General features: G+C 67.3%; 95 protein-coding genes and 1 pseudogene. 36 read left to right on the top strand and 60 right to left on the bottom strand.

Annotated elements, in window-relative coordinates; translation table 11 throughout:
- The 3 genes and pseudogenes from AC1DS0_RS27335 to AC1DS0_RS27325 all read right to left on the bottom strand — a co-directional run.
- Positions 1 to 1,992: pseudogene (locus tag AC1DS0_RS27335) on the bottom strand (hypothetical protein); the annotation flags it as partial.
- Between the two features lie 177 nt (positions 1,993 to 2,169).
- Positions 2,170 to 3,108, bottom strand: coding sequence for a LytTR family transcriptional regulator DNA-binding domain-containing protein (locus AC1DS0_RS27330; RefSeq protein WP_476817367.1), 939 nt, complete (start codon positions 3,106 to 3,108; stop codon positions 2,170 to 2,172).
- 68 nt (positions 3,109 to 3,176) lie between these two features.
- The gene (locus tag AC1DS0_RS27325; RefSeq protein ID WP_476817366.1) at positions 3,177 to 7,172 is read right to left on the bottom strand and encodes a Pls/PosA family non-ribosomal peptide synthetase; all 3,996 of its coding nucleotides are present in this window, start codon (positions 7,170 to 7,172) and stop codon (positions 3,177 to 3,179) included.
- Between the two features lie 368 nt (positions 7,173 to 7,540).
- On the opposite strand from AC1DS0_RS27325, the gene hmgA reads away from it, so the two are divergent.
- Positions 7,541 to 8,899: a homogentisate 1,2-dioxygenase gene (gene hmgA, locus AC1DS0_RS27320; RefSeq protein WP_476817365.1), complete on the top strand. Its 1,359-nt coding sequence runs from the start codon at positions 7,541 to 7,543 to the stop codon at positions 8,897 to 8,899.
- A gap of 31 nt (positions 8,900 to 8,930) precedes the next feature.
- Here hmgA and AC1DS0_RS27315 read toward each other — a convergent pair whose 3' ends face one another.
- The 5 genes from AC1DS0_RS27315 to AC1DS0_RS27295 form a co-directional block, all read right to left on the bottom strand.
- Complete coding sequence (locus AC1DS0_RS27315; protein WP_476817364.1) at positions 8,931 to 9,632, bottom strand: ABC transporter ATP-binding protein; 702 nt, start codon at positions 9,630 to 9,632, stop codon at positions 8,931 to 8,933.
- Entirely contained in the window at positions 9,619 to 10,404 is a 786-nt protein-coding gene (locus AC1DS0_RS27310; RefSeq protein ID WP_476817363.1) for an ABC transporter ATP-binding protein, read from the bottom strand. The genes AC1DS0_RS27315 and AC1DS0_RS27310 overlap by 14 nt, the downstream gene beginning before the upstream one ends.
- Positions 10,404 to 11,357, bottom strand: a complete 954-nt coding sequence (locus AC1DS0_RS27305) for a branched-chain amino acid ABC transporter permease (protein ID WP_476817362.1) — start codon at positions 11,355 to 11,357, stop codon at positions 10,404 to 10,406. Before AC1DS0_RS27305 ends, AC1DS0_RS27310 begins: the two co-directional genes overlap by 1 nt.
- A gap of 2 nt (positions 11,358 to 11,359) precedes the next feature.
- Positions 11,360 to 12,232: a branched-chain amino acid ABC transporter permease gene (locus AC1DS0_RS27300; RefSeq protein WP_476817361.1), complete on the bottom strand. Its 873-nt coding sequence runs from the start codon at positions 12,230 to 12,232 to the stop codon at positions 11,360 to 11,362.
- 194 nt (positions 12,233 to 12,426) lie between these two features.
- A complete protein-coding gene (locus tag AC1DS0_RS27295; RefSeq protein ID WP_476817360.1) occupies positions 12,427 to 13,563 on the bottom strand; it encodes an ABC transporter substrate-binding protein in 1,137 nt (378 codons plus the stop codon).
- A gap of 241 nt (positions 13,564 to 13,804) precedes the next feature.
- Here AC1DS0_RS27295 and paaG point away from each other — a divergent pair, with 241 nt between their 5' ends.
- Genes paaG through AC1DS0_RS27275 form a run of 4 tightly spaced genes read left to right on the top strand, consistent with a single transcriptional unit; the run spans position 13,805 to position 16,984 of the window.
- Positions 13,805 to 14,590, top strand: a complete 786-nt coding sequence (gene paaG, locus AC1DS0_RS27290) for a 2-(1,2-epoxy-1,2-dihydrophenyl)acetyl-CoA isomerase PaaG (protein ID WP_476817359.1) — start codon at positions 13,805 to 13,807, stop codon at positions 14,588 to 14,590.
- A complete protein-coding gene (paaI, locus tag AC1DS0_RS27285) occupies positions 14,587 to 15,033 on the top strand; it encodes a hydroxyphenylacetyl-CoA thioesterase PaaI (protein WP_476817358.1) in 447 nt (148 codons plus the stop codon). The genes paaG and paaI overlap by 4 nt, the downstream gene beginning before the upstream one ends.
- Before the next feature lie 37 nt (positions 15,034 to 15,070).
- Entirely contained in the window at positions 15,071 to 16,381 is a 1,311-nt protein-coding gene (gene paaK, locus AC1DS0_RS27280; RefSeq protein WP_476817357.1) for a phenylacetate--CoA ligase PaaK, read from the top strand.
- 6 nt (positions 16,382 to 16,387) lie between these two features.
- Entirely contained in the window at positions 16,388 to 16,984 is a 597-nt protein-coding gene (locus AC1DS0_RS27275) for a TetR/AcrR family transcriptional regulator (protein WP_476817356.1), read from the top strand.
- 6 nt (positions 16,985 to 16,990) lie between these two features.
- Here the strand turns inward: AC1DS0_RS27275 and paaZ are convergent, their stop codons facing one another.
- The 9 genes from paaZ to AC1DS0_RS27230 form a co-directional block, all read right to left on the bottom strand.
- Positions 16,991 to 19,051 (bottom strand): phenylacetic acid degradation bifunctional protein PaaZ, encoded by a 2,061-nt coding sequence (gene paaZ, locus AC1DS0_RS27270; protein ID WP_476817355.1) that lies wholly within the window; start codon positions 19,049 to 19,051, stop codon positions 16,991 to 16,993.
- A gap of 63 nt (positions 19,052 to 19,114) precedes the next feature.
- A complete protein-coding gene (locus tag AC1DS0_RS27265) occupies positions 19,115 to 19,879 on the bottom strand; it encodes a Phenylacetic acid catabolic protein (RefSeq protein WP_476817354.1) in 765 nt (254 codons plus the stop codon).
- Positions 19,869 to 20,942 (bottom strand): 1,2-phenylacetyl-CoA epoxidase subunit PaaE, encoded by a 1,074-nt coding sequence (gene paaE, locus AC1DS0_RS27260; RefSeq protein WP_476817353.1) that lies wholly within the window; start codon positions 20,940 to 20,942, stop codon positions 19,869 to 19,871. Before paaE ends, AC1DS0_RS27265 begins: the two co-directional genes overlap by 11 nt.
- A gap of 7 nt (positions 20,943 to 20,949) precedes the next feature.
- Entirely contained in the window at positions 20,950 to 21,453 is a 504-nt protein-coding gene (paaD, locus tag AC1DS0_RS27255; RefSeq protein ID WP_476817352.1) for a 1,2-phenylacetyl-CoA epoxidase subunit PaaD, read from the bottom strand.
- Between the two features lie 10 nt (positions 21,454 to 21,463).
- Positions 21,464 to 22,231, bottom strand: coding sequence for a 1,2-phenylacetyl-CoA epoxidase subunit PaaC (gene paaC / locus AC1DS0_RS27250; RefSeq protein WP_476817351.1), 768 nt, complete (start codon positions 22,229 to 22,231; stop codon positions 21,464 to 21,466).
- Positions 22,231 to 22,515, bottom strand: coding sequence for a 1,2-phenylacetyl-CoA epoxidase subunit PaaB (gene paaB / locus AC1DS0_RS27245; RefSeq protein WP_038360406.1), 285 nt, complete (start codon positions 22,513 to 22,515; stop codon positions 22,231 to 22,233). The genes paaC and paaB overlap by 1 nt, the downstream gene beginning before the upstream one ends.
- A gap of 24 nt (positions 22,516 to 22,539) precedes the next feature.
- Positions 22,540 to 23,544 carry a 1,2-phenylacetyl-CoA epoxidase subunit PaaA gene (gene paaA / locus AC1DS0_RS27240; protein WP_476817350.1) on the bottom strand — a complete coding sequence of 335 codons (1,005 nt, stop codon included), beginning with the start codon at positions 23,542 to 23,544 and terminating at the stop codon, positions 22,540 to 22,542.
- Between the two features lie 28 nt (positions 23,545 to 23,572).
- Positions 23,573 to 24,778, bottom strand: coding sequence for a 3-oxoadipyl-CoA thiolase (gene pcaF / locus AC1DS0_RS27235; protein WP_476817349.1), 1,206 nt, complete (start codon positions 24,776 to 24,778; stop codon positions 23,573 to 23,575).
- Between the two features lie 308 nt (positions 24,779 to 25,086).
- The gene (locus AC1DS0_RS27230) at positions 25,087 to 26,103 is read right to left on the bottom strand and encodes an SMP-30/gluconolactonase/LRE family protein (protein ID WP_476817348.1); all 1,017 of its coding nucleotides are present in this window, start codon (positions 26,101 to 26,103) and stop codon (positions 25,087 to 25,089) included.
- A gap of 208 nt (positions 26,104 to 26,311) precedes the next feature.
- On the opposite strand from AC1DS0_RS27230, the gene AC1DS0_RS27225 reads away from it, so the two are divergent.
- Genes AC1DS0_RS27225 through meaB form a run of 5 tightly spaced genes read left to right on the top strand, consistent with a single transcriptional unit; the run spans position 26,312 to position 32,241 of the window.
- A complete protein-coding gene (locus AC1DS0_RS27225) occupies positions 26,312 to 28,057 on the top strand; it encodes a methylmalonyl-CoA mutase family protein (RefSeq protein WP_476817347.1) in 1,746 nt (581 codons plus the stop codon).
- A gap of 4 nt (positions 28,058 to 28,061) precedes the next feature.
- Positions 28,062 to 28,469 carry a cobalamin B12-binding domain-containing protein gene (locus AC1DS0_RS27220; protein WP_126112509.1) on the top strand — a complete coding sequence of 136 codons (408 nt, stop codon included), beginning with the start codon at positions 28,062 to 28,064 and terminating at the stop codon, positions 28,467 to 28,469.
- Entirely contained in the window at positions 28,462 to 30,003 is a 1,542-nt protein-coding gene (locus tag AC1DS0_RS27215; RefSeq protein ID WP_476817346.1) for a class I adenylate-forming enzyme family protein, read from the top strand. Before AC1DS0_RS27220 ends, AC1DS0_RS27215 begins: the two co-directional genes overlap by 8 nt.
- Positions 29,996 to 31,195, top strand: a complete 1,200-nt coding sequence (locus tag AC1DS0_RS27210) for a thiolase family protein (protein ID WP_476817345.1) — start codon at positions 29,996 to 29,998, stop codon at positions 31,193 to 31,195. Before AC1DS0_RS27215 ends, AC1DS0_RS27210 begins: the two co-directional genes overlap by 8 nt.
- On the top strand, positions 31,192 to 32,241 hold the full coding sequence (gene meaB, locus AC1DS0_RS27205; RefSeq protein ID WP_476817344.1) for a methylmalonyl Co-A mutase-associated GTPase MeaB: 1,050 nt from the start codon (positions 31,192 to 31,194) through the stop codon (positions 32,239 to 32,241). The genes AC1DS0_RS27210 and meaB overlap by 4 nt, the downstream gene beginning before the upstream one ends.
- Here meaB and AC1DS0_RS27200 read toward each other — a convergent pair whose 3' ends face one another.
- The gene (locus AC1DS0_RS27200) at positions 32,242 to 32,778 is read right to left on the bottom strand and encodes an Lrp/AsnC family transcriptional regulator (protein ID WP_476817343.1); all 537 of its coding nucleotides are present in this window, start codon (positions 32,776 to 32,778) and stop codon (positions 32,242 to 32,244) included. It lies immediately after the preceding gene.
- A gap of 156 nt (positions 32,779 to 32,934) precedes the next feature.
- Positions 32,935 to 35,514, bottom strand: a complete 2,580-nt coding sequence (locus AC1DS0_RS27195) for a N,N-dimethylformamidase beta subunit family domain-containing protein (RefSeq protein ID WP_476817342.1) — start codon at positions 35,512 to 35,514, stop codon at positions 32,935 to 32,937.
- 242 nt (positions 35,515 to 35,756) lie between these two features.
- Between AC1DS0_RS27195 and AC1DS0_RS27190 the strand changes: the two genes are divergently transcribed.
- The 7 genes from AC1DS0_RS27190 to AC1DS0_RS27160 all read left to right on the top strand — a co-directional run bounded on the left by AC1DS0_RS27190 (position 35,757) and on the right by AC1DS0_RS27160 (position 42,689).
- Positions 35,757 to 37,073 carry an ABC transporter substrate-binding protein gene (locus tag AC1DS0_RS27190; RefSeq protein ID WP_476817341.1) on the top strand — a complete coding sequence of 439 codons (1,317 nt, stop codon included), beginning with the start codon at positions 35,757 to 35,759 and terminating at the stop codon, positions 37,071 to 37,073.
- Positions 37,074 to 37,077: 4 nt separating this feature from the next.
- Complete coding sequence (locus AC1DS0_RS27185) at positions 37,078 to 38,097, top strand: carbohydrate ABC transporter permease (RefSeq protein WP_476817340.1); 1,020 nt, start codon at positions 37,078 to 37,080, stop codon at positions 38,095 to 38,097.
- Between the two features lie 10 nt (positions 38,098 to 38,107).
- Positions 38,108 to 38,986: a carbohydrate ABC transporter permease gene (locus AC1DS0_RS27180; RefSeq protein WP_476817339.1), complete on the top strand. Its 879-nt coding sequence runs from the start codon at positions 38,108 to 38,110 to the stop codon at positions 38,984 to 38,986.
- An 82-nt stretch (positions 38,987 to 39,068) separates the two neighbouring features.
- The gene (locus AC1DS0_RS27175; protein WP_476817338.1) at positions 39,069 to 40,565 is read left to right on the top strand and encodes an aldehyde dehydrogenase family protein; all 1,497 of its coding nucleotides are present in this window, start codon (positions 39,069 to 39,071) and stop codon (positions 40,563 to 40,565) included.
- The gene (locus AC1DS0_RS27170) at positions 40,565 to 41,683 is read left to right on the top strand and encodes an NADH:flavin oxidoreductase/NADH oxidase (RefSeq protein WP_476817337.1); all 1,119 of its coding nucleotides are present in this window, start codon (positions 40,565 to 40,567) and stop codon (positions 41,681 to 41,683) included. Before AC1DS0_RS27175 ends, AC1DS0_RS27170 begins: the two co-directional genes overlap by 1 nt.
- 41 nt (positions 41,684 to 41,724) lie before the next feature.
- Complete coding sequence (locus AC1DS0_RS27165) at positions 41,725 to 42,153, top strand: lipocalin-like domain-containing protein (protein WP_476817336.1); 429 nt, start codon at positions 41,725 to 41,727, stop codon at positions 42,151 to 42,153.
- 134 nt (positions 42,154 to 42,287) lie between these two features.
- Positions 42,288 to 42,689 (top strand): RidA family protein, encoded by a 402-nt coding sequence (locus tag AC1DS0_RS27160; protein ID WP_476817335.1) that lies wholly within the window; start codon positions 42,288 to 42,290, stop codon positions 42,687 to 42,689.
- Between the two features lie 41 nt (positions 42,690 to 42,730).
- On the opposite strand, the gene AC1DS0_RS27155 is transcribed toward AC1DS0_RS27160, so the two are convergent.
- From AC1DS0_RS27155 to AC1DS0_RS27090, 14 genes are all read right to left on the bottom strand, one after another.
- A complete protein-coding gene (locus tag AC1DS0_RS27155; RefSeq protein ID WP_476817334.1) occupies positions 42,731 to 43,690 on the bottom strand; it encodes an ABC transporter ATP-binding protein in 960 nt (319 codons plus the stop codon).
- A 7-nt stretch (positions 43,691 to 43,697) separates the two neighbouring features.
- Positions 43,698 to 44,717 (bottom strand): ABC transporter ATP-binding protein, encoded by a 1,020-nt coding sequence (locus tag AC1DS0_RS27150; RefSeq protein WP_476817333.1) that lies wholly within the window; start codon positions 44,715 to 44,717, stop codon positions 43,698 to 43,700.
- Positions 44,718 to 44,720: 3 nt separating this feature from the next.
- Positions 44,721 to 45,647 carry an ABC transporter permease gene (locus AC1DS0_RS27145; RefSeq protein WP_476817332.1) on the bottom strand — a complete coding sequence of 309 codons (927 nt, stop codon included), beginning with the start codon at positions 45,645 to 45,647 and terminating at the stop codon, positions 44,721 to 44,723.
- The gene (locus AC1DS0_RS27140) at positions 45,647 to 46,564 is read right to left on the bottom strand and encodes an ABC transporter permease (RefSeq protein WP_152013297.1); all 918 of its coding nucleotides are present in this window, start codon (positions 46,562 to 46,564) and stop codon (positions 45,647 to 45,649) included. The genes AC1DS0_RS27145 and AC1DS0_RS27140 overlap by 1 nt, the downstream gene beginning before the upstream one ends.
- Before the next feature lie 57 nt (positions 46,565 to 46,621).
- Positions 46,622 to 48,166, bottom strand: coding sequence for an ABC transporter substrate-binding protein (locus AC1DS0_RS27135; RefSeq protein WP_476817331.1), 1,545 nt, complete (start codon positions 48,164 to 48,166; stop codon positions 46,622 to 46,624).
- A 237-nt stretch (positions 48,167 to 48,403) separates the two neighbouring features.
- Entirely contained in the window at positions 48,404 to 49,375 is a 972-nt protein-coding gene (locus AC1DS0_RS27130) for an alpha/beta fold hydrolase (RefSeq protein ID WP_476817330.1), read from the bottom strand.
- Between the two features lie 146 nt (positions 49,376 to 49,521).
- Positions 49,522 to 50,676, bottom strand: coding sequence for an ABC transporter ATP-binding protein (locus AC1DS0_RS27125; protein WP_476817329.1), 1,155 nt, complete (start codon positions 50,674 to 50,676; stop codon positions 49,522 to 49,524).
- Between the two features lie 24 nt (positions 50,677 to 50,700).
- Positions 50,701 to 51,363: a 3-oxoacid CoA-transferase subunit B gene (locus tag AC1DS0_RS27120; RefSeq protein ID WP_476817328.1), complete on the bottom strand. Its 663-nt coding sequence runs from the start codon at positions 51,361 to 51,363 to the stop codon at positions 50,701 to 50,703.
- Positions 51,360 to 52,067 (bottom strand): 3-oxoacid CoA-transferase subunit A, encoded by a 708-nt coding sequence (locus tag AC1DS0_RS27115; protein ID WP_476817372.1) that lies wholly within the window; start codon positions 52,065 to 52,067, stop codon positions 51,360 to 51,362. The genes AC1DS0_RS27120 and AC1DS0_RS27115 overlap by 4 nt, the downstream gene beginning before the upstream one ends.
- Before the next feature lie 22 nt (positions 52,068 to 52,089).
- Entirely contained in the window at positions 52,090 to 52,881 is a 792-nt protein-coding gene (locus tag AC1DS0_RS27110) for an enoyl-CoA hydratase/isomerase family protein (RefSeq protein WP_476817327.1), read from the bottom strand.
- 152 nt (positions 52,882 to 53,033) lie between these two features.
- Positions 53,034 to 54,398, bottom strand: a complete 1,365-nt coding sequence (locus tag AC1DS0_RS27105; RefSeq protein WP_476817326.1) for an MmgE/PrpD family protein — start codon at positions 54,396 to 54,398, stop codon at positions 53,034 to 53,036.
- 81 nt (positions 54,399 to 54,479) lie between these two features.
- Positions 54,480 to 54,866: a Zn-ribbon domain-containing OB-fold protein gene (locus AC1DS0_RS27100; protein ID WP_476817325.1), complete on the bottom strand. Its 387-nt coding sequence runs from the start codon at positions 54,864 to 54,866 to the stop codon at positions 54,480 to 54,482.
- Positions 54,867 to 54,871: 5 nt separating this feature from the next.
- Complete coding sequence (locus tag AC1DS0_RS27095) at positions 54,872 to 56,041, bottom strand: thiolase domain-containing protein (protein WP_476817324.1); 1,170 nt, start codon at positions 56,039 to 56,041, stop codon at positions 54,872 to 54,874.
- Positions 56,038 to 56,703, bottom strand: coding sequence for a glutathione S-transferase family protein (locus AC1DS0_RS27090; RefSeq protein WP_476817323.1), 666 nt, complete (start codon positions 56,701 to 56,703; stop codon positions 56,038 to 56,040). The genes AC1DS0_RS27095 and AC1DS0_RS27090 overlap by 4 nt, the downstream gene beginning before the upstream one ends.
- Before the next feature lie 238 nt (positions 56,704 to 56,941).
- On the opposite strand from AC1DS0_RS27090, the gene gcvA reads away from it, so the two are divergent.
- Complete coding sequence (gene gcvA / locus AC1DS0_RS27085; RefSeq protein ID WP_476817322.1) at positions 56,942 to 57,895, top strand: transcriptional regulator GcvA; 954 nt, start codon at positions 56,942 to 56,944, stop codon at positions 57,893 to 57,895.
- Positions 57,896 to 57,910: 15 nt separating this feature from the next.
- On the opposite strand, the gene AC1DS0_RS27080 is transcribed toward gcvA, so the two are convergent.
- From AC1DS0_RS27080 to AC1DS0_RS27060, 5 genes are read right to left on the bottom strand one after another with little or no spacing between them, the layout of a single operon-like run.
- Positions 57,911 to 59,065: a CaiB/BaiF CoA transferase family protein gene (locus tag AC1DS0_RS27080; RefSeq protein WP_476817321.1), complete on the bottom strand. Its 1,155-nt coding sequence runs from the start codon at positions 59,063 to 59,065 to the stop codon at positions 57,911 to 57,913.
- Positions 59,065 to 60,087, bottom strand: coding sequence for a CoA transferase (locus AC1DS0_RS27075; protein WP_476817320.1), 1,023 nt, complete (start codon positions 60,085 to 60,087; stop codon positions 59,065 to 59,067). Before AC1DS0_RS27075 ends, AC1DS0_RS27080 begins: the two co-directional genes overlap by 1 nt.
- 45 nt (positions 60,088 to 60,132) lie before the next feature.
- Positions 60,133 to 60,864, bottom strand: a complete 732-nt coding sequence (locus AC1DS0_RS27070) for a dienelactone hydrolase family protein (protein ID WP_476817319.1) — start codon at positions 60,862 to 60,864, stop codon at positions 60,133 to 60,135.
- A 26-nt stretch (positions 60,865 to 60,890) separates the two neighbouring features.
- Positions 60,891 to 61,289: a Zn-ribbon domain-containing OB-fold protein gene (locus AC1DS0_RS27065; protein WP_476817318.1), complete on the bottom strand. Its 399-nt coding sequence runs from the start codon at positions 61,287 to 61,289 to the stop codon at positions 60,891 to 60,893.
- A 3-nt stretch (positions 61,290 to 61,292) separates the two neighbouring features.
- Positions 61,293 to 62,453, bottom strand: a complete 1,161-nt coding sequence (locus AC1DS0_RS27060) for a thiolase family protein (protein WP_476817317.1) — start codon at positions 62,451 to 62,453, stop codon at positions 61,293 to 61,295.
- A gap of 223 nt (positions 62,454 to 62,676) precedes the next feature.
- Here AC1DS0_RS27060 and AC1DS0_RS27055 point away from each other — a divergent pair, with 223 nt between their 5' ends.
- From AC1DS0_RS27055 to AC1DS0_RS27035, 5 genes are all read left to right on the top strand, one after another.
- Positions 62,677 to 63,480 carry an alpha/beta fold hydrolase gene (locus AC1DS0_RS27055; protein WP_476817316.1) on the top strand — a complete coding sequence of 268 codons (804 nt, stop codon included), beginning with the start codon at positions 62,677 to 62,679 and terminating at the stop codon, positions 63,478 to 63,480.
- 166 nt (positions 63,481 to 63,646) lie between these two features.
- Complete coding sequence (locus tag AC1DS0_RS27050) at positions 63,647 to 64,696, top strand: ABC transporter substrate-binding protein (protein WP_476817315.1); 1,050 nt, start codon at positions 63,647 to 63,649, stop codon at positions 64,694 to 64,696.
- Positions 64,693 to 66,447 (top strand): ABC transporter permease, encoded by a 1,755-nt coding sequence (locus AC1DS0_RS27045; protein WP_476817314.1) that lies wholly within the window; start codon positions 64,693 to 64,695, stop codon positions 66,445 to 66,447. Before AC1DS0_RS27050 ends, AC1DS0_RS27045 begins: the two co-directional genes overlap by 4 nt.
- A 181-nt stretch (positions 66,448 to 66,628) precedes the next feature.
- The gene (locus tag AC1DS0_RS27040; protein WP_476817313.1) at positions 66,629 to 67,540 is read left to right on the top strand and encodes a cell wall hydrolase; all 912 of its coding nucleotides are present in this window, start codon (positions 66,629 to 66,631) and stop codon (positions 67,538 to 67,540) included.
- 174 nt (positions 67,541 to 67,714) lie between these two features.
- Complete coding sequence (locus AC1DS0_RS27035) at positions 67,715 to 69,235, top strand: methyl-accepting chemotaxis protein (protein WP_476817312.1); 1,521 nt, start codon at positions 67,715 to 67,717, stop codon at positions 69,233 to 69,235.
- Positions 69,236 to 69,271: 36 nt separating this feature from the next.
- On the opposite strand, the gene AC1DS0_RS27030 is transcribed toward AC1DS0_RS27035, so the two are convergent.
- The 3 genes from AC1DS0_RS27030 to AC1DS0_RS27020 form a co-directional block, all read right to left on the bottom strand.
- The gene (locus AC1DS0_RS27030; RefSeq protein ID WP_476817311.1) at positions 69,272 to 70,057 is read right to left on the bottom strand and encodes an SDR family NAD(P)-dependent oxidoreductase; all 786 of its coding nucleotides are present in this window, start codon (positions 70,055 to 70,057) and stop codon (positions 69,272 to 69,274) included.
- 121 nt (positions 70,058 to 70,178) lie between these two features.
- Positions 70,179 to 71,237, bottom strand: a complete 1,059-nt coding sequence (locus tag AC1DS0_RS27025; RefSeq protein ID WP_476817310.1) for an Ldh family oxidoreductase — start codon at positions 71,235 to 71,237, stop codon at positions 70,179 to 70,181.
- On the bottom strand, positions 71,237 to 72,247 hold the full coding sequence (locus AC1DS0_RS27020) for an amino acid ABC transporter substrate-binding protein (protein ID WP_476817309.1): 1,011 nt from the start codon (positions 72,245 to 72,247) through the stop codon (positions 71,237 to 71,239). Before AC1DS0_RS27020 ends, AC1DS0_RS27025 begins: the two co-directional genes overlap by 1 nt.
- 187 nt (positions 72,248 to 72,434) lie before the next feature.
- On the opposite strand from AC1DS0_RS27020, the gene AC1DS0_RS27015 reads away from it, so the two are divergent.
- Genes AC1DS0_RS27015 through AC1DS0_RS27005 form a run of 3 tightly spaced genes read left to right on the top strand, consistent with a single transcriptional unit; the run spans position 72,435 to position 75,107 of the window.
- Positions 72,435 to 73,235 (top strand): HpcH/HpaI aldolase family protein, encoded by an 801-nt coding sequence (locus tag AC1DS0_RS27015; RefSeq protein ID WP_476817308.1) that lies wholly within the window; start codon positions 72,435 to 72,437, stop codon positions 73,233 to 73,235.
- Positions 73,236 to 73,248: 13 nt separating this feature from the next.
- Positions 73,249 to 74,166 (top strand): cupin domain-containing protein, encoded by a 918-nt coding sequence (locus tag AC1DS0_RS27010; protein ID WP_476817307.1) that lies wholly within the window; start codon positions 73,249 to 73,251, stop codon positions 74,164 to 74,166.
- Positions 74,167 to 74,177: 11 nt separating this feature from the next.
- Positions 74,178 to 75,107, top strand: a complete 930-nt coding sequence (locus AC1DS0_RS27005) for a DUF6282 family protein (RefSeq protein ID WP_476817306.1) — start codon at positions 74,178 to 74,180, stop codon at positions 75,105 to 75,107.
- 107 nt (positions 75,108 to 75,214) lie between these two features.
- Here the strand turns inward: AC1DS0_RS27005 and AC1DS0_RS27000 are convergent, their stop codons facing one another.
- The 6 genes from AC1DS0_RS27000 to AC1DS0_RS26975 all read right to left on the bottom strand — a co-directional run bounded on the left by AC1DS0_RS27000 (position 75,215) and on the right by AC1DS0_RS26975 (position 80,740).
- The gene (locus tag AC1DS0_RS27000; RefSeq protein ID WP_476817305.1) at positions 75,215 to 75,571 is read right to left on the bottom strand and encodes a hypothetical protein; all 357 of its coding nucleotides are present in this window, start codon (positions 75,569 to 75,571) and stop codon (positions 75,215 to 75,217) included.
- 568 nt (positions 75,572 to 76,139) lie between these two features.
- Positions 76,140 to 77,123 (bottom strand): Bug family tripartite tricarboxylate transporter substrate binding protein, encoded by a 984-nt coding sequence (locus AC1DS0_RS26995; RefSeq protein ID WP_476817304.1) that lies wholly within the window; start codon positions 77,121 to 77,123, stop codon positions 76,140 to 76,142.
- 87 nt (positions 77,124 to 77,210) lie between these two features.
- On the bottom strand, positions 77,211 to 78,014 hold the full coding sequence (locus tag AC1DS0_RS26990; RefSeq protein WP_476817303.1) for a DNA-binding transcriptional regulator: 804 nt from the start codon (positions 78,012 to 78,014) through the stop codon (positions 77,211 to 77,213).
- 238 nt (positions 78,015 to 78,252) lie between these two features.
- A complete protein-coding gene (locus tag AC1DS0_RS26985; RefSeq protein WP_476817302.1) occupies positions 78,253 to 79,236 on the bottom strand; it encodes an NAD(P)H-quinone oxidoreductase in 984 nt (327 codons plus the stop codon).
- Entirely contained in the window at positions 79,233 to 79,874 is a 642-nt protein-coding gene (locus AC1DS0_RS26980) for a fumarate hydratase C-terminal domain-containing protein (RefSeq protein WP_476817301.1), read from the bottom strand. The genes AC1DS0_RS26985 and AC1DS0_RS26980 overlap by 4 nt, the downstream gene beginning before the upstream one ends.
- Positions 79,871 to 80,740, bottom strand: coding sequence for a fumarate hydratase (locus tag AC1DS0_RS26975; protein WP_476817300.1), 870 nt, complete (start codon positions 80,738 to 80,740; stop codon positions 79,871 to 79,873). Before AC1DS0_RS26975 ends, AC1DS0_RS26980 begins: the two co-directional genes overlap by 4 nt.
- A 167-nt stretch (positions 80,741 to 80,907) precedes the next feature.
- Here AC1DS0_RS26975 and AC1DS0_RS26970 point away from each other — a divergent pair, with 167 nt between their 5' ends.
- The gene (locus AC1DS0_RS26970) at positions 80,908 to 82,362 is read left to right on the top strand and encodes an aromatic amino acid lyase (protein ID WP_476817299.1); all 1,455 of its coding nucleotides are present in this window, start codon (positions 80,908 to 80,910) and stop codon (positions 82,360 to 82,362) included.
- Positions 82,363 to 82,366: 4 nt separating this feature from the next.
- Here AC1DS0_RS26970 and AC1DS0_RS26965 read toward each other — a convergent pair whose 3' ends face one another.
- The 7 genes from AC1DS0_RS26965 to AC1DS0_RS26935 all read right to left on the bottom strand — a co-directional run bounded on the left by AC1DS0_RS26965 (position 82,367) and on the right by AC1DS0_RS26935 (position 91,810).
- Positions 82,367 to 84,850 (bottom strand): glycoside hydrolase family 2 protein, encoded by a 2,484-nt coding sequence (locus tag AC1DS0_RS26965; RefSeq protein WP_476817298.1) that lies wholly within the window; start codon positions 84,848 to 84,850, stop codon positions 82,367 to 82,369.
- A gap of 3 nt (positions 84,851 to 84,853) precedes the next feature.
- Positions 84,854 to 85,867 (bottom strand): DUF1839 family protein, encoded by a 1,014-nt coding sequence (locus AC1DS0_RS26960; RefSeq protein ID WP_476817297.1) that lies wholly within the window; start codon positions 85,865 to 85,867, stop codon positions 84,854 to 84,856.
- Between the two features lie 5 nt (positions 85,868 to 85,872).
- Positions 85,873 to 86,793, bottom strand: coding sequence for an amino acid--[acyl-carrier-protein] ligase (locus tag AC1DS0_RS26955; RefSeq protein WP_476817296.1), 921 nt, complete (start codon positions 86,791 to 86,793; stop codon positions 85,873 to 85,875).
- A 4-nt stretch (positions 86,794 to 86,797) separates the two neighbouring features.
- The gene (locus AC1DS0_RS26950) at positions 86,798 to 88,033 is read right to left on the bottom strand and encodes an acyl-CoA dehydrogenase family protein (protein ID WP_476817295.1); all 1,236 of its coding nucleotides are present in this window, start codon (positions 88,031 to 88,033) and stop codon (positions 86,798 to 86,800) included.
- Positions 88,033 to 88,278, bottom strand: coding sequence for an acyl carrier protein (locus tag AC1DS0_RS26945; RefSeq protein WP_476817294.1), 246 nt, complete (start codon positions 88,276 to 88,278; stop codon positions 88,033 to 88,035). The genes AC1DS0_RS26950 and AC1DS0_RS26945 overlap by 1 nt, the downstream gene beginning before the upstream one ends.
- A gap of 287 nt (positions 88,279 to 88,565) precedes the next feature.
- Positions 88,566 to 89,822, bottom strand: coding sequence for a hypothetical protein (locus AC1DS0_RS26940; protein WP_476817293.1), 1,257 nt, complete (start codon positions 89,820 to 89,822; stop codon positions 88,566 to 88,568).
- The gene (locus tag AC1DS0_RS26935; RefSeq protein WP_476817292.1) at positions 89,819 to 91,810 is read right to left on the bottom strand and encodes a GumC family protein; all 1,992 of its coding nucleotides are present in this window, start codon (positions 91,808 to 91,810) and stop codon (positions 89,819 to 89,821) included. The genes AC1DS0_RS26940 and AC1DS0_RS26935 overlap by 4 nt, the downstream gene beginning before the upstream one ends.
- A gap of 425 nt (positions 91,811 to 92,235) precedes the next feature.
- Between AC1DS0_RS26935 and AC1DS0_RS26930 the strand changes: the two genes are divergently transcribed.
- From AC1DS0_RS26930 to AC1DS0_RS26890, 9 genes are all read left to right on the top strand, one after another.
- Complete coding sequence (locus tag AC1DS0_RS26930; protein ID WP_476817291.1) at positions 92,236 to 93,462, top strand: glycosyltransferase family 4 protein; 1,227 nt, start codon at positions 92,236 to 92,238, stop codon at positions 93,460 to 93,462.
- Positions 93,459 to 94,841 carry a lipopolysaccharide biosynthesis protein gene (locus tag AC1DS0_RS26925; RefSeq protein WP_476817290.1) on the top strand — a complete coding sequence of 461 codons (1,383 nt, stop codon included), beginning with the start codon at positions 93,459 to 93,461 and terminating at the stop codon, positions 94,839 to 94,841. Before AC1DS0_RS26930 ends, AC1DS0_RS26925 begins: the two co-directional genes overlap by 4 nt.
- Positions 94,838 to 96,622, top strand: coding sequence for a serine aminopeptidase domain-containing protein (locus tag AC1DS0_RS26920; protein ID WP_476817289.1), 1,785 nt, complete (start codon positions 94,838 to 94,840; stop codon positions 96,620 to 96,622). The genes AC1DS0_RS26925 and AC1DS0_RS26920 overlap by 4 nt, the downstream gene beginning before the upstream one ends.
- Positions 96,619 to 97,647 carry a glycoside hydrolase family 5 protein gene (locus AC1DS0_RS26915; RefSeq protein ID WP_476817288.1) on the top strand — a complete coding sequence of 343 codons (1,029 nt, stop codon included), beginning with the start codon at positions 96,619 to 96,621 and terminating at the stop codon, positions 97,645 to 97,647. The genes AC1DS0_RS26920 and AC1DS0_RS26915 overlap by 4 nt, the downstream gene beginning before the upstream one ends.
- Positions 97,644 to 98,795 (top strand): glycosyltransferase family 4 protein, encoded by a 1,152-nt coding sequence (locus tag AC1DS0_RS26910; protein WP_476817287.1) that lies wholly within the window; start codon positions 97,644 to 97,646, stop codon positions 98,793 to 98,795. The genes AC1DS0_RS26915 and AC1DS0_RS26910 overlap by 4 nt, the downstream gene beginning before the upstream one ends.
- 126 nt (positions 98,796 to 98,921) lie before the next feature.
- Positions 98,922 to 99,629, top strand: coding sequence for a GntR family transcriptional regulator (locus tag AC1DS0_RS26905; RefSeq protein ID WP_476817286.1), 708 nt, complete (start codon positions 98,922 to 98,924; stop codon positions 99,627 to 99,629).
- Positions 99,630 to 99,710: 81 nt separating this feature from the next.
- The gene (locus tag AC1DS0_RS26900) at positions 99,711 to 101,297 is read left to right on the top strand and encodes an ABC transporter substrate-binding protein (RefSeq protein WP_476817285.1); all 1,587 of its coding nucleotides are present in this window, start codon (positions 99,711 to 99,713) and stop codon (positions 101,295 to 101,297) included.
- Between the two features lie 67 nt (positions 101,298 to 101,364).
- A complete protein-coding gene (gene ggt, locus AC1DS0_RS26895) occupies positions 101,365 to 102,960 on the top strand; it encodes a gamma-glutamyltransferase (protein WP_476817284.1) in 1,596 nt (531 codons plus the stop codon).
- 94 nt (positions 102,961 to 103,054) lie between these two features.
- Positions 103,055 to 104,758: an IlvD/Edd family dehydratase gene (locus AC1DS0_RS26890; RefSeq protein ID WP_476817283.1), complete on the top strand. Its 1,704-nt coding sequence runs from the start codon at positions 103,055 to 103,057 to the stop codon at positions 104,756 to 104,758.
- 177 nt (positions 104,759 to 104,935) lie between these two features.
- Here the strand turns inward: AC1DS0_RS26890 and AC1DS0_RS26885 are convergent, their stop codons facing one another.
- The 6 genes from AC1DS0_RS26885 to AC1DS0_RS26860 are packed head-to-tail and all read right to left on the bottom strand — an operon-like array spanning position 104,936 to position 111,523.
- A complete protein-coding gene (locus tag AC1DS0_RS26885) occupies positions 104,936 to 105,904 on the bottom strand; it encodes an ABC transporter ATP-binding protein (RefSeq protein WP_476817282.1) in 969 nt (322 codons plus the stop codon).
- Entirely contained in the window at positions 105,897 to 106,880 is a 984-nt protein-coding gene (locus AC1DS0_RS26880; protein WP_476817281.1) for an ABC transporter ATP-binding protein, read from the bottom strand. Before AC1DS0_RS26880 ends, AC1DS0_RS26885 begins: the two co-directional genes overlap by 8 nt.
- Entirely contained in the window at positions 106,877 to 108,340 is a 1,464-nt protein-coding gene (locus AC1DS0_RS26875; RefSeq protein ID WP_476817371.1) for an amidohydrolase family protein, read from the bottom strand. The genes AC1DS0_RS26880 and AC1DS0_RS26875 overlap by 4 nt, the downstream gene beginning before the upstream one ends.
- 38 nt (positions 108,341 to 108,378) lie before the next feature.
- Positions 108,379 to 109,578: an amidohydrolase family protein gene (locus AC1DS0_RS26870; protein WP_476817280.1), complete on the bottom strand. Its 1,200-nt coding sequence runs from the start codon at positions 109,576 to 109,578 to the stop codon at positions 108,379 to 108,381.
- 30 nt (positions 109,579 to 109,608) lie between these two features.
- Positions 109,609 to 110,541: an ABC transporter permease gene (locus AC1DS0_RS26865; protein ID WP_152013344.1), complete on the bottom strand. Its 933-nt coding sequence runs from the start codon at positions 110,539 to 110,541 to the stop codon at positions 109,609 to 109,611.
- On the bottom strand, positions 110,531 to 111,523 hold the full coding sequence (locus AC1DS0_RS26860; RefSeq protein WP_476817279.1) for an ABC transporter permease: 993 nt from the start codon (positions 111,521 to 111,523) through the stop codon (positions 110,531 to 110,533). Before AC1DS0_RS26860 ends, AC1DS0_RS26865 begins: the two co-directional genes overlap by 11 nt.
- Positions 111,524 to 111,532: the final 9 nt, after the last annotated feature.

The following is a 111,532-nucleotide window of genomic DNA, read 5'->3' as shown; positions in this document are numbered from 1 at the left end:
ATCGTCGGCGGTCCATTTTGCTCTCGCTCCCGCCACGGTGACGGCGGCCACGGCGCCTGCGCCGCTCGCGATCTGCGCATTCGTCGCCGTCAGTTGCGCTCCTGCCGAGAAGACGAGCGTCCCGCCCTCGATCGCCATCTCGCCGACGCGAGCGGTCGACGCGCCCGACAGCGTCCAGGTGCTCGTACCGCTCTTGTTGAAAACCGAGAAGCCTTGATATTGCGAGCCCAGCTCGCGCAGATCGAAGCTCGCATCCGACGCCCCGCCCAGGATCAGCGTCGCATTGCTGCCGCCAAGCACCTGGCCGACGAGCGTATAGCCAGCCCGCAGCTCAAGCGAGTTGCCGCTGCCGGCAAACATGATCGCAAAGCCCTGCGCGCCGGGAACGGTGCCCTGCCCCTCGCCGCCGCGCACCGCCCCCGCGACGGCGATCAAGGTCCCGCCACCCATCACTTCAATGCCCGAACCACCGTCCCCGCCGCGGCCCGCCGTCGTCTGCTGGGCGAGGCCGCCGCGCCCGCCTGAGACCAGCGCACCATTCTGGACCGTCACGCTGGCCTGCCCGTCGATGAAGATGCCGGCGCCACCGCCGCCCGGCGACCCGCCACTGGTATCGCCGCCATCGCCGCCGATCGCGCTCCCGGCTATGGTGATCGTGGCGGAACCGGTCGTTCGGATGCCGTCGCCACCCCAGCCCGACCAGCCAAGGTAGCCTCCGCGGCCCCCTTTGCCGCCCAGCGCATGACTGTCGGAGGCAAGCGTGATGATCGTGCTGCCGCCATCCCGCGCGTTGACCTCGATGCCGGAGCCGCCGCGACCGCCGTTTCCGTCAGCTCCGTCACGGCCATAATTGGCGTTCGGCATGTTGTAGCCATAGACCGAACCGGGAGGGCCGCCACTTCCGCCATCGCCACCATCGCCACCGTTGCCGCCTTGAGCGGTCGTTCCGTAGAGGCTGATCTGCCGGCCATAGGCCGAGAACAGGCCGGCCCCACCGCTACCGCCATCCCCGCCCGCGCCTGCGGGCCCGCCGTCGCCGGGATACCAGCGCGCGGTGACCGTGCAGATTCCCCTGCCGTAGCAGATCGTCGTCTCGTAGGCCCCCGAACCGGAGCCGCCATCGCCGCCATTGCCGCCGCGGCCGCCATTGCCGCCCCGCAGGGTCGCATTGGTGGTCATCACGACGAGGTTGGCCGGTGCTGTGTAGTAGAACCCCTTCATGGGGTCGTAGGCGAGCTGCCAGCCGGGCAGGCTCAGTCCCGCCGCTCCACCTCCGCCGCCGCCGCCACCGCCGCCACCCGCGCCTCCATGCCCGATGAAGGGGTCCCGATAAGAGTTGCCTCCCGTCCCTCCATTTCCACCGGAACCGCCATCACCGCCGACCAGGCTGATCGTCTGGGCCGCGGTCAGCAACCTGCCGGTGAAATCGAGGCCGACGGCGCCGCCACCACCGCCACCGCCGCTGCCGCCGTCATGCCCCGGCGCGCCGGCTGCACCGTGCGACGGCGAGCCGCCTCCGGAACCGGATTGCCCGACATGCCCGGCATATCCCGGCGGGATCGACTGGAGAATGGAGGTGGTGCCGCTGATGTCGCCACCCTCGCCGCCGCCATGGCCGCGCACACCACTGCCACCCTTGCCGCCTTTGGAGCCACCACCCGCACCGGCGTTGGCGCCGCCACCGCCGCCACCGCCACCACCGGCGTATTCGTTGCTGCGGCTTCCGGCTTGCCCGCTGGTCGGGCGGCTGATGCCATGCGCCCCTCCTGCCCCGCCCTGGCCGCTGACCTGTGCCCAGGCCGGCAGCGCCAGCACGAACGGCGCGCAGAACACGGCGGGAGTGCCCAAGGCGAGCAGGATGCGTAGCAGCGCGGCCGAGGATGCGAGGCTGCCCGATGCGGCAAGCTTAGGCCGAGAGGCGCACCGTGCCTTCTCGGCCGTCACGGAGCGCAGCTTGGCAGGAACGACGATGCAGTGGCGGCGAAGCGGCATGAGTGGCGCGAGTATCTCGATCGGCCTCCGCATTGATTTCGCGCATCGGGCGAGCCGCAAGCGGAATTCGACGAATTGACATGCCAGTTCGACGAATCGCGGACCGGGCCCAATTCATCGTGAGAAATCAGTTAAATGGCGGCAGGCCGGACCACCTTACGAATCAGCGGCGCGCGCTCACACGCCGAGGCGTTGCCGCAGTTCCTGGCGATAGGGCCGCGACACCGGCCAGGCCTCGGCGAGTTGGCCGAGCCCGATCGACCAGCGATCCCCGGCGCGCCGGTCGAGGCCGCTGACATGCTGCAGATTGACGATCGCGGTGCGGTGGATGCGCAGGAAGAGCGCCGGCGGCAGGAGCCCGGCCCAGAGCGTGAGCGGGCGCAGGTCCAGCACCGTCGAGCCGTCCCGCAGCCAGACCTTGGCATAGTCGCGGGCCGAGCGGACGCCGAGGATGGCTTGCGGATCGACGCCGACGATCTGCCCCTGCCGGCGCAGATAGATCAGCGGCGCGAATGTCCTTGAGGCGTCGGCAAGCGGCTGCCCGCCGCGGGGCGAGCCATAACGCGCCAATGCAATCAGCTCGGCGCAGCGGAACAGCGCTCCGATCTCGGCCGGCGACCAATGACGCTCGGCGGTGGTCGCATCGAAGCCGATGCAGGCGCGCAGACGTCCGTCATGAAAGACCGGCACACTGAGCACGCTCTTGTCGCCCTGCCTGAGCATCTCGACCTGGAGCGGCCGGGCGGGGCGCGGCAGCTCGGCGACCCGATTGATCATCACCGCCCTGCCCTTCGCCAGGAACTGGTGAAGCCAGGCGATCATGGTCACCGGCGCGTCCTGCAGATCCTCGACGAAGGATCGCACACCCTGCCGGCTCCATTCATGCGTGTTCCGGAAGCGCAGCAGCTCGGCGTCGTATTCGAACATCCAGGCCCGGTCGGCGCCGGCGCACGCGCCGATCTCAGCCAGGGCCGAAGTGATCGCGATATCGATCGGCTCCTGCAGCAACCGCCTGGCCGCAGGATAGGACCAGTCGGGCCCCGCGGCCTCGCTGCACTCGGCGAGCGAATAGGCTTCGTAGACGGGATCAGCTGCTGAGGTAGAGCGTTCAACCATGTGGTCGGCAATCTTCCGCCATCACTCGCCCGGGCAAGACTGTGCCTCCTCCACTGAACGACATTTCGTCAGGCCGGCGCAGCGGGAGCACCGGCCCATTCGGTCCTTGCCGGGATCGCCTCACCCTTCATGACGATGGTGAGCAAACCGAGCCGAGCGTGGTCGCCGATATCGGTGTCGTAGAGCACCGTGGTCAGCCCGCCGAGCGCGCAGCCCTTGCCGATCTCGATGCGCCCGACCTTCATCACCCTGTCCTCGAAGAGGTGGGTCTGGAGGTTGGCGGTCGCGTTGATCGCGGCATGGTCGCCGATGCTGACGCAGTCGAACTCGGTGATATCGGTCGAGTCGAGATAGACGCCCTGGCCGATCTTCACGCCGAACAGGCGCATCACCCAGGGCAACATCGGCGTGCCGCGCAGCGCATTGAGCAGGATCGCGCCGGCTGTGCCCCAATAGAGCGTCGTCATCGCCTCGGTGCGCAATGCCCACCAGGACCAGAGGCCGCGATTGCCGGGCCGGTAGACGCCCATCAGCAGCCATTTCACCAGCAACACCGCGCTCGCCAGGGCAATCGAGGTGCCGATCGCGCAGGCGATGAAGACCGGGGCGAACTCGCCCCAGCTCTGGGCGCGCTCAAGGGCGGGAAAGAGGAAGAGCTCGGCCGTGATCGTGCCGAAGGTGATGAACATCATCGTCGGCATCGAAGCGCTGAACAATTCAAAGACGGCGCGCAGGATGCGGCGCCAGAGCGGCGGCCGGAAGGTCTTGGCGATATCGGCATCGTCGAAGCGTTGGCGCGAGGGCAGCAGGATCGGCGGGCTGCCGAAGCGGGTCTCGCCGGGCTGCATCGCGACATCGGTGGGCGGCTTCGACTTGATACCGAGCAGCGAGCCACTCGGCAGGAAGGCACCGGGCGGCACGACCGCGTCATTGCCGATGAAGACCTGATCGCCGGTGCGCACCGGCTTGGCGGTCATCCAGCCGCGGCGAACATCCTCGTCGCCGAGCACGACCTCGTCGGCGACGAAGCAGCGCTCGCCGATCTCGATCATGTCGTAGCGACCGGCGAAATTGGTGGCGATCTCGGTGTCCTTGCCGATCTTCGCGCCCATCATCCGGTACCAGAGCCGCATGTAGATGGTGGAGAACAACGAGGACAGGCTCTGGAGCATCACCTCCGACGCCAGGCCCACGGTCCATTTGCGCAGGCCGTAGCCGGAAGCGATGGCATGCGTGCCCTGGATCGAGCGCGGCTGCACCAGCCACCGGATCGCGGTGACGAACAGGACGGTGCCGAGCATCAGCACCATCGCAGTCGGCCAGGCGATGACCGGCAGGACCCAGCGATAGTCGATACCGACCAATTGCTGCAGCGGTCCGTCGAACCGGTCGAGAATGATGAAGGCCGGGAAGATCGGCAGCAGCGCCAGCGCCGGCATCAGCACCAGCATGGCGGCGAAGAAGACGCTCTGCAGGGCCCTGACCGGTACGGAGGGCTTCGGCGCGGGCTGGGGCCAGGTGGCGGGATCGACCGCGCCGATCCGGCGGCCGGGCGAGCCGTCCCAGTGCTCGAAGGCGCCAACGCGGCTGCCGGCGGCAAGCGCGGTCAGGTCGGCGAGCTCGGCGCCTTCGCCGATCACCGTGTCATGGCCGATGGCGCAGGAGGTGCCGATATAGGCGTCCTTTCCGATCGTGATCGTGCCGATGACCAGTTCGTTGCCGACCACCTCGGCATTGGCGAGGCTGAGCTTGCCGCCGAGCGTGACGTCATCGCCGATCTCAACGAGGTCGATCGCGCCGGCCTCAAAGCCGCTGACGAAGACGCCCTTGCCGACCTTGGCGCCGAGCAGGCGCATGGCGAGGCTCGCCAGCGGCGTGCCCTGCATCAGGCTGAGATGGATCATCGCGGTGAACTGGCGAGCGAGCCACCAGCGGAAGAAATAGACGCCCCAGAGCGGATAGCGACCCGGCCTGGTGCGCCAGAGTACCAGGCGCTTGCCGACGATGCCGGCGAGCATCACCGAGAGCGTGACGAGCGCGTAGATGCCCATCATCATCAGGATTTCGCGGAGCTCGATGATCCCGTCGGAGGTGATCAGCTCATAGATGACGTAGATTGTCAGCCAGGGGCCAGTCAGCGCCAGCAGCAGCACCGGCGTTGAGGCGAGCTGGGCAAGGCCGCAGAGCAGGCGGCGCGACAGCGGCGGCGGCTCGAAGGAGAGATCGCGCACCGGCCGACCCGCATCGGCCTTCCCGCGTTCATCGAGCCGGGCGGCGATCGCGCGCAAAGTACGCAGGCTGTAGACGTCCTCCAGCGTAATGCTCGGCAAATCGGGATTGGCGCGCACGCCGGCGAGAAAGGTCGCCGCCAGCAGCGAATGGCCGCCGAGATCGGCAAAGAAATCGGCCTCGAAGCCGATCACCTGGCCGGGGAAGAGCGGCTTGGCGGCGGTTAGCAAAGCGGTCTCCGTCGCGCTCTGCGGCTCCTCCTGCTCCTCGGCGGAGGCCGCCAGCGTCAGCGGCGCCGCCTTCAGCGTCTTGCGGTCGGCCTTGCCCGAGGTCAGGCGTGGCAGGCTCGCCATCTCCTCGAAATGCGAGGGCACCATATAGGGCGGCAGCGTCTCCTTCAGGGCGGTGCGGACAGCGGTACGGTCGAAGACGCTCCCTGCGTCCGGCACCACGAAGGCGACGAGCCGGTCGATGCCGTCGTCTCGGCGCAGCACCACGGTCGCCTGCGCGATGCCGGGCAGATCGCAGAGCCTGGCCTCGATCTCGCCGAGCTCGAGCCGGAAGCCGCGCAATTTGACCTGGTCGTCGATGCGGCCGTGGAAGAGGATCTTGCCCTTCTCGGAGATACTGACCGCATCGCCCGAGCGGTAGAGCACCGGGTCGGTGCCGTCGCCGCCGAAGGGATTGGCGATGAACTTCTCGGCGGTGAGCTCGGGGCGGCCGAGATAGCCGGCGGCGACGCCGGGGCCGCCAATCAGCAATTCGCCCTCGGTGCCGGGGCCGACGATGCGCATTTCCTCGTCGACGACATAGCAGGTGTAGTTCGGGATCGGCACGCCGATGGTCACCGCCTCGTCCGGCGTGACCTCGTCGACAGTGGCGACGACGGTAGCCTCGGTCGGCCCGTAGGAGTTGAAGACCTTGCGGCCCGGGCGGCACCAGCGCTGGCGGACGGCGGGCGGGCAGGCCTCGCCGCCGAGGATGATGATGCGCAGGCTCGGAATGTCCTGCGGCATCATGGCGAGCAGCGTCGGCACGGTGTCGAGCACGGTGATGCCGGCTTCGGCCATCCGGGCGGGCAGGCGCTCGACCTCGCTGAGCACCTGCGCCGAGGCGACCCAGAGCGTCGCGCCGACGAGATAGGGGACGAAGATCTCTTCCAGCGAGAGATCGAAGGCGACCGAAGCGCCCTGGAAGGAGACGTCGTCCGCCGCCATGCCGTAGACGTGGTTCGACGAGCGCAGATAGTGGCAGATGTTGCTGTGGGCGATGACGATGCCCTTGGGCTTGCCGGTCGAGCCCGATGTGTAGATCGCATAGGCCGGGCTCGCCGGCGTCACGCCATCGGCGCGCGGATCGACCGGCGGAGCGCCGGCGCCGGCTGCGATCAGGTCGCGGCAGCTCACGGCATCGGCGGGCAATTCCCGGTCGAGCCTGGCGCGGGTGGCGTCGTCGATGACGATGACCTTCGCCGCGCAATCGGCGAGGCATTCGCCGATGCGCTCCGGGGGAGCATCGGCGTCGAAGGGGATATAGGCCGCGCCGGCCTTGAGGATGCCGAGCAGCGCGACATGCAGGTCGAGCGAGCGGGACATCCACAGGCCGACGAAGGAACCGGCCTTAACGCCGCGCGCCTGCAGCGCTTGTGCCACCTTGTCGGCGCGGGCGTCGAGCTCGGCATAGCTGACGTGCTCGGCGCCGAAGATGATGGCGATGTGGTCGGGAGTGCGCCTGGCGGAAGCCTCGAAGATTTCGCCGAGCAGTTCATCGCGCAGGAGCGACGGCTCCACGGCGCCCACGAGCTTTCCGGCATCGCGCCCGACAATGGCGTGCATGACCCGCTTCCCCCAGCCTGATACCGCAAGGCCGAGCCGCCGTTGCGAGACCGGAGCTATTAGCGGCGAGACATGTAGATTGCGTTAGGACGTTGCGACGGGTTGTTCCCTCACGCAATCCGAGCAAGCGCTTCGCACCTCTCCTTCGCACCGTCGTCGCCATCGCCTCGCCCAATGGGACGAGCGTGCAGGGAACTCGCCAATCCGGAACGGCCGGCCCATGATGCGGATCATGAGCGCCTGCGAGGCGAGCTATCGTCGCTTGTTAGTCACAGGAAAAATGGTTACAAACGCAACTATATCATAACTGCTGCCGGCGCCGAAGCGGCCATGGCAGGAGGGCTGGCGGGCCTTTCGGGAGGATGGTCATGAACGTTCGGAATACGACTGCCGCGCAGGCGCAGGACGGCACGGCCAGGAGCGCGATTGCGGCCGGCTACATGTCCGGCTTCGGCAACGGCTTCGAGACCGAGGCCCTGCCGGGCGCATTGCCGCTCGGCCGCAACTCGCCGCAGCAATGTGCCTACGGCCTCTATGCCGAGCAGCTTTCCGGTTCGCCCTTCACCGCGCCGCGCACCACCAATGAGCGCTCCTGGCTCTACCGCATCCGGCCGACTGTCGCCCATTGGAACACGTTCAGGAAGGTCGACAGCCGGCTCTGGCGCACCGCGCCGGCCCGCGAGGTCGACATGCCGATCGCGCCGCTGCGCTGGAGCCCGATCCCGATCCCGTCGGAGCCGCTCTCCTTCATCGAGGGCGTCCACAGCATCACCACGGCCGGCGACGCCGGCAGCCAGGGCGGCATGGGCGCGCATGTCTACCTGATCACGCGCTCCATGGTGGACGAGTACTTCTACAATGCCGATGGTGAGATGCTGTTCGTGCCGCAGCAGGGCAGCCTCAGGCTCTGGACCGAGTTCGGCATCATCGATATCGAGCCGGGCGAGATCGCGGTCATCCCGCGTGGCGTCAAGATCCGCGTCGAGCTCACCGACGGCCCGGCGCGCGGCTATATCTGCGAGAATTATGGCGGCGCCTTCACCCTGCCGGAGCGCGGACCGATCGGCGCCAACTGCCTCGCCAATCCCCGTGACTTCCTGACGCCGGTTGCCGCCTATGAGGACCGCGACGCGCCCTCGAAGATGTATGTGAAATGGGGCGGCAATCTCTGGGCCGCCGACATCGAACATTCGCCGCTCGACGTCGTCGCCTGGCACGGCAACTACGCGCCCTACAAATACGATCTCAGGCGCTTCTCGCCGGTCGGCCCGATCCTCTACGACCATGCCGACCCGTCGATCTTCACCGTGCTGACCTCGCCTTCGGAGACGCCCGGCACCGCGAATATCGACTTCGTCATCTTCTCCGACCGCTGGCTGGTGGCCGAGAACACCTTCCGCCCGCCCTGGTACCACATGAACGTGATGAGCGAGCTCATGGGGCTGGTCTACGGCGTCTACGACGCCAAGACCGGCGGCGGCTTCGTGCCGGGCGGCATCTCCCTGCACAATACGATGCTGCCGCACGGCCCGGATGTCGACGCCTTCGAAAAGGCGAGCACCGTCGAGTTGAAGCCGCACAAGCTCGAAGGCACGCTCGCCTTCATGTTCGAGACGCGTTTCGCGCAGCAGGTCACGGCCTTCGCCGCGCAGAACGAAGCGCTGCAGCAGGACTATGGCGGCTACGGCCACAAGCTGACCAAGCATTTCAACCCGAACAAGCCCTGAGGCTGGGGGCCGCGTCGTGGCGCGCGACGTCTCAGATGCCGAGATAGGCCTCGCGGATGCGTGGGTCGGCGATCAGTTCCTCGGCCGTGCCGCTGATGCTGATGCGGCCGGTCTCCATGACATAGCCGCGATCGGCGATCCTTAGCGCCGCATAGGCATTCTGCTCGACCAGCAGCACGGTGACCCCGAGCGATTTCAGGGTCCTCACGACATCGAAGATCTGCGCGACGAGGATCGGCGCCAGCCCCATGCTCGGCTCGTCGAGCAGGAGGCAGGCGGGCCGGGCCATCAGCGCGCGGCCGATCGCCAGCATCTGCTGCTGGCCGCCGGAGAGACCGCCGGCCGGCAGGTTGCGCTTCTCCTTCAGGATCGGGAACATCGCGAAGGCGTCGGCCATGTCGCGCTCGACGCGTTCATCGGCGAAGAGATAGGCGCCGAGCCGCAGGTTCTCCTCGACGGTCAGGTTGGTGAAGATCAGCCGGCCCTCCGGCGATTGCGAGAGACCGAGGCCAACCCGGCGATGGGCCGGGATCGCCTTCAGCGCCTCGCCGCGGAAGATGATTGCGCCGCCGCTCGCCGGCTGGACGCCGGAGATGCAGCGCAGCAGCGTGGTCTTGCCGGCGCCGTTGGCGCCGACCACGGTGACGATCTCGCCCGACCCGACTTCGAGGTCGACGCCGTGCAGCACCTCGATGCGGCCATAGCGCGAGCGCAGCCCCTCAACCGAGAGCATGGCCCGTCTCCGTCGCTTGCGTGCCGAGATAAGCCTCGATCACCCTGGGATCGCGCGAGACGGCAGCCGGCGCGCCCTCGGCGATCTTCTCGCCGCGATCTAGCACGACGATATGCCCGGAGATGCGCATCACCATCTTCATGTCGTGCTCGACCAGGAGGATGGCAACGCCGGATCTGGCGACCTCAGCGATCAGATGATCGATCTCCTCGGTCTCGACCGCGTTGCAGCCGGCAGCCGGCTCGTCGAGCAGGAGGATGCGCGGCTGGAGCGCCAGCGCCCGGGCGATCTCGAGGCGCTTCAGCGCGCCATAGGAGAGCGACGAGGCCTCCCGCTCGGCGGCGCGCGCCAGCCCGACACGCTCCAGCAATTCGCTCGCACGGGCCTTGGCCGCAGCGCTGCGGCGACGCGATGACGGCAGGCTCAGGAGATCGCCGAGGATCGGCCCGCGCTCCCTGAGATGGCAGCCGGTCATGGCGTTCTCCAGCACGCTCATGCGCTGGAAGATCTGCAGGTTCTGGAAGGTGCGCGACAGGCCGCGCTCGGCGAGCCGGTTCGGCGCCAGGCCAGTGACGTCCTGGCCGTCCAGAGCGATCCTGCCGCGCTGAGGCTGGTAGACGCCCGAGATCATGTTGAACAGCGTGGTCTTGCCGGCGCCGTTCGGGCCGATCACCGAGACGATCTCGCCCGGCGAGACCGAAAAGCCGACATCGTTGACCGCGCGCAGGCCGCCGAAATCGATGCCTAGGCCCTCGACCGAAAGGAGCGTCATCAGCCCCTGCCCTTCAGGCGACGCATGAGCGACGGCAACAGACCCTCGCGCATGAAGATCATCACCAGCATCATGATCAGGCCGAGGATGAGATTCTCGTATTGCTGCAGCACTGTCAGCGCCTGCGGCAGCAGGGTCAGCGTCGCCGCGCCGAGAATGGCTCCCGGCACCGAGCCGACGCCGCCGAAGACAGTCATCGTCACCAGCTCGACCGAATGCAGGAAGCCGGCGACGTCGGGCGTGATGAAGCGGTTCATCAGCGCCAGCAGCGATCCAGAGAACGAGGCGTAGACCGCCGAAATCACGAAGGCGCAGAGCTTCAGCCGGGCGACGTCGACACCGACGGTGCGGGCGGCGACTTCGGAATCGTGCAGGGCACGCAGCGCCCGGCCCGACGGGCTGTCCTGCAGGTTGAGCGCGATCCAGGCGCCAGCGAGCATGGAGAGGCCGGTGGCGGCGTACCAGAACTGCGCATTGCTCAGGCCGATGCCGACAGAAGCGAGCGCACTGCGCAGGCCGAGCTCGGCGACCTCGCGCCCGTCCGGGCCGCCGGTGATCTTCGCCTCGTTCGCAAGCACCATCGAGACGAGGATGCCGAAGCCAAGCGTGGCCACGGCGAGGTAATACCCCTTGAGGCGCAGGATCGGCCGGCCGATCAGCCAGGCGACGCCGCCCGAGAGCACGGCGCCGAGCAGCATGGCGAGACCGGGATGCAGGCCGAGATAACCGGGCGCCAAGGCGCAGGCATAGGCGCCGATCCCGGCGAAGCCGGCATGGCCGAGGCTGATCTGGCCGGCAAAGCCGATCAGCACGACGAGGCCGGTGACGGCGAGCCCGTTGACGAAGATCAGCGCGCCGATGCGGTAATAGAAATTCGACGGGAAGAGCGTCGGCGCCAGTGCGATCAGCACCGCCAGCACGATCAGCGTGAGATGCTTTTGGGACAGGCGCATCGTCACACCCGGTCCATCGCCTTGCGACCGAGCAGGCCCTGCGGCCGCACGAACAGGATGGCGAGGATCAGCACGAAGGCGACGGCGTCCTTATAGACGGACGAGACATAGCCGGCGGTCAGCGCTTCGATCAGTCCGAGCAGCAACCCTCCTACCAGGGCACCGCCCGGAACGCCCATGCCGCCGAGCATGGCGGCGGCGAAGCCCTTCAGCGCCATTGCGACGCCAAGATCGTAGCTGGTCAGGGTGATCGGGGTGACAAGCACGCCGGCGAGAGCGCCGATCGCAGCCGAGACGGCGAAGCTCAGCGTCATCATGTGGTTGGGGTTGATGCCGACCAGGCTGGCGGCGATGCGGTTGTTGGCAGTGGCGAGCACCGCCTTGCCGGTCAGCGTACGGGCGAAGAACAGCCACAAGACGACAAAGATCGCGACCGCACCGGCGATGACCCAGAGGCCCTGCGGCAGGATCGTCGCGCCAAAGACCCTGAGCGGATCGTCGCCGGAGAAGCTCGGGAAGCGATGGAGCTGCTTGTCGAAGACGAGCTGGGCGCTGCCGCGCAGGAAGATCGAGGCGCCGATGGTGATGATGATCAGGCTGGCGACAGGCGCCCCGCGAGCCGGCTCGATCGCCAGCTTGTTGAGAAGCACGCCGATCGTCGCCGCGGCGAGGATGGCCAGCAACGCTGCCAGCGGCAGCGGGATGCCGGCCTGCCAGGCGAAGAAGGTGACCATGCCGCCGAGCATGACGAACTCGCCCTGGGCGAAATTCACCACGTCGGAGGCGTTGTAGATCAGGGTGAAGCCGAGCGCGACGAGCGCATAGACCGCACCGACCGTCACGCCCGACAACAGGTATTGGAGAAATTCGGGCACTCTCTGCTCCAGGCTTCCCTTCTCCCCTTGCGGGAGAAGGTGGCGCGCAGCGCCGGATGAGGGGTCGCGCAGGCCTTGAAAGCTTTGGGGAATGCGGCGCCGGACTCAAGGATCAGCGTTGCGCGATCCCTCACCCTATCCCTCTCCCGCAAGGGGAGGGGGGATAGCGCACGCCAGTCCCACCGCTTTTCGCCCTACTGCACCAGCGCCCAGTTGCCGCCCTTGATTTCGAGCATGCGGAAGGCGGAGAGGTCGAGGCCGAGATGGTCTGTTGCCGCCATATTGAAGGCGCCGGTCACGCCGACGAAGCCCTTGGTGCTCTCGAGCGCATCGCGGATCGCCTTGGGCTCGGCCTTGCCGGCGCGTTTGATCGCGTCGACCAGGAGCCGCAACCCGTCATGTGCATAGCCGCCGAAGGTGGAAGCGGGCTGGTTGAACTTCGCCTGGTAGGCAGTCGTATAGGCGGAGACGACCGGCTTCTGCGGGTCGTTCGCCGGCAGGAGGTTGGCGACGAGGACGGCGGTGCCGGGCAGACGCACGCCTTCCGAAGCCGGGCCGGCGAGGTCGATGAAGCTCTTCGAGGCGACGCCATGCGACTGGTAGAGCGGCGTCTTGATGCCGAGCTGGCCGTAGTTGCGGGTCACGATCGCCGGCCCCTGGCCGAAGCCGGGATTGAGGATCGCCTGCACCTCGCCCTTGGAGCGGATATTGGTGAGCTGCGGTGTCATGTCGGCGTCGTTCGGGCCGTAGGTCTCCTCGGCCAGCACGGTGATGCCGAACTCGCCGATGACCTGCAGGCACTGCTTGCGCATCGAGGCACCGAAGCCATCCGAGCCGGAGATCAGGGCGATCTTGCTGAAGCCCTTGGCCTTCATGTCCTCGAAGATCTTGCGGCAGGCCATCTTGTCGGTGTGAGGCGTCTTGAAGACGAAGGGCTTGACCGGATCGATGATCTCGATCGCGCCCGCCAGCGAGATGAACGGGATCTTGGCGTTCTCGACGACCGAGATGATCGACATGGTAGTGCCGGTGGTCGAGCCGCCGACGATGGCGACGACCTCGTCGTCCTCGACCAGGCGCGTCGCGAAGGTGCGCGCCTTGTTCGGGTCGCCGCCATCGTCATAGAGGACGAGTTTGATCTTCTGGCCGAGCACGCCGCCGGCGGCATTGATCTCGTCGACCAGCAATTTGAGGGTCTTGGCCTCGGGATCGCCGAGCGAGGAGGCCGGTCCCGTCTCGGAGACCGAAGCGCCGATCTTGATGTCGGCGAAGGCCGGGCCAGCCAGGCCGAGCGTCAGCGCGAGCGCGCCGCCGATTAGTCCGAACTTCATCGTTTCCTCCACCGTCCCAGGCGCTCTTTTTGTCGACGCGCTTTGTGGTTGTCGCCGCGCCGCTGAAAGCTCAGAGCGCGGTCGTTATCGTTCCCCGTAGGCGCGGTGCCGGCTCTGGATCGGGCGGACCCGCCAGCCTGCTCGCGCCCTCGTTGAGTTAATAATTGACCGACCGTTCGGACTATGCAAGGAGTTTTTTGAAGCGACGGCCCAAGGCCGCGACGATATGGGAGGACGGCTCGTGTCCGACACGGTCAAGGTAGAGCTCGCCGACGGCCTGCTGCGGCTGACGCTCAATCGCCCCGACAAGCTCAATTCCTTCAATGACGAGATGCATCTGGCGCTGCGTGCCGGATTCCAGCGCGCGCATGACGAAAGCGCTGTCCGCGCCGTCCTGCTGACTGGGGCCGGCCGCGGGTTCTGCGCCGGCCAGGACCTGGGCGATCGCGACCCGCGCAAGGAGACGGCGCCGGATCTCGGCCGCACGATCGAGACCTTCTACAACCCGCTGATCCGCCAGATCCGCAACCTCGACAAGCCGGTCGTCTGTGCGGTCAACGGGGTGGCGGCGGGCGCCGGCGCCAACATCGCCTTTGCCTGCGACATTGTGCTGGCGGCGCGGTCGGCGAAATTCATCCAGGCTTTCTCGAAGATCGGTCTCGTCCCCGATTCCGGCGGGACCTGGAGCCTCCCGCAACTGCTCGGCGAGGCGCGCGCCAAGGCACTCGCCCTGACGGCTGAGCCCCTGACGGCTGAGACCGCCGCCGCCTGGGGCCTGATCTGGCGCGCCGTCGACGACGGTGAACTGCTGAACGAGGCCGAGGCACTCGGCAAAAAACTCTCCGCCGGGCCGACCTTCGGGCTCGGCCTGATCAAGCAAGCGATCCAGGCCTCGGCCGGCAACACGCTCGACCAGCAGCTCGATCTCGAGCGCGACCTGCAGCGCCGCGCCGGCCGCAGCGCCGACTATGCCGAAGGCGTCCTCGCCTTCCTCGACAAGCGCCAGCCGAAGTTCAGCGGACGATGAGCCTCGACTTTTCCGATCCGCTCGCCGTTGCCCGCGCCTCGGCCGCGGCGATGTGGGAGAAGGACCTCGCTTCCCGCAGCCTCGGCATGAGCCTCGATGCGGTCGGCCCGGGCGAGGCGAAGCTGTCGCTGACAGTCACGACTGAGATGACCAACGGCCACAAGACCTGCCATGGCGGCTACATCTTCACTTTGGCGGACTCGGCCTTCGCCTTCGCCTGCAACAGCTACAACCAGAACACCGTCGCGCAGCATTGCTCGGTGACGTTCCTACGGCCCGCCTTCGAGGGCGACCGCCTCACCGCGAGCGCGAGCGAGGTCTCGCGCATCGGCCGCGGCGGCATCTACGACATCAAGGTGACGAACCAGAACGGCGAGCACATCGCGGAATTCCGCGGCCACTCCCGCACCGTCAAGGGCACGCCGATACCCGCGCCGGGCTGAACGTTCCGGCCGAAACAAGACAAAGCGGAGGACACCCATGGAAGACCTTTCGCCCCGTCCGGGCGATCTCGATCCCATCGAAACGGCCTCCCGCGACGAGATCTCGGCGCTCCAGCTCACGCGGCTGAAGACGACGCTCGACCACGCCTACCGCAACTCCCCGCATTACCGGGCGAAGTTCGATGAAGCCGGCGTCCATCCCGACGATCTCAGGACGCTGTCCGACCTCGCGAAATTCCCGTTCACGGTGAAGAAGGACCTGCGCGACACCTATCCGTTCGGGATGTTCGCGGTACCGCAGGACAACGTCGCGCGCATCCACGCCTCCTCCGGCACGACCGGCAAGCCGACCGTCGTCGGCTACACCCAGAACGACATCGAGATGTGGGCGACCTGCGTCGCCCGCTCGATCCGGGCGGCGGGCGGCCGGGCCGGCGACATCTGCCATGTCGCTTATGGCTACGGCCTGTTCACCGGCGGCCTGGGCGCCCATTACGGCGCCGAAAAGCTCGGCTGCACGGTGATCCCGATCTCCGGCGGCATGACCGAGCGCCAGGTCTGCCTGATCCAGGATTTCAAGCCGCGCATCATCATGGTGACGCCGTCCTACATGCTGTCGATCCTCGACGAGTTCCGGCGCCAGGGCATCGATCCGCGCAGCTCCTCGCTGGCGGTCGGCATCTTCGGCGCCGAGCCCTGGACCAATGCGATGCGCGAGGAGATCCAGCAGGATTTCGACATGCATGCCGTCGACATCTATGGCCTATCGGAGGTGATCGGCCCGGGCGTCGCCAGCGAATGCGTCGAGACCAAGGACGGGCTGCATGTCTGGGAGGACCATTTCTATCCGGAGATCATCGATCCGGAGACCGGCGAGGTCCTGCCCGACGGCGAGATGGGTGAGCTGGTCTTCACCTCGCTGACCAAGGAGGCGCTGCCGATCATCCGCTACCGCACGCGCGATCTGACGCGGCTCCTGCCGGGCACGGCGCGGGCGATGCGGCGGATCGAGAAGATCACCGGCCGCAGCGACGACATGATCATCCTGCGCGGCGTCAACATCTTCCCGACGCAGATCGAGGAGCAGCTGCTGAAATGCGGCGGTCTCGCCCCGCATTTCCAGATCGAGCTCGTCCGTGCCGGCCGCATGGACGACATGGTCGTCCATGTCGAGGCAATGCCGCACGCTGCTGATGAAGCCGCGCGCGCTTCATCAGCCAAGGAACTTGCGCACCACATCAAAAGCGTGGTGGGGGTGAGCACCAAGATACAGGTCGGCGACCCCGATTCGGTCGAGCGTTCGGCCGGCAAAGCCAGGCGCGTCGTCGACAACCGGCCGAAAGGATAACAGGCGATGGCCCGGACCAGGGCTGCGGATTTCGACGAGAAGCGGCGCAGCATCCTCGACAGCGCCGCGGCCGTCTTCGCCAAGCTCGGCATGGAGCGCGCCTCGATGGCGCAGATCGCCCAGGAGAACAATGTCTCCAAGGCGCTGCTCTATCATTACTACCCGAGCAAGGACCTGCTGATCTTCGATATCGGCCGCACCCATCTCGTCGAGCTGGAGGCGGCGATCATCGAGGCCGACCGGCCCGATCTCGAGCCGCGGGCGCGTTTGCGCCATCTGATCGGCGGCGTGCTGGAGAACTACCGCACGGCCTCGAACTTCCACCAGGTCCTGCTCAACGGCACCGGCTCACTCACCGAATCCCAGCGGCTGGAGCTGCGGGAAATGGAGCGCCGCATCGTCAAGGCGTTCTCGGACGTGCTGGTCGACATCAACCCGGCACTGGCGGACAACCGCGCTGGCGTGACCCCCGTCACCATGTCGCTCTTCGGCATCCTGAACTGGGTCTACACCTGGTTCCGGCCGAGCGGGGCGCTGAGCCGGGAAGGCTATGCCGACATGGTCACCGCGCTGTTCCTCGACGGCGCCAGCGCGATGAAGTAGCGGCCGTTACGCCGGCCAGCTCTTCGCCACCATGGTCAGCACGTCATATTGCGCGACGAGCTGGGCATCCTGGTTGGTCACCGCGCAGTCCCAGCGCACCTCGCCATACTCTTCCGTCTCGCGCGGATTGATCTGCTTGCAGGTCAGCGTCACCTGCAGCGTATCGCCGGGGTTGACCGGGGTGAGGAAGCGCAGCGCATCGACGCCGTAATTGGCGAGCACCGGGCCCGGCGCCGGATCGACGAACAGGCCGGCAGCGAACGACACGATCAGATAGCCATGCGCGACGCGCCCGTCGAAGAATGGGTTCGCCTTGGCGGCTTCCTCGTCCATATGGGCGTAGAAAGTGTCGCCGGTGAAATGGGCGAAATGCTCGATGTCCTCCAGCGTCACCGTGCGCGAGGCCGTGACGAGCTGGTCGCCGATCTCCAGCTCGGCCAGCGACTTGCGGAACGGATGGACGCCGTCCTGCCGCGTCTTCGCGCCCTGCATCCAGCGTCCGGTGACTTCCGACAGCAGCCAGGGCGCGCCCTGGACGGCGGTGCGCTGCATGTAGTGCTTGACGGCGCGCATGCCGCCGAGCTCCTCGCCGCCGCCAGCCCGGCCGGGACCACCATGGACCAGCACCGGCAAAGGCGAGCCGTGGCCGGTCGAGGATTTGGCGCTGACGCGGTTGCCGAGCATGACGCGGCCATGCCAGGGCCCGAGCGCCGCGACGGCCTCGCGCGCGAAGGTGGCATCGTTGGTGAAGACCGAGGCGACGAGGCTGCCCTTGCCGCGGCGCGCCAGCCCTGCGGCCTCCTCGGCAGTCTCGTAAGGGATGATCGTGCTGACTGGGCCGAAGGCCTCGACATCGTGCACCGCCTTGGCGGAGCCGGGCTTGTCGCAATAGAGCAGCACGGGGCTCAGGAAGGCGCCAGCCTGCGCATCGCCAGACGTCAAATTGGCTTGGGTTGGATTGCCGGCGACGATCTCGGCATCCCCCTGCAATTCGGCGATGCGGGCGCGGACCTCGTCGCGCTGGGCGAGGCTGGCGAGCGGGCCCATGCGCGTCGCCTCCTCGCCGGGATTGCCGAGCGCGGTCTTGGCAAGCCGGTCGCCGAGCGCCTTGATCAGCGGCTCGACCGCGGCGCGCGGCGCGATCACGCGGCGGATCGCCGTGCATTTCTGCCCGGCCTTCACTGTCATCTCGCGGGCGACCTCCTTGACGAAGAGATCGAACTCCTCGGTGCCGGCGACGGCATCGGGGCCAAGGATCGCGGCGTTGAGCGAATCCGCTTCCATGGTGAAACGCACGGAGTTCTCGACGATCGCCTTGTGGGTGCGGAGCTTGCGGCCCGTCGCGGCCGAGCCGGTGAAGGTCACGACGTCCTGGCAATCGACATGGTCGAGCAGGTCGCCGACCGAGCCGCTGATCAGTTGCAGCGCGCCCTTCGGCAGGATGCCGGTCGCGATGATCTTCCGCACCATCAATTCGGTCAGATAGGCGGTCTGGCTCGCCGGCTTGACGATCGCCGGCATGCCGGCGAGCAGGGTCGGCGCCAGCTTCTCCAGCATGCCCCAGCACGGGAAGTTGAAGGCGTTGATATGGATCGCGACGCCCTCCAGCGGCGTCAGGATGTGCTGGCCGGAAAAGCTGTTGTCGCGCGAGAGCGCCTCAACATCACCATCGACGAGGGTACGCGTATTCGGCAATTCGCGCCGGCCTTTCGAGGCATAGGACAGCAAGGTGCCGACGCCGCCCTCGATGTCGATCCAGCTGTCAGTGCGCGTCGCACCGGTGGCGGTGGAGAGGGCGTAGAACTCCTCCTTCGCCTCCATCAGCGCCTGGCCGAGCGCCTTCAGCATCAGGGCGCGCTCGTGGAAGCTGAGCTTGCGCAGCGCCGGCCCGCCTTCCTCGCGGCCATGATGCAGCGCGCGCTTCATGTCGAGCCCGCTCGCGTCGATCAGCGCGACCTCCGCCCCGGTCGCCGCATCGAGCAGCGGCACGGCCTTGCCGGCGCCGCGGACCCAGTCTCCGGCGATGAAGGATTCAAGCTGGCGGACGGTCTTCACTGGCGCGTTCATCCCTTGAGATCCCTTGTCGATCGTGGTGTGCGGTTTGGCGCCGTCGTCGGTTGGAAGTGCTGGTCAGGCGATGCCGATGCCGCGCAGCAGGTCGTCCACCTGCCGTTCCCAGGCTGCGGCGAGCTCGGCATTGCCGGTGTGGCGCAGGCCGAATTTCTTCTGCGTCTCGAAATGTGCCGAGCTGCCGCGGCCGAAGCTCACGGCGACGCGCGGGCGCCAATAGGCGAGCGCAGCGGCGACTTGCGGTCGGTTGCCGGCGTCTTCCAGCAATTTCCGCAAGCCCTCCTCACCGAGCTCCTTGTGCCGGCGCTCACGCGGCAGGATGGCGCGGAAGATCTCGCCGAGCGGCTGATAGGAAAGCCCCGCGAACTCCTCGATCTGGATCACCACGGCCTGGCCCATCAGCACGTTCATCACGACCGCATCGAGCCAGCCCTGCAGCGGATAATGCAGCACGGCGAGCCGCATGTCGGAGCCGTGGCGGGCAGCGCCGAGATCGCTGTCGCGCGCCACGCGCTCGGCCCAGGGATGGTGGTTGGCATAGCGCGAGATGTCGGCGCCGAACTCGCCCATCACCGCGAGGACGCGCTCGGCATGGTCGAGCTTCTCCAGCACGATGCGGGAGGCGGCGATGCGCTCCTTGATGCCCGGGCCCTGGTTGATGATGTCGGCGAAGCCGGCAGCACCGGCCAGCTCACTGTCGACGAAGGTCGCCATCAAGCGCAGCAACTCGCCGCGATAGCGCGGCGGCGCGTTCTCGGGCGTGGTCAGCTTGCCGCCCTGCGCAAGATAGGCCTCGAGCGGCATGGCGTCGGTGTCACTGGTCATAGGTCACCACCACTCGATCGGAGAGCGGATAGCATTGGCAGGTCAGGACATAGCCCTGGCGGACCTCGTAGTCTTCGAGAGCGTGATTGGTCTCCATTTCGACCTCGCCCTCGACGACCATGGCGCGGCAGGTCGAGCAGACACCCGCCTTGCAGGCATAGGGCGCATCGAGGCTGGCCCCGAGCGCGGCCTCCAGGATGGTCTGTCCGGTCTTGGCCATCTCGATCACGCGGGTGGTACCATCGAGCGTGATCGTCGCGGTGCAGGTCGCGGCCTTGCCGTTGTCGGCGGTGGTCCTGACAACATGCTTGCCGCGGCGCGGTGCCGAGGCGAACAGCTCGAACTTGATCTGGTCGTCGCGCAGACCGTGCTCGCGCAGCGCCGCCGCGATCGCCAGCATCATCGGCTCGGGCCCGCAGATGAAGGCCATGTCGATGGCAGCGATGTTGATCCAGCCCTTGAACAGCCTGGCGCATTTCTCCGCGTCGATGCGGCCGGAGAAGAGCTCGACCTCCTGCGCCTCGCTCTCCAGCACATGCACCACGTTGAAGCGGCCGAGATGGGTGTTCTTGATGTCCTCCAGCTCCTCGCGGAACATGATCGAACTGACCGAGCGGTTGCCGTAGACTAGTGTGAAGCGCGATCCCGGCTCGCGCGCCAATGTCGTCTTGATCAGCGAGAGCACGGGTGTGATGCCGCTGCCGCCGGCGAAGCCGAGATAGTGCCGCTTCTCCTCTGGCTTCAGCGGCACATGGAAGGCGCCCATCGGCGGCATCGCCTCGACCACGTCGCCTGGCTTCAAGTCCTCGTTGGCCCAGGTCGAGAAGGCGCCACCATCGACGCGCTTGATGCCGACCTTGAGCACGCCCTCGTCCTTGCCGGTGCAGATCGAATAGGACCGGCGCAGCTCCTCGCCCTCGAAATCGCGGCGGAAGGTCAGGTATTGGCCTTGCGTGAAGTCGAAGGCAGCGCGGTCTTCGGCGCGCGGCGCGAGTGTGACGACGACCGCATCGCGCGTCTCGCGGCGGATATCGGCGACCTCCAGTTGAAAGAAGCGGGCCATCGATCCCTCAGATGCTCTTGAAGTAGTCGAACGGTTCGAGACAGTCGGTGCAGCGGAAATGCGCCTTGCAGGGCGTCGAGCCGAACTGACTGATGCGCTCGGTCCGCAACGAGCCGCAGCGCGGGCAGGAGACCAGAAGCGGCACCAGCGCGCCGGCGCAGGCGGCCGTGCCCTCGACCGGTGGTGCGATGCCGTAGTCGCGCAGCTTGGCGCGCCCCTCGGCGCTGATCCAGGCCGTGGTCCAGGCCGGCGACAATTGCCGCTTGAGCTTGAGCTTCTCGATACCGTGCTCACGCAAGCCGCGCTCGATCTCGAAATTGATCACACCGGTCGCCGGGCAGCCGGAATAGGTCGGGGTCACCGTCACCTCCAGCAGGTCATCGGCCCAGGCGACATCGCGGATGATGCCCAGGTCGACCAGCGAGATCACCGGGATCTCGGGGTCCGGAATCTCGCCGAGCCAGGACCAGATCTCCGCGATTGCGGGGCGCGTCAGGGTAGCGGCGTCCATCTGCGCCTCCTCACCAGCGCGCGCGGGGATAGGCGCGCTGCAGGAACTGCATCTCCGCCAGGATGAAGCCGAGATGCTCGGAATGAACGCCGCGGCGGCCACCCTTCTGGGCGAAGCTCTTCTCCGGCGCCTTCAGCGTCGCATCGGCGAAGGTGCGGGCGACGTGCTCCTGCCAGGCGGCTTTGAGCGAGCCGGGTTCCGGTGCGAGGCCTGATGCCACCAGTTCCTCGTCGAGCGCGTCGGCGATGAACATCTCGCCGGTATAGGGCCAGAGGAAATCCACGGCCGCCTGCATGCGGGCATGGCTTTCCGCAGTGCCGTCACCGAGACGGACGACCAGATCGGCGCTGCGCTCGAGATGATAGGCGACCTCCTTCGAGGCCTTCTCGGCGATCTCGGCGATACACCTGTCGGCCGAGTTCATCAGCGCCTTCAGCAGCGGCAGATGCCAGGCGTCGAAGAGATATTGCCGCATCAGGGTACGGCCGAAATCGCCGTTCGGCTGCTCGACCAGCAGGAGATTGCGATAGCCGGAGACGTCGCGCAGGAAGGCGAGCTGGTCGGATGTCCGGCCTTTGCCCTCGGCCTCGCAGGCGAGCCCGAGCCAGAGCTGGGTCTGGCCGATCAGGTCGAGCGCGGTGTTGGCGAGCGCGATGTCCTCTTCCAGCGCCGGGGCATGGCCGCACCATTCCGAATTGCGATGGCCGAGGATCAGGCAATTGTCGCCCATGCGCAGCGCAAACTCGGCGACCGCCGTGGAAGAGACCGGGGCGCTCATCACATGTGCCCCACTTCGTCCGGCACGTCGAAGAAGGTCGGGTGCCGGTAGACCTTGGCGTTGGCGGGGTCGAACAGCGGTCCCTTGTCGGAAGGCGCGCTGGCGACGATGTCGGCCGAGCGCACCACCCAGATGCTCACGCCCTCATTGCGGCGCGTATAGACGTCGCGCGCATTGAGGATCGCCATCTCGGCGTCAGGCGCGTGCAGGCTGCCGACATGCCGGTGGTTGAGGCCGTGCTGGCCGCGGATGAAGACCTCCCAGAGGGGCCATTCGCTGGACATCATCAGCTCCCTTTGGTCGGTGCGTTACTCGGCGGCGATGCGCGAGGCCTGGCGCCGGGCCGCCTGCTTGCTGGCATGGGCGGTGAGCCCGTCGCGGAACCAGGCGCCGTCGTTCCAGGCCTTGCGCCGTGCCTCCAGCCGCTCGCGATTGCACGGGCCCTCGCCGGCGATCACCGCGAAGAACTCGGTCCAGTCCGGCTCGCCGAAATCATGGCCGCCCTTCTCCTCGTTCCAGGCCAGCGCGGGATCGGGGACGGTGAGGCCGAGATACTTGGCCTGCGGCACGGTCTGGTCGACGAATTTCTGGCGCAGCTCGTCATTGGAATCCTGCTTGATGTTCCAGGCCATCGACTGCGCCGAATGCACCGAGGCGTCGTCCGAGGGGCCGAACATCATCAAAGACGGCCACCACCAGCGGTCGAGCGCGTCCTGCGCCATCGCCTTCTGCTCCGGCGTGCCCTTGCTGAGCACGGTCATGATGTCGAAGCCCTGGCGCTGGTGGAAGCTCTCCTCCTTGCAGATGCGCACCATCGCCCGGGCGTAAGGGCCGTAGGAGCAGCGCTGCAGCGGCACTTGGTTCATGATCGCCGCGCCGTCGACCAGCCAGCCGATCGCGCCGATATCGGCCCAGCTCAGCGTCGGATAGTTGAAGATCGAGGAGTACTTCGCCTTGCCGGAATGGAGCTGCTCGTACATCTGGTCGCGGCTGATGCCGAGCGTCTCCGCCGCGCAGTAGAGGTAGAGCCCGTGGCCGGCCTCGTCCTGCACCTTGGCGAGCAGGATCGCCTTGCGTTCCAGGGTCGGGGCGCGTGTGATCCAGTTGCCCTCTGGCAATTGGCCGACGATCTCGGAATGGGCGTGCTGGCTGATCTGCCGGATCAGCGTCTTGCGGTAATCCTCCGGCATCCACTCCTTCGGCTCGATCTTCTGGCCGGCGTCGATGCGCTCCTGGAAGGCGCGCTCCTGCGGCTCCATCTCGTCGAGGCTGCGGACCCGCTTCGCCTCGGTCTTCACCATCTGGGCATACATCGGCCTGCCTCCTGTTCCGCCTCGCGCGTCAGACGCGCTCGAGGATCACTGCAATCCCCTGCCCCACCCCGACGCACATCGTGCAGAGAGCAAAACGCCCACCCGTGCGCTGGAGTTGCCACATCGCCGTCGTCGCCAGCCGGGCGCCGCTCGCCCCCAGCGGGTGGCCGAGCGCGATCGCGCCGCCATTCGGGTTCACCTGCGGCGCGTCGTCCGGCAGGCCAAGCTCGCGCAGCACCGCGAGCCCCTGCGCCGCAAACGCCTCGTTCAACTCGATCACATCCATCTGTCCGAGTTCCAGCCCGGCGCGCTGCAGCACCCTGCGCACCGCCGGCACCGGACCGATGCCCATGATGCGCGGCGCGACGCCGGCCGCTGCCATGGCGACGACGCGGGCGCGCGGCGTCAGGCCGTTCGCCTTCGCCGCCTGCTCGCTCGCCACGATCAGCGCCGCCGAGCCGTCATTGACGCCCGAGGCATTGCCGGCGGTGACGCTGAGATCGGGGCCGTTGACGCCCTTGAGCCTGGCCAATTGCTCCAGCGTCACGTCGGAGCGCGGATGCTCGTCGCGGTCGACGACAAGTGGATCGCCCTTCTTCTGCGGCACGGCGACCGGCGCCATCTCATCGGCGAAGCGGCCGGCGGCCTGGGCGGCGGCCCAGCGCTGCTGGCTGCGCAGCGCAAAGGCATCCTGATCGGCACGCGAGACGCCGAAATCGGCGGCGACATTGTCGGCCGTCTCGGGCATGGAATCGATGCCATAGGCCTTCTTCAGCTTCGGGTTGACGAAGCGCCAGCCGATCGTGGTGTCGTAGACCGCATTGGCCCGCGAGAAGGCGGCATCGGCCTTCGGCATCACGAAGGGCGCGCGCGACATGCTCTCGACGCCGCCGGCGAGCATCAGCTCGCAGTCGCCGGCGCGGATCGAGCGCGCGGCGAGCCCGAGCGCATCGAGCCCTGAGCCGCAGAGCCGGTTCACGGTGGTGCCGGGCACGTCGACCGGCAGACCGGAGAGGAGCACGGCCATGCGCGCGACATTGCGATTGTCTTCGCCGGCCTGGTTGGCGCAGCCGAAGATGACATCGTCGACCTGGGCCCAGTCGACGGAGGGGTTGCGCTGCATCAGCGCCGCGAGGGGGATGGCCGCCAGATCATCGGCCCGGACGCTCGAAAGCGCCCCACCATAGCGGCCGACCGGCGTGCGAACCGCATCGCAAATGAAAGCGTCCGCCAAGGTGCCTCTCCCCGAAATCCGCCGTTTCGTTTTTATCAACCGACCGGTCGGTCATTTAATTGCACGAATTCGAGGAGAGATCAACTGGCCTGACGGATTGTCGCGACTGGCCCGGCAGGCCGGCAACGCCACTTCGGAAACGAAAACGGGCCCCGAAGAGCCCGTTATCGATTGAATGTCCTCGCGGCGGACGATCGATTCATGCGCCGGCCGCTCAGCCACAACCGCTGCTTATTCAGGGACAATGTTGCCGGCGAAGCAGTTCACGTTGCGAAGAGCGGCGGGATGCTGGCGCCCGGCGCGGTCGTTCAGCCGCCGGGGACGCCCTGCGTATTGACGTAGAGCGAATAGACGCCGCGACCGGTGACCATGAACAGCCGGTTGCGCTTGGAGCCGCCGAAGCAGAGGTTCGCCGCCCGCTCCGGCAGGGCGATCGCGCCAATGCGCTTGCCCTCGGGCGACAGCACCAGCACGCCGTCCATGCCTTCCTTCACGGCGCCATAGGCGCACCAGAGATTGCCGTCGACATCGCAGCGGATGCCGTCGGGCGCCTCGCCCTCCCCGCAGCTGAAGAACACCGAGCCGTTGGCGAGTTTCGTGCCGCCGTCGACGACGTCGTAGGCGCGGATGCTCACCGGCTTCGAGAAGGAATCGACGATGTAGAGTTTCTTCTCGCCCGGCGAGAAGCAGAGCCCGTTGGGCGCGGTGATGTCGCTGGCGACGACCGTCGCCTTGCCAGACGAGTCGACCCGGTAGACGTTGTTCGGCAGTTCGGGCGTCGCCTTGTCACCGGAATAGTGGCCGGAGATGCCGAAGGGCGGATCGGTGAACCAGACCGCGCCATCCGAGGCGACGACGACGTCGTTGGGCGAGTTCAGCTTCTTGCCGTCATAGTTGTCGATCAGCACGGTGACGCTGCCGTCGTGCTCTGTGCGCGTAACGCGCCGTCCGTGCTCGGCGGCGATCAGCCGGCCCTGCCGGTCGCGCGTCAGGCCGTTGGCGTAGTTCGCCGGCCGCCGGAAGATGCTGACCGCCCCGGTTTCCTCCTCCCATTTCAGGATGCGGTTGTTGGGGATGTCGGTCCAGAGCAGGAAGCGCCCGTCGCCGAACCAGACCGGGCCTTCGGTGTAGCGGGTCTCGCCGGTCGCGATGCGCTCCACCGCGGCGAAGAACACCATGTACTTGGAAAAGCTCGGATCGAGCGCCCGCACCGCCGGATCAGGGTAGCGCGGGCTCGGCTGCCATTCGGCACTGGCCGTCCGCACCCATCCATTCGCTGCGATTGCGCCGGAACCGGCCAGCAGATGCCGTCGCGAGATGTCCATGGCGTTCACCCTCCCAACCGAGCCGTTGCGCTTCCAACAATCCTGATCACTCTTTGTCGCGCTTTCTGCTTTACTATGATATTAAAATCGCTGATACAGCAATAGCGAACGCCATTGTTAGCGCAATGAGCGGCTTTCACAGGGAGAGACCGGGGAGGTTCGCTCGCGGCGCGGCAGCGCAGGCGACGACGCCTTGCGGGAGAACGCCATGACGAGAATGCTGGCCAGCCGCCGACGTGACCTGGACGTGGAAGTGCCGGATGAGTCCGCCGGGCAGCGCAGCGGCCCTGCGGCGGAGCTGATCGCGGAAGAGGCGCGCTGGCGGCGCGAGACCTTCGCGCCGGATGCGGCCCGGGCCGAGCGGCAACGCAATTTCGTCACCGATTGCGGCCTCGAGGTGAAGCCGCTCTATACCCCAGCTGATCTCGACGCGATCGGCTTCGACCATGCCGCCGATCTCGGCTTCCCCGGCGAGTTCCCGTTCACCCGCGGCGATCGCGGCGCCATGAACCGGGGCGAGCCCTTCGTCGTCTCCGCCTATTCCGGCTTCGGCGAGGCTGAGCGCTGCAACCAGCGCTTCCGCACCCTGATCGACTGGGGCGCCGAGCAGATCCTCGTCGCCTTGGACCTGCCGACCCAGTGCGGCTACGATTCAGACCACGCCATGGCGACGGCCGAGGTCGGCCAGGTCGGCGTCGCCGTCAGCTCGCTCGCCGATATGGAGCAGCTCTTCCACGGCATCCCGCTCGACAGCATCAAGCGCGTCGGTACGCTCGGCAATTCGATCGGCCCGATCGTGCTGGCGCTGTTCGCAGCGCTCGGCGAGAAGCAGGGCATCCCCTGGGCAAACTACGTCGTCAACCTGCAGAACGACCCGCTCAAGGAATACATCGCCCGCGGCACCCAGATCCTGCCGGCGGAACCGGCGGCCAAGCTCGCCTGCGACGCGGTCGAATGGTGCATCGACAATGCGCCGAACTGGTCGCCGATGACGGTCTGCGTCAATCACATCAATGCCGGCGGCGCCGGCTCCAGCCTTGGCACCGCGATCGCCCTCGCCAACGCCCACTACTATCTCGACGACCTCCTGGCGCGCGGCCATTCGATCGACGAGGTCGCGCCGCTGCTGCACATGTTCGCCGACGAGCGCCACGACTTCTTCGTCAGCATCTCCAATCTGCGTGCCCTGCGGCGGATCTGGGCCCGGCGCATGCGCGAGCGCTACGGCGCGACGCTGCCGGCCGCGATGGCTCTGCGGACCACGGTCTACGGCCATGGCCAGGAGGCGCTGCAGGAGCCGCTCAACAACATCTCGCGCATCGCCTTCGGCACGCTCGCCTATGTGCTGGGCGGCGCGTCCTATGTCTACATCGCCTCCTATGATGAGGCGGTCTCGACCCCGGGCGAACAGTCGCTCAAGGTCGCGCTGCGGACCCAGCAGGTGATCGCCAGCGAGCACGGCTTCGCCGACACGGTCGATCCGCTCGGCGGCTCCTATTATGTCGAGAGCCTGACCCATAGCGTCGAACGGCAAATCCTCGATGCGCTCGGCATGATCGAGGAGAAGGGCGGTGCCCTCGCCGTCATCCGCGACGGCATAGGCCGGCGCCTGATGACCGAGGGCGCGGTGCGCCGGCAGAAGGCGATCGACAGCGGCCAGCGGCCCTGGGTCACGGTCAACCAGCGGCCGCAGAAGCCCGATGTCGCCAACACCGCCTTCCGCATCGACCCGGGCGCAGCGATCGACCAGGTGGTGCGGCTGCAGCGCGTGCGCGCCGAGCGCAACGAGGCCCGCGTCAGCGCCGCGCTGGCGGCGGTGCGCGAGGCGACGGCGTCCGGCGCCAATGTCACACCTTCGGTGCTGGAGGCGGTGCGGGCCTATGCCACCGTCGGTGAGATCGTCGAGATCTGGCGCGATATCTTCGGCCATTTCTCCCCCTCGACCGAATTCTGAGCCGATGACGCTGTCGAACCGCAAGATCCGCGTCCTGATGGCAAAGGTCGGCCTGGACGGCCACGATGTCGGCGCCCGCGTCGTCGCTCGCGGCCTGCTCGAAGCCGGCATGGAGGTGATCTACACCGGGCTGCGCCGCACGCCGGAACAGGTCGCGCGCGCCGCCGTCGAGGAGGACGTCGACTGGATCGGCATCAGCATCCTGTCCGGCGCCCACCTGACCCTGCTGCCGCGCCTGCGCCGCCTGCTCGACGAGAACGGGGCGGAGGACATCCGCATCATGGCGGGCGGCATCATCCCGCAGGAAGACATCCCCGAGCTCAGCAAGGCAGGCGTCTCGCGCGTCTTCCTGTCGGGCACCGCGATCGCCGAGATCGTCGACTATCTGATGGCCGAGACCGTCCATGACTGAGCCTTTCGCAGCGCCGACCCTTCCCGGACTGATGCGCCGGGCCGCACAGCGTTTTTCGGAGCGCATCGCGCTGATCGCCGGCGAACTCCGCTGGACCTTCCGCGAATTCGATGAGATTGCCGCCACCCTCGCCGCCAATCTCGCGCAGCGCCTGCCAGCCGGAGCACGGGTCGGGCTCTTCATGGCCAACCGGCCGGAGTACCTGATGCTGCAGAGCGCGATCGAGCGCGCCGGGCTGGTGCGCGTGCCGCTCAACGCCCGGCTGACCAGCGTCGAGGCTGCGACCATCCTCGCCGATTGCGGCGCGACGGCCGTCTTCCACGACGCGGAAACCGCGGCCCTCCTGCCGGCTGGGCAGTCGCTCTGGCTCTGCGCGGTCGATGGCGGCCCGCCCAGCGGCGGCCCGGACTTTGCCGAGCTGCTCCAGCCTGCAACCGCCTTGGCGGATCGCCTGCCAGCGCCGGACGATCTCGCCTCGATCAACTACACCTCCGGCAGCTCGGGGCGGCCGAAGGGCGTGATGCTGGAACACCGGCACTGGCTGGCCGTGACCCGCAACATGCTGCTCGACCGCGACATGCGCCGCGACGACGTCGTGGCCCATATCGGCCCGCTCACCCATGCCAGCGGCACCTATTTCGCGCCCTGGTTCCTGCGCGGCGCGACCAGCGTGCTCATCTCCGGCGTCGATACCCTGCTCGATGCGATCCCGGCGCTGGGCGTCACCGCCTTCACCTGCGTGCCGACGGTGCTGACGCGCATCGTCAACCATCCGCGTATCGGCCGGATCGACACCTCCTCGCTGCGCTTCATCGGCTATGGCGCCGAGCCGGTCCCGCGCAACACGCTGGAGAAGGCGCTCGCCCGTTTCGGGCCGATCCTGACCCAGAATTACGGGTTGACCGAAGCGATGATGACCTGCGTCTTCCTGCCGCCGGAAGACCATTTCGACGCCGATGGCGCGCCGCGGATCGGCTGCATCGGCCGGCCCTACAGCTTCGTCGAGATCGTTGCCCGCGCGCCCGATGGCAGCCCGGTGCCCGCCGGCGAGATCGGCGAGCTCACCGTGCGCGCCGACCATGTCATGCGCGGCTATTGGGGCATGCCGGAAGAAACCGCGAAGGTGCTGCGCGAGGGCTGGCTCTGGTCGGGCGATCTCTGCCGGATCAGCGAGGACGGGCTGGTGACGCTAACCGGGCGCAGCAAGGACATGCTGATCAGCGGTGGCTTCAACATCTATCCGCAGGAGGTCGAGGCGGTGCTGACCAGCCTCGCCGATGTCGCCGAGGCCGCCGTGCTCGGCCTGCCCGATCCCGACTGGGGCGAGGTCGCCGTCGCCTTCGTCGCACCGGTGCCGGGCAGGAGGCTCTCGGTGGACGAGGTCCGCGCCGGCTGCCGCGCCATCCTCGGCTTCAAGACCCCCAAGCGCATCCTGATCGAGGACACCTTGCCGAAGAACCCGAACGGCAAGGTCGACAAGAAGCTGCTGCGCCAGCGCCTCGCCGAGCCCGAGCGGGAGCCTGATCATGTCTGACGACAACGATGTCATCGTCACCGCCTTCGCGCGCACCCCGTTCGGCCGCTTCGGCGGCGCCCTCGCCGAGGTCTTCGCGCCGCGCCTCGCCGCCATCGCCATCGATGCGGTGCTCGACCGGACCGAGCTCGAGCCTGCCGCAGTCGAGGCGCTCTATATGGGCGTCGGCATGATCGCCTCGGCCGCCTTCACCCCGGCGCGGCAGGCAGTGCTGCTGTCGCGCTTGCGGCAGGAGACGCCCTCGCTCGCCATCGACCGCGCCTGCTGCTCGGGCATGAGCGCGATCGGCCTCGGCTGGCGCGACATCCGCCTCGGCTTCGCCGATGCGGTGATCTGCGGCGGCGTCGACAATCTCAGCCAGACGCCGCTGCTCTGGCCGCGGCGGCGCGACAAGCCGCTCGGGCCCGTCACCGCCGAGGACCCACTGCTGCTGCGCTCGCCGACGGTCAACGCCGCGATCGCGGCCTACACTTCGCGCGAGGCGCTCGGCCACGGCATCGACCGCACCGCGCAGGACGATTGGGCGGCCGGCAGCCATGAGCGCTATTTCGCGGCGGAAGCGTCGGGCTATTTCGAGGCTGAACGCATTGCCCTTGGCCTGCCCGGCAAGAGCGGCAATGAGCGCATCGCCCTGGATGAATCGCCACGCCGCGACAGTTCGCGCGAAAAGCTCGCGACGTTGCGGACGGTCTATGACAGCGAGACAATCACCGCCGGCAACGCGCCCGGCCTCAATGACGGCGCGGCCTTCCTGCTCTTGGTCTCGCGCCAGCTCGCCGAGGCGCGCGGGCTGCCGATCCTCGCCGAGATCACCCATTATGGGCAGGTCTCTGATGGGCCGACCTCGGGTTCCTATACGCCGGCGATCAGCATCTCCCGGCTACTGGCCAAGGCCGAGCGCACTGCCGGGGATCTCGACCTGATCGAGATCAACGAGGCCTTCGCCGCGACGCCGCTGGTGAGCACGCTGCGCCTCGCCGATGGCGATGTCGGTGCGGCCGAGAAGCTGCGCGCCCGGACCAACCGGCATGGCGGCGCCGTCGCGCTCGGCCATCCCCTCGGTGCGAGCGGCGCGCGGCTCGCCATGACGCTGGTCAACGGCCTGACGCGGCGCGGCGGCGGGCGTGGCGCGGCGGCAATCTGCGGCGGCTACGGCCAGGGCGACGCCCTGCTGATCGAGGTCGGTGCATGAGTGGCGCAGGAGCGCTCGACGGCCGGACGGTCCGCCGGCTGTCGCGCGCGATCAGCACGGTCGAGGATCGTGCAGCCGGTTATGAGGACATCCTGTCGGGCGCCTATCGGGCTCCGGCGAAGGCCAGGGTCATCGGCGTCACCGGCCCGCCCGGCGCCGGCAAGTCGACGCTGGTCGATGCGTTGACCGCCCATTGGGCCGGAGCCGGCGAGCGTGTCGCAGTGCTCGCGGTCGATCCGTCCAGTCCCTTTTCGGGCGGCGCTGTGCTCGGCGACCGCGTCCGCATGGATCGCAGCTCCGACCTGCCCGGCGTCTATCTGCGCAGCATCTCGGCGCGCGGCGAAGGCGGTGGGCTCAGCGCCGCGGTCTGCGACATCGTCGCGCTGCTCGACGAAGCTGGCTTCGACCGCGTCGTGATCGAGACGGTCGGCGCCGGCCAGGCCGACATCGCCGTGGCGGACGCAGCCGACTGCACGCTCGTCGTTTTCGTGCCGGGCCTGGGCGACGACATCCAGGCGGCCAAGGCCGGGCTGATGGAGGTCGGTGACGTCTACGCCGTCAACAAGGGCGACCTGCCCGGCGCCAAGGCGACAGTCGCCGAGATCAATGGCGCGATCGGCGTGGCCTATGTCGGCACGCCGGGCGTCAACGCGGCCGATCCGGCCGTGACGACGGCACAGCCGAACTCCTCGCCCGGCCGCCTCGCCGTGCTGCGGCGCCATGGCGATGCAGCCCGCGACGGCACGCTCTGGCGCCCGCCCGTCCAGTTGGTCAGCGCCCGCAGCGGCGACGGCGCTGCCGATCTCGCTGAGACAGTCGACGCCTTCCTTGGCTGGTGCAGCGAGAGCGGGCGGCTGGCGCTGCGCCGACGCAGCCGTATCCGGGCACAGATGCTGAGAACCCTCGGCTCGGCGCTGATCGATCCCTATTTGCGGAGCACCGGAAAAGCCGCGGAAGCGCTTGCCGGCAGCATCGAACGCGTCCTCGCCAGCGCGACGAGCCCAGCCGAGGCGGTCGCCCAGCTGGTCAGGGATGCATCGCGCTGATCAACGCGCCTTGGTGCTCTTCTTAGGCGCCGGTTCGGCCTTTGCGACCTGCTCGCGGGGGGACCTGTTCGGCCGCATCACCGAAGGCTTCGGCATGAACTTGAAGGCCCGCTTGTGGACCTCGAGGATCGTGCGGGTGTTGACGCGCACGATGCCCTCGACCTGCGACAGCCGGTTGGTGACGAAGTCGACGAGCTCGGTGTTGTCGGAAAAGGTCGCGCCCGCGAAGATGTCGAAGCCGCCGGTGGTGATGTAGACGAAATACATCTCCGGGATCGCCGACAATTCGCGCGCCGCCTGCCGGATTCGGCGCGTCTCGACCTCGATCTCCATCATCACCCAGACCGAATGGCCGAGTTGCAGCGGATTGGAGAGGGCGACGAACTCGATCACGCCGGATTCGACCAGGCGCGCCATACGGTTGCGGATAGTTGACTCGGGGATTTCGAGCGCTTCGGCGATGGACTTGGCGGGAGCGCGGGCATCCTTGTGCAGGAGGTTGATGATGCCGACGTCGATTTCGTCCAGAGCCGCCACCCGCTTCTCCTGCAATTGCGCCCTCGAATCGCAAAACCATAGGAGGCGGCCGCGCGGGCCGCAATTGCTGCGCTGCCGAAAGAATCCGAATTGACCGCCGGAAACCGCTGAAACGCCGGGACTGCGCCCAGGCTCAGACGGAATCGTGCAATCTCCTCAGCCGCCCTTGCCGGGCATGGCGAACGGTGCCGGATCAAGGAAGCGCTCCAGCACATTGCGCGTCAGCCGCGAGATGTTGTTGTCGTAGCCATTGTGCGCGAGGCTGCCGACATAGGCGATCGAGCCGGTCGAGAACACCGCGCCGCCGGACGGGCATTCGAAGAACACCATGTCGGCGCGGACGCGGGCGCTCTGCAAGGCGTTGGTCGCGCCGTTCGGGACGAGCACCGCGTCATTGGCCATATGGAAGGCGTTGGTGTGGTTCTCCGAGGAGGCCAGGACCAGCGTGTGCGGCGGCGAGCCGGCGCTGACGTCGCAGGCATCGATCTCGTCGCCGGCTGCGCCGCCGCCCAGATGCCCGAAATCGCCGAGGATCTCATCCTCGATGCCAGCGAAGATGAAGGCGGCGCGCGGATCGCCACTCTCGGAGCGCCGGCGGTAATAGGACGAGGCGTCGAAGCCCTGGGCGATGAAGCCGACGCCGGCCAGCGTGTTCGGCGAGCGGCCCTGGCGGCTCCAGAGCCCGCCATATTCGCCGGTGAAGCTCATATAGTATTCGCCGGGCGCCGCATGCCAGGCGCGGGTGCCGTCCTCAGCCCGGCGCACTTCGATGATCCCGTCCGATTGCGGGTGATAGGCGACGCGCCAGTAGAAGCCATTGCCGCCGAGATACATCAAGCGACCGCCGCCCTTCAGATAGCCCTCCAGCGCGTTCATCATCTCGAGCGAGACATATTCGGGATGCGAGCCGGTCAGCACGGCCTGGTAGCCTTCTAGCAGGCTCGCGCCCTCGCGGTGCAGATCATCGTCGGTGACGACGTCGTAGTCGCAGCCGATCGCCTCCAGCCAGTCGACGACGAAGAGATCGCTGGAGAAGTTCCAGAGCCGCCCCTTCGGCCGGACATTCGTCATCGGGCGCAGGCGCGTGCCATAGCAGACGCCGCTGCCGTCATTATGAACGCAATAGGTCGACAGGCCGATCGGATGGTGCAGCAACTGCATGTCGGTGACGTCGAAATCGAGCAGATGCCCGCGCAGCATCTCGGTTCCCGAGGCGAGGAAGCGGGCCTTGTTGTTGGCGTAGATCGTGTAGGTCGCGGTCGGCGCGAGATAGGCGACCTTGGCGGTGCGCTTTCCGCGCGGCGGGCGCACGAAGAAGGGGACATGGGTTTCCGCGCCCTCGCCGCGCAGGCGCGCCGCATAGACCCCGCTCTTGCAGTCCTCGGGGACGGTGAAGACGAAGCTCGTCTGCCAGCGGGCATCGTCGATGTCGTCGTCATGGAAATGGATCGCGCCGTATTGCTGCGGCGCCCGCTTCCAATCCATCTCGGCCGCGTCCCAGTTATGGCCGGTCACGGCGCGGGTCGGCAGGTTGACCGTCCGGCCGTGCAATTGGTGCGGCCCGCGATCGACGATGCGGTCGGAGCCGATCTCCGCCGAGAAATCCCAGGCGGCGAGCAGCGCTCCGTCAGCCAGTTCCGCTGCGATCGGCTGATCCAGCTGCTCCCGCGGCAGCGCCTGCGCGAACAGGCGCGGCGCCTCCAGCTTGCCGTTGTAATGGGCGCCGGGCGCCAGTCCGTCGGCGCTCGCATCGGGCCAGGCGGCGATCATCAGTGGCACATCCGGCGTTGCCGGCAGGATCGCGACATCGCACGTGACCGAGGCCGCGCGGCCGGTATGGATGCTGTGATCCTCCAGCGGCCGCTGCGATAGCTCGACCCGGCGCGAGGCGGCATCGAAGCTCGCCGAGAACAGATGCCAGCGCCGCTCGGCCACGGCGATCCCTGTGGAGATATCGACGACCTCGGTGCCGTCGCCAAGCCGCAGCGCCAGCGCGCCACCTTCATCGAGATAGAGCCCGAAGCCGCGCTTCGAGCGCTGCGACCAGGCGCCGAACAGCGCCTGCGGCTGCTTTCCGATCAGGGTCGGCCAGGCCAGGATCTGCAGGCTGAAGCTCTCCAGTTGCGCCGGCAGCTTAGGCAACTCGATGTAGGAGCCGAGCCGCAGTTTCTGTTCGCCGCCGGGATAATCGCCGCTCGCGGGCGAGGCGATCTCCGTCTCGCGATAGCCCTCCCCGCCCCGGCCGGTCTGCGGCGCGCGCAGGCGGACGATATCGGCGCGATAGCCGGCGATCCCAGGCGTGCTCACCTTGAAGGCGATGCTGTCTCCCGGCGCGGCGCTGATGCGATCGGCATAAGCGAGGATGGCCCTCGCCGGGTCGGGCACCACGACCGGCGGCCCGTCGCTCGGCGGCTCCGGAATGGCGAGTTCACCCAAGGCGGTGGCGAGATCGTGGCCGGTCATGGCGTGCCAGCGCAGCTTAAACACGGTCCATTCGGCTTCGGCGAGATCGGTGAAGACGACGCCGGGCACCGGGACAGGCCGCAAGGGATTGCCGGTCATCCGCGCCAGCAGCCAGCGCGCCCTAGGGGTCTCGACGATCAGGCAGTGCTTGCCCTCGATCGGCGCGCTCCGCATCCGGTCGAGCACCGCCTGCAATTCGGGGCTGTGATGGCCGAGCGGACGGCGCCGGAACTCATGCGCCAGATCCAGGCGCGAGGGATCAATCTCGTACATCGCAGGCCTTCACTCCCCGTGGCGGCAATCTGCCCGGTCGGTCCGGGCTCCACCAGCGCGACCGGCGCATGCCCGAACTGACCGAATCCGCCATTGCGCGGAAGCTTGCTCGCCGAAAACGCTTAACTGGTTTCATGATTTTGCATAAAGCGCAATATATGACCAATATTTCTGTTGAATGAGCACAATCACGTCGCTAATGTCGCGGTAACGGCGACCAACGCCGGTCCGGGGAGGACGACATGGAGACGCTCAGCAGGACGGGTTCGATCAACCGGCGGCAGCTCATGGCGGGAGCAGGCGCCTTCTCGGCAGGGACTTTGTCAGGGGCCGGCCGCTTCGGCGCTGCGCAGGCGGCAGCGCCGATCAACTTCGTCGGCTGGACCTTCCGGCCGGACATGGTCCAGGGCTATGTCGACTTCTACAACAAGACCTATGGCGAGAAGGTCAGCTACTCGACGCTGCCCTGGCCGCAATTCCACCAGACGCTGGAATCACGCGCCTTCGCCGGCGACATCGTCGACGTGATGTACTGCTTCCACACCTTCCGGGAGCGCTGGGCGCAGACTGGATTGATCCGCACGCTCGACGACCTGCCGGGCGTTGACGAGCTCAAGAAGGCGATGATGCCGGCCAATCTCGAAAGCCTGCTCAACCGGGAGGGCAAGCTCATCGCGCTGCCCTATTTCGTCAATCTCTACATCCTGATGCACAACGAGCCGATGCTGCAGCAAGGCGGCTTCGCCAAGCCGGCGGCGAGCTTCGACGAGCTGATCGAGCAATGCGTCAAGCTGAAGAAGGACAAGATCGCCGAATATCCCTACCTGCCGAACTGGAACCCGACGATCACCGGCACGACGCCGCAATTCCTGACCGACAGCTTCGCCGAGGGCGCGACCGTCTTCGACGCCAAGAACAGGCTGGTGATCGACCAGGACCCGGCGGTGGCGCAGGTGCTGGAGCGCTGGAAGAAGGTCTATGCGCTCGGCCTCGTCACGCCCGAGATCTTCACCAAGCCGTCCTCGACCGACGTGCACCGGATGATGTTCACCGGGCGCTACGCCTATCACAGCAACATCTCGAACTATCTGCAGACGATCGCCAGCGACATCAAGGAATCCCTGCTCGCACCGAAGAAGGCGAAGATGACGCCTTATCCGGGGAAGGTCGGCAGCACGTATATGTGGACCGATTCCTATGTGCTCAACGCCAACACCAAGTCGATCGAGAGCGCCTGGAAGCTGATGCAGTTCGTCGGCGGCAACCTGCACAAGGATTGGTATGTGCAGCAGCAATGGGCGATCGGCTCGGGCCTCGATAACGTCTACCCCGATCTCTACAAGGAACCGGCGGTCGTCACCTCCTACGCCAACTGGGTCGACCTGCCGACGCTGCGCGCCCAGTACGACAAGGGCAAGGTCAGCGGCGCCTTCAAGGAGCAATGGTATCCGGAATACGACGCCCGTTCGGTGACGATCCTGCACGACATGATCCGCAAGAACCTGTCGGTCGCCGAGACGATCAAGGCGCTGGTCGCCCTGCACAAGTCGCTGGCCTGAGCGGATGACGGCGCTCGACCCCGGCCGGCCGGATCTCGCGCTCCAGCCGGAGGCTTCTGCTTCCGGCCCGGCGCGGACCCGCTGGTTCGCGCGCAAGGACCGGCAGGCCGTCCAGTCCGAGGGCTGGTTCGCGGCAATGCTGGTGTCGCCGGCCTTGCTGGTGATCCTGCTGATCGTCTTCCTGCCGCTGGTCTATTCGATCTGGCTGAGCTTCGCCGAGGTCGACCTGCTGCGGCCGGGCGGCACGGCGATCACGATCTTCGGCATGCGGTTGCCGCTCTACCGCTTCGCCGGGCTCGCCAATTACAGCAAGGTCCTGTCCGACCCGCTCTACTGGCAGGCGCTGCTGCGCACTGTCTATTTCGTGGCGCTCTTCGTAATCGAGGCAGTGGTGATCGGCCTTGCCATGGCGCTGGTGCTCAACGCCCATTTCGCCGGGCGCGGGCTGATGCGGGCGATGCTGCTGGTGCCGTGGTCGATGTCGCGCATCGCGGTCGGCATCCTCTGGCTCGGCATGCTCGATGCCGATTTCGGCGCGATCAACGGCATCCTCTACCGGCTCGGCCTGATCGACCACTACCTCTCCTTCTTCAGCGACGGCTTCACGGCGCTCAACGTGCTGATCGTCGTCTATGTCTGGAACCAGGCGCCCTTCGCGACGATCCTGTTCCTGGCCGGGCTGCAGTCGATCCCGCAGGACCTCTATCACGCGGCTTCCGTCGACGGCGCCGGCTTCTGGCGCAAGCTCTGGCACATCACCCTGCCCTCGCTGCGGCCGATGATGTTCCTCGTGCTGGTGCTGGCGACCGTCAACGGCTTCCTGATGCTCGACCTCATCTATGTGATGACCTCCGGCGGCCCCGGCAACGACACAACGACAGTGACCTGGCTCGGCTACCGCACCGCCTTCAGCTTCTTCAAGTTCGGCCCAGGCACGGCGGTCCTGTTCACGCTGACGCTGATCTGCGTCGGGCTGACCGTGATCTACCACCGCCTCGTCCTCTCGAAGTTCCAGAGCGAGTAGGAGGAGCGCCATGCCGACCGTCATTGCGCGCAACCACAGCAAGCTCTGGCCGGCGCTCGGCCTCTATGGCCTCGTCGCGCTGGTCGCGCTCTGGCTGATCGGACCGTTCCTCTGGCTGTTCATCAGCAGCATCAGCGAGCAGCGCGATCTGCTCGCCCGGCCGATGCCGCTCTTCCCGCCGAACCCGAGCTTTGCCAACTACGCCAAGATCTTCGGGCTGGTCGAATTCCACGCCCAGCACCAGTCGGCGCAGATCCTGCCCTCGCTTGGCAACAGCGTCGTCGTCACGCTGATCGTTACCGCGCTCAATATCGTGCTGGGGAGCGGTGCCGGCTATGCCTATGCCCGCTTCCAGCATCCGGTGATGAAAATCACGCTCTACGCCATCCTGTTCACCCGCATGCTGCCGGTCGTCGTGCTGATGCCGGCGCTGTTCCTGATCATGCGCCAGCTCGGCCTGCAGAACACGCTGAGCGGGCTCGTGCTGGCCTATTGCTCCTTCACCTTCCCCTTCACGATCTGGATCCTGAAATCCTATTTCGAGACCATCCCGCGCGAACTCGAGGAGAGCGCGCTGGTCGATGGCTGCTCGCGGCTGCAGGCCTTCGTGAAGGTCATCCTGCCGATCTCCGGGCCGGGCCTCGTCGCCGCCGGCGCCTTCACCTTCGTGCTGTGCTGGAACGAGTTCCTGGTGGCACAGGTGCTGAACTCGAAACCGGGCACCACGACCCTGCCTCCGACCGTCGCCGGCATGCTCGGCCAGGCCAATATCGACTACTCGGTGATCGCAGCCTCGGGCTTCCTCTCGGCCATTCCGGCGGTGATCCTCGCCCTCGTCTTCCAACGCTACATGGTCCAGGGGCTCACCGCCGGGTCGGTGAAGGGCTGATCGTTCCCTTAAGGCCGCCCGTCGCTCGCAACACGCGCCGACGGGCCTTTCAAAACCGCGCATCCGCGAAAGGACAGATCCGATGACGATCGTGCCGAGACAACCCGACATGCACCTCGCCTTCCTCGAAGGCGGCCCGAAGAAACTGCTGATCGACGGCCGCTGGGTCGATGCCGCCTCCGGCAAGACCTTCGAGACCATCGACCCGTCCACCGGCCAGGTGCTGGCCCGCGTCGCCGAGGGCGATCGCGAGGACATCGATGCGGCGGTCGCGGCGGCGCGGCGCGCCTTCGACGGCCCCTGGCGCAAGTTCAAGCCCTATGACCGCCAGCAGGTGATCCTCAAGCTCGCCGATCTCGTCGACAAGCATTTCGACGAGCTCTCGCTGATCGACACGCTCGACATGGGCGCCCCGATCAGCCGCACCCGTGCCTCGCGGCGCCGCCTGCTCGGCCTGCTGCGCTACTATGCCGGCATGGCGACGGCGCTGCATGGCGAGACCGTCGACAACTCCATGCCCGGCGAGTTCGTCACCTATACGCTGAAGGAGCCGGTCGGCGTCGTCGGCGCGATCACGCCGTGGAACGGCCCGCTGGTCTCCTGGATCTGGAAGATCGGCCCGGTCCTCGCCACCGGCTGCACCGCCGTGCTGAAGCCGGCCGAAGAGTCGCCGCTCTCGGCCCTGCGCATGGGCGAGCTCCTGCTCGAAGCCGGCCTGCCCGATGGCGTCGTCAACATCGTCACCGGCTTCGGGGAGACCGCGGGCGCGGCGCTCGCCTCCCATCCCGACGTCGACAAGATCGCCTTCACCGGCTCCTTCGAGACCGGCCAGAAGATCGTCCAGGCCTCGGTCGGCAATCTCAAGCGGGTGACGCTCGAGCTCGGTGGCAAGTCGCCCGACATCGTCTTCGCCGATGTCGATCTCGACCTCGCCGTGCCCGGCGCCGCGATGGGTTGCTTCGGCAATTCCGGCCAGGTCTGCAGCGCCGGCACCCGCCTTTTCGTCGAGGACAAGATCTATGACGAGTTCATGGAGCGCGTCGCCGCCTTCAGCCGGACGCTGAAGGTCGGCAACAGCCTCGACCCCGATGTCCAGATCGGGCCGCTGGTCTCCGAGCAGCAGCTCAGCCGCGTCTCCAGCTATCTCGACATCGGCCAGCAGGAGGGCGCCAAGCTGCTCGCCGGCGGGCGCAGGCTCACCGAGGACGAGCTCGCCAACGGCTACTTCATCCCGCCGACCGTCTTCGCCGGGGTTCGCGACGAAATGCGGATCGCGCAGGAGGAGATCTTCGGGCCGGTGGTGTCGAGCCTGCCCTTCAGCGATCTGGAAGAGGTCGCGCGCCGGGCCAACAACACGATGTACGGGCTCGGCAGCGGCGTCTGGACCAATGACGTGCGCAAGGCCCACTATCTCGCCAACGCGATCCGCGCCGGCTCGGTCTGGATCAACTGCTACCAGATGATGGACCCAGCGATGCCCTTCGGCGGCTACAAGCGCAGCGGCTATGGCCGCGAATCCGGCGTGCAGCAGTTCAATGACTATCTGAACGTGAAGTCGGTCTGGCTGCGGACCGCCTGATGAAGAGCAAGCTGTTCTCACCGATCACGCTGTCGGGGGTCACCTTCCCTAACCGCGTGGTCATCTCGCCGATGTGCCAGTACAGCGCGCCGGAGGGCGCGGCCTCGGACTGGCACATGGCCCATCTCGGGCAGTTCGCCATGTCGCGCGCCAGCCTCCTCCTGCTGGAGGCGACCGCGGTGGAGCCGGCCGGGCGGATCTCGCCGCTCTGCCTTGCGCTCTACTCCGACGCGCAGGAGGCGGCGCTCGCCCGAGTGGTCACGATGCTGCGCTATGCCGGCGGTGACATGCCACTCGGCATCCAGCTCGGCCATGCCGGCCGCAAGGGCTCCTGCCACATGCCCTGGGATGGCGGGCATGGCTTGAAGGCAGAGGAAGGCGGCTGGCCGATCGTCGGCCCGAGCGCCCTGCCCTATGACAGCAAGCGCGCCGTGCCGGAGGCGCTCGACGAGGACGGCATGGAGCGCATCGCCGCGGCCTTTATCGATGCGGCGCAGCGGGCCGATCGCATCGGCTTCGACGTGGTCGAATATCACTGCGCCCATGGCTACCTCCTGCACTCCTTCCTGTCGGCGCAGAGCAACCGAAGGCAGGACGGTTATGGCGGCTCGCTTGAGAACCGCATGCACTTCCCGCTCGCGGTGGCACGGCGAATGCGCGAGGCCTGGCCCGCCCGGAAGGCACTGGGCGCCAGGCTCGATGCCGAGGACGCGACCGACGCTGCTTCCTTGGCCGAAACGATCGCCTATGCACGCGAGCTCAAGGCGATCGGCTTCGACTATGTCTGCCTGTCGCGCGGCAGCCTCTCTGGCGACCAGAAGATCATCTCCTGGCCGGGCTATCTGCTGCCGCTCGCCGCAGCTTTGCGCAAGGCGACCGGGATGATCACCCAAGCCGTCGGGCTGATCGTCGATCCGCGCATGGCGGAGGACGCGGTCGCATCGGGACAGGTCGACATGGTCGCGCTGGCGCGCGGCTTCCTCGATGATCCGCGCTGGGTCTGGCACGCGGCCGAGGCGCTCGGCGCCGAGCTTGCCTATCCGCCGCAATATCGCGGCGCCGATCCCTCGCTCTGGAAGGGCGCGACCTTGCGCCCACGAGCCCATGTCGCCGGCTGATTCCGGCCGCGATCTCAATTCATCCTGTTGCGGAGACCGACATGATCCCTGAGGCCCTGATCTCGACCTGGCGGCTGAAATCGCACCGGCAGGAGCTGCCGGAGACCGGCGAGGTACTCTATCCGCGAGGCGACAACCCGCAGGGGCTGCTGACCTACACCGCCGACCGCCGCTTCTCGATCATCAACGCGCCGGAGGAACGGGCGCCGCCCAAGGGCCTCGGCCCGACCGACGAGGAAGCGCTCGCCCTGTTCAAGGGGCTGACCGCCTATGCCGGCCATTATTCGGTCTCCGGTGAGACGGTGACGCATCATGTCGAGGTCTCCTGGAACGAAGCCTGGTCCGGCACCGACCAGGTCCGCCGCTACAAGCTCGAAGGCGATACGCTCACCATCATCGCCGGTCCGTCCCACAGTCCCTGGGACGGCCGGCTGACCATCTCGACGCTGATCTGGGATCGCGTGCGCTGATCCCGCGCTGAGCGGACCGACACATCACTGAGCCACGCTCCGGCGGGTCCGATGCTCCGCCAGGGCGATCGATCGCTGCTGCGCGTGAGCGGCGGCGTCAGCATCGGCTTTCGTGAAACGACAGGAGACGAGCGATGACCTCAGCCAACCTTCGTCACAACCCCGACACCGTCGCGCCGCCGACGCAGAACCTCTACGCCCATGGCGTCGAGGTCCCGACGAACAGCCGCCAGCTTTATGTCGCCGGCCAGGTCGGCGTGCGCCGCGACGGCACACTGCCGGCGACGCTGGAGGAGCAGGTCGAGCAGTTGATGGCGAATTTCGAGGCGATCCTCGCCTCGGCCGGCATGGACTTTACCGATGTCGTGAAGATCACCGCCTACTGCCTGAAGCCGGCCGACATCATCACCTATGCCGGCATCCGCAATCGCTATTTCGACGGCAATCCGCCGGCCACCACCGCTGTGGTCGTTGCCAGCCTCGCCCTGTCGGAGTGGCTGATCGAAGCCGACCTGACCGCGGCCAAGCGGGATTGATCTAATAACCGATGGCGGAGCGGCTGAGGGCTGCTCCGCCGTCAGGCGTGGACGGGCTCGCGCAAGGGATAGTGGCAGGCGACGAGGCGCTCGCTTCCGATGAGCTCCGGCACGGCCTCGCGGCAGGCGGCGCTCGCGCGGACGCAGCGCGGATGGAAAGCGCAGCCGGCCGGCGGAGCGAGCGGGCTCGGGAACTCGCCCTTGAGATGCAGCTCCGGCAGGCCGCGGCCGGGCTCTGGCGGCAGGATAGCCTGCATCAATTCGCGCGTATAGGGATGGCGCGGCTCGGCGAAGACCGCCTCGGTCGGCCCGGCCTCGACGACCTTGCCGAGATACATCACCGCCACCCGGTCGGCGAGATGGCCGACCACGGCGAGGTTGTGGCTGATCAGCACGATGGTCAGCCGGAAGCTGCGGTGCAGCCGGGCGAGCAGATTGAGGATCTGCGACTGCACGGAGACGTCGAGCGCCGAGGTCGGCTCGTCGCAGATCAGGATCTTCGGCTCGCCGATCAGGGCACGGGCGATGGCGACGCGCTGGCGCTGCCCACCCGAGAGCTGGCTTGGATAGGCGCCGGCGAGATAGCGCGCCAGCCCGACCGCATCCATGATCTCGTGAACAGCGGCGAGGCGCGAGCGGCCATTACCGACGCCGCGGACTTCGAGCGGCGCCGCGATCGCACCTGCCACCGTCATGCGCGGATTGAGCGAGGAATACGGATCTTGGAAGACCGGCTGGATCAGCTTGGCCCGCTCGACCCGGCCATAGGCGCCGATCGGCTTGCCGCCGACCGTGATGCTGCCCGAGCTCGGCTCCTCGATCCCGAGCAGGAGCCGGGCGAGCGTGCTCTTGCCGCAGCCGGACTCGCCTACGATCGCGAGGATCTCGCCCTCCTCGACCGCAAGGTCGATGCCGCGCACCGCCTGCAGCACCCGCCCGCGGCGCAGGCCGGCGCTGACCTGATAGTTGCGCGTGGCGCCTGTGATCTCGAGCAGGCTCATCTTGCCCTCATGCGATGGCCGTTGCGGCGGCGAGCGGCGTAGCCGGCTGGTGCGGCGCCTCGATCGGCAGCAGGCAGCGCAACTGACGCCCGCCGGCGGCATTGCGGAGAGGCACCGGCGCCGCCGCGCAGGCCTCGTGGCGGAATTCGCAGCGATCGAGGAAGCCGCAGGCGGTCAGCGGCGCGATCGGGCGCGGGACGAGACCGGGGATATGGCCGAGCGGCTGGCCGCGACGGGTGCGCCCCGGCACCGGGATCGAGCGCATCAACCCGGCGGTATAGGGATGGCGCGGGCTGCCGAGCACCTCGTCGGTGGTGCCGCTCTCGACCACTTCGCCGCCATACATCACCACCACCCGGTCGGCGAGACCGGCGACGACGCCGATATCATGCGTGACCAGGATCAGCCCGACACCGGTCTCCTTCTGCACATCGGCAAGGAGCCGCAGGATCTGCGCCTGGATGGTGACGTCGAGCGCGGTCGTGGGCTCGTCGGCGATGATCAGCTCGGGCTCGCACAGTAACGCAGTCGCGATCATCATGCGCTGGCGCAAACCGCCCGAGAGCTGGTGCGGAAACTGGTCGAGCCGGTCTTCCGGTGCGGGAACGCCGACCCGCCGCAGCAGGGCGACGATCCGCTCGCGCGCCTGCGCCCGCGAGACCGGGCGATGCTGGCGCAGGATCTCGGCCATCTGGTCGCCCATGCGATAGCAGGGATCGAAGGCCGTCATCGGATCCTGGAAAATCATCGCGATGCGCTTGCCGCGGATCGCCTGCCAGCGGCGCCGGTCGAGCCCGAGCAGGGTTTCGCCCTGGAAGGCGAGCCGCTCGGCCGAGAGTCGCGCGTTCTGCGGCTGCAGCCCCATCACGGCGAGCGAGGTCAGGCTCTTGCCGCAGCCGGATTCGCCGACGATGGCGACGGTCTCGCCGCGCTCGACGGTGAGGTCGACGCTGCGGATCGGGCGCAGCAGCCCGTCATTGACCGGGATTTCCAGGCTGAGATTGCGGATTTCGAGCAAGGGCGCCATGGCTCAGGCCCTCCCCTCGGGCGAGAGGACGTCGCGCAGCGCATCGCCCAAAATGTTGATCGCCAGGATCAGCAGGATCAGCGCCGTGCCCGGAATGGCGATCAGCCAAGGCCGGAACAGGAATTGGCTCTTCGCTTCGGAAATCATAAGGCCCCAGGAGGTCAGCGGTGGCTGGATGCCGAGGCCGAGGAAGGTCAGCGTCGCCTCCATCAGGATGGCGCGGGCGAGCTCCAGCGTGCCGACGACGATCAGCGCGCTGGTGATGTTCGGCAGGATCTCGCGCATCAGGATGCGCGGCGTCGAGCTGCCGATGGCGCGGGCTGCGGTGACGAATTCGCGGCCGACCAGCTGTTGCGTCGCGGTCCGCGTTACGATCACCAGCCGGTCCCAGAGCAGGCCACCGATCACAAGCACCAGCAAAGGCAGCGACTGGCCGAGCACCGCAACGGCGACGAGCGCGACGAGCACGACCGGCAGCGTCAGGCGGACGGTGAGCAGGAAATTGACGAAGAGATCGACCCGCCCGCCCCAATAGCCGGCAGCGACACCGAAGACCGTGCCGATCAGGCCGGAGATCAGCACGGTGGCGAAGCCGACAAAGAGCGAGATGCGGGCGCCATAAAGCAGCAGCGCGAGATAGTCGCGGCCAAGATGATCGGTGCCGAGCGGATGCTGCCAGGAGCCGGCGCTGTTCCAGACCGGCGCGGCCAGGCGTCGCGCCAGGTCCTGCGTGCCGGGATCATAGGGCGTCAGCAGGGGCGCCGCGATCGCGGCCAGGACGAAGACGGCAAGCACCACGCCGCCGAACCAGAAGCCGGGATGGCGGGCCATGCGCCTGAGCGCGATCTGGCCGGGCGTCGGCATCGGCTTGGCCGCGAGCGCTGCAGGGGCTGGCGCCGCTGCGCTATCGATGAGGCTGGTGTCGGCCATCAGCTCGTCCGGATCCTGGGGTCGAGGGCGGCGTTCAGGAGATCGGCCGCTAGCGTCAGCACCGCATAGGTCGCGGCGATCACGAGCAGGATCGCCTGGATGACCTCGACGTCGTAGCGGCGGATCGAGAGCCAGGCGAGATTGCCGAGCCCGTTCATCGAGAACACCGCCTCGACCACGACCGAGCCGCCGAGCATGTAGCCGAACTGCACGGTCGCGACTGCCACCACCGGGATGATCGCATGGCGCAGGCCATGGCGTAGCACGACGCGCCAGGGGCTGAGGCCATAGGCGCGCGCAGTGCGGACATGGTCGGATTTCAGCACATCCATCATGCCGGAGCGGGTCAGCCGCATGATCGCCGGCGCCGCGTAATAGCCAAGCGCAACCGCCGGCAGGATGTAGTGCTGCCATGTCGCCGTGCCGGAGACCGGCAGCCAGCGCAGCATGACGCCGAAGCCGTAGATCAGCGCCAGCGAGGACAGGAAGGACGGCATCGCCTGCCCGGCCACCGCCAGCACCAGCGCGATCCGGTCGATGATCGTGTTGGGCCAGAGCGCGGCGATGACGCCGAGCGGCACCGCGACCAGCAACGCGAAGGCGAGCGCCAGCACGCCGAGCGTCGCTGTGATCGGGATATGCCGCGCCAGGACCGGGCCGACATCTTCCTTGAGATAGGTCGAGCGGCCGAAATCGCCACTGACGAAGCGGCCGACCCAGTTCAGATACTGCTCATGGAACGGCCGGTCATAGCCATAGGCTTTGCGGATCTCGGCGATCTGCTCGGGCGAGGCGCGTTCGCCCGCCATCGCCACCGCCGGATCGCCGGAGAGATGGACGAGCGAGAAGGAGATGATCGAGACGACGATCAGGACGAGGACGGTGACCAGCAACCGCTTGAGGACGAAGGAACCCATTCCGCACTCCGTGCAGCGAGGCCGCCGGCCGGAGCCAGCCGCCCAGCCCGATACCAGCTACTTCCAGCGCGCCAGATAAAAATGGGCGAGCTCGTCCGGGGTCACCGGATAGTCGAGATCCCTTGTGTAGGCGTAGGCCCGGCCATAGGCGAAGAGCGGCACGCCATAAGCCTGGGCGTTGATCCTCTCCAGGGCCTTGGCGTAGAGCGCGCGGCGCTGCGCCGGGTCCATGGTGCTGTCGGCCTTGTCGAGCAGATCCTTGACCTCGGCATCGCGAGCGTAGTCGTCGACGCCGAACTTGAAGTAGAGGCTGACCGAGGCGGAGGCGTCCTGCATGCCCTGCGAGCCCCAGGTCAGATGCGCGAGCTCGGCCTTGCCGCCGATGATCAGCGGCCGCAGCGCGACGTTCTGGATGAAACGGAAATCGGGCTCGATGCCGACGGCGCGCAGATAGGCGAGCACCGCCTCCGAATAGGATTTGTCGCGATAGGCATAGAAGGGAAGCTTCAGCCCCTTGGCATAGCCGGCCTCAGCCAGCAGCGCCTTGGCCTTGGCGGGGTCATAGGCGTGCTGGGTGACGTCGGCGGTGCAGCCGACCTGCGTTGGGTAGCACATCGACTTCAGCACCTCGGCCGAGTTGCCGACGAGCTTCGCGACCGCCTCCCGGTCGATGGCATGGAAGATCGCCTGGCGGACCCGAACATCCCTAAGCGGCGTGTCGCCCGAGCGCCCGGCGGCGTCGAACAGCAGGAAGGACATCCGCGTCGTCGGCGCGGTCTTGACGGTGACGCCCATGGCGGAGAGCTGCGACACGTTCTCGGGCGGCACACCCCAGATCCAGTCGACGGTGCCGGCGAGCAGCTCGGCGAGCTGTGCCTCATTGTCAGCGATGGTGCGGTAGACGATCTTGCCGATCTTCGGCTGCCCTTTCGGGCTCTCCTTGAAGTAATCGGGGTTCCTCACGAAGGTGGCGGACTGGCCGGCCTTGAAGTCCTTCATGATGTAGGGGCCGGTGCAGACCGGCCGGACCGCGCCCCAGTCGCGCCGGGTCTTGCCGCCGGCGGCGCTGACGACCGGCGCCTTGTCGTAATGGCCGGACGGGTAGATCGCGGTGTTGCCCGAGAGGAACTCGAGCGCGGCCGGCGTCGGCGCCTTGGCGATGAAGCGGACCTTGTACGGATCGACCGCCTCGACCGCCTTGATCCAGTCGATCGCGAGGCGGACATTGATGCCGCTATCGGCCGGCATCACATGGCGGAAGGTCGAGACCACGTCCTCGGCGTCGAGCTCGGTGCCATCATGGAACTTGATGCCCTTGCGTAGCTCGACCTCGAGCGTGACATCGTCGACCCAGCGATAGGACGAGGCCAGGAGCGGCTTGTATTCGCCGCTGGCGGGATCGCGATGGAACAGCGAGTCGCAATTGAACATGGTCGCGATGACCACTTCGCGCAGACCTTGATAATAGATGTCGAAGGTGTCGATCTCGGTCGACGTCGCCCAGGTCAGCGTATCGTCGGCCTTTCCGGCGATTGCCGGGGTCGTGAACGCTGCACAGGCCAGAACACTGCCGACGAACGCCGCTAATGAGCGTTTGAACATCGCGATCCTCCCTCGCGGCGCTCTGCATTCTTGTCGAGGCCTCGGTGGGCCGCAGACGCCATTCCATTAATTTTGCGTTTTCAGTTGAATTTGTCAATTAAGATTGCTGTTACAGCCAAACTAAATTCAAAAAATTGCCATGTCAGCAATTAAAGTAGGAGACATCCGCATTGTCGCTCAGGACACCCTGTCTCGGGAGCCAGGATCGCCCCGGCTCCCGAGATGGCCTTTTGGCGCTCAGGCGCTGTGCTTGCCGATGAAGCCCAGCACCAGCTCGTTCCAGATCTCCGGGCGCTCCCAATAGGCGGAGTGGCCGCAATCGGGGATCAGGCTGAACTCGGCGCCCTGGATGCGGGAATGGACCAGGCGCGCCATGGAGGGCGGCGTGTAGAGGTCGCCGTCGCCGGTCACCACCAGCACCGGCATGCGCCAGGCCGCGATCGATTTCCAGGTCACGTTGTTCTCATAGGCCTGGCTCTCCATCTTCCCCGTCTTGGCCTTGTGCTCCAGCTCGTTCCAGAGGCGGCGGCCCTCCTGATCGAGATGGCGATAGGACGGGCCGAGCTCCTTGAAGTCGTGCGGCAGGGCGTCGAACTCCTTCGGCCAGATCAGCTTGTAGATCGCCCGGTAATCCTCGTCGCGGATGCCGACGATCGTGTTGGAGAGCACGAGGCTGCGCAGGCGCTGCGGATGCGACACCGCGAAATCGGTCGCGACCATGCCGCCGGCCGCCGAGCCGACGAGATGGAATTTCGTCAACTTGAGATGGTCGACCAGCTTGAGCAGGTCACCGGCTCCGGTGCCGGGCTTGGCCGGATCACCGACGACCGAGCCGTGATAGCCGCGGCGGGAATAGCCGATAACGCGATAGCCGGCCTTGGCGAAGACCGGCGTCTGGTAGAGCCAGACCAGCCCGCTGCCCGTTCCCGCATGCAGGAAGATCACCGGCACACCGTCGCCGCCGGTGTCGAAATACCAGAGGCTGTGCCCGTCCCCGACCTCGACCAGGCCTTCGCTCGCCTTGATCGGCGCCGGTGGCGGCACCGGCTTCACGCCCTGATCGGCCGCCGGCGCAGCGCTCGCGCCGCTCGCTTGTGAGAACGCGAACGCAGCCAGGCCAAGGGCGGCGCCGGCTCGCAGAAGCCTTCGCCGATCGGGCTCGTAACCTTGCAAGGCGTCGGCAAAAGCAGCTTTGTCGTCAGAATTCATGACCACCCTCTTCTTGTTATGACAATCACGAAGGCAATCAACGCAGATTATCTATTCTCCATCCATGTCAATTTTCTCATCTAGAAACGATCAAAACTCAAACCAAGAAAGCAACTCTGTTATCTCAATACCGGCAGGTCACGGGCTCAGGCCGCCTTCGCCGTGACCTCCGAGGCAAGGCCCAGCACCGCCTCGTCGCGCACGTCGAGGCAGACCTCAGTGCCGTTGCCGAACACCGTCTCGGCGCCGGCGCTGACCTGGAGCACGCCCCCGGCCACCCGAACGCGATAGCGCATCATGTTGCCGAGGAAGCCGGAGACCTCGACCGTGCCGGTGAGCCGGCTCGACCCGTCCGCCACCGGGCACTGTGGCGTCCGCAGCACGAAAGCCTCGGGCCTGATCGAGACGGCGACCGGTTGACCCACTGCGACGCCGCCCTGCAGCAGGCAGCCGACCTCACCGGCAGCGCCCAGGCTGACCCTGGCGACGCCGCGGCTGTCAGGCGGCGCGGCGAGCGTGCCGTCGAGCAGGTTGGTCGCGCCGACGAAGCCGGCGACGAAGCGGTTGGCCGGCCGAAAATAGATCTCGCGCGGATGGTCGAGCTGGACGATCCGGCCGCGATCCATGACCGCGACAAGATCGGACATTTCGAGCGCCTCGGCCTGGTCGTGCGTGACGTAGATGGTGGTGACGCCGACCTCCTGCTGCAGCCGCTTCAGTTCGGTGCGCATCTCCTCGCGCAAGGTCGCATCGAGATTGGAGAGCGGCTCGTCGAGCAGCAGCAATTTCGGCTGGCGCACGATGGCGCGGGCGAGCGCGACGCGCTGCTGCTGGCCACCCGAGAGGCGCGTCGCCGAGCGGCTGCCATAGCCGTCGAGACCGACCCGCTTCAGGGCGTCATTGGTCATCCGCTCGATCTGCGAGCGGTCGAAGCCGTGGTCCTTCGAGACGCGCAAGGGGAAGGCGACGTTCTCGAACACGCTCATATGTGGCCAGATCGCATAGGACTGGAAGACCATGCCGATATTGCGCCGGTTGAGCGGCACGTTGACGCCGGTGGCATCATCGAAGAGCGGCTGCGTGCCGACTCGGATCAAGCCACGGTCCGGCTGCTCCAGCCCGGCGATGCAGCGCAGGGTCGTGGTCTTGCCGCAGCCGCTCGGCCCGAGCAGGGTGAAGAAGGTGCCGGGCTTCAGCGCGAAGGCGACATCGCGGACGCCGCCGGCCGGCCCGTCCTGCGTGTTGAAGAAGATCTTCTCAAGGCCCCGGACCTCGATCGCCGCGGTGGTGTCCGCCGTCATTGTCTTTCCTCCCGCAACACGCGTTCACCTCAGCGAAAATGTAAGGGGCGCGCCGGTCAATTCCTGCAGCCTGCCTTGCGTGATCCCCGGTGCCATGGCGCGCACCACGAAGCCGCCCTCGGTCACGTCGATGACCGCAAGATCCGAATAGACGCGGTTCACCGCCTTTGCCGCGGTCAGCGGATAGCGGCATTGCCGCACCAGCTTGGGCTCGCCCGCCTTGGTGACATGGGTAGTCATCACCCAGACATTGCGGGCGCCGGCGGCGAGGTCCATGGCGCCGCCGACCGCGGGCGTACGATCGCTGCCGGAGGTCGACCAGTTGGCAAGGTCGCCGGTCTCGGCGATCTCGAAGGCGCCGAGCACGCAGAGGTCGATATGGCCACCGCGGATCATCGCGAAGCTGTCGGCGTGGTGGAAGAGCGCAGCGCCCGCCACCAAGGTGACGTTCTCCTTGCCGGCGTTGACCAGCCAAGGATCGGCCTCGTTCGAGCCGGGCACCGGGCCCATGCCGAGGATGCCGTTCTCGGAATGCAGCACGACTTCGCGCCCGGCAGGAATGTGGTCGGCGACCAGGGTCGGCAAACCGATGCCGAGATTGACGTACCAGCCCTCGGCGATGTCGTTAGCGACGAGGCCAGCCATCTCCTTGCGGCTGAACGGGGTGTGATCCAGCGCGGCAGTCATCGGGCGCCCTCCTTGCTGGCTGATGTCGTCGCCAGAGGCGGATCGCCGCCCGCGACCGTCAACACGCGGTTCACAAAGATGCCGGGCGTGACGATGATGTCGGGATCGAGCTCGCCGAGCGGCACGACGTTTCCGACCTGGGCGACGGTGAGCCTGCCCGCCATCGCCATGATCGGGTTGAAATTCCGGCCGCTACCCTTGTAGGTCAGGTTGCCCCAGCGATCGGCGGTGTAGGCCTGGATCAGCGCGACATCGGCGCCGAGCGCATATTCCAGGACGTGGTCGCGCCCGCCGATGTTGCGGGTTTCCTTGCCCTCGGCGAGGCGTGTGCCCGCGCCGGTCGGCGTGTAGAAGGCGCCGATCCCGGCGCCGGCCGCCCTGATCCGCTCAGCCAACGTGCCCTGCGGCACGACCTCGAGCTCGATCTCGTCCTTCTCATAGCGCGCATCGAAGGCGGTGGAGCCACGCGGGAAGCTGCAGATCAGCTTCGACACGGCGCCGCTACCGATCAGCTTGCCGAGCCCGGTCTGCGGCTCGAAGCCGGCATTGTTGGCGATCACCGTCAGGCCGCGCACGCCGCTCAGGGCCAGCGCGTCGATCAGCGCATTGGGCTGGCCGACCGCGCCGAAACCACCGACCAGGACGGAGGCGCCGTCGCCTATATCAGCCAGTGCCGCGGCCATGTCGGGAACCTGCTTGTCGATCATAGGCCTCTCACTTCCAGTCTCAGCGCCCGGTGAAGACGGGCGGGCGTTTCTCGGCGAAGGCGCGCCGGCCCTCCGCCCTGTCCTGCGTATCGTGCAGCATGCCCCAGACCAGGCGCTCCAGCCGCAGCGCTTCGGGCAATGGCAATTCGCCACCGCTGCGGACGAGGCGCTTGACCGCCCGGACCGAAAGCGGCGCATTTGCCGCGATCCTGGCGGCGAGCGCCTGCGCTTCCGCCAGCAGATCCGGTGCGGGAATGATCCGGCTGATCAGGCCGAGGCGCAGCGCTTCCGGCGCATCGATCATGTCGCCCGAAAGCAGCATCAGCATCGCGTCGCTCTGGCCGATGCTGCGTGGCAGACGCTGCGTGCCACCGGCGCCGGGGATCGTGCCGACCTTGACCTCCGGCAGGCCGAAGCGCGCTTGCGGCGCCGCCAGGCGGATGTCACAGGCCAAGGCAAGCTCCAGCCCGCCGCCGAGAGCCAAGCCATTGATCGCGGCGATCAGTGGCTTCTCGCAGTCGAGCGCCGATGCGAAGCTATTGTCTCCACCGCCGGCGAAAGCCTGCGCCACATAGGGACCCGTGACCTCGGCGGTCTTCTTGAGGTCGGCGCCGGCGCTGAAAGCCCGCTCGCCGGCCCCGGTCAGGACCACAGCCCGAATGCTGTCGTCGCTCGCGATCCGCTCGAAGCAGGCGACGAGGGCAGCGCCCGTCTCCGGGTCGATCGCGTTCAGCGCCGGCTGCCGGTCGAGCACGATGGTCGCGACATGACCGGCCTGGCTGAACTGGAGCGATGGGGTGTCGGGGACCATCTTAGTCTCTCCGCCGGATCAAACGCTGACTGCAGCCGAGGTAGGACCGGCGCCATCAGCGGTCAAACGAGTTAACCGCGCAGGCCGATGAGCTTTCCTCAATCGAAAGCTCGATGTGGCTGCTCTCCGCGGCTGTTCAGCATCGCGATCGCTCAACGATTAAGCGTTCCGACGTTGGCGACCTCGTCGAGCTTGATCAGGCTGGCGAAGAGTTTGTCGGCTTGCGGTTCGGCGAGCTGCTTGCTGCTGCAGGACCAGAATTTCTGCCAGAGCTCGGCCTCGCTCATCGGCCGCGTCCAGTGGCCGCGAGCGTAGTCGACGCTGGGGCTTTCGAGCACGCGGCCATCGGCCAGGTGCAACCGGACGCCGCCGCTGAAGCCGAGATTGGGCTGGGTGTCGGCCGGGATACGGCTGTCGGCGACGGTCTCGACCTTCTTCATCAGCGCCTGGACCTCGGGGCGAGCGTGGAAGGCCTCCTCCAGCGCATCGAAGGTGACGCGCCGCTCGAACAGCGCCGCGGCGACCGCCAGCGGCACACTGTGCGAAGGCACGAAATGCAGCACTGAGGGTGATTTCGAGATCACTGCATATTGCGCGTCGCTGATCAGCAATTCGACCCGCGTCACCTGCTGCGGCCTGACGTCATGCGCATTCGCCAGATCGAGCGCGCCGTCCACGGCCCGCTGCGCAATATTGCCGAACGGATACTGCTTGACGTTGATGCCGATGCTTTCGAGGCGCCAGGCGCGGCCGAGGTCGTCGAGCGGGCTCTCCAGATCGACGGCGCCCTTGGGCGAGAGCGCGACCAGCATGCCGCGCCCCGACCGCTCCAGCGCATCGGCTGGCGCCGACATGCCGGCCTCGGCGAGCTGTGCTGCCAGCACGCCGCCAGCAGCGCCGCGCCCGATCTGGAACGGGCCGACATCGGTATCGAAGCTCGCGGTGATGCCGCCCGACATCGAGGCGGCGATGCCGAGCGCGCGCAGCGTCGTCGCCTCGTCGAAGCCGCGCAGATTGGCGAGGGCGAGGGCGACGGCCGATGGACCAAAGCAGGCGGTGGCATGCCAGCCCTTGCTCGAATAGCTGTCGGGATCGCGCTCGGCGAGCCGCGCCCAGGCTTCATAACCAGCGGCGTAGGCCTGGATGACCTGCTTGCCGCTGGCGCCGATCCGCTCGCCGTCGGCAAGCAGCGCCGGCATCAGCACGGTGCTGGTATGGCAGCCGGCGAAGGCGACGTCGTCAAAGACGACGCTGCTCGTCGTCACCGCGTTGACCAGCGTCGCGTCGGCGACCGAGGCCTTCTCGGCACCGAGCTGGATGCGCGCGTCACTCTTGACGCCGCGCGTGCCAAGGCTGGCGAGGACATGGCGGGAGACCGGCATGTCGATGCCGGAGAGCATGACGCCGACCGTGTCGGCCATGCCGGTGCGGACGGCGTCGAGCGCGCGGGCCGGCAAGTGCTCATAGCGCAGGCCGGAGGCGAAACCGGCGAGCGAGCGTGACAGGGCTGTCGGCATGGTCGTTTCCTCTGATCTCGTTATGGTCGCGCGCGGCGCGATCGAGCACGCCGCGCAAATCGGCTTGGGGCAGGCGTCGCCTCAGGCGAGCCTGAAGACCGGCAAGGTGATGCCGTCCTCGACCTGATGGCCGAAGGCGATCTCGACGGGCTTGCCTATCGCGATGTCAGCGAAGTCGCTGCCGACGATGTTCGTCATCATGGTCGGCCCTTCCGCGAGGGTGACATAGGCGATGGCGAAAGGCTCAACCGCGGTGCGGGCGATGCTGTAGGAATAGATCGCGCCCTGCCCGCTCGCCGGCCGCCATTCGGTCTCCGGGCTGGCGCAATGCGGGCAGATCGCCCGCGGATACCAGTGCGCCCGCTCGCAGGCGCGGCAATGGCGCAGGGTGAAACGGCCCTCGGCGAGCTCGCTCCAGAACGCCTTGGTCTCGGGCTGGTGATCCAGCGCCTCACGCAAAACCGACATGGGCTTCACTCCCGCTCCATGATGAGGGTGGCGCCGCCATGCCTGGTGCCGAGCATGCCGCCGGTGCCGTGCGCCAGCGCGATGTCGCAATTGGCGACCTGGACGGCCGGATGTGCCTCGCCGCGCAATTGCCGGACGGCCTCGATGATCTTGGTGATGCCGCCGCGATTGAACGGATGGTTGTTGCAAAGGCCCCCGCCATCGGTGTTGACCGGCAAGCGGCCGACGCCGGCGATCAAATTGCCGTCGGCGACGAAGCGGCCGCCCTCGCCCTTGGCGCAGAAACCGAGATCCTCGAGCTGCACGATCACGGTGATAGTGAAGCTGTCATAGACCGAGGCGTATTTGACGTCGGCAGGTGTGAGATTGGCCTCGGCGAAGGCGGCCGCGCCGCTGAACCGCCCGGCCGAATAGGTCAGGTCGATCGCGCCGCCGGCAGTGTGCTTCACCGCCTCGCCCGCGCCGCGGATCTTCACCAGCGGGCGCTTCAGTTGGCGGGCGATCTCCGGCCGGGTGACGATGACGGCGCCGCCGCCATCCGAGACGATGCAGCAATCGAGCTTGTGCAGGGGGTCGGCGACCAGCGTCGAGTTCAGCACGTCGTCGACGGTGACGAGATCACGCAGCATGGCGTTGGGATTGTGCTGCGCGTGATGGGAGGCCGCGACCTTGACCCAGGCCAATTGCTCGGGGGTCGTGCCGAATTCGTGCATGTGGCGCATCGCGCACATGGCGTAGACATTGAGAATCGTCATGCCGAACGGGGTTTCCCAGACATAATCCGGCTGGACCGGGCTGTCAGCCCGCTTCAGCCCGCCCTTGGGCACGCCCTCGCTGCGCGGCCTGCCGGCGAGCGTGATCAGTGCCACGTCGCATTTCCCGGCCGCGATCGCCTGCGCCGCGTGGTTGACGTGCAGGATGTAGGAGGCGCCGCCGATATTGGTGGAATCGGCGTGGCGAACCCTAAGGTTGAGATAGTCGACCATCGAGAACGGGCCGGTGCCCGGCACGTCGCCGCCGCAGAAATAGCCGTCGACATCGTCCTTGCTCAGCCCGGCATCGGCGAGCGCGCCGAGCGCGACCTCGGCATGGAGCTGCGCCAGCGACTTGTCCGGCGCCCTGCGCAGAGGATGCTCATAAGCGCCGACGATATAGGCCTGTCCGTTGATGCTCATGCCCTACCCTTCTGGCGCGACAGGGCGGAGCCGGCCGTCGCGAGTTCGTCGTAATGCACCGTCGCCGCGACGGAGGGACGCTGCTGCGCGCCCTGCCACCACTGCGCCAGCCGCGGATAGCGCTCATGCCAGAGGAAGTCCGGCGCGAAGCGGAAATCGAGATAGCCGAGCGCCGCGACGATCGCGGCATGGCCGACATCGAAGGACGCGGCGTCCGCCGCGGCGGCCTCCGCCTCCAGCACTCGGAAGATGTGCGGCAGCTTCTTGTGCACGGCGGCGATGCGCATGGCCGATTGCTCGCCCTGCCGGCGCGAGCGCTCGCCCAACCAGTTGAGCAAGAGCCATGAGAGCCCGTCGCCAAGGGCCTGGCGCCGAAGCGCAGCCGTCCGCGCGTCGGGCGCTGGCGGGTGCAGCCGGCCGCCGCCGCGCACGACGTCGAGGTAATGGCAGATCGCCACGGAATCGTAGATCGCCTCGCCGCCTTCCGTGACCAGGGTCGGAATCTGGCCAAGCGGATTGAGCGCGAGCAGCGTGTCATTCGGCTGGGTCGAGAGGATGACCATCGGCACGCGCTCGATCACATCGTTCAAGCCGACCTCATGGACGACGACCAGGACCTTGCGCACGAAGGGCGAGCGCGGCGACCAGAAAAGCCTCATCATTTGGCCGGCCCAGGCTCAGGAAAAATCACATGAGGCGGCGTCGCCGCGAAATCCTGCCGCGGCGCCCGCATCTGCATCGAAATCGACTCGAAACCGAGGCAAAACATGCTTCATCCTGTTGATGATCCAGGCGATTTGATCCATCATCGCCGGTGACCCACAGGCAACGCGAAAAGCGCAAAACCGTCAATCGACTAAAAGGGAGGCCACCTGTGAGAAATCATCAAGCGTGTGAGTCATGCTGCGTCGCCTGCCCCCGCTGAACGCACTGCGCGCCTTCGAGGCGGCTGGCCGGCATGTCAGCTTCACCAAGGCCGCCGACGAGCTCTCGGTGACACCCGGCGCGATCAGCCGGCAGATCAAGCTGCTGGAGGATGTGCTCGGGGTCGAGCTATTCGAGCGCACCGGCCGGGACCTGCGCATCTCCGCCGAGGCAAACGACTATGTCGCGGCACTCGGCACCGCGTTCGACCAGATGGAGCGCGCCACCAAGCGATTGATGGGCGCGCAGGGCGAAAGCTCGCTGCGTGTGCACTGCCCGATGACCTTCACCTTGCGCTGGCTCGTGCCGCGCCTGCCGCTGTTCCACCGCCTCTATCCGAAGCGGGAGATCCAGCTCGCCACCTCGCTCTCGCCGCGGCCGATCAACCAGCTCTCGATGGGCGACATCGACATCGCGATCCAGCAGGGCGACGGCGACTGGCCAGGCCTGACCTCGCATCGCCTTGCCGGCAGCGCGCTGATCCCGGTGTGCAGCCCGGCCTTCCTGGAGCGCCTCGGCCCCGAGATCGGCATCGACATCCTCGCCGAGCAGACCCTGCTGCACTCCACCGTCCGGCCCGATGACTGGCGCGAATGGTTCGACGCCGCCGGCGGACAGCATATCGAGAGCGACCGCGGGCTCTATTTCGAAAGCTCGACCCTCGCCTATCAATCGGCGATGGAAGGCATCGGCATGGCCATCGGGCAGATGGCGCTGGTGCTGGAGGACCTCAACGCCGGCCGGCTGGTGGCGCCGTTCGATTTCATCCACGACAACGGCATCGCTTACTACCTCACCTATGTCGAGCATGCGGTGAAGAAGCCCGGCGTCGCCGAGTTCCGCGACTGGATCTTGGGACAATCGATCGAATACGAGGCCACCGTGCGCCATATGCGGCTGCCCGGCGGCGAGAGCCTGGTGCCGGCCTGAGCGGCCGGCACCGCTTCAGCGCGCGGTCTCGATAATGTCGGCAGCGGTGAAATCGGCGATCTCGCTGCGGCTATAGCCGGCGATCTCGGCGAGGACGGCATAGGTCTCGGCGCCGACCTGCGGCGCCGGACGCTCGATCGTGAGCGGCGCCTCGTCGACCTGGAGCGGGAAGCCCTTGACGATCAAGCCGCTCTCATCGCGCTGCAAAGCGTGCTGCCAGGCCTCGCCCCAGCCGGCCATCATGCCGTTGCCGTCATTGACGACGGCGGCGGGCACGCCGAGGGCGACGAAGAAGCTCACCGCCTCCCGGGCGGATCGCGCCTCGACCGCCGCCGCCACAGCCTCCCGAAGGACATCCCGGCGATCGAGACCGTCAGCCGCAAGCGCATCCGACAGCAGCGGCAACGCCGGGGGCGATACCGAAAGCGCGACCCAGTTGCCATCAGCGGCCAGGAAACAGTCCTGCAGCGGATAATGCGGCTGGGCGTTGCCCTGGCGGGTGACGGCCTCGCCTTGCGAGGCAGCGGCAAAGCGATCGCCAATCATGAAGGCGGCGAGATCGCGCTGCGACAGGTCGAGATGGCTGCCGCCCTCGCCCTTGCGCACCGAGCGCAACGCCGTCGCGATCGCGCCGGCCGCGAACAGCGCGACGATCTGGTCGGGATAGTTGACGTCGCGGCCGGAGACTTCCGGCTTGCCACCCTGATAGCCGGTCACCCAGGCGAGCCCGCTCAGTGCCTCCAGCGTCGAGCCATAGGAGACATGGCCGGCATCGGGGCCAGTCTCGCCCTGGCTCGATATCGAGGCGAGGATGATGTCGGGATTGGCCTCGCGCAATCTGGCGAAGCTCAGCCCGAGCCCTTCCATCACGCCGCGCCGGAAATTCTCGACCACGACATCGGCGCGGCGCACCAGGCGCAGCAGGATCGCCTGTCCTTCCGGCCGCTTCAGGTCGATGCTGATCGCGCGCTTGTTGCGGTTGGTCGCGCGAAACAGGGGCGGCATCGCGCCCGATTCATCCTGCGCGCTCCAGACGCGGAACGGATCGCGATAGGTCGGCGATTCCACCTTGATCACTTCGGCGCCGAAATCGGCGAGCAGCGCCGCCGTCGCAGCGCCGGCAGTGATGATGCCGAGATCGAGGACACGGCAGCCTTCCAGCAGCTTCATCACGCCGCTCCCGCCGCAATCTTAGCCTGTCGGGCGGCCGCCTGACCGAGCCAGACCAGCGGCAGGCGCGGTGCCTGCACTCTGGGATCGACGCCAAGCGACTCGAACAGGCCCCGCGCCTGGTTGTGCGGTTCGTCGAATGCCTCGACCGGGCTCCAGACCGGCCCGATCGGCAGACGATGCTGCCGCGCCAGAGCATGGATCTCGCGGCGAGTCAGCGTCAGGAAGCGCTGCTGGATGATCGCGGCGAGCTCACCCAGATAGGCGAGCCGGCTCGCCCGTATCGAAAAGCGCGGCTCATCCAGAGCGGGCTCGGCCAGCGCCGCCTTCAGCCGCAGCCAGTCCGGCTCCTGATAGACCAGCACGGCATACCCGTCGGCGCAGCGCAGCACCTGCCATTCCGCGGCGGCGCCAGTGCGGCCAGGCAGGACATCGTAGCCCTCTAGCGGCACCGCCTTCCAGTTCAGCCAGACGAGGGTCTCGAGCAGGCTGGCGCGGATCGTCACAGGGGCGCCAAGTGGGCGCGCCGAGGCCAGTGCTGCCGCCAGGCCGGCATAGGCGGAGAGGCCGAGGGCGAAGGCCTCCTGATGACCGCCGAGGCGCAAGGGTTCGCGCTGGGGATCGCCGACCATCGCCAGCAACCCGGCAGAAGCCGCGGCGGTGAAGGCGCTGGCCGGCCTGTCGCTCTCGGCGAGGGCTCCGCCGAACAGGCTGAGCACCGCAGTGACGAAGGGCAGGCCCGCCCGCCCGCGTTCCCGCAGCACAGCGCCATCGACGAGCGCGACATCCGCACGGCCGAGCAGTTCGCCCGCCCCCTCGTTCGACATCGTCTTGCCGTGCGACAGGAACAGCTCGGTACTGCCTTCGAAGTCGCGATCGCGCCCACGCCGACGGACCACATCGGCACCGAGATCGGCAAGGATGCGCCCGGCCATGCCGGCGGCGAGCACGAGCGCGTCGTCCGCCGCGTCGGAGATCACCTCGGCGACGGTGAAGCCGGCATAGGGGCGCCGTGCCGTCATGGCCGCGTCCGATCGAGCATGCTGGGCGCTGCAGGAGCCATGAGCTTACGCCAGCGTCCGCTTCCAGAGCGCGAAGAGCTTGGCCCAGGTCGCCTCGGCCGCCTCCGGCTGGTAGCAGCGGCCGGCGGTGAAGCAGTAACCGTGCTCGCTGTTCGGGAAGACATCGACGTCATGCGTCACGCTGGTCGCGGCGAGCGCCTCCTGCAGCGCGGCGATCGTCGCCGGCGGAGCAGCTCCGTCGGTTTCGGCAAAGGCAAAATAGAGCTCGCCCGGCACCTTCGCGACCAGCTTGTGGGGCGAGCCCTCATCCTCGGTGACGAGGCCGACGCCATAGAGCGAGGCGGCCGAGGCGATGCGCGAGCCGAACTTCGCGGCGGCCGCAACGACATAGCGTCCGCTCATGCAGAAGCCGAGACAGGAGACCTTCTGAGCATTCGCCTCGGCCTCGCCATCGAGGAAGGCGAGCATGCCGGCGGTGTCGTCGGTGGTGCGCTCATTGTCGATCGAGCGCATGCAGGCGCCGACCACGGCCGACATACGCTCGTCGCGCCGCGGCAGGTCGAAGCGCACGGTGCCGATCCGATAATAGAGATCGGGCAGCAGGCAGTAATAGCCGGCTGTCGCGATCCGACGCGCCATATGGCGCAGCTCCTCGCGTATCCCGGGCGCGTCCATGTAGAGGATGACGACCGGGTAAGGCCCCGGCCCTTCCGGCCGGACGGCGAAGGCCTGCATCCGGCCGTGCCGGGTGACAATGGAAACGTCTTTCTCGAACATGATCTTCTCCAGGCGACCGCGCGCCGTCAGGGTTGCTCAGACAGCACGAAGGCGTGCTGCGTGCGATCAAGATGACGGCGATAGGCGAGCCTGACGCGCCGGCCGACCCACTCGCCCTCCGGCTCCGGCCCCAGCAGGTTGGAAACGACGATCGGCCCCTCGTCGAGCCTGATCGCGACGGCATTGTAAGGCGGCGGGTGATCGTCGAAATAGGCACGGTGGAAGCGCACCCAGGAGAGGATCTCGCCGCCACCCGATAAGTCGGTCCAGCGATAGTCGAGGCTGGTACAGGCCGTGCAGATCGGCCCGGGCGGATAGCGCAGCGTGCCGCAATGGCCGCAGGACTGGAGCTGCATGCGCTCGCGGGACAGGCTCTCCCACATCGGGGCGTCGTAGAGCGTGACGACGGGCTGGCTGTTCGCCATGGCTCAGGCTCCGTAGATGATCGAGATCGCCTTGCCGGCGACGTCGGAGCTGTAGTGGACGTGGCGGCAGCGCTCGACCTGATGGTCCCCGGCCTCGCCGCGGACCTGCCGAACCGCTTCGATCTGGTGATTCCAGCCCTGCATGTAGCTTTCGGAGAGGTGTCCGCCGCTGGTGTTCACCGGCAGGCCCTTGGCCAGCGAGATGCCGGTCTCGCGCATGAACTGGCCGGCGCCGCCGGCCGGGCAATAGCCATAGCCTTCGAGTGCGAGCGGGATGTGCAGCGAAAAGCTGTCGTAGATCTGCAGCGCGTCCATATCCCTGGGGCCGAGCGAGGCCATCTCGAAGACCTGGTTGGCGACCGCTTGTTGTGCCGGCAAATAATAATCGAGCAGGCGCGGCTCGAGGCTGGTGGCGCCGCGATTGAGATCGTAGCGGCCGACGCCCTTGATCGCGACCGGAGCCCGGCCGACGCGGCGCGCCTTGCCGGCCTCGGCGATGATCAGCGCGACGCCGCCATCATTGATCAGGCAATAGTCGAAGAGATGCAGCGGCTCGCAGATGAAGGGCGAAGCGAGATAGTCCTCGACGGTGATCGGCTTGCGCATCAGGGCGCGCGGATTGCGCGAGGCGGCGAGGCGCAGCGCCACCGCGACCTCGCCGAGCTCGGCTTCCGTCAGGCCGCGCTCATGCATGTAGCGGCGCGCCATCATCGCATAGAGCGCGCCCTGCGAGGTGAAGCCCCAGGGCGCGTGATAGACATAAGCGAGGAAGGCGCCGCCGCCCTGCGCATCAGGGCCGCCATAGTTGACCTGCGCCGAGCGCTGGTCGTTGCCGTAGACCAGCGCGACGACCGAGGCGAGGCCGGCACGGATCGCCATGCAGGCTTCCATCACCGCCGTCATCGCATCCGCCTGCCCGCCCCAGCGGACATTCAGGCCAAGCAGTTCGCCGACGCGCTCATAGGCGGTGGTCGGCCCGACGATCAGCCCGTCGATCTCGTCGCGCTCGATGCCGGAATCGGCCAGCGCCGAGAGAAACGCTTGCGCGCCATAGCCATAGGAATCATGCAGCCGCTCGCCGGCCCGAACCCGCTTGTGGTCCCCGACCCAATCGCTCTGGCCGATGCCGATCACCGAAGCGACCCCGGACAGCGAACCCGTCATGCGGAAACCTCATTTTGACTTGCGCGAAAGCCCCGGCCGGATCGCCGGCGAGGCTTCGGAGGTTTTTCGCAAGGCCAGGGTCGGGTCAAACGACTTAACCGAAAGAGCGATTGAGCAATGCTCACAAGAGCCGTTACCGCAGCATTCCTCAAACCCGGCTCAGTTTCCCTCGTTTGACGCCGGCTCGTTGCGAAGCCAAGGCTCGCGGCGGGAGGTGCGTTTCATGCCGAACCGCTGGATCGAGGCCAACGGCGTCCAACTGCGTTACGACCTGCAAGCGGGGCCGCCTGCGACGATCGTGTTGCTGCACGAGATGGGCGGGATGCTGGAGAGCTGGGATGCTGTCGTGCCGCTGCTCGCGCCTTTCGCGAGTGTGCTGCGCTATGACCAGCGCGGCGCCGGGCTGTCGGAGAAGCCGCCTGGGCCCTACGCCATCGCGCAGGCGGCGGACGACCTCGCCGCCCTCCTCGCCGCGCTCGCCATCACCGGGCCCGTCGCCGTCGCCGGCGCTGCGGTCGGGGCAGCGGTGGCCGCCACCTTCGCCGCGCGCCATCCGCAGGCGATCGCGGCACTCACCTTGCTCGCGCCGGCGACCGTGCTGGAGGAGGCGAAGCGGGCACGGACCGAGCAGCGGATCGCCGCGATCGAGCGTCTCGGCATCCGCCAGGCCTTCGCCGATGAAGCCGCAAAGCCGCGCTCTCGCTATGAAGAACTGCGCCTCGCCGCAGATCCGGCCGGACTGGCAGCGACCTGGCGGATGCTCGCCGGGCTCGATCTCAATGCCGATCTGGCGGCGATACGTTGCCCCACACTCGTCGCCGCCGGGCGCCACGATGCGGCGCGCCCGCCGGAGCATGTCGCGGGCGTCGCCAACAAGATCGCGGGCGCGGAATTCCTGGTCCTGGAGACCGGCCATGTCATGGCGATCGATACGCCGGAACTGGTGGCAGCGACACTCCGGGATTTCTTCGCTCGAACGGGTTTCGCGGATGCCGGGCCAGCGAGTGGCCAAGCCCAGGACCATTGAGAATTCCTCATGCGCCTGTCTCGTTTACTCGTTTGACCCGCCCCAGCCGCGCAGGCAGTTTCCCCTAGTATGCTCCCCTCTCGATCGAGGGGCGCCACGGCGGCAGCAGATCGCCAGGAATTCGAGGCGCCAGCACCGGCGCACAGTAAGGATTGGGAGGAAGGACATGCAGACCAGACGCGGCTTCATTGCCGGGGCGAGCACGCTCGCGCTGTTGCCGACCGCCGGCTTCGCCCAGAGCCAGCCCGCTGCCGAGTTGATCGCCAAGGCCAAGGCCGAGCGTCAGCTCGTCTGGTACACCGGCATGGTGGTAAGCCAGGTGGTGCGGCCGCTGGCGGAGAAGTTCCAGGTCAAGTACGGCATCGAGGTCCGCTACGCGACGGCCGGCGATTCCGACACGGTGCTGAAAATCACCAGCCAGGCGCGGGCCGGCAAGATGGAGGTCGACCTGTTCGACTCGCCGGGCACCTCGATCCCGCCGCTGAGCAAGGCCGGGCTGATCGAGCCCTTCGTGCCCGATGCGCTCGCCAAATACGCGCCGACCTTCAAGCCGCAGAGCCAGCTCTATTCCGGCATCTACGCGCTCTATCTGACGACGACCTACAATACCGATCTGGTCAAGGCAGCCGAGGCGCCCAAGACCTATGACGACCTGCTCGACCCGAAATGGCGCGGCAAGATGGTCTGGACCGATACCCGCGCCATCTCCGGACCGGCCGGCTTCATCGGCAATGTCCTTTCCGTGATGGGCCAGGACAAGGGCATGGCCTATCTGCGCGAGCTCTCGAAGCAGAAGATCGTGCGCGAACCCGGTAACCAGCGCGTCATCCTCGACAAGGTGATCTCCGGCCAATACGCGATCGGCCTGATGACCTATAACCATCACGCGGTGATCAGCCGGGCCAAGGAAGCCCCGATCGCCTGGGTCAAGATGGAGCCGCTCGTGGCCAATCTCGGCGTCATCGCGCTGGCCAAGGGCGCGCCGCACCCCAACGCCGCCAAGCTCTTCCTCGAATTCATGTTCTCCGACGACGGGCAGAAGATCATCGCCGAGGCCGGCTATCCGCCGGGCAATCCCGACGTGCCGCCGAAGGATCCCTCCATCGGCCCGGTGACCGGCGGCTTCACCTCGACCCTGCTCGCGCCGGAGATCTCCTCGCAGGAGAGCGAGCCACTGGCAGGCTGGCTGAAGATCTACGACGAGCTGTTCAAATGACCGAAGTCATCGACGCTGCCGCGGCACTGCCGCAGCAACGCCGCGCCGGGCTGGCCAAACGCCCGGCGCAGACCAATCTGCTGGCGCTGGCGATGCTTCTCGTCATCGCCTGCCTGGTGCTGCCGCCCGTAATCACGCTGGTCCAGAACAGCCTGTTCGTGATGAACCCGGACGGCTCGCACGGCGCCTTCACCCTCGACAACTTCACCCATCTGGTCAGCGAGAAGGGCATCCTCGCCAGCAGCTGGAACTCGATCCAGTTCGCCGCGCTGTCGACGCTGTTCTCGCTTCTCTTCGGCGCCTCGCTCGCCTGGGTGGTGGAGCGGACCGACGCGCCGCATCGCTCGCTCGCCTATCTGATGACGGTGGTGTCGCTCGGCATCCCGCTGATCATCTATGTCCCGGCCTGGCTCTTCCTGCTCGGCCCGGTCGGCCCGTTCAACGAGCTCTACCGCAATCTCACCGGCACTGGCGGCAACCTGTTCGCCGTCAACTCAATCGCCGGCATGGTCGCGATCGAGACGCTCGGCTGGCTGCCGATGTCGTTCCTGCTCTTCGCCGCGAGCTTCCGCACCGCCAATGCCGAGCTGGAGGAAGCGGCGCGCATGAGCGGCGCCGGCATCCTCACCATGATGCTGCGCGTCTCGATCCCGCTGGCCGCGCCGGCCGCGCTGGCAACGGGCCTGTTCATCTTCATCAAGACGCTGCAGGCCTTCGACGTGCCCAAGCTCGTCGGCACCTCGGCCGGCATCAAGCTGCTGACAACCGACATCTATGACGATATCCGCGCCGCGGTGCCGCCCAAGGTCGGCCAGGCCAGCGCCTATTCGGTCGTGCTGACCGTGCTCGTCGCCGGCCTGATGTATCTCTACAGCCGCCTGTCGCTGAACGCCTCGCGCTTCGCTACGGTCACCGGCAAGGGCTTTCGCCCGCGCCCTTTGCCGCTCGGGCGGCTGCGCTGGCTCGGCGGCGCTCTGATCTGGGCCAACTGCATCGTCGTGCTGGTGCTGCCGATCCTGACCCTGCTCTGGATCGCGCTGACGCCCTTCGTCCGACCGGTCCGCGTCGCGGCGTTCAAATCGCTGACGCTCGACAATTTCAGGATCGTGCTCGGCAGCCAGAGCTATCTCGAGCTGATCGCCAACACGCTGATCACGGCGGCTGCGGCCGCCAGCATCACGATGGCGCTGATGGTGGTCTGCGGCTGGCTCGTCGCGCGTCGGCAGGCCTTCCATGCCGTCACCGACCAGTTGATCACGCTGCCGATGATCCTGCCCGGCATCGTGCTCAGCGTCGCGATGATGGATGTCGCGCTGCGCGCGCCGATCCCGCTCTATTCGACGCTGACGATCGTGGTGATCGCCTTCGTCGTTCACTTCCTGCCCTTCGGCATGCGCTACACCTATGGCGGCGTCTTGCAGATCCACAAGGAGCTTGAGGAATCGGCCGGCGTCTGCGGCGCCTCGCCCGGCAAGATCCTGCTCAAGGTCGTGATGCCACTGCTCTGGCCTGCGATCATGGCCGGCTGGGTCTTCATCTTCCTCAACGCCTCGCGCGATCTCACGACCGCGATCATCCTGGCCGGCCCCGACACCAAGACCATCGCGGTGGCGATCTTCGACCGAGCGGTCAATGGCGAGCTCAGCGAAGTCGCAGCGCTCGGCCTGCTCTGGTCGCTGCTGATGAGCAGCATAGCAACCGGCTTCTACCTGGTGATGAAACGCCGCGGCACGATGATCTTCGGGGTGTGACAGCCGGGCGGTCGCAGGCCGATTGGGCGCCCTGGCAGCAGGTCGGGGCCCGGTCCCGGCCGTGTCATCTTTGCCTCTTCCTTCCGAAATTAACTTTCTGATAAGAGGTTCGGGTTTCCTTGCCGGTGACGATGGCTCGCTGATTGCGGCAGCCGAGATCCCGTAATCAGGAGGTCACCGCATGAAGCGGACCGTGATCGCTGCCAATGCCGTCCGTTCCACCGGAGAGAACCGCCACGGCCGCGCAGCGATCCCGCTTCTGATGGCTCTGGCCGCGCCGGCTCTGGCCGCCTGCAGCACCGCCCCGGTCCAGACCGCTTCGACGACGACGGCTAGCCCCGGGACGACGACGAAGCAGACTCACGAGACCCGCAAGCGCGCGATTGAGCTGGCCAAGGCCGACCCGCGCGAGCGCGAGTGCCTGGTCCGCGCGATGTATTTCGAATCGAACCGGTCGAGCGAATCGGGCCTGCTCGGCGTCGGCACGGTCGTGATGAACCGGGTGGGAGCTCCGCGCTATCCCGAGACGATCTGCGGCGTCGTCGGCGCACCGCGCCAGTTCGCGCCGGGCGTGCTGACCCGCCAGATGGTGGCGCGCGACATGCCGAAGGCCGAGGCGGCCGCCGACGCCATCCTCGGCGGCAAGCGCAACGAGGCCGTCGGCAACGCCAAGCATTTCCACATGGCCGGCCTGCGCTTCTCCTACGCCAACATGCATTATGTGACCGTGGCGGGCGGCAACGCCTTCTATGTCAAAGGCGAGCGTCCGGAGCGCCGCCGCATCGAGGAGCCGAGCTACCAGCTGGCCGCAGTCACCGAGCCGGCGCCGCTCGCCGGCAGCGCCTCCTCCGTGCCGACCTCCTTCGCCAATGCGCCGCTGGCTTTCGCTCCGGAAGCCCCCGCTGCCGCCGCACCTGCCAGCCAGGCCACGCACCTGGTCAGCAAAGCGACGCTGCCGCCGAGCCGGCCGTTCGATCTCGACATGCCCAAGAAGCTCGCGCGGACCTTCATCGCGCCGCCGAAGAGCGATGCCCGTCTCGCGGCGCTGATGCCGAGCTCCCGCGGCCTCCGCGGCAGCGTGCCCCAGGACTGAGCTGCGCCGCGCGGCAGGATTCGTCCGGGGTTGACGCAGATCAATCCGGGGGTGGTGCGACCATCTGAATCTCCACCTGACCTTTCCGCCGGCATGAATCGTTAATCATGCCGACTCCAGAGCTTCCTCGACCGATTTTACGCCCAAGGCGGCGATGCGTTGAGGAAAGAACCCATGTCTGCGTCCGACGATCTCGCCCGGCGGCTTGAGTTCCTGCAACTCGATGGGACTTCGCGGCAGCGCCTCCGTGATGTCGAGCCGACGATCGTCGCTGCGCTTCCGACTGCGCTCGACGCCTTCTACGCGCAGATCCGGGCCTTTCCGGAGACGATGGCCCTCTTTCGCAGCGAGGAGCAGCTCGGCAGCGCGAAGGCGAGGCAGGCCTCGCATTGGGCTGGGATCGCCAGAGGGAAGTTCGACCAGGACTATGTCGCGGCCGTCATCCGCGTCGGACAGGTTCATGCCCGGATCGGACTGGAGCCGCGCTGGTATATCGGCGGCTACGCGCTGCTGCTCTCGCAGCTGATCGGCAAGGTGCTGGAAGCGCGCTGGCCGAGGAGCCGTTTCGGCTCCAGGCTGCCCGGGGCGGATGAGCGGGCGGCCGAGATCGCCGCGATCGTCAAGGCCTGCCTGCTCGACATGGACTACGCCATCTCCGTCTATCTCGAAGCCTCGGAAGCGGCCCGCCTGAAGACTGAAGCGCAAGCACGCGCCAGCGAGCAGGCCAAGGCGGCGGAGCGCGAGCGGGCCATCGCTTTGGTCAGCGCGGGCATGGCGGCCTTGGCGGGTGGCGATCTCGCCTTCCGGATCTCGTCGGATATGCCGGCCGAGTACGCCCAGATCGGCATGCATTTCAACGACGCCATGGCTAGGCTCGGCGAGATGATCGCGACGATCAAGACGAGCTCGACCGCCATCGCCGCCTCCTCGCAGGAAATCAGCGATGGCGCCGCCGATCTCTCGGAGCGCACCGAGGAACAGGCCTCCGCCCTGGAGCAGACGGCCGCGACGACTGAGGAGCTCGCGGCTTCAGTAAAGAGCTCGGCCCAGGCCTCCCGCACCTCGACGGCCCTGGCCGATGAAGCGACAACGGTCGCGAGCACGGGCGGCGGCATCATCCGGGAGGCGATCGCGGCGATGGCCCGGATCGAGGATGCCTCCAGGAAGATCTCCGAGATCACCGGCGTGATCGACGGCATCGCCTTCCAGACCAATCTCCTGGCGCTGAACGCGGCCGTCGAGGCGGCGCGCGCCGGCGATGCCGGGCGTGGCTTTGCCGTCGTCGCCGCCGAGGTCCGGGCGCTGGCGCAGCGCTCGGCCGAGGCCGCCAAGGACATCACCGGCCTGATCGGCACCTCCGGCACCGAGGTGACCGAGGGCGTGCGGCTGGTCAGGCTCGCTGGCGACACGCTGGAACAGATCGTCGGCGCCTCGGGCCGGGTCTCGACGACGGTCGGCGAGATCGCGGCCGCGGCGGGCGAGCAGGCCAGCGGCATCGAGGAGATGAGCCAGGCCGTCAGCCATATGGACGAGATCACGCAGCGAAACGCCGCCCTGGCGGAGCAGAGCGCAGCCTCAGCGCGCATGCTGCTGACGCAGATCGAACGGCTGAGCCAGCTCGTCTCGGCCTTCCGGACCGAAGACGAACGTGGGCCATCCGCCATGGCTCTCACGGGGCGCAGCCGGGCGGCGTGAACCCGCAACCCGGCTATTATCGGGCTTCCGGCCGGATCACATCCGGCCGGCGTCGACCTTGATGCGCTCGGAGGTGATCGAGGACGACTGCTCGCTCGCCAGGAACAGAGCAGCGCGCGCCACCTCTTCCGGCTCGACCCAGCGCTTCAGCGCCGCCTTGTCGGTGTAGTTGGCCCGGACGATCTCCTCCGCCGGCCGGTCCTCCTTGGCGGCGCGGGCGGCGATGACGCGTTGCATCAGTTCGCCATTGACCGCGCCGGGGCAGAGCGCATTGACCCTGATGCCGTGGATGCCGACCTCCTGCGCGACCGCCTCGGTGATGCCGATCACCGCGAATTTCGTCGCGGTATAAGCGCTGCGCATCGGATAGCCGCGCAGGCCCATCAGCGACGACATGTTGATGATCGAGCCGCCGCCGCGGGCCCGCATCAGCGGCACGCAATGCTTGATGCACAGGATCGTGCCGCGGATATTGATCGCCATGGTCTCGTCCCATTGGACGATGTCGAGGTCCTCGGCATTGGCGACCTGCCCGGTCACGCCGGCATTGTTGACGAGGACGTCGACGCCGCCGAAGCGCGCGGCCGTATCCCCGGCGAGCCTGGCTGCATCTGCCTCCTGCGAGACATCGGCGGCGATGGCATGCGCCCCGATCCCCGTGGCGGCCTTGTTGAGCGAGGCCTGGGAGCGGCCGGCGATCACCACCTGCGCCCCCTCCGCGACGAACGCCTTGGCGATGGCGAGGCCGATGCCGGTGCCGCCGCCGGTGACGATGGCGACCTTGCCGGAGAGGACTGGCTCACGGGACGAATGCGATGGCATGGTGCAGCCTTCTCCTCGTAGAGATCGGCCAAATGCCGGGTCTTTCGTTTGATATACAAGAATCAGTTTTGCATATCAATTGAACGAGTTTCTCGAGCCCGCGATGATCCCGCGTCGGCTTTCAGCCGCCGAGACTGTCCGGGATCGCAACGCCGAGGCGACGGGCATGGCCATGCAGTGCGGCAAGCGTCTCCGCCGCCAGCGCGCAGCTTCCGTCGAAACGCTTGCGCGCTTCGGCAGCACGATCGCCGGGCAAGCGGATCGGAGCAGCGCCCGGAACCGGCTTCGACTGCCGGATGCGCTCGGCGAAGCCCGCTGCGGCCGCTTCATAGTCTGCGACGGGCCGCATCCCCTCGATCTCGATCGCGATGACCAGGTTGGCGCTGCCATAGGGCCGGGCGAGGTCGCCATAGAGCGGCTGGACCTCGCTGCCGATGCCGCCAGCCGACAGGCCTCCGGCGAGCAGGTCGATCATGACCGCGAGGCCGAAGCCCTTCGCTCCCGCCGCCGGCAGGAGCACGCCCTTGATCGCTTCGACCGCGGCGCGGGTCGGCAGCCCTTCGGCCGTCTGGGCCCAGCCCTCGGGAATGGGTTCGCCCTTGCTCGCTGCCAGCCTGACCTTGCCCATCGCGCCGGCGCTCATGGCGAGGTCGAGGACGATGGGTTCGCCGCCGGTCGGGACGGCGATCGCCAGCGGGTTGTTGCCGACGACCGCCTCGGCGCCGCCCGGCGCTGGCAGCATCGGGCGGGTATTGGCCATGACGATGCCGATCTTGCCGGCGAGCGCGATCCTGCGGGCAAAGCGCCCGGCCGCGCCGAAATGGAAGGCGTTGCGGACGGCGACGATCGCGACGCCGTGCTCGGCGGCACGGGCGCTCGCGATCTCGCAGGCATGCTCGGCCGTGACATGGCCTAGCCCGTTCCCTGCATCGAGCGTCAGGCGGGTGCCGTCATCGATGACGATCTCGCCTCTGGCCGTGGGATCGACCGAGCCTAACGCGATCCGCTCCAGATACATCGGCAGCTGGAGCAGGCCATGCGAGGCCAGACCCTCAATATCGGCATCGACGAGGGCATCAGCCACCAGCGCGGCATTGTCGGGCGGCGTCCCGGCCGCCTCCAGCAGGGCGGCGGCGAAGCGGCTCAGCGCTTCGGCGGGATAGCGGCCCGACGCCGGCATCAGCGCACCGGCGGCGCGTATTGCAGGCCGCCCTGCGTCCAGAGCTTGTTCAGGCCGCGCTCGATGCCGAGCTTCGAGCCCGAGCCGACATTGCGCTCATAGACCTCGCCGTAATTGCCGACCTGCTTGACGATCTGCAGTGCCCAATCCGGCTTTAAGCCCATCGACTCGCCGAGATTCGCGGAGACGCCGAGCAGGCGCTGCACTTCGGGCGAGCCGGTGCGCTTCTGCTCCTCGGCATTCGCGCTGGTGACACCGAGCTCCTCGGCAACCAGCATGGCATAGAGCGACCAGCGCACGATGCTGGTCCAGGTCTCGTCGCCCTGGCGCACGACCGGGCCGAGCGGCTCCTTCGAGATCAGCTCGGGCAGGATGACGTATTCCGTCGGATTGACCAGTTTCAGCCGATAGGCCGAGAGCGCCGAGACATCGTTGCTGAAGACGTCGCAGCGACCGGACTCGAAAGCCTTGGCGACCTGGTCGCCGGCCTCGAAGGCGACGCCCTCGTATTTCATGCCGTTGGCGCGGAAGTAATCGGCGATGTTGAGCTCGGTGGTGGTGCCGGTCGGCACGCAGACCGAGGCGCCATTGAGCTCCTTCGCCGCTTTGATGTTCAGCGACTTGCGGACCATGAAGCCCTGGCCGTCATAGTAGCCGACGCCGACATAGCGAAGGCCCATCTGGGTGTCGCGCGACAGGGTCCAGGTCGCCTGGCGCGAGAGAACGTCGATCTCGCCGCTCTGCAGGCTGACGAAGCGATCCTTCGGGCTGAGCGGGGTGTAGCGGACCTTGCCGGCATCGCCGAGCACGGCGGCTGCAACGGCCCGGCAGATGTCGACGTCGAAGCCGCCCCAGCGCCCGGCCTCGTCCGGCACCGAGAAGCCGGCGACACCCGGGCTGACGCCGCAGATCATCTCGCCGCGGCTCCGCACGGTCTCAAGCGTGCCGGCAGTAGCCGGCATGACGCAGGCGGCCATCAGGCCGGTGATCAGCAACAGGCGAGTCTTCATTCGGATACCCTTCCCCCCGAGTGTCGTATCCGACGTTTCCCCGTCAGATCCCAGGGCGATCCTGACGGCTTTCTGACGCAGGGGGCGCGCGCCTCGGCTGATTTCGAGATGTGAAACGCCGGGACTTCCGGCCATATCGGGGAGAGGTGGTGCCATCATCCGATCATCGACATCGGCACGGCAGACCATGCAGACATCCGCCCAGTCCAGCTTCCGTCAGCGCCTCGTCAGCGGCGCCTTCCTGGCGGGGAGCTTCGTCAAGACGCCGAGCCCGCACGCCACCGAGATCCTCGGCAATAGCGGCTTCGACTTCATCGTCGTCGATCAGGAGCACGCCCCCTTCGACCGCGTCACCACCGACCTCGTGCTGCTGGCGGCGCGGGCGGCCGGCGTCGCCGGGGTGGTGCGCGTCCCGACGCTGGCGAGCGATGCGATCCAGGCTTCGCTCGATTGCGGCGCCGTCGGCATCCTCGCCCCGCATGTCGCGAGCGTCGCGGATGCTGAAGCCCTCGTCGCCGCCTGCCGCTATCGTGGCGGCAAGCGCGGCTTCTCCGGCGTCACCCGGGCCGGCCGCTATGGCGGCAGCAAGATGTGGGACCTCGTCGACGCCGCCGATGCGGCGGTGGCGACGATCGCGATGATCGAGGATCCGTCGGCGCTGGCTGAGATCGACGCCATCCTCGCGGTCGAGGGGCTCGATGCCGTCTTCATCGGCCGCGGCGACCTCACCGTCGCATTCGGCGCGCCGACCCGCGATGCGCCTGAAGTCCGCGATGCCGTCGATGCGATCCTCAACGCTGCGAAGAAGGCCGGCAAGCCGGTCTGCGTGATGACCGACAATGGCGAGGAATCCGCCGGCTTCGCCGAGCGCGGCGCCAGCGCCTTCATCCTCTCCTCCGACCAGGGTTTTCTGCGCAAGGCGGCGAGTGAAACCCTGGCGCAGATGCAGACAGCCAGGAGCCGGGTCGAGAACCCCGGCGCGCGATAGGAGACATCGACCCGTGAGCTATCCCTCCAGCGATCCGCGCTCGAAGCTCGCCGCTCCGGCAGCGGCGAAGGCCGCCCCGGTCAAGGCCTATGCCGGCGCCGATTATGCCCGCTTCTACGCGGAAGAACCGCAGCAGGCGAACGTGAGCGAGCGCACCTGGCTGGCGCGCGGCCAGAACTTCATCACCGCCTATTCGGAGGTGAAGCCAGGCGCCGTGCTGGCGCGCGCGGCGCAGCCGGACGAATACTGCCTGATCCTGCCGGAGAAGGAGCTCGGAGCGACGGTCACGGCCGGAACCGAGACGGTCGAGGTCGCAGGCGGCTCGATCGTTTTCGTGCCGCCGGGTGCCTCGCGCGTCACGCTCAAGGGTACCGGCCGCGTCATCCGCATCTTCTCCAGCGTCGCGGCCGATCTGGCGGCCTCCTGCTCGAACGCCGCCTCCTATGCGCAGCCCCATGCCAATGTCGCGCTGCTGGAGCCTTGGCCGGAGCCACGAGGCGGCTTCAAGGTTCGCGCCTACAGCCTCGATGCCGACGGCGGCGAAGGCCGCTTCGGCCGCATCTTCCGCTGCACCACGCTGATGGTGAACATGCTCGACCCGCGCCACGGCCTGCGCGATATCACCGCGCTCTCGCCGCATCACCATGACGATTTCGAGCAGGGCTCGCTGGTGATCGACGGCGGCTATATCCACGACATCCGCTGGCCCTGGACGCCCGACATGCGGATCTGGCGCGAGGACGAGCACGAACTGATGGCGGCGCCGTCGCTGACCGTGATCCCGCCGCCCTCGATCCACACCTCGCGCTCGGTCCTGCCCGGGCTGAACCAGATGATCGACATCTTCTCGCCGCCCCGCCTCGACTTCTCGCAGAAGCCCGGCTGGGTCATCAACGCCGCGGATTATCCGATGCCCGGCGAAACCGCCTGAGGGCCTGCGACATGACCGCCACCACTGAGACCTCAGACGCGCGCAGCCGGCAGATCGCCGATCTCCTGGTCGGCGCCGTCGACCTGCATTGCCATAGCGGCCCGGCCGCGATGCCGCGCATCCTCGACCATCACGAGGCGATGCTGGACGCCGCCGCGGCGAAGTTCCGCGCCGTCGTCTACAAGGATCATTTCTATCTCGGCACCGCCCATTCGATTTTGCTGGAGAAGCTGGTGCCGGACACCGGCGTCAGGCTGTTCTCGGGCATAGCGCTCAACAACGCCTCGGGCGGCTTCAACCCGCATGCGGTCGACCATGCCATCAAGCTAGGCGGCAAAATCGTCTGGATGCCGACGCTCTCGGCCAAGAACCATATCGACGTGCTCGCCTCCGGGGCGGTAAAGACCTTCCCGAAGACCGCGCAGAAGATGCTCGATCCGATCCCGCTGACGCCGTTCGGCGCCGACGGCAAGCTCACCGACGACGTCAAGCTGATCCTCGACCTGATCGCGGCCGGTGACATCATCCTGGCCGGTGGGCATCTCTCGACGCCCGAGCTCTTTGCCGTGTTCGAGGAGGCCAAGGCGCGCGGCGTCGGGAAGTTGCTGGTCAACCACCCGACCTACATGGTCAACAATTGCAGCGATGCGGAAATCCGCGACCTCGTCGCGCTCGGCGCGGTGATGGAGCACTCGATCTGCATGTTCGTCGAGGGCAAGTCGAAGAAGTTCGAGCCACCAGAGCTGCGCCGGGTGATCGAGGTCGCCGGCGTCGAGAACACCGTGCTCTGCTCGGATCTCGGCCTCACGGGCTCACCGCGCCCGATCGACGGCTACCGCGAGATCGTCGGCCATCTACTCGACCTGCAGTTCACGGAAAGCGAGATCAGGCGGCTGACCGGCGGGCATGCCGCGGAGCTGCTGGGGTTGGAGGGAGCCTGATAAAGGGCGAGAGAATTGGCGAGACAATCGGCTCGCGATCCGTTGCAGCCCTGCGCGAAGTCTGCGTCCGATCCATTCAAAAGGGCTTTAACGGGTACGAGCTGGGCTCACCGGGGAGGTGAAGAATCGCGCGCGTTTCTCGGGTCTGGATCACCCCTAAGAAATCGTCCAGCGGCCTCTAGGATTAACCGCTTGGCTATCTCATGCTCCATGAAATTCGCACCATACGGGCCCTCACCATATCGCTCTTCGTATTCCCATTCGGGGAGATCGGCAGGATCGTCGCCACCAATAGCCAACAACCAATAATTGTGTTTAGCTTTAAAGTAGAATGGCGCTCCATTGATGGTTCCGATAGCTTGAACTATGCTCCATCCGTCGATTTCAGCTATCTCAATGCCGGGATCGAGCGAGATATTCTCCTCTCTGAATTTTTGCAATTCACTCTCCGGCTCTTTTGGCATATCTCATCCTTGCTCGGACCCGTTTCAAAACTTGCGAAAGGACGGTGATCAAGCCGGGCATTCTGCGCAAAATCGAGCCTTTGGAGTGCGAAGCGGCTTTCCGCATGAATGACAGGGCGCGCCAAAAGCGCTCGCCCGATGATGCCAGATTGCGTTGATATTTGTTTCTTGGAGGCCCGTTAGCTCGAAGTATCGCTTTAATGCGGTTGGCCCATGCGCTTGCTGCTGAGATTCTACCATGCTGGCGTTGGGGTGCCGCTGGCGATATTCTCTCAACCCATTAAACGCCCCCAACAGCAGCGGCTGGATTTCCGCCCATTCACTTTCGTCGAGCATCGGGATGTCCTGGCGGCAGCGCCAGCAATAGAGCACCTTTGGCACTTTAGTACCGCTCCAGCACCCACAGCCGAATGCCGTTCAGCATGCAGCGCCAATTGGACATCCGCAACGTCTGCTTCCGCCCCAATCGCAACATTCGCCACGTCAGGCTTGTCAGCCATAATCGAATGGGGAGCAGGAGCCTGGCTGGTCGAACCCCGGGCCAGGCACTTGTTCTGTAACTTTCAGCTCAATCCAGCGAGATCGCCGCGGCGCGCACCACATCCGCCCATTTCGCCACTTCCTGCGTCTGCGCAGTCTTCACCGCCGCAGCATCACCGCTGAGCGAGCGCACGCCGATCGTCGCGAGCTTCTCGCGCCCTTCCGCGCTCTCGACATAGGCCCGCGTGATCGCGGCGATGCGCGCCACGATCGGCTCCGGCAGCCCCTTCGGCCCGACCATCGCGAACCAGCCGGTCGCGTTGACATCAGGCAATCCCGCCTCGGCCAGGGTCGGCACCTCCGGCAATTGCGGAGCGCGCTGGTCGCTGGTCACCGCGAGCGCGCGGATCGCACCGCTTTTGACGTGCGGGATATAGGCCGGGATGAAGTCGATGGCGACATTGACCGTGCCCGCCAGCAGGTCGGTCGAGAGTGGAGCCGAGCCGCGATAGGGCACATGCGTCATCTGGAAATCGGCCTTGCGCTGGATCAGCTCGCCGGTGACATGGCCCATCAGCCCGAAGCCGGGGCTGCCGAAGGTGAGCTTGCCGGGGTTGGCCTTGCCGTAGGCGACGAGCTCGGCGAAGGATTTGACCGGCAGCGACGGGTGGACCGCGACGATGCCCTGGACGTCGCCGAGCAGTGCGATCGGGGCAAGATCGGCGAGCGGGTCGAAGGCCAGCTTCTTGTAGAGCAGCTTGTTGGTGGCAAGCGGCCCCGAGGACGAGAACAGCAGGGTGTAGCCATCGGCCGCCGCCCGGACGACGCCGGTCGCCGCGATGTTGCCGCCGGCGCCGGTCTTGTTCTCGACGACGAAGCCCTGGCCGAGCTCGCTGCGCAATTTCTCCGCCAGCAGGCGGGCGACGACATCGGTCGAGGCGCCCGCCGGGAACGGCACGACGATGGTGACGGGCCGGCTCGGCCAGGTGTCGGCGAAAGCCCGCCCCTGGACTGCCAGCGCGCCGGCGCCGGCCACGGACGCCATGAAGCCACGGCGTGAAATCGGCCGCATCATTGAGGTTTCCTCCGGACAAGATCGCTTTGCAGCTGTTGTCCGGACACTAGGCACGAGCCGGCGGCACACCCTGGGAAAGCGCCGCTATTTCTCGCCTTGAAACGCGACGCCCATGGATTGCGAGAGCGCCTCCAATTGCGCCTCGATATTCGCCGCCGCCTTCTTCAGCGGATGGATGATCCTGGCCTTGTCGTCGGGGTTGGGCACCGCGGCGCGGAAGAAGGTGACGCCAAAGGTTGCAAGCACGCGTTCACCGAGCTTGATCGGCACCGCAATCGTCGCGGAATTCTTCGGCTCGGCGGCAGGATCGCGCTCGGTATAGCCGCGCCAGCGCGCTTGCGCGATCATGCGCTCGATATCCTCATCGGAGAGGCTGCTGTTCTCGGGCTCGGTCGAGGTCCGCATCGCGGCGCGCAGGACCTCTCGTTCCTCGTCCGGGCAGAAGGCGAGATAGGCGCGCCCCAGCGCCCGGCCACCCAAGTTGAGGCGGTAGCCGAGCGTCGCATGGAAGGGGGAGATCGGACTGTCGGGGATCGTCGAGAAGCGCACCACTACGGCGTCATAGTCGAGCAGGCAGACGGCGCAGGGCCATTTGATCTGGCGCGTCAGCGCCGCCGCCCAGGGCCGCGCCGCCTCGATCACCATCGGTGCGCCATGGAAACCCGCGCTCAGATGCGCCACCTGCGAGGTCACGAGATAGCCGCGCATGCGCTCGTCGCGCACGACATAGCCGGCCTCCATCAGCGTCTCGAGCAGGCGCACGATCGTCGGCTTCGGAATGCCGGTACGGCGATGCAATTCGCCAACGGTCGCGACGCTGCAGCGATTGACCTCGGTCAGCAGCCGCAGCGCCTTGAGAACGGATTGGACGGGCGCGAAGGAGAACACGCGGCGGATCCGGCTAAGCGAGCATGAACCGCTGTTCTAGAACGTGCTTCGCCCAGACGGAAATGTTCCGTCATTCCGGGGCAGGCCAAAGGCCTGAGCCCGGAACCCAGAACCGATGTCAGCCATCAAGAAGCTCGATAGCTGGCCAGCTTCTTCGGATACGGCGTCGGTTCTGGATTTCGGGCTCGGCGCTCCGCGCCGCCCCGGAAAGACGGTGTCTTTTCCGCTACCCCCGACCCTATTCCGGCATGGTCAGGACGACCTTGCCGACCTGGTCGCCGGCATCCATCAGCGCATGCGCGTCCCGGACATCGCGCCAGTCGAAGCTCGCGCAGATATGGCTGCGGATCGCCCCGCTCTCCAGCAGCGGCCAGACCTTCTCCACCAGCTTGGTGGCGATCCGCCCCTTATAGGCGGCATCGCGCGGCCGCAGCGTCGATCCCGTGAGCGTCAGCCGGCGGCGAACGATATTGCGGACATTGACCTCGGCCATCTGGCCGAGATGGCTGGCGATCAGCACGACGCGGCCATCGGGCGCCAGCAATTGCAGCTGCTTCTCGGTATAGGGCCCGGCCTGCGCGTCGAGGACGATGTCGACCTTCTCCTTGCCGATCGCCGCCTCGATCTCTGCCACCCAATCGGCGCGGTAGTCGACGGCGAGATCGGCGCCGATTTCCAGGCAGACCGCGCGCTTCTCGGCGGTGCCGGCGGTCGCGACCACGCGGGCACCGCGCAATTGCCTGGCGATCTGGATCGCAGCCATGCCGACACCGCTGGTGCCGCCCTGGACCAGAAGCGTCTCGCCATCAGCGAGCCGGCCGAGCCAGATGACGTTGTTCCAGGCGGTGAAGAACACCTCCGGCAGCGCCGCCGCCTCAGCGAAGGAGAAGCCCTTCGGCAGTGGCATGCATTGCAGGGCCGGCACGGCGCAGAACTCGGCATAGCCGCCGCCATTGGCAAGCGCACAGACGGCATCGCCGACCTTCGGCCAGGCGACCTCGGCACCGACCGCCTCGACCACGCCGGAGACGTCGAGCCCGGGCAGGTCGGTCGCGCCGGGCGGCGGCGGGTAGAGGCCACGCCGCTGCTGGATGTCGGGCCGGTTCACGGCCGCAGCGCGTACACGGATCAGCACGTCGCCGGCTCCGAGCGCGGGGACCGGACGGTCGCAGAAGGCCAGGACTTCGGGGCCGCCCGGCCTGGTGATCTCGATCGCTTTCATCGGTCGGTCCCGTCGTCATGTTCTGTGGAGTGGAGCGAACGGATGATCTCCGGCAACCGCTCACGGGCCGAAGACATCAGGCGCTCATAGATCGAGTTGCCGTTGGCATCGATCGCGACGATCACCGGCCCGAAGCCGTTCAGCCGCAGCCGGTTGAGGCGGAACTGCATGATCAGGTCGCGCCAGGCGCAATCGGTCACCGCCTCGACGCCCTCGCTCAGCAGGGCCGAAGCGCCGCCGACGAAGGAGAAATAGACGCAGCCGACTTCGCGCATCGCGTCGACGCTGTCTTGCGAGAGCCCGCCCTTGCCGCCGGTCGCGGTCAGGCGCAAGCCCCGGATCAGCGTCGGCATCAGATGGTTGAAGCGGCTGGAGGTGGTCGGGTTGACGTAATGGACCGTGCCAGGCCGGCCGTCATCGTCCTCATAGCTCACGCCCATATGGAAGAAGGTGCCGTCGCGCAGCGAGAGCGGCAGCTCGCGCCCGGCCTCGACCTCCGCGACCATGCGCTTCTGGGTGGGCATGCCAACTGTCGCGACGGCCTCGCCATCGAGCAGCACGACGTCGCCGACTTTCAGCGAGCGCGCCGCCTCCGGCGTCAACGGCAGGGAGAGGCGAATGGGAGACGGGTTCGTCATTCGATCCGCTCCACCACTCCGGAATTGTAGATCCGCGCCCGAGTCCGCCGGTTGATCCAGCAGTTGAACGAGACCGCGACCGGGGTGAAACCGTGGCCGGAGGCGTATTCGACGTGGACGCCGAAGGTCGTGGTCGCGCCGCCGACGCCCATCGGGCCAAAGCCCATCTGATTGACCGCGCGGGTCAGGCGCTCCTCCATCTCCGCGACCATCGGCTCGAGATTGCGCTCGCCGAAGGGGCGCAGGGTCGCGTCCTTGGAGAGCTTCGCCGCATGGTCGAAGGTGCCGCCGATGCCGACGCCGATCACCACCGGCGGGCAATGCTGGCCGCCGGCCCGCAGCACGATCTCCAGGATGCAGCGCTCGATCTCGTCCAGGCTCGGGCTGACGAGTATCTCCACGGCGGCCCAGCGCCCGCCGCCGAGCGCCTTGGGGGCGCAGGTGATGTCGAGATAGTCGCCCTCGCCGACGAGATCCCAGGAGACCAGCGGCATGTCCCTGCCGTGAAAGCTGCGTTCATTGGTCAGGGGATTGGTGACGAAGCGCAGGAGCGGCGGCTGGATCGTCCGGGTGAGCTCAGCGAAGCCGTCGACGATGGCCTGGCGGATGTCGCCTTCCATCCGCGCGCCGGAGCCGATCTTGATCGAGTAGCTCGGCACGCCTGCATCGGAGCAGAGGAACTTGCCGGTGGTCTCGGCCCGCTCGGCGCTGTCCAGCATGAAGGCGAGCGTCTGGCGCGCCTGCGGCTCGGTTTCCGTCGCCAGTGCCTTGCGGAACTCGGCCTTGGAGGATTCGGGGATGCGGCGCAGCGACCAATCATAGAGATTGGCGGTGACTTCCTTGACCAGATCGTAGGTGATTGCCATGCGCACCGTCCGTTCGACGGCGTGAAACTAGTCGAATGACAGAAGTTGGCTGGGAGCCTGCGTTGCGTTTCGCGAAGTGAAATTGAGGCCGCGCCCCTCCCCGCTTCTCGGCTTCGCTCTATTGAACGGATCAGCGAAGAACGTGCCCGAGATCAGGACGAGCGATCATGAGCCATGTCGACATCACCGGCTTCGACCTGACCATCGACGAGATCGTCCGCGTCGCCAGGGAGAAGGCACGTGTCGCCGTGACGCCGGAGGCGATCGAGCGGATGAAAGCCGCCCGCGCCATCATCGACGACGCCGTGGCGCGCGGCGAGAAGATCTACGGTGTCACCACCAGCGTCGGCGCGAAGACCGGCGTCCCGCTCGCCCCTGAGCGCATCGGCGAGTTCAACCGCCGCCTGCTGCTCATCCACAATGTCGCGCACGGCCCCCTCGCCTCGCCCGAGGCCGTCCGGGCGATGATGCTCGTCCTGCTCAACTCGATGGCGAGCGGGCGCCTCGGCGTACGCCCGCTCCTGGCCGAGCGGCTCACCGACGCGCTCAACAGCGACCGGCGGATCGAGGTGCATGTCTGGGGCTCGATGGGCCAGAGCGACATGGCCCCGATCACCGATCTGGCTCTCGCACTCTATGGCGATCTCGACCTCCAAGCGGGCGAAGCGCTGGCGATGCTGAATTCAAGCGCGCTCGCCCTTGGCATCGCAGCGCTCGCCATGGCCGACCTGCAGCGCAGTCTCGACCTCTGGAGCCTGATCGGCGCGCTCAGCATGGAGGGCTTCGCCGCCAACCCGTCGATCGTCTCGGAGGCCGCTTTGCGCTCGCGCCCCTTCGCCGGGTTGGAACGACATGGGCGCCGGATCAGGCGTTATCTCGACGGCAGCTACCTTTTCGCCGAAGGCGGGCCGCGCCATCTGCAGGACCCGCTCAGCTTCCGTTCGCTGCCGCTGCTGCACGGCACCGCGGCCGACAGCCTGGATTTCGCCTGGCGCCAGATCGAGACGGAGCTCCGGTCGAGCCAGAACAATCCGATCGTCTCGCTGGAAGAGCGCTCGCTGGTCTCGGTCGCCAATTTCGACACGGTCTCGCTGTCGATGGCGCTCGACATCGCCCGGCTCGCCTTCGCGCCGGTCGTGACGGCTTCCGCCGAGCGCGTCGCCAAGCAGGTCGATTCCTTCTGGTCGGGTCTGACGGTCGGCCTGATCGAGGAGGACGGCGTCGGCCTGCCCGGCTTCAACGGCCTTGCCCAGTTCCACAAGGCGATCACCTCGGAGGCGCGGCTGGCAACGGCGCCAGTGGTCCAGGAACTCGCGAGTTCGAGTCACTCAAACGGCAATCTCGACCGGGCGGGCATGGCGACCTTCGCGGCGCGCAAGACGATGGAGGTGGCGGGCCTGTGCAAGTCGATCGCGGGGATCGAGCTGATGGTCGCGGCCCAGGCGACCCAGAGCCGCAAGGCGACGCCGCTCGGCGCGGCCACCGGCAAGCTCTTCGCTTTGGTGCGCGAGGCCGTCCCCTTCGCGGCGGCCGGCGACCGCGTGCCGCATCTCGATCCGCTCCTGCACCATGTCGAAGAAAAGCGCAGCGAGATCGACGCCCTGGTCGGCGCGGAGGGCTGAGCCTTTACACTCCCGAGGCGTAGCCGGCACGGTCTAGCGCATTGACGGCGCGGACCTCGCCGGAGGGCTCACCGCTGGTGCCCAGGCGTCGATGCAGGCGAACCCGGCGCGGCTCGCCCGGCGCCAGATGGAACCAGCTCCGCTCCGGCCGCCAGCCGGCATCGACGATCTCGACCGATTGCGCGAAGCGCTGTGTCGACAGGACAAGGTTCCAGTCGTCGCCGTCGCGCTCCAGCTGCGCGACAAGTCCGCAATGATGGCGCTCCTGGCCGCGCCCGAGCGGAAAATGGAAGGCCTCGGCGAGCACCGCGCCGCTCGCGGCATCGCGCAGCACAGCCGAGATCACGTCATGGCCGGGCGGGCCGAAGCGATAGGCATAGGCGATATCGAAGAAGCGACCGATCAGATCGAAGGCCGAGAGTGTCATTGCAGCGCGCGGCGCCAGGGCGACCTCGCGCTTCGCCTTGATGACCTCGACCTCGCCGGCGCGCCAGCAGGTCAATTCGACCGTCGCAGCCAGCGGCTCGGGACGCTCGTTCAAGACATGCAGCGCGAGGCCATTGACGCCCTCGTCGGTCATCGCGAGCTGGACCGGGCGGAAGGCGCGGGCGAGCCCGTACCAGGCCGATTTCGGCTCGCCGTCGCTGGCGATGACGCCCCAGCCGGCGCCGGGTTGCAGGTCCTGCAGAAGCCAGACCAGCGCGCCTGATGTCGGCGAGCCCGGCCGGCGCCATTCGGCGAAGGTCTCTTCCATCACCTCGGCGACGGTCGCGCGCGACAGCGCAAAATAGCGCTCCGGGTCCTCGCGCCGCAGCCGCGCCGGTTCGAGCCCGTAGAGCCGTTCGAGATAGTGGTCGCGGACATCCTCGAAATCCCAGGAAGCGCCGGCATCGCGCGGCACGGCGCGCTTCCAGTCGGGATGATGCGTGATCGCCGGCGGCTTGCCTGACCGCAGCGAGACCTCCTCCGGCACATTGGCAAAGGCGAGGCTTTCGGCGGCGAAACGCACATTGGCGCGGCGGGCATCGTCGAGGCCGCGCATATAGGCGCCGACGCCGTAATAATGCGTCACGCCCTTGTCGGCGACGAAGGGCAACGGCCCGCCCGAAGGCGAGTTCGGGACATAGGCGATGTCGGGGCGAAGGCGAGCGACCGCCTCCGGCAGAACCTCGTCGAAGACCGGGCCGGACCAGGCCTCGGGCGGCGCGCCCAGCATCGCCGACTGCTGGAAGACCTCGCTGCCACCGCAGAGCACGGCGAGGCTTGGCGAGCCCTGCGTGCGGCTGAGCAGCGCCTCGACCTCCGCCGCGATCGCCGCGCGGAAGCCGGCATCGCCCTGCGGATAGTCGAAATTGGCCAGCATCATCTCCTGCCAGACCATGATGCCGAGTTCGTCGCAGAGCGCGAAGAAGGCCTCGTCCTCATAGGTCATCACGCCGGGCAGGCGGATCATGTTCATGCCGGCCTCGCGCGCCAGCCGGAGCCAGGGCTCGTAGGCCGCGCGGCCGCTGGCCAGCGTGACGACGTCGGCATTGCTCCAGCAGGCGCCGCGGCAGAACACCGGGACGCCGTTGACGACGAGGCCGAAGCCCTCGCCATCGTCGCCGCGATCGACTTCGAGCGAGCGGAAGCCGACACGGCCGAGATCGATCGTCTCGCCATCGAGCGTCAGGGTGAGATCGTGCAGCGCCGGCTCGCCATGAGTATGCGGGAACCAGGGCGCGATGCCGGGCAGAGATAATGATCCGGCTAATCGACTGTCACCATCCGCGTGCAAGGCCGCTTCGTCGCCGGCGCAGCGCATAATCGCACGAGCCGGCAACGCCGCGTTCGCGGCCAGCGTGAGACTGAGCGCGATGGTGCCGGTCTGCCCATCATAGCGCGTGCGCAGATCGACGGCTTCGAACCTCGGCGCATTCGCCTCGCTCTCGATCCGCAGCACCGGACGATACGGCCCGGTCGGCAGGCCGGGCGGGCACCAGCCCGGCATCGAGCCAAGCGCACTGGTGCGGAACCAGCGCAAGCCATTGGGCTGGATCATTGCCGGGCGCCAGCGGGAACGGCGCGGAGCCCCAGCGAGCTTCGGCGCGAGTGCGCGGAAGCACAACGCGATCTCGGTTCCGGCCGGGCAATCGACGGCAAGCTCGACGGGCGCGAACATCGAGGCGTTGTCGGCCTGCTTGACGCCGCTGACCCAGATCTCGGTAACGGTCGCCAGCCCCTCGAAACGCAAGCGTCCATTCAGGGCTTCCGTCAGCCGCGTGCGATACCAGTGATCCTGCTGGCCGATCGCATTGGCGCTGGCATCGTCGAGCCGGCCAAGGGCGCGCAGCGTCCCGGCGACCGTGCCGGGAACTGCCGCCTCCTGCCAATCGCCGGCCTCCGGCAGGTCGGCGGGCGTTGCGGCGGCATCGGCAGCCGTCGCGAGCCAGGACCAGCCTGCGAGCGGCTCTACCCGTTCTCCGCTGCGCGCAACGATGCGGGCCATGGCTCAGCCGGGGAAGCGCTGCCCGAGCGCCTCGCTGACATGATCGTGCTCGCCGACGAGGCCGGCCAGCGTCGCATCGAACCGTTCGAAGCGCTTCTGCTTCATCGCCCGTGCCAGATGGAACTGCGCCACCTTGGCGCCCTCGGCGATGCGCAGGGAGCCATCGCGGGCGACCTCCAGCCCATCGACCGACTGGCCGAGCCAGGCGAGGTGGCTGGCGAGCAGCTCAAAATTGGCGCCCAGCTGGCGCAGCGTGTTGAAGGCGTAGTGATGGAAGGCTGCGCCGGGCCGCTCGGCCAGTGCCTCGGCCTGCGCGATCGCTACAGTACGGAAGGCCGCGACCGGATTGTCGGTCGGCCGGCGCGCGACATGGCGGGCGAGTAGCTTCAGCGCGGTGGCGCGCAAGGTCGCCTCGTCCGGCCGGCGCTGCGGCAGGCGCACCATCTCCGCATAGGGGAAGAGCGTGTCCTCGCGCATCTGCCCCGGCAGCAGCCGGAACAGCCCGTCGAAGTCCTCTCCTTCGGCGCGGTGCAAACCGTCATTGTGGAAATAATCGAGCTCGCGTCCGGCGCGGTCGAGCCGGTTCACTGCGATCGTCGTCTTGCCATGGCTGTCGCGATAGGAAACGCCGCGCGTGTCGGGCATGTAGAAGGAATCGAGTTCGAGCAGGACCAGCCGACCAAGCCCGATCTGCTGCTCGATATGGCCGATCAGCTCGTCATAGAGCGCAAGCTCCGTCACCTTGAGGCCGTAGAGCGCTTCGAGATCGTCGAGCGGCGGCTTGAAGAAAGTGAACTGGTCGCCCTCGAAATCCTGGGTGATGGTGAAGCCAAAGGCCGCGGCCGGCTCCAGGCCGAGCGCATGCAGGATCTCGATCCAGAGATCGGCATAGCAATTGGTCTGCGGCCAATGCCGCTCGCCGGCATGCATGGCATGCTTGTCATAGGCGAGCGGATCGACCGGCAGGAGCCGGCCCGCCATGGCGGCGGGCGCGGCGATCTTTTGCTGTGCCGTCATCGCGCTCACGGCCAGAGCACGTTGCGGACCGCAGTCGGCCAGCGCTCGACGTCGTAGCCGTGGTGCTTGAACAGAGCGAGCGCCACCCGCTCCATGCCGAAGCCGACGCAGGCGGTGTGTGCGGTCTCGCCGGCCGCGGTCTGAATGCCCCAGGTCGTACCGAAATGGTCCTGATGGTAGTTGAAGGAGAGGCAGGCGGTCGGCTTCTCCTCGCTCTCGATCGGGATCAGCAGCTCGAACTTCAGGCGCTGGTCGCGCTGGTTGTTGGCGAGCATGCGGCCGGCGCGGCCGAAGAACGGGTCGTTGGCGACGTCGAGATGCAGGGGCACGCCGAGCGAAGCCATCATCTCCCGGCCGCGTTCGAGCCAGAGCGCACGGAACTCCGTGACCTGCTCGGGCGTGCCGAAGCAGACATATTCGCGCATCCGGAAGAGCTGCATCCGGGCCGGGTCCTTCGAGGGCTCGTGCCGGAAGCAATAGGATTGCAGGTCGAACAGCGCGCCTTCCTCCTTGAGCGGGCCGCGCTTGGCCACGACCGGATAGAGCGGGTAGCAGGCGGCCGGGGTCAGGACGACCTCGGTCGAGACCTGTCCGTCGGTCCAGTCGACCCCATCAGCCACCTTGTGCAGCAATTCGGCATGGGCGCGCTCGTCGCCTGCGAAGGAATGCACGGTGCCGGCAAGCTGCGGGAAACTCTTGAGATAGCCGCTCCTCTCGAAATGCTTGCGGCTCATCGCCGGCGGAAAGCGTACGACCTCGGCGCCGTCCTGGCCGCCATGGCGGGTGATCAGGTCGTCGAAGCGGGCGATGACCTGCTCGAACAGGCCGCTGCGGCCATAGAGCCCATCGACGCCGATGTCGATCAGCAGGCCGTTATCGATCAGTTCCGCGAGGAAGCCCTGCGGCTGGGGGCAGTTCTGGCACATGCGATCACCTGGAAAGGCTGGGGTCGTGCTTGTAGACCGCCAGCAGGTTGGAGGTGTTGCCGAGGATTCGGTCGTTGTTGATCATGATCGGCGCCGAGAGCGCATCGCGCATCAGGCGCGCCAGGCTCGCCGGGCTGTCATTGCGATAGCCCTGGATGCCGCAGATCAGGAAGGCCTGCATCACGATCTCGCCGACGCTCTGCGAGGCCACGACCTTGATGCTGTTCATCGCCACGACGAAGCCCATTGAGGAGAGTTCGTCGGCATCGCCGCGGGCGCGCTCGTAGCGATCGAGCCCGGCGACGACCAGCGCCTTGAACTGCTGCAGGCGGGCGAGCAGCTCGGCCAGGCGCAGCGCGCTCGGCGGGGTCGAGCCCGGACGCTTGCGCGCCTCGCTGCGCACGAAGCCCTCGGCGCGGGCGACGGCCTCGGCCGCGATCCCGTACCAGACCGAAGCCCAGAGCAGATGCGCGTTGGGGAGCATCGACTGCGCCGCGATCTCGGCGAAGGGCACCGGGATGATCTGCTCGGCCGGAGCCCGGCCGGCGAAGGTGAAATTGTCGGAGCAGGTGCCGCGCATGCCCATCGTGTCCCAGGCGGCGCTGCGCTCCAGCGTGTACTGATCCTTGGTCAGGACGGACATGACCTGGTCGGAAGGCGGGGCCTCGGGCGTGCGCCGGGAGGTGATCAGGATGGCGTCGGCCTGCGCCCCGTAGGAGATCAGGCAGCCCTCCTTGTCGAGCGTGAAGTCGTCGCCCTCGCGTACCACTCCGCAGATCGAGGAGCGCAGATCGCCGCCGACACCGCCGCCCTCGGTCGTGGCCGAGGCGAGCAGCAGTTGCTCGCGGGCGATGCGCGCCATGAAGCCGGCGTGCCAGGGATCGTCGTTGCAATGCACGACCAGGCTCGACGCCTTGATCTGGTGCATCGCGTAGATCATGCCGGTCGAAGCGCAGGCCTGGGCCAGCACCGAGCAGATCTCGGCGATGGTCGCATGGCTCGCTTCCTCGCCGCCATGGGCCGCCGGGATCATGATCCCCAGCAGGCGCTCACGCTTCAGCGCCTCGAAGACCTCGTGCGGGAAGCGCGACTTGGCGTCGACATCGCCGGCATGCTCGGCCGCGAGCTTGGCGATCTTGCGCGCCTTGGCGATCATCGCCTTCTGCGCCTCGGCGCTGGCGCCCGATGTCTCGGAGGTGAGCTGGTAGCCGGCTTCGGCCAGGCGGGCGAGCGTCGTCATCAGACGTGCTCGCTCTGGATGGTGCGGATCGCGTTCTCGATCGAGGCGATCGAGGCGAAGTTGCGCCGGTTCATCATGTTGTCGGGGAATTCGACCTCGAAGGCCTCCTCGAGCGCCATCATCAGCTCGACCGTACCGAAGGAGGTGAGGCCGGCATTGTAGAGATCGGCCTCGTCGGCAATGGTGGCGACATCGACCGGCAGCTTGCCGGTGGTCTTGAGGATTTCGCGGATCCTGGTCTTCATCTTTCGGTCCTGCCCTGTCTGATGCCATCGCTGCTGCCGTGCAGCCCCGTTTTGGCTCCGCCCCCCGGCGCGCGGCGGCATACGCTGGCGCAGGGCGCTGGCGATCGCCGTCGGGACGCTTCGGTCGGTTGGTTTGACGCCGTGTTGTTCGTTGCGTCAGGCCTAACGCATAAAATTTAAAGTTACCTTGCGCCGGCCGCAGAATGACTGGCGGAAGCGTCGCACAGCCCGGCGTCTGCAGATGTGGTAAACAGTGGATTGCCGCGAATACTCGGTTTCCGGTGAATTCAGCCGGTCGCTGCAGCGGAATAGTTGGGAACCATGCGGCGCTCGGCGGCCGGTGCCGGTTCAGGCCCGGCATCGGCATCGCTCGATCCGGTCATGAACCAGAGCAAGGCCGCCGTCTTGATCGAATAGACGGAGTCGCTGACGATCATCAGCAGGCAGATATAGGTCGCGACGCAGACCTTGAAGCGCCAGGCTCGCGGCGACTTCTCCGGCGCGAAGATGAACAGACTCCAGAAGCCGATGACGCCGAAGAGCCCGATCTGGTTCAGCGAATAGGCATAGCCGGAATCCGACAGGAAGGGCTTGTCGGGCGACAGGCCGAAGACCGCGGCCGGCGAGAGCGAGGTGATCAGGCGCGACGTCCAGAGCATGCGGCCGGCGAAATTGTTCTGCCAGTTCACCTCGGCGCTGACGAAGCCGTAGATCGCGAACCCGATCAGCATGACGAAGGGCGCCACCAGCCAGACGAAGCGCGGCGTGATCGGCGCGGTGAGATAGGCGACCGTCGCGACGATGCAGACATTGGCGCCGAAGCGGGAGTCGCTGAGCACGATCGCGGTCATGCCCGCCGCCATGGTCAGCCAGCGCTTGGCCATCTGCGGACGATTCAACGCCCAGATATAGAGGATCGCGCCGAAATTGCCGGTCGAGATCGGCTCCAGGAAGACCGAGGAGGCCCGGTGCGGCCCGAGGAAGGGCAGCAGCGTCCGCGAATCGGGCCTGAGGCCGCTGGCGAAGAGCGCGCCAGTCTGGCTGCTGACGTCGCTCGGTGCGACCGTGCCGCGCGCGACATAGTATTTGATGATGTTGAAATAGGTGACGTAGAGGTCGAGGGCGAGGAATTCGAACAGGCCGAAGACGACGACGATGATCCCGCTGATCAAAGCGGCGCGATCGGCCACGCGCGGATCGTTGCAGCTCTTGCCGAGCAGATAGAAGGCGACCGGGATCAGGAAGTCGCGCACCGCCTTGGGGTCGATCAGCGGCCGCATCGCCATCAGCAGCACGGCATAGGAGAAGAACACCGCCAGCAGCAGATATGGCGCGGCGTTGCGGCCGAGGCCGAGATAGAGCGCGGTTGCGACCAGAACGACCTCGCACCCCATCACCATGGTGTCGTTGATGCCCATGACGTTGGTGTTGATGAAGCACAACGCCATGTTGAAGGTGAGAGCGCCGATCAGCAGCGCGAGCGGCAGGGTCGGCATCGGGCGGGCGGGATCGACGCCGCCCGACATCGCCATCTGCCCGGTCACGCCGCGGCCTGAGCCGGGCGGCGCAGCCAGCGCGACGCCAGGCCGCGCGCGCCGGTTCCCGCATCTTCGGGAATGACGAGCGCGACGATGTGCTCGCCGACTGGGTCGATCGCCGCAGCCTGGTCGACCAGGCTGCGTGGGGTCTCGCCGATCAGGGACGCGGCAAACACGATCGCGTCTGGACGCGCACCCGCCTTGCCGTCCGACGGGGAGGTGCGCCGCATGATGATGAAGTTGCGCTGCCGCCCGGGCCTGGCCGTGGCCGAGGCGGTCGGCTCGATCCGGCGGATGTTCATGTCGCGGCCCGAGCCGTCCTGGCAGAGCAGAACGCTCTCGCCATGCGCCGCCAGGCTGTTGGCGAGATGTTCGGCGAGCGCCGCCTGCGTCGCATCGTCGACCGAGCCGGCGATCATCACGGAGGCCGGCAGATGCGGGCCCAGCGTCCGCTGGAGCAGGCGCGTCACAGGTATGAGCGCATCCTCGCGACGTGCGGTCGCGGCAGGCAGCGACACCACCGTGCCGACGCCGATCGCCTGGCCGGCGGCTTCCGGCGTCAACGCTGCCATCGGCTTCAGCCGCTCGGGTATGATCCGCGAGGATGGCAGCCATTCCAGCAGATAGGCGATGCCGAGGCCGGCGCAGGCGCCGAAGAGCAGGGCTGCGGCGAGCACGACCGGAGCCGGCGGCTTGGTCGGCTGCGCCGGCGCGACCGCTTCCGACAGCATGCGCGAATTATTGGTCTCGATCCGCTTCTGCTGCTCCAGTTCCTTGGCGCGCTGCAGCGAGGCGCTGTAGACGACACGCACCGCCTCGGCCTCGCTCTCGAGCTGGCGCAGCTTGATCTGCGCGGCGCCGCTGACCTCCTGCGACTTGGTCAGCTCCGTCGCCCGCTTCCTGAGATTGGCGAGATTGGCCTCGGTCTGACGATAGCTTTCCTGCACCGTCGAACGCAGGCGGGCGAGCTCTCCGGACAGCAGCCTGCGCGTTTCGGCGAGCTCGGCCCGGATCTCGATCAGGCGCGGATGCTGCGGCGCGAGCGTCTGGGCAAGGCTCGCCGCCTCGCGCGCGCTCTGGGCGTATTGCCCCCTGAGCGAGGTCACCACCGAGGAAGTGAGCGCCTCCGGCAGCGTGTCGGACAGGGGATCGCGGCTCTGATAGCGGGCGAGCTGGTCGCGCCTTGCCTGCTGGCGCGCAAGCTCGGCCTCCGCCTGGCTGATCTGGCCATAAAGATCGCGCAATTGCTGCGAGATGATGAGCCCTCCCTCGCCGGTGCTGACGAGGCTGTGCTGGCTGCGGAAGCTCTGGACGGCGCGCTCCGCCTCGTCGAGCTGCGTGCGCAGGCCGGCGATCTGGCCGATCAGCGAGATGTTGGCGCGCTCGACGACAGCGCGGCGGCCGTCATTGCCCTGGCGAAAATAGACCTGAGCCAGCCCATTGGCGATGTCGGCCGCCTTTTGCGCCTGCGGATGCGAAACGGTGATGCGGAAGACCAGCGAGTTGTCGACGCGCTGGATCACGATCGCCTTCTTGAGCGCATCGACCGCCTGGGCCAGCCGCTGCTCAGGCGTCGGCTGCACCAGCTTGCCGAGCAGGCGCGAGACCAGTCCCGGCGGCCGGACGAAGGCGGGATCGTTCTCGAGGTCGAGCTCCTCGATCAGCTGGCGCAGCACGCCGGTGGAGGTCATCACCAGCGCCTGGCTGTCGACGTTGGCGAAGTCGATCGAGGCCGAGGTGTCGGTGCGCACGATGTCCTTGCCGACGACCTGGAGCGCCTGCGGATCGACGAGCAGCTCGGCGGTGGCGCGATAGACCGGGACCTGCACCGCAAGATAGGCGAGCGCGAACAGCAGGCAGATTGCGGCACTGGCGATCACCAGCCAGCGGCGGCGGCGCAGCAGCTGGAGCAATTCGGACAGGCTGAAAGCGGCGGAGTCGCGGTCCTTCACCGGCGCCTCCTCCCGTCTCCCCGCCTCGAACGCAGCCGACACCACAAGCCTCCTCGATCCGGCCCGGCACGGCGCATCCACGGCCGGACGCGCCGACGGCTCGGCTGGAATTCCACCGCGCATCCTGCCGAGGCGTAGTTAACATTTCGGCAACAGACTCAGGGCGATTTGATTCAAGTATTCAATCGATCAGATCGCTGAAAATTAACTACACAGCCAAAGCATTTTCAAAGACATGTTTCGTTCCAGGGCCACCGATGATAGTTCAACATTTACGAAAATCAGCGTGATCGGAATGGTTTTTCGACCAGCCTACCTGCGGCCTGCGCGATCCCGTTCATGCCTCGTTTACAACAGGAAGAAATCCCTCGGTCACGCCAACCTTTGCTTAGCTCGTGCCGGTTATTCCTGCCCTTGGGAAAGGCCGCCCCGGCAAACGCGCCGTGACGAGGACGAGTCCAGACAGCATGCGTATCCTGATGGCCTGTGCAGCGTTCCCGCCCTTCATCGACGGCGGCGGGCCGATCTCGGCGATGATCGTCGCCAAGCTGCTGCTCGCGGCCGGCCATGACCTGACCGTCGTCAACGTCTCCGGCGAGGACAAGCACGAGACCTATGACGGCGTGCCGGTGCACCGCCTGCGCTCGCTCAACATCGACTGGAACTACCGTCTGCCCCGGCCAGGCTGGAAGAAGGCGATCTGGCATGCGCTGGAGAACTTCAATCCGCGCGCCTTTTTTGTCATGCGCCGCGAGATCAGGCGCCTGCGACCGGACGTCGTGCTGACCGACTCGATCGAGAACATCAATGTCGCGACCTGGGCGGCGGCGAAGAGCTGCGGCGTGCCGGTCGCGCATATCCTGCGCAGCACCTTCCTGCTCTGCTGGAAAGGCAGCATGTGGCGCGGCAACGACAATTGCGGGCGCGCCTGCGGCTCCTGCCAGGCGACGTCCTATGGCAAGAAACTCAATTCGCGCTTCGTCGACGCGGTGATCGGCGAGACCGATTTCATCATCGGCCGCCACACCGAGCACGGCTATTTCCCGAACGCGTCGACGCACGCCATTCCCGGCGCGATCGCGCCCGTCCCCGGCGCCCTGCCCCGCGTGGCGCCGCTGGTGGAGCGCCCGCTACGCATCGGCTTCATTGGCGTCCACGATCCGGTCAAGGGACTGGACACGCTGGCAGCGGCAGCGCAGCGGCTCGCAGGTCAGCCCGTCGAGTTCCTGATCGCCGGCACCGGCCACAGCGACTATGCCAAGGCGCTGCCCGGGCGCTTCCCTGCGCAGAACACCCGCTTCCTCGGCTGGACCAGGCCGGATGCGTTCCTGCCTGAGATCGATGTCCTCGCCGTCCCCTCGCTGTTCCGCGAGCCGTTCGGCCGGGTGGTGATCGAGGCCTTCGCCCATGGCGTGCCGGTGATCGGCGCCAGGTCTGGCGGCATCCCCGAGACGATCCAGCCGGGCGTCAACGGCGCCCTGTTCGCGCCGGGTGACGATGCCGCGCTGGCCGAGCAGATCATGGCCTACGACAGGGATCGCACGCTGGTCGCGACGCAATCGGCCGGCGCGTTCGCCGCCGCCGCCCGCTACAGCCCGGACCGGATCGCCGCCGCCTATGGCGCCGTCTTCGATGGTCTCGTCGGCAAGCCGGCCGGGAACGCCCTCCTGCAGCCGCGGGAGGCGAGGCCGTGAGGGAATTGCTCGATCTCGCCTGGAACGGTGCCGGCCGCTTCCTGCCCGCCTTCTCCTCGCGCTTCAGCAGCACGCTGCTCAGCTTCCTCGTGCTGCTGGCCGCCAGCCATTTCCTGCCGACCTCGGAATACGGGCTCTACGTCTTCCTGTTCTCGATCGGCAGCGCGCTCGGGCTGATCGCCGTGCTCGGCCAGCAGATCCTGGTGGTGAAGCATTATCGCCGGGCCGAAGCGAGCGGCCATCCGCTCAACCAGGCGCTGCTCGGCGTCAACGCGCGCTGGCTCGCATTGGGCTGCTTCGTGCTGCTGGCGGCGGCGCTGCCGCTCTGGCTGTTCGCGGACCGGCTGCCGCCGACCTATCACTATCTCTGGCTCGCCTTCGTCTTCGCCGCAATCTTTGCGCTGAGCGAATACCTCCAGAACTATTTCCGCATCCATGGCCGCATCAACATGTCGCTGGTGCCGCGCGAGATCGTCTGGCGCGGCAGCTCGATCCTGCTGATCGCCGGGGCCGGGCTCGCCGGCGTCCTGGGCGGCGGCGCGGGCGCGATCGCGATCATCACCGTCCTGCTCGCCGCGACCACGCTCTACCAGAGCGTCTGCTTCCTGCAGGACGAGGGGGTGGGCTGGCTCAAGGCGCGCGACCAGGTGCCGGCGGCGACCCATGGCGAGTGGCGCCGGGAAAGCGGCTATTTCATCGCCAACAACGTGCTGAACTCGGCCTCGGCGTATCTCGAAACGATCCTGATCGGCGCGCTGCTCGGCCTGAACGAAGCCGGCTTCTATTTCGTCGCGCTGCGCATCTCGATGCTGCTCTTGCTGCCGCTGGCCGCGATCGACACGGTCGGCATCCCGATGATCGCCGCCCGCTTCCAGAAGTCCGACACCGCCGGCGCGCAGTTGCTGATCGGGCGGCTGTCCTTCGCGAGCTTCTGCATCTCGCTCCTGGGCGCGCTGGCGCTCGTCGTCGTCGCGCCCTTCATCCTGCATTTGTTCAATCCGGAATTCGTCAAGCATGAGGACGTGCTGACCGCGCTCTGCGTGCTTTCGGTCTCGCTCGCGTTCTTCGGCCCCGGCTCCTGGCTGCTGATGATCGGCGGCGGCGAGCGCTTCTTCCTGATCGCGCGGGCGATCATGTTCGTCCTCTATCTCGGCCTGCTCTACGCGCTGGCGCGGGTCGGCGGGCTGATGGGCATCGCCATCGCCGGGCTGATCTTCAGCACCGCCTCCAGCCTCGCCGCCTGGTACTGGATCAAGCAGAAATGGCGGATCGACAACATGGCGACCGCCTTCTTCAGGCCCTTCCTGTTCGGCGGCGCGCCGCAGGACAAGCCAGACCCGCTGCCGACCGGCCGCGCCAGCGAAGGAGCCGGCCGATGACGGCAGCCACAGCCTATCGTATCGACCCCGCCGGTGAGACGGCGACGGCCCCCTCGCCTTTCGGCACGCCGGTGACCTTCGGCCGCAGCATGGGCATGCTCCATGCCGGCCACGCCCCGGTCGCGGTGCTGATGCTCGGCGCCATCGGCTACGAGGAACTCTGCCTGCGCGCCACCTGGCGCAGCCTGGCGCAGGCGATCTCGGACAAGGGCATCGCCTGCCTGCGCTTCGACTATCCCGGCCAGGGCGACGCCCATGAAGCCGCCGATGTGCAGGGGCTGGACGACTGGTTCGAGACCATCCGCGCCGCCGCGGGCCTGCTGCGGCGCGCCAGCGGCTGCGAGCGCCTCGTCCTGCTCGGCCAGGGGCTCGGCGGGACGCTGGCGCTCAAGCTCGCCGCGGAGCTCGCTCCGGTCGCTGCGAGCGTGCTGATGGCGCCGGTCGGCAGCGGCAAGCGCTATCTGCGCGAGCTTTCGGCCTGGACGCGCATCGTCTCGGACCGGATCGGCATCGGCACCGACCCCGACGACGATACACGTTGCGCCGTGGCGGGCCTGCGCATCGCGCCCGGCCGCCTGCCGGCGATCGCAACGCTCGGCACGGCAGCGCTCCGGCAAGCGCCGTCCGAGCAGGTGCTGCTGCTGTCGCGGCCCGGCCATGGCGGCGACGCGGCCCTCGCCGAGACACTCAACGGTCTCGGCGCCGCCGTGACGCAGCGCGACTATGACGGCTATGAGACGCTGACGACCGACCCGACCGCGGCCCGACCGCCCATGGCGACCGTCGCCGGGATCGTCGACTGGATCGCCGAGCGGGCAGCGGCTGCCGGCTCCGCTCCCGTCGACATCGGGACGCCGCAATTGCCCGGCCGGGCCGAAGGCCTGCTCGGCGACGGCTTCATCGAACGGCCGATCCGCTTCGGCCCGGATGGCCGGCTCTTCGGCGTGCTCTGCGAGCCGCTCGGGCCGGCGGCGCGCGAAACCATCGTCTTTGTCAATGCCGGCCGCGACTACCATATCGGCTGGGCCCGGGTCAGCGTCAGCCAGGCGCGTGCCTTCGCCCAGCGCGGCGTCGCCTCATTGCGCTTCGATGCCAGCAGCGTCGGTGACAGCGGGGTGGTGGCCGACGGTCCGGAGGAAATCCTCTATTCGCAGGCGCAGATCGACGATGTCCGCCTCGCCATCAACGCCATGCAGGCGCGCGGCTTCGACGCACCGGTCCTGATCGGGCGCTGCAGCGGCGCCTATGCCGCCTTCCATGCCGCCGTCGTCGACGAACGCATCCGCCGCCTCGTCATCGTCAACAATGAGCGCTTCGTCTGGGATCCCGACGAGAGCGTCGAGGATGCGATCCGCTATGCCCATCGCAGCGTCGGCGATCTCGGGGCGACGCTGGCCCGCAAGGACGGGCTGCGCCGCCTGCTCACCGGCAAACTCCGCGTCGGACCGGCCGGACGCTATCTGATCTACCGCTACCGCAAGCGGCTCTCGGTCAAGCTCGCGCCGGTGCTCGGGCGCCTGACCAAGCATGGCCGGCTCCACCACCAGTGCCATCGCCATTTCGCCACGCTTGCCGCGCGCAAGGTCGAGCTCTCGCTGCTCTATGCCGATGGCGATGTCGGCCTGGCCGAGCTCGAGACCTATTTCGGCGAAGCCGGCAAGGGCCTCGCCGCCTATCCGAACGCCTCGCTGAGCATGCTCGCCGATGCCGACCACAACTTCACGCATCTTGCCGCCGGGCGCCGGTTGCTCGATGCGCTGATGCGGATCGTCGCGCCGTGAGGCTTGCCACTCTTGCCCTGGCTTTGCTCGCCGCCCTGCCAGCGCGGGCAGAGATTTGCCTGCGCGGCGTCAACCTGTCCGGTGCCGAATTCGGCGATACGCCCGGCAAGGTCGACACCGACTACACCTATCCCGGCGAAGCCGCGATCCAACGGCTCGGCAAACTCGGTGCTAGCGCCATCCGCCTGCCCTTCCGCTGGGAGCGCCTCCAGCCGCAGCTCAACGGCTCGCTCGATATCATGGAGCTGGCCTATCTCGACCAGACGGTCCGCCGGATCAACGAGGCCGGGCTGATCGCCATCATCGACCTGCACAATTACGGCTATTACGCCAAGAAGCAGCTCGGTTCGAAGGAGCTTCAGGCGGAGGCGCTCGCGGATGTCTGGCGCCGGCTCGCCGAGCACTATCGCGACCGGCCCAAACTCGTCTTCTCGCTGATGAACGAGCCCTACGACATCACCAGCGCTAACTGGGCGAAGATCCAGAACAGCGCCATCGCCGCGATCCGCAAGGCTGGCGCCAAGCAGCTCCTGCTCGTCACCGGCACGGCCTTCGGCGGCGCCCATAGCTGGTCCTCCGACCTGCCCGTCGGCAACAATGGCCGCGACCTTCTCGGCGTGGTCGATCCGCTCGACCGCTACGCCTACGACTTCCACCAATATCTCGACGCCGACTATTCAGGCCGTGCTCCCGAATGCTCGGCCGCGGCCGGTGCGCTGAAAGCGCTCGACGACGTCACCGCCTGGCTCAAGGCCAATGGCCGCCGCGGCTTCCTCGGCGAGTTCGCCGCCTCGAACAAGCCGGAATGCCTCGCCGCTCTCAAGGAGATGGCGGCGAAGGTCGACGCCCATCCGCAGCAATGGCTCGGCTGGACCGCCTGGGGCGCCGGGCCCTGGTGGCCGGCGGACTACATCTTCAACCTCGAACCGACCAAGGCTGGCGAGCGCCCGCAGATGAAGGTGCTGATCGAGCGCTTGAAGACGAAGCGGCCCAGCGCCATCTGCGGCCGGGAGGCCAAATCGTGACCGCTCCGTTCTCGCATCGCGCCGCGCCGGCTTTGCCGGCCGGCACGCGCATCGTCCACGTCGTGCGCCAGTTCCTGCCCAATCGCGGCGGGCTGGAAGATGTCGTCGCCAATCTCTGCCGGGCGCAGCTGGCGCTTGGCCTCAAGCCCTCGGTGGTGACGCTCGACCGCCTGTTCTCGCGGCCGGAGCTCATCCTGCCGGCGAGCGAGGTGATCGACGGCATCCCTGTCACCCGCATCCCCTTCCGCGGATCGACGCGCTATCCGCTGGCGCCCGAGGTCTTCAAGCACCTGCGCGATGCCGATCTCGTCCATGTCCACGCGATCGACTTCTTCTTCGATGCGCTTGCTCTGGGCTGGCTGCTGCACCGCAAGCCTCTCGTCGCCACCACCCATGGCGGCTTCTTCCACACCAGTGACTTCGCCGCCCTGAAGAAGATCTGGTTCAACGGCCCGACCCGGCTTTCGGCCCAGGTCTATCGCGGCATCGCCGGCTGCAGCACGAACGATGCCCGCATGTTCGAGCGGCTCGCACCCGGCAAGGTCCGGCTGATCGAGAACGGCGTCGACCTCGACAAGTTCGCCGGCGCCTCCAGCCCCGACCCGCAGCGGCGCCTGGTCAGCATCGGCCGCTTCTCCAAGAACAAGCGGCCGGACCGGTTGATCGCGACGATGGCGGCGCTGGCACGGCGCGAGCCTTCCTGGCATCTCGACATGCTCGGCGTCGCCTCGGACTGGACCGAAGAGGCCCTGCGCAAGGCGATCTCAGACGCCGGCATGGAGCAGAATGTGACGCTCCATCTCGGTCTCGACGATGCCGCGGCAAAGCAGGTGATGAGCCGCGCCTCTCTCTTCGTCTCGGCTTCCGAGTTCGAGGGCTTCGGCCTTGCTTTGGTCGAGGCGATGAGTGCCGGGCTGGTACCGATCGTCCAGCCCAATGCCGCCTTCGCCGGCCTGGCGAGCAAATTCCCGGTCGTCCGCACCGTCGATTTCGCCGATGTGGACGAGGCTGCTTTGGCCGTCGAACAGGCTCATGCCGATCTCGTCCGCTACCCCGGCAATACGCGCCCACGCCTCTTCGACCTCGCGCCCTATTCCTGGAACGAGGTCACGCGCCGCTATCTCGAATTCTACGCCGCCGCGCTCTGACCCTCCGACGCCATCGCGCTGTCACCGCGTAAGCCCCCTTGCGCGTCGTCCGATTCTAGCTTTGTAATAGTGGATACACTCATACAGAGTTGCTGACCGAATGCAGACGGCTTGCGGGGAAACGGGATGAGCTTCGCCTCGAAAGGCATGGCTGCGACGGCGCAGGACGAGGCCTATCGCGCCATTCTCCAGGACATCCGCAGCGGTCGCTATCAGCCCGGCGAGCGCCTGATCCCGGAAACGATCGCGCGCGAGCTCGCCATGAGCCGCATGCCGGTGCGCGAAGCCTTCCAGCGCCTCGCCAACGAAGGGCTCGTCCTGATCCGCCCCAATCGTGGCTGCGTCGTCTCGGGCCTGACCATCGAGGAGATCTACGAGCTCTTCGAGATCCGCTCGGTGCTGGAAGGGCTGGCGGTTCGCCTGGCCATGCCGCGCTTCGACGCAGCGGCGCTGGCAGAACTCGACGACCATGTCGTCCGCATGCATCGCGCCGGCGCCGCCGGCGGCACCGACTGGCTCGGCAAACACCAGGAATTCCACGCCTATATCTGCAGGCTGAGCCAGCGGCCCAAGCTGATCGCCCAGATCGCGGCGCTGCACATCGCCGTCGAGCCCTATATGCGCGTCTGGCTCCACCATGTCGCCCAGCCCGCCCATGCCACCGAGCGCCAGGACGAGGTCGTCGAGGCGATCAGGACCGGCGATGCCGAGCACGCCGAGGCGGTGATGCGCGACCACGTCCTGCGCACCGCGCCGCGCCTCGCCGAGTTCCTGCGCAGCCGCGGCCAGGCAGCCGGAATTCCATCGACCTTGCCGGCCAGCGCCCAGATCTGAACCAAACGACGCAGCGGCTCGCCAGAAGGCCGCGCTCCCGAGGACGCCCGAGGGCCAGCCAAAACAACGAGGGGATCAACAATGGATCGACGCCAGTTCCTGAAAGCCTCGGCTGCAGCCGTCTTCCTGCCGGCCGCGCCGCATCTCGCCAGCGCGCAGGACACCAAGACCCTGCGCTTCGTGCCCTATTCCGACGTCGCGATCATCGATCCGATCTGGACCAATGGCTATTCGACGCGCACCCACGCCCTGCTGGTCTGGGACACGCTTTACGGGCTCGACGAGCAGTTCCAGCCGCAGCCGCAAATGGTCGAGGGCCATGTCGTCGAGGAGGACGGCAAACGCTGGACGCTGACGCTGCGGCCCGGCCTCGTCTTCCACGATGGCAGCAAGGTGCTGGCGCGCGACGCCGTCGCCTCGATCAAGCGCTGGGGCGCCCGCGACACCTTCGGCCAGGCGCTGATGGCCGCGACCGACGAGATCTCGGCGCCGGATGATCGCACCATCGTCTTCCGCCTGAAGGCGCCATTCCCGCAGCTGCCGGCGGCGCTCGCCCGCCCGAGCGCGCTCGTCGCCGCGATCATGCCGGAGCGCCTCGCCCAGACCGACCCGTTCAAGCAGATCCCCGAGGCGATCGGCAGCGGTCCCTATCGCTATCTCACCGCCGATCGCATCGCCGGCGCCCGCCATGTCTATGCCCGGCACGAGGGTTACGTCCCGCGCCCCAGCGGCACGCCGAGCTTCACCGCCGGGCCGCGCACGCCCTATCTCGACCGCGTCGAATTCACCGTCATGCCCGATGCTGCGACCGCGGTCGCAGCGCTGCAGACCGGCGCGGTCGACTGGGTCGAGCAGCCGATCATCGACCTGCTGCCGCTGCTGCGGAAGGACCCGAACATCGTCGTCGAGGTCAAGGACCGGACCGGAATGGCCGGGCAGCTCCGGCTCAACCATCTGCAGCCGCCCTTCAACAATCCGGCGGTGCGCCGCGTCATCCTCCAGGCGATCGACCAGGAAGAATGCATGAACGCGGTGTGCGGCGGCGATCCTCAGGTCGAGCGCGGCAGCATCGGCTTCTTCCCGAACAACTCGCCGATGGCGTCCGACGTCGCGGCCAAGGCCCTGAAGGGCCCGAAGGATTTCGGCAAGCTGAAGCAGGAGCTCGCCGCCGCCGGCTACAAGGGCGAGCGCGCCGTGTTCCTTGCGGCGCAGGACGTGCCGCGCATCGCCCTGGTCTGCGACGTCGCCGCGGATGCGCTGCGCAAGATCGGCGTCAATGTCGACTTCGTCGCGGCCGACTGGGGCACTGTCCTGCAGCGCATCAGCAGCCGCAACCCGGTCGAGCAGGGCGGCTGGAGCTGCTATGTCACCTATTGGGCCGGGCTCGATCTCGGCTCGCCGGCAACGAGCTCGCCTTTGCGCGGCAACGGCGCCAAGGGCAGCCCGGGCTGGCCCGATAGCCCGCAGATCGAGGCGCTGCGCGCCCGCTTCCTGACCGCTGCCGACCCGGCCGAGCAGAAGGCGATCGCCCGCGAGATCGAGCTCCAGGCGATGCAGGACGTGCCTTACGTCCCGGCCGGCCAGTACCTGCAGCCGGTCGCCTATCGCAAGAACCTGACGGGCATGCTGAACGGCGTCCCGGTCTTCACCAATCTGCGCAAGGGCTGAGCGCCCTTCGGCTCCTTCCCCATGGCCGGCGACGAGCGCGGGCCAAATTCCCATGAAAGCCTCTTCCATGCGTGATCTCGAGCTTCCCGGCCGCTCCCTCGCCATCAGCCGCAATGCGATGGCGGCGACCTCGCATCCCGCCTCGACGCTCACTGCGCTCGACATCATGAAGGCCGGCGGCAACGCGATCGACGCGGCGATCGCCGCCTGCGCCGTGCAATGCGTGGTCGAGGCCGGCTCTACCGGCGTCGGCGGCGACTGCTTCGTGCTCTATTCGCGCGGCGGTTCGACCGACATCCTCGCCTATAACGGCTCGGGCCGCACGCCCGCCGCGGCGACGCTGGATTGGTACGCGAAGGCCGGCATCACCACGCTGGAGCGGCACTCCCCGCATGTCGTCACCGTGCCCGGCGCGATCGACGCCTGGACGCGGCTCAACAAGGACCATGGCCGCCTGCCGCTCGCGGAGGTGCTCGCGCCCGCCATCGCCTATGCCCGTGACGGCTATGCGCTGACGCCGCGCGTCGCCTATGACCTTGCCGCCCAGCACGAGCTGCTGATCAAGGACGCCAATGCCGCCGCGACCTTCCTGGTCGACGGCAAGGCTCCGCTGGCCGGCACTGTCCAGCGCCAACCGGCCCTCGCCGAGACGCTTGAGGCGATCGGCCGCGAGGGCCGCGACGCCTTCTATCGCGGCGAGATCGCCAGGGAGATGGTCGACTATCTCCAGGCTGCCGGCGGCCTGCACACAGCCGACGACTTCGCCGCGGCCGAGGGCGAATACGTCACGCCGATCAGCGCCACGTTCCGCGGCCGCACCGTCTATGAGTGCCCGCCGAACGGCCAGGGCGTCATCGCCCTGCTGATCATGAAGATCCTCGAGCGCTTCCAGCCGAAGGGCGGCCCGCTCGCGGTCGAGAATCTGCACGTCGAACTGGAGGCGACCCGCCTCGCCTATGCCGCCCGCGACCGCTTCCTCGCCGACCCCGCCAAGGCGCAGGTGCCGGTCGAGCATCTGCTCTCGGATGAGCTCGCCGACGAGCTCGCCGGCATGATCGATCCGGAGCGTGCGCTCGATCCGCTCCCGGTCATCCCCGGCGGCGCCGAGCACAAGGACACGGTCTACATCAGCGTCGTCGACAAGGACCGTAACGCCGTCTCCTTCATCAACTCGATCTTCTCGCCTTATGGCAGCGGGTTGATGACCAAAAAGTCCGGCGTGTTGTTCCACAACCGCGGCCAGAGCTTCGTGCTGAAGCAGGGGCACCCCAACGCGATCGCCCCGCGCAAGCGGCCGATGCACACCATCATCCCCGGCATGCTCGCGCAGAACGGCCGCGTCGTCATGCCCTTCGGCGTGATGGGCGGACACTATCAGGCGATGGGCCACGCGCATTTCCTGGCGAAGCTGTTCGACCACAGCCTCGACCTGCAGGAGGCGATCGATCTGCCACGCCTCTTCCCGCTGCCGGGCACGAACACCGTCGAGACCGAAAGGCGCCTGCGCGAGAGCGTCGGCGCGGCCCTCACCGCGCGCGGCTTCAAGGTCGAGGTCCCGAAATCACCGATGGGCGGCGCCCAGGCGATCTGGATCGACTGGGAGAAAGGCACGCTGACCGGCGGCTCCGACCCGCGCAAGGACGGCTGCGCCCTCGGTTACTGACCCCAGCGCGAGGCCGCCCTGCATGGGGCGGCCTCGACAGCGCCGGCGATCCCGGCAAGCTTCTTCTTGAGAACAAGTCGAGGGAGAAGCGGGCATGGCGGGCGAGGAACCGAAGGGGCGCGGCATCGCCGGCGGGCTGACCAACTATGGCGACCCCGAGTTCGCCGCCTATCTCCGCCGCTCCTTCGCTCGCTCAATGGGCTATTCCGACGAGGCGTTGGCCCGCCCCATCGTCGGCATCGCCAACACCTATAGCGGCTTCAACAACTGCCATCGGCATTTCCCCGAACTGCTGGAGGCGGTGAAGCGCGGCGTGCTGATGGCCGGCGGCCTCCCCGTCGAGTTCCCGACCATTTCGCTCGGCGAGGTCTTCCTCAACCCGACCAGCCTGAAGTTCCGCAACCTGATGGCGATGGGCACCGAGGAGATGATCCGGGCCCAACCGATCGACGCCGTCGTGCTGATGGGCGGCTGCGACAAAACCGTGCCGGCGCAATTGATGGCGGCACTCTCGGCCAATGTCCCGACCATCCAGCTCGTCGGCGGGCCGATGTCGACCGGCCGGCACAAGGGCGAGCGCTTGGGCGCCTGCACCGATTGCCGCCGCTTCTGGGCCCGCTTCCGCGCCGGCGAGATCGACCAGGAGGAGATCGACGTGGTCGAGGGAAGGCTCGCGACCACCGCCGGCACTTGCGCGGTGATGGGCACCGCCTCGACCATGGCCTGCATCGCCGAGACACTGGGACTCGCTCTGCCACGCTCGGCCGCGATCCCGGCCGTCCATGCCGACCGGCTCCGTAACGCTGAGGAGAGCGGCAAGCGCGCCGTCGAACTGATCGGCACGGAAAAGCTGCTGCCGCGCCAGATCGTCACCGAGCAGGCAATCGAGAACGCCTGGCGCGTGCTGCTGGCGATCTCCGGCTCGACCAATGCCGTCGTCCATCTCACCGCGATCGCCCGCCGCGCCGGCATCAAGGTCGACCTCAACCGGCTAAACCAGCTCTCCGACGAGACTCCGGTGCTGGTGAACCTGAAGCCGGTCGGCGACAACTACATGGAGGATTTCTTTGCCGGTGGCGGCGTGCCGGCCGTGCTGAAGGAACTGCGCGGCCTGCTGCATCTCGACTGCCTCACGGTCACAGGCAGGACACTGGGCGAATTGATCGACGAGCCTCTGATCGACCAGCTCGACCGCACGATCATCCGCTCGCGATCAGAGCCAGTCGATCCTGATGGCGGTCTCGTCGCCGTCTTCGGCTCGCTCGCGCCGCGCGGCGCCATCGTCAAGCGCGCCGCGGCCGAGAAGCGCCTGCTCGAGCATGAAGGCCGCGCCGTCGTCTTCTCCTCGCTCGAAGACCTCGCAGCCCGCATCGACGATCCCAATCTCGATGTCGGCCCGGACGATGTCCTCGTCCTGCAGAATGCCGGCCCAAAGAGCGCTGCCGCCATGCCGGAAGCCGGCTATCTGCCGATCCCACGCAAGCTCGCGACCAGGGGCGTCAAGGATATGGTCCGCATCTCGGACGCCCGCATGTCCGGCACCGCCTATGGCGCGATCGTGCTGCATGTCGCGCCGGAGGCCGCAGTCGGGGGCCCGCTTGCCCTCGTCCGTAATGGCGATCGCATCCGGCTCAGCGTCGCCGAGCGTCGGCTCGACCTGCTGGTCGATACGGCCGAGCTTGAGGCGCGGCGGGCTGCCTTGCCACCCGCCCCCGTAAGGGAGCGCCGGGGCTATGACCGGCTCTATGACGCGCACGTACTTCAGGCCGACGAGGGCGTCGACTTCGATTTCTGCTGAGCACAACGCCGTCTTTCCGGGGCGCCGCGTAGCGGCGAGCCCGGAACCCAGAACCGATGCCGGTCTGTCACGAGTGCTCTACCGTCGGCCTTTGTCGGATAACACATCGGTTCTGGGTTCCGGGCTCGGGCCTGCGGCCTGCCCCGGAATGACGGCGGGACTCTATGCTGGAGAAACTCACGCCAAGTGGCAGGCGATCTCCAGCTCGCCCTCGCGGCGCAGCGCCGGCGCCTCGGTGCGGCAGCGCTCGACCGCCTGCGAGCAGCGTGGATGGAAGGCGCAGCCCGGCGGCGGCGCGATCGGGCTCGGCACCTCGCCCGACATCGGCCGGCGCTCGCGGTTCGGCTTCTCGACATCGGGGATCGTGTCGAGGAGGAGCCGCGTATAGGGGTGGCGCGGCCGGCCGAACACCTCTTCCGCCGGCCCGCTCTCGACGAAGCGGCCAAGATACATGATGGCGAGATGGTCCGACATGTGCCGGACCACCGAGAGATTGTGGCTGATGAACAGATAGGTCAGCCCGAATTCCTTCTGCAGGCGCACCATCAGGTTGAGGATCTGCGCCTGCACGGAGACATCGAGCGCCGAGGTCGGCTCGTCACAGACGAGGAAGTCGGCCTCGGTCGCCAGCGCCCTTGCGATCGAGATGCGCTGGCGCTGGCCGCCCGAGAATTCATGCGGGAAACGGCTCGCATCCGCCCGCGACAGGCCAACGATTTCGAGGAGGTCGCCGACGCGCGTCGCCGTCTCGCTTTCATCCTTGCGCAGCTTCAATTCGCGGATCGGCTCGGCGATGATGTCGCCGACGCGCCAGCGCGGATTGAGCGAGGCATAGGGGTCCTGGAAGATCATCTGCACCCGCGGCGGCCCGAACGAGCCGTCGGCGCGCTTGATGTCCTTGAAATCCAGCATGCCCTGCGTCGGCCTTTGCAGGCCGACGACCATGCGCGCCAGCGTCGACTTTCCGCAGCCGGATTCGCCGACGATGCTGAAGGTCGTGCCGCGCGCGACGCTGAACGAGACGTTCTCGACCGCGCGCAGCACGCGGCGCGGCTCATGCGAGAACAGGCGCGACAGGGCCGGCGCCGAGACGTCGAAGCGGCACGAGGCCGAGGTGACTTCGAGGATGGTGTTCGCCTCAGCCATGGGCCGCCTCCTGGAGCGGGAAATGGCAGGCCGCAGCATGGCCGGAAACCGGCAGGCCGGGTTTGGTCTGCCGGCAGAGATCGGTGGCGAAGCCGCAGCGCGGATTGAAGGCGCAGCCGGTGGGAATGGCGTTCAGCCGCGGCATCGAGCCGTCGATCTGGTTGAGCTCGGCATTGCGGCGATGCACGCTCGGGATCGAAGCCATCAAACCGGCGGTATAGGGATGGCGCGGCCGGCGCGTCACCTCCTCGACCGGGCCGATCTCGACGACGCGCCCGGCATACATCACCGCGACGCGATCAGCCGTCTCGGCGATCACGCCCATATCATGGGTCACCAGCATGATCGCGGTGCCGTGCTCGCGGCAGAGCCGCTTCAGCAGGGTGGTGATCTGCGCCTGGATGGAGACGTCGAGCGCCGTCGTCGGCTCGTCGGCGATGATCAGCGTCGGCTCGGCGCAGAGCGCGAGCGCGATGACGACGCGCTGGCGCATGCCGCCGGAGAACTGGTGCGGGTAATGATCGATCCGCGTCTCGGCGGCGGGGATGCCGACCTCCTTCAGGAGATCAAGCGCCCGCTTGCGAGCCTCTGCCTTGCCGACTGGCAGATGGGTGGTGATCGTCTCGATCAATTGCTCGCCGACGGTCAAAAGCGGGTGCAGCGAGGTCAGCGGGTCCTGGAAGATCGCGCCGATCCGGCGGCCGCGCAGCTTGCGCATCGCCTCGGCCGGCAGGTTGTCGATACGCTGGCCGGAAAGACGAATCTCGCCGCCGGCCAGGCGCCCCGGCGGGTCGAGCAGGCCGATCACCGCCGTGCCGGTCAACGACTTGCCGGCGCCGGACTCCCCGACCACTCCGAGGATTTCGCCCGGCGCGATCTCGAAGGAGATGTCGTCCAGCGCCGTCAGCGGGCCGTGCCGCCCGTCGAAGACGATGCGCAGGTCACGGACCGAGAGCAGCGCTGGCTGGGCGTTCACGCGGCGTCTCCCTTACGTTCGACCTGGTAGCTCGACGAGAAGATCTCGCTCATCGGCGGATGGCCCGCTGTGCGTTCCGGATAGCGTGCCATCACGCCCTCGAACTGCTTCTGGGCGCGGATGTTGTCGGCAGCTTCGTCCTGCCCGGGGATGGCCCGGTTCTCCATGACGAAGCGGCCGTCGATCACTACCGCCACGAAGTCGCGGCCATGGCCGGTCAGCAGCATCGTCTGGATCGGGTCGATCACCTGCCCGCTATGTGGCCGGTCGAACGCGAATACGGTGATGTCGGCGCGGGAGCCCGGCTGGAGGCGGCCGAGATCAGGCCGCTGCAGCGCATTCGCGCCACCGATGGTGGCAGCGTCGTAATAATCCTCGGAGCGCACGGCGCCGACATTGCCGGCCATAGTGCGGGCGAGGATCATGCCGGTCTGCAGGTTCATCACCATGTCCGGCGGGGCGGTATCGGTCCCCATAGCGATGTTGAGCCCCATGGCGCGGTAGCTGCCGAAATGGTTGATCGCGTTGCCGTGCCGGCCCGAGACCAACGGGCAGTGCACGATGTTGGCGCCGGAATCGCGGATGATCTCGAGGTCGCGGCCGGGACGGTCGACCAGGCGGCTGCCGGAGACGACGGTGCCATGCGGCAGCAGGCAGCGCTCATTGAGGAAGCCGAGGCTTTCCAGCCATTCCGGCGGGCTCATGCCGTGCTGGGCGAGAACGAGGTCGTATTCGATCTTCGACTGGCAGCAGTGGAGCCGGACGGGAACATCGAGCTCGCGAACGGCAGCCGCGGTGCGGCGCAACAGCTCGGCGGTCGAGGTCTCGATGCGGTCGGGCGCGAGCATCGCGCGGATCAGCCCACCGGCCGCGCCTTCATGTCGCCCCGCGAAATCGATGGCGCCGTCGAGCTCGGCGAGGCCGCGGGGTTCGTCATAATGGGTGACGATGCGCCCGTCGGTCTCGACCAGCTGGTTGCCGGTGCGATAGGCCGGGCCGAGATAGGCGCGCAGGCCGAGATCGGCGGCGGCTTCCGCAGCGTCCTCGAACTCCTGCACCGTCTCGCCCCAGGCGCGGTAGAACAGCGAGGCGATCGGCAGCGCCGTGGTGATGCCGTTGCGGATCAGCTGGGAGAAGGCATAGCGCTTCTGGAAGGCCAGCTCCTCACGCGTATACATCTCGTAGGGGCCGGCCTCGATATAGCTGCGCGGCCAGACGCGGCCCTTCTTCCAGGCCGGCTGGTTGTCATAGCCGAGAATGGTGGTGTCGAGGTCGGAGAGCGCGTCGCAATCGATGAAGCCTGGCCCGATCAGGGCATGGCCGTAGTCGATGCGCCTGATGACCTCGCCCGGGAAGCCGTGGCCGACGAAGACGACCTCGCCGTTCTCGAACACGACCTCGCCGTTCTCATAGAGCCGATGGCGGCCGTCCTTGTGACCGACCACCCAGCGCGCGGTCATCAGGATGCGGCCTTCCGGCCGCTTCTTGGCTTGCAGGCTCACGGTGCGGTCCTGATCGAGACGCCGTCGCGGGCGACGATCTTGCCGCGCTTGATCACGCGGCGCTGCGCCGGGCGGGTCGCGACGGCTTCGGCGATCGACTCGGTCGGCAGCAGGACGAGGTCGGCGACGCAGCCGACATCGAGCCCATAGCCCTCGATCTCCATCACTTTGGCGCCTTGCGTGGTGCAGACGTCGAGCGCCAGCCTGACCTCATCGTCGCGGCGGAAATTGTTGCGCAGCCCGACGAACATCGCCCGCTCCAGCATGTCGGCGTTGCCATAGGGGCTCCAGGTGTCACGGATGCCGTCGGAGCCGGAGCAGGCGCGCACGCCGGCCTGGAGCAGCTTCTTCACCGGAGGAGCGGGACGGCTCGCCGGAGCCGTCGTCATGATCGCGATGTCGAGCGCGGCGAGCTCATCGATCAAGGGATCGATCAGGGCCGGGTCGGGCGTGCCCAGGCAGAAGGCGTGGCTGACCGTGACCTTGCCCTTCATCCCGAGCGCACGGGTGCGCTCGATGATCATGTCAAGCGAGAAGGCGCCGACTTCGCCCGGCTCGTGCAGGTGGATGTCGAGCGGCTTGCCATAGCGCTGGCAGAGCCCGAAGACGGCATCGAGATGGCCCTTCGGATCGCGGTCGATCGTGCAGGGGTCGAGCCCGCCGACGATCTCGCAACCGGCCTTCATCGCCTGATCCATCAGTTCGAGCGTGCCCGGCCGGCGCAACAGGCCCGATTGCGGGAAGGCGACGAGCTCGATGTCGACGATGTCACGATAGGCGTCGCGGGTCTTCATCACACCCTCGACGCCCCACATGCCGTGCTCGGTGTCGACATCGACATGGCTGCGGATATGGGTCGTGCCCTTGAGCGAAGAGAGAATGCTCTGGCGGGCGGACTGGCGCTCGGGATCGATGTCGAGCCGCTTCTTGTTCATCCGCTCATTGTCGATCTTGTCGAGCAGCTTCGGGCCGACCTCGTTGGTGTACCAGGGCAGGCCGAGCAGGCTCTTGTCGAGATGTGTGTGGGCCTCGACCAGGCCGGGGATGACGATGTCGCCCTTGCCGTCCTCGATCGCGATGCCGGCAGGCGCGGACAGGTTGGCGCCAACCTGCGAGACCTTGCCGTTTTCGATCAGGAGATCGACGGCCTTGCCGGCATAGGGACGGACATTGCGGAGCAGCAGGGAAGCGGTCATCGCAGGCGTATCCTCTTTGGTTTCTTGTCGTCAGCGCAGCTTCGGGTTCAGCGCATCGCGCAGCCAGTCGCCGAGCAGGTTGACCGAGAGCACGATCAGACCGAGCTGCAGCGAAGGGAAGACGACGAGCCACCAGGAGCCGGAGAACAAATACTGGTTGCCGATGCGGATCAGCGTGCCGAGCGAGGGCTGGGTGATCGGCATGCCGACGCCTAGAAAAGAGAGCGTCGCTTCCGACAGGATGGCGAGGCCGAGATTGAGCGTGGCTGCGACCATCACGGGGGTCAGCGTATTCGGCAGGATGTGCCGGCGCATGATCCGGCCGGCCGGCACCTTGATGATGCGCGCCGCCAGCACATACTCCTTGCGCCGCTCGACCATGGTCGAGGCCCGCACTGTGCGGGCGTATTGCACCCAGCTGGTCAGCGCGATCGAGACGACCAGAACCGCCGCGGCGAAGGGATCGCGCAGGCCGGGCGGCAGCAATTCGCGGAAGATCGCCGAAACCAGGATCGCCATCAGCAGCGTCGGGATCGACAGCACGGTGTCGCCGAGCCGCATCAGGAGATTGTCGATCCGCCCGCCATAGAAGCCGGCAGCGAGGCCGAGCGAGACGCCGATCACCATCGAGACCATAACGGCCGAGAAGCCGATGATCAGCGAGACCCGCGTGCCGTAGAGGATGGCGGAGAAGACGTCACGCCCTTGCGGATCCGTGCCGAGCAGGAAGGGCCATTCGCCGTCCGCCGACCAGATCGGCGGAATCTCGGCCTTGTCGATGAAGACCTGGGCGAGGTCGTGCGGGTTCTGCGGCGCGATCAGCGGGCAGAACAGCGCGGTCAGGATCAGGATCGCCAGCACCAGCGTCGAGAGCCAGGCCGCCGGCGTGCGCCGGAAGCTCCAGCCGATGTCGCTGTCGAGGAAGCGGCGCAGGCGGCCGGGTTTGGCGGCTTCAGCGGGCATTGGCGCCTCCCGAAAGCGCGTCCTCGCGCAGGCGCGGATCGACCCAGGCATAGGTCAGGTCGACCAGCGTGTTGAGCGAGACGAAGATGAAGGAGACGACGATCAGATAGGCCGCCATCACCGGGATATCGACGAAGGTGACGGCCTGGACGAAGAGCATGCCCATGCCCGGCCATTGGAACACCGTCTCGGTGACCAGCGCGAAGGCGATCAGGTTGCCGATCTGCAGCCCGGTCACCGTGATCACCGGCATCAGGCAGTTACGCAGGGCGTGGCGGAAATTCACGGCACGGGCCGGCAGGCCGCGCGCCCTGGCGAAGCGGATGAAATCGGTCCGCATCGTCTCCAGCATCTCGGCCCGCACCAGCCGCATCACCAGCGTGATCTGGAAGAGCGAGAGCGTGATGCCGGGCAGGATCAGCGCCTTGCGGCCGGAGGCGGTCAGCAGCCCGGTGCTCCACCAGCCCAGCTGCACGACCTCGCCGCGGCCGAAGGCCGGCAGCCATTGCAGGTTCACCGAGAAGACCAGGATGAACAGGATGCCGAGCGCGAAGCTGGGCAGGGAGACGCCGAGCACCGAGATGAATTGCAGCGCCTTGGCGAGCAGGCTGTCTCGTTTGATCGCGGTGTAGACCCCGAGCGGAATCCCGACTGCGAGCGACAGGAAGGTCGCGACCAGCACCAGCTCGAAGGTCGCGGGGAAGCGCTCCGCTATCAGCGTGAATACCTCCTGCTGGTTGCGATAGGAGATGCCGAAATCGCCGCGCACGGCGTTGCCGACGAAAGTCGCGAACTGCAGCACGAAGCCCTTGTCGAGCCCGAGCCGTGTCCGCAGCTCGTCGCGTTGCTGCTGACTCGCCTGCTCGTTCAGCATCAATTCGACGGGATCGCCGACGAAGCGGAAGGTCAGGAAGGCCAGGAACGCCACCGCCAGCATGACGCCGGCGGCATTGAGGAAGCGCTTGAAAAGGAAGGCCGGCATCGGTTGCTC

It is taken from the genome of Allobosea sp. P4_H5 (assembly GCF_056400825.1).
This window is presented reverse-complemented; position numbering and strand designations above follow the sequence as displayed.

What these genes read in the sequence shown, in the direction of transcription:
- AC1DS0_RS27330 (WP_476817367.1), bottom strand. Translation starts at nt 3,108, where the DNA reads ATGGTTGAACGCTCTACCTCAGCAGCTGATCCCGTCTACGAAGCCTAT.
- AC1DS0_RS27325 (WP_476817366.1), bottom strand. Translation starts at nt 7,172, where the DNA reads ATGCACGCCATTGTCGGGCGCGATGCCGGAAAGCTCGTGGGCGCCGTG.
- hmgA (WP_476817365.1), top strand. Translation starts at nt 7,541, where the DNA reads ATGAACGTTCGGAATACGACTGCCGCGCAGGCGCAGGACGGCACGGCC.
- AC1DS0_RS27315 (WP_476817364.1), bottom strand. Translation starts at nt 9,632, where the DNA reads ATGCTCTCGGTTGAGGGGCTGCGCTCGCGCTATGGCCGCATCGAGGTG.
- AC1DS0_RS27310 (WP_476817363.1), bottom strand. Translation starts at nt 10,404, where the DNA reads ATGACGCTCCTTTCGGTCGAGGGCCTAGGCATCGATTTCGGCGGCCTG.
- AC1DS0_RS27305 (WP_476817362.1), bottom strand. Translation starts at nt 11,357, where the DNA reads ATGCGCCTGTCCCAAAAGCATCTCACGCTGATCGTGCTGGCGGTGCTG.
- AC1DS0_RS27295 (WP_476817360.1), bottom strand. Translation starts at nt 13,563, where the DNA reads ATGAAGTTCGGACTAATCGGCGGCGCGCTCGCGCTGACGCTCGGCCTG.
- paaI (WP_476817358.1), top strand. Translation starts at nt 14,587, where the DNA reads ATGAGCCTCGACTTTTCCGATCCGCTCGCCGTTGCCCGCGCCTCGGCC.
- paaK (WP_476817357.1), top strand. Translation starts at nt 15,071, where the DNA reads ATGGAAGACCTTTCGCCCCGTCCGGGCGATCTCGATCCCATCGAAACG.
- AC1DS0_RS27275 (WP_476817356.1), top strand. Translation starts at nt 16,388, where the DNA reads ATGGCCCGGACCAGGGCTGCGGATTTCGACGAGAAGCGGCGCAGCATC.
- paaZ (WP_476817355.1), bottom strand. Translation starts at nt 19,051, where the DNA reads ATGAACGCGCCAGTGAAGACCGTCCGCCAGCTTGAATCCTTCATCGCC.
- AC1DS0_RS27265 (WP_476817354.1), bottom strand. Translation starts at nt 19,879, where the DNA reads ATGACCAGTGACACCGACGCCATGCCGCTCGAGGCCTATCTTGCGCAG.
- paaE (WP_476817353.1), bottom strand. Translation starts at nt 20,942, where the DNA reads ATGGCCCGCTTCTTTCAACTGGAGGTCGCCGATATCCGCCGCGAGACG.
- paaD (WP_476817352.1), bottom strand. Translation starts at nt 21,453, where the DNA reads ATGGACGCCGCTACCCTGACGCGCCCCGCAATCGCGGAGATCTGGTCC.
- paaC (WP_476817351.1), bottom strand. Translation starts at nt 22,231, where the DNA reads ATGAGCGCCCCGGTCTCTTCCACGGCGGTCGCCGAGTTTGCGCTGCGC.
- paaB (WP_038360406.1), bottom strand. Translation starts at nt 22,515, where the DNA reads ATGTCCAGCGAATGGCCCCTCTGGGAGGTCTTCATCCGCGGCCAGCAC.
- paaA (WP_476817350.1), bottom strand. Translation starts at nt 23,544, where the DNA reads ATGTATGCCCAGATGGTGAAGACCGAGGCGAAGCGGGTCCGCAGCCTC.
- AC1DS0_RS27230 (WP_476817348.1), bottom strand. Translation starts at nt 26,103, where the DNA reads ATGGACATCTCGCGACGGCATCTGCTGGCCGGTTCCGGCGCAATCGCA.
- AC1DS0_RS27225 (WP_476817347.1), top strand. Translation starts at nt 26,312, where the DNA reads ATGACGAGAATGCTGGCCAGCCGCCGACGTGACCTGGACGTGGAAGTG.
- AC1DS0_RS27220 (WP_126112509.1), top strand. Translation starts at nt 28,062, where the DNA reads ATGACGCTGTCGAACCGCAAGATCCGCGTCCTGATGGCAAAGGTCGGC.
- AC1DS0_RS27215 (WP_476817346.1), top strand. Translation starts at nt 28,462, where the DNA reads ATGACTGAGCCTTTCGCAGCGCCGACCCTTCCCGGACTGATGCGCCGG.
- AC1DS0_RS27210 (WP_476817345.1), top strand. Translation starts at nt 29,996, where the DNA reads ATGTCTGACGACAACGATGTCATCGTCACCGCCTTCGCGCGCACCCCG.
- meaB (WP_476817344.1), top strand. Translation starts at nt 31,192, where the DNA reads ATGAGTGGCGCAGGAGCGCTCGACGGCCGGACGGTCCGCCGGCTGTCG.
- AC1DS0_RS27195 (WP_476817342.1), bottom strand. Translation starts at nt 35,514, where the DNA reads ATGTACGAGATTGATCCCTCGCGCCTGGATCTGGCGCATGAGTTCCGG.
- AC1DS0_RS27190 (WP_476817341.1), top strand. Translation starts at nt 35,757, where the DNA reads ATGGAGACGCTCAGCAGGACGGGTTCGATCAACCGGCGGCAGCTCATG.
- AC1DS0_RS27185 (WP_476817340.1), top strand. Translation starts at nt 37,078, where the DNA reads ATGACGGCGCTCGACCCCGGCCGGCCGGATCTCGCGCTCCAGCCGGAG.
- AC1DS0_RS27180 (WP_476817339.1), top strand. Translation starts at nt 38,108, where the DNA reads ATGCCGACCGTCATTGCGCGCAACCACAGCAAGCTCTGGCCGGCGCTC.
- AC1DS0_RS27175 (WP_476817338.1), top strand. Translation starts at nt 39,069, where the DNA reads ATGACGATCGTGCCGAGACAACCCGACATGCACCTCGCCTTCCTCGAA.
- AC1DS0_RS27170 (WP_476817337.1), top strand. Translation starts at nt 40,565, where the DNA reads ATGAAGAGCAAGCTGTTCTCACCGATCACGCTGTCGGGGGTCACCTTC.
- AC1DS0_RS27165 (WP_476817336.1), top strand. Translation starts at nt 41,725, where the DNA reads ATGATCCCTGAGGCCCTGATCTCGACCTGGCGGCTGAAATCGCACCGG.
- AC1DS0_RS27160 (WP_476817335.1), top strand. Translation starts at nt 42,288, where the DNA reads ATGACCTCAGCCAACCTTCGTCACAACCCCGACACCGTCGCGCCGCCG.
- AC1DS0_RS27155 (WP_476817334.1), bottom strand. Translation starts at nt 43,690, where the DNA reads ATGAGCCTGCTCGAGATCACAGGCGCCACGCGCAACTATCAGGTCAGC.
- AC1DS0_RS27150 (WP_476817333.1), bottom strand. Translation starts at nt 44,717, where the DNA reads ATGGCGCCCTTGCTCGAAATCCGCAATCTCAGCCTGGAAATCCCGGTC.
- AC1DS0_RS27145 (WP_476817332.1), bottom strand. Translation starts at nt 45,647, where the DNA reads ATGGCCGACACCAGCCTCATCGATAGCGCAGCGGCGCCAGCCCCTGCA.
- AC1DS0_RS27140 (WP_152013297.1), bottom strand. Translation starts at nt 46,564, where the DNA reads ATGGGTTCCTTCGTCCTCAAGCGGTTGCTGGTCACCGTCCTCGTCCTG.
- AC1DS0_RS27135 (WP_476817331.1), bottom strand. Translation starts at nt 48,166, where the DNA reads ATGTTCAAACGCTCATTAGCGGCGTTCGTCGGCAGTGTTCTGGCCTGT.
- AC1DS0_RS27130 (WP_476817330.1), bottom strand. Translation starts at nt 49,375, where the DNA reads ATGAATTCTGACGACAAAGCTGCTTTTGCCGACGCCTTGCAAGGTTAC.
- AC1DS0_RS27125 (WP_476817329.1), bottom strand. Translation starts at nt 50,676, where the DNA reads ATGACGGCGGACACCACCGCGGCGATCGAGGTCCGGGGCCTTGAGAAG.
- AC1DS0_RS27120 (WP_476817328.1), bottom strand. Translation starts at nt 51,363, where the DNA reads ATGACTGCCGCGCTGGATCACACCCCGTTCAGCCGCAAGGAGATGGCT.
- AC1DS0_RS27110 (WP_476817327.1), bottom strand. Translation starts at nt 52,881, where the DNA reads ATGGTCCCCGACACCCCATCGCTCCAGTTCAGCCAGGCCGGTCATGTC.
- AC1DS0_RS27105 (WP_476817326.1), bottom strand. Translation starts at nt 54,398, where the DNA reads ATGCCGACAGCCCTGTCACGCTCGCTCGCCGGTTTCGCCTCCGGCCTG.
- AC1DS0_RS27100 (WP_476817325.1), bottom strand. Translation starts at nt 54,866, where the DNA reads ATGTCGGTTTTGCGTGAGGCGCTGGATCACCAGCCCGAGACCAAGGCG.
- AC1DS0_RS27095 (WP_476817324.1), bottom strand. Translation starts at nt 56,041, where the DNA reads ATGAGCATCAACGGACAGGCCTATATCGTCGGCGCTTATGAGCATCCT.
- AC1DS0_RS27090 (WP_476817323.1), bottom strand. Translation starts at nt 56,703, where the DNA reads ATGATGAGGCTTTTCTGGTCGCCGCGCTCGCCCTTCGTGCGCAAGGTC.
- gcvA (WP_476817322.1), top strand. Translation starts at nt 56,942, where the DNA reads ATGCTGCGTCGCCTGCCCCCGCTGAACGCACTGCGCGCCTTCGAGGCG.
- AC1DS0_RS27080 (WP_476817321.1), bottom strand. Translation starts at nt 59,065, where the DNA reads ATGAAGCTGCTGGAAGGCTGCCGTGTCCTCGATCTCGGCATCATCACT.
- AC1DS0_RS27075 (WP_476817320.1), bottom strand. Translation starts at nt 60,087, where the DNA reads ATGACGGCACGGCGCCCCTATGCCGGCTTCACCGTCGCCGAGGTGATC.
- AC1DS0_RS27070 (WP_476817319.1), bottom strand. Translation starts at nt 60,864, where the DNA reads ATGTTCGAGAAAGACGTTTCCATTGTCACCCGGCACGGCCGGATGCAG.
- AC1DS0_RS27065 (WP_476817318.1), bottom strand. Translation starts at nt 61,289, where the DNA reads ATGGCGAACAGCCAGCCCGTCGTCACGCTCTACGACGCCCCGATGTGG.
- AC1DS0_RS27060 (WP_476817317.1), bottom strand. Translation starts at nt 62,453, where the DNA reads ATGACGGGTTCGCTGTCCGGGGTCGCTTCGGTGATCGGCATCGGCCAG.
- AC1DS0_RS27055 (WP_476817316.1), top strand. Translation starts at nt 62,677, where the DNA reads ATGCCGAACCGCTGGATCGAGGCCAACGGCGTCCAACTGCGTTACGAC.
- AC1DS0_RS27050 (WP_476817315.1), top strand. Translation starts at nt 63,647, where the DNA reads ATGCAGACCAGACGCGGCTTCATTGCCGGGGCGAGCACGCTCGCGCTG.
- AC1DS0_RS27045 (WP_476817314.1), top strand. Translation starts at nt 64,693, where the DNA reads ATGACCGAAGTCATCGACGCTGCCGCGGCACTGCCGCAGCAACGCCGC.
- AC1DS0_RS27040 (WP_476817313.1), top strand. Translation starts at nt 66,629, where the DNA reads ATGAAGCGGACCGTGATCGCTGCCAATGCCGTCCGTTCCACCGGAGAG.
- AC1DS0_RS27035 (WP_476817312.1), top strand. Translation starts at nt 67,715, where the DNA reads ATGTCTGCGTCCGACGATCTCGCCCGGCGGCTTGAGTTCCTGCAACTC.
- AC1DS0_RS27030 (WP_476817311.1), bottom strand. Translation starts at nt 70,057, where the DNA reads ATGCCATCGCATTCGTCCCGTGAGCCAGTCCTCTCCGGCAAGGTCGCC.
- AC1DS0_RS27025 (WP_476817310.1), bottom strand. Translation starts at nt 71,237, where the DNA reads ATGCCGGCGTCGGGCCGCTATCCCGCCGAAGCGCTGAGCCGCTTCGCC.
- AC1DS0_RS27020 (WP_476817309.1), bottom strand. Translation starts at nt 72,247, where the DNA reads ATGAAGACTCGCCTGTTGCTGATCACCGGCCTGATGGCCGCCTGCGTC.
- AC1DS0_RS27015 (WP_476817308.1), top strand. Translation starts at nt 72,435, where the DNA reads ATGCAGACATCCGCCCAGTCCAGCTTCCGTCAGCGCCTCGTCAGCGGC.
- AC1DS0_RS27005 (WP_476817306.1), top strand. Translation starts at nt 74,178, where the DNA reads ATGACCGCCACCACTGAGACCTCAGACGCGCGCAGCCGGCAGATCGCC.
- AC1DS0_RS27000 (WP_476817305.1), bottom strand. Translation starts at nt 75,571, where the DNA reads ATGCCAAAAGAGCCGGAGAGTGAATTGCAAAAATTCAGAGAGGAGAAT.
- AC1DS0_RS26995 (WP_476817304.1), bottom strand. Translation starts at nt 77,123, where the DNA reads ATGCGGCCGATTTCACGCCGTGGCTTCATGGCGTCCGTGGCCGGCGCC.
- AC1DS0_RS26985 (WP_476817302.1), bottom strand. Translation starts at nt 79,236, where the DNA reads ATGAAAGCGATCGAGATCACCAGGCCGGGCGGCCCCGAAGTCCTGGCC.
- AC1DS0_RS26980 (WP_476817301.1), bottom strand. Translation starts at nt 79,874, where the DNA reads ATGACGAACCCGTCTCCCATTCGCCTCTCCCTGCCGTTGACGCCGGAG.
- AC1DS0_RS26975 (WP_476817300.1), bottom strand. Translation starts at nt 80,740, where the DNA reads ATGGCAATCACCTACGATCTGGTCAAGGAAGTCACCGCCAATCTCTAT.
- AC1DS0_RS26970 (WP_476817299.1), top strand. Translation starts at nt 80,908, where the DNA reads ATGAGCCATGTCGACATCACCGGCTTCGACCTGACCATCGACGAGATC.
- AC1DS0_RS26965 (WP_476817298.1), bottom strand. Translation starts at nt 84,850, where the DNA reads ATGGCCCGCATCGTTGCGCGCAGCGGAGAACGGGTAGAGCCGCTCGCA.
- AC1DS0_RS26960 (WP_476817297.1), bottom strand. Translation starts at nt 85,867, where the DNA reads ATGACGGCACAGCAAAAGATCGCCGCGCCCGCCGCCATGGCGGGCCGG.
- AC1DS0_RS26955 (WP_476817296.1), bottom strand. Translation starts at nt 86,793, where the DNA reads ATGTGCCAGAACTGCCCCCAGCCGCAGGGCTTCCTCGCGGAACTGATC.
- AC1DS0_RS26950 (WP_476817295.1), bottom strand. Translation starts at nt 88,033, where the DNA reads ATGACGACGCTCGCCCGCCTGGCCGAAGCCGGCTACCAGCTCACCTCC.
- AC1DS0_RS26945 (WP_476817294.1), bottom strand. Translation starts at nt 88,278, where the DNA reads ATGAAGACCAGGATCCGCGAAATCCTCAAGACCACCGGCAAGCTGCCG.
- AC1DS0_RS26930 (WP_476817291.1), top strand. Translation starts at nt 92,236, where the DNA reads ATGCGTATCCTGATGGCCTGTGCAGCGTTCCCGCCCTTCATCGACGGC.
- AC1DS0_RS26920 (WP_476817289.1), top strand. Translation starts at nt 94,838, where the DNA reads ATGACGGCAGCCACAGCCTATCGTATCGACCCCGCCGGTGAGACGGCG.
- AC1DS0_RS26905 (WP_476817286.1), top strand. Translation starts at nt 98,922, where the DNA reads ATGAGCTTCGCCTCGAAAGGCATGGCTGCGACGGCGCAGGACGAGGCC.
- AC1DS0_RS26900 (WP_476817285.1), top strand. Translation starts at nt 99,711, where the DNA reads ATGGATCGACGCCAGTTCCTGAAAGCCTCGGCTGCAGCCGTCTTCCTG.
- ggt (WP_476817284.1), top strand. Translation starts at nt 101,365, where the DNA reads ATGCGTGATCTCGAGCTTCCCGGCCGCTCCCTCGCCATCAGCCGCAAT.
- AC1DS0_RS26890 (WP_476817283.1), top strand. Translation starts at nt 103,055, where the DNA reads ATGGCGGGCGAGGAACCGAAGGGGCGCGGCATCGCCGGCGGGCTGACC.
- AC1DS0_RS26885 (WP_476817282.1), bottom strand. Translation starts at nt 105,904, where the DNA reads ATGGCTGAGGCGAACACCATCCTCGAAGTCACCTCGGCCTCGTGCCGC.
- AC1DS0_RS26875 (WP_476817371.1), bottom strand. Translation starts at nt 108,340, where the DNA reads ATGACCGCGCGCTGGGTGGTCGGTCACAAGGACGGCCGCCATCGGCTC.
- AC1DS0_RS26870 (WP_476817280.1), bottom strand. Translation starts at nt 109,578, where the DNA reads ATGACCGCTTCCCTGCTGCTCCGCAATGTCCGTCCCTATGCCGGCAAG.
- AC1DS0_RS26865 (WP_152013344.1), bottom strand. Translation starts at nt 110,541, where the DNA reads ATGCCCGCTGAAGCCGCCAAACCCGGCCGCCTGCGCCGCTTCCTCGAC.
- AC1DS0_RS26860 (WP_476817279.1), bottom strand. Translation starts at nt 111,523, where the DNA reads ATGCCGGCCTTCCTTTTCAAGCGCTTCCTCAATGCCGCCGGCGTCATG.